Annotated in this window: 93 protein-coding genes, 1 tRNA gene and 3 riboswitches; of the genes, 14 read left to right on the forward strand and 80 right to left on the reverse strand. The window is 28.0% G+C overall.

The genetic code is table 11. From position 1 onward, the window contains the following. The 46 genes from KGF52_RS00825 to KGF52_RS01045 form a co-directional block, all read right to left on the reverse strand. Positions 1-584: SHOCT domain-containing protein (locus KGF52_RS00825; protein WP_227838793.1), on the reverse strand; the 584-nt coding region annotated here is incomplete at its 3' end. Positions 585-1,003: 419 nt separating this feature from the next. Next, the gene (locus KGF52_RS00830; protein ID WP_021360956.1) at positions 1,004-1,162 is read right to left on the reverse strand and encodes a type I toxin-antitoxin system toxin; all 159 of its coding nucleotides are present in this window, start codon (positions 1,160-1,162) and stop codon (positions 1,004-1,006) included. A gap of 323 nt (positions 1,163-1,485) precedes the next feature. Next, positions 1,486-1,926, reverse strand: coding sequence for a phage tail assembly chaperone (locus KGF52_RS00835; RefSeq protein ID WP_227838794.1), 441 nt, complete (start codon positions 1,924-1,926; stop codon positions 1,486-1,488). Position 1,927: 1 nt separating this feature from the next. Further along, on the reverse strand, positions 1,928-2,185 hold the full coding sequence (locus KGF52_RS00840) for a hypothetical protein (RefSeq protein WP_054273000.1): 258 nt from the start codon (positions 2,183-2,185) through the stop codon (positions 1,928-1,930). Positions 2,186-2,237: 52 nt separating this feature from the next. Continuing rightward, positions 2,238-2,714, reverse strand: coding sequence for a phage tail tube protein (locus tag KGF52_RS00845; RefSeq protein WP_032516644.1), 477 nt, complete (start codon positions 2,712-2,714; stop codon positions 2,238-2,240). Positions 2,715-2,734: 20 nt separating this feature from the next. Continuing rightward, entirely contained in the window at positions 2,735-4,045 is a 1,311-nt protein-coding gene (locus KGF52_RS00850; RefSeq protein ID WP_227838795.1) for a phage tail sheath family protein, read from the reverse strand. Beyond that, a complete protein-coding gene (locus tag KGF52_RS00855; RefSeq protein WP_077707460.1) occupies positions 4,046-4,228 on the reverse strand; it encodes a hypothetical protein in 183 nt (60 codons plus the stop codon). Beyond that, on the reverse strand, positions 4,218-4,658 hold the full coding sequence (locus tag KGF52_RS00860; RefSeq protein WP_227838796.1) for a DUF6838 family protein: 441 nt from the start codon (positions 4,656-4,658) through the stop codon (positions 4,218-4,220). The genes KGF52_RS00855 and KGF52_RS00860 overlap by 11 nt, the downstream gene beginning before the upstream one ends. After that, on the reverse strand, positions 4,651-5,082 hold the full coding sequence (locus KGF52_RS00865; RefSeq protein ID WP_227838797.1) for an HK97 gp10 family phage protein: 432 nt from the start codon (positions 5,080-5,082) through the stop codon (positions 4,651-4,653). Before KGF52_RS00865 ends, KGF52_RS00860 begins: the two co-directional genes overlap by 8 nt. Further along, positions 5,082-5,444, reverse strand: coding sequence for a hypothetical protein (locus KGF52_RS00870; protein WP_044498033.1), 363 nt, complete (start codon positions 5,442-5,444; stop codon positions 5,082-5,084). Before KGF52_RS00870 ends, KGF52_RS00865 begins: the two co-directional genes overlap by 1 nt. Continuing rightward, positions 5,438-5,839, reverse strand: a complete 402-nt coding sequence (locus tag KGF52_RS00875; protein ID WP_227838798.1) for a hypothetical protein — start codon at positions 5,837-5,839, stop codon at positions 5,438-5,440. The genes KGF52_RS00870 and KGF52_RS00875 overlap by 7 nt, the downstream gene beginning before the upstream one ends. Positions 5,840-5,848: 9 nt before the next feature. After that, a complete protein-coding gene (locus tag KGF52_RS00880) occupies positions 5,849-6,082 on the reverse strand; it encodes a hypothetical protein (RefSeq protein WP_009896624.1) in 234 nt (77 codons plus the stop codon). Beyond that, entirely contained in the window at positions 6,082-6,981 is a 900-nt protein-coding gene (locus KGF52_RS00885) for a phage capsid protein (protein ID WP_021411895.1), read from the reverse strand. Before KGF52_RS00885 ends, KGF52_RS00880 begins: the two co-directional genes overlap by 1 nt. Before the next feature lie 11 nt (positions 6,982-6,992). After that, positions 6,993-7,556 (reverse strand): phage scaffolding protein, encoded by a 564-nt coding sequence (locus KGF52_RS00890; RefSeq protein ID WP_227838799.1) that lies wholly within the window; start codon positions 7,554-7,556, stop codon positions 6,993-6,995. Positions 7,557-7,618: 62 nt separating this feature from the next. Then, on the reverse strand, positions 7,619-7,915 hold the full coding sequence (locus KGF52_RS00895; protein ID WP_227838800.1) for a hypothetical protein: 297 nt from the start codon (positions 7,913-7,915) through the stop codon (positions 7,619-7,621). Positions 7,916-7,932: 17 nt separating this feature from the next. Then, a complete protein-coding gene (locus KGF52_RS00900) occupies positions 7,933-8,421 on the reverse strand; it encodes a hypothetical protein (protein ID WP_227838801.1) in 489 nt (162 codons plus the stop codon). Between the two features lie 309 nt (positions 8,422-8,730). After that, positions 8,731-9,771: a minor capsid protein gene (locus tag KGF52_RS00905; RefSeq protein WP_227838802.1), complete on the reverse strand. Its 1,041-nt coding sequence runs from the start codon at positions 9,769-9,771 to the stop codon at positions 8,731-8,733. Further along, positions 9,764-11,146, reverse strand: a complete 1,383-nt coding sequence (locus tag KGF52_RS00910) for a phage portal protein (RefSeq protein ID WP_227838803.1) — start codon at positions 11,144-11,146, stop codon at positions 9,764-9,766. The genes KGF52_RS00905 and KGF52_RS00910 overlap by 8 nt, the downstream gene beginning before the upstream one ends. A gap of 74 nt (positions 11,147-11,220) precedes the next feature. After that, a complete protein-coding gene (locus KGF52_RS00915) occupies positions 11,221-12,462 on the reverse strand; it encodes a PBSX family phage terminase large subunit (RefSeq protein WP_227838804.1) in 1,242 nt (413 codons plus the stop codon). After that, positions 12,452-13,141, reverse strand: coding sequence for a phage terminase small subunit (terS, locus tag KGF52_RS00920; RefSeq protein ID WP_227838805.1), 690 nt, complete (start codon positions 13,139-13,141; stop codon positions 12,452-12,454). The genes KGF52_RS00915 and terS overlap by 11 nt, the downstream gene beginning before the upstream one ends. Before the next feature lie 57 nt (positions 13,142-13,198). Then, positions 13,199-13,879 carry a hypothetical protein gene (locus KGF52_RS00925; protein WP_095905070.1) on the reverse strand — a complete coding sequence of 227 codons (681 nt, stop codon included), beginning with the start codon at positions 13,877-13,879 and terminating at the stop codon, positions 13,199-13,201. A gap of 93 nt (positions 13,880-13,972) precedes the next feature. Beyond that, the gene (locus tag KGF52_RS00930; protein WP_227838806.1) at positions 13,973-14,194 is read right to left on the reverse strand and encodes a DUF2829 domain-containing protein; all 222 of its coding nucleotides are present in this window, start codon (positions 14,192-14,194) and stop codon (positions 13,973-13,975) included. 76 nt (positions 14,195-14,270) lie between these two features. After that, the gene (locus tag KGF52_RS00935; RefSeq protein ID WP_227838807.1) at positions 14,271-14,546 is read right to left on the reverse strand and encodes a heavy metal-binding domain-containing protein; all 276 of its coding nucleotides are present in this window, start codon (positions 14,544-14,546) and stop codon (positions 14,271-14,273) included. Positions 14,547-14,928: 382 nt separating this feature from the next. Then, the gene (locus KGF52_RS21325) at positions 14,929-15,060 is read right to left on the reverse strand and encodes a hypothetical protein (protein ID WP_074134543.1); all 132 of its coding nucleotides are present in this window, start codon (positions 15,058-15,060) and stop codon (positions 14,929-14,931) included. 68 nt (positions 15,061-15,128) lie between these two features. Continuing rightward, positions 15,129-16,277 (reverse strand): XRE family transcriptional regulator, encoded by a 1,149-nt coding sequence (locus KGF52_RS00940; RefSeq protein WP_227838808.1) that lies wholly within the window; start codon positions 16,275-16,277, stop codon positions 15,129-15,131. Positions 16,278-16,310: 33 nt separating this feature from the next. Continuing rightward, the gene (locus tag KGF52_RS00945) at positions 16,311-17,066 is read right to left on the reverse strand and encodes a DUF5986 family protein (RefSeq protein WP_227838809.1); all 756 of its coding nucleotides are present in this window, start codon (positions 17,064-17,066) and stop codon (positions 16,311-16,313) included. Positions 17,067-17,386: 320 nt separating this feature from the next. Continuing rightward, a complete protein-coding gene (locus tag KGF52_RS00950) occupies positions 17,387-17,875 on the reverse strand; it encodes a hypothetical protein (RefSeq protein WP_227838810.1) in 489 nt (162 codons plus the stop codon). 143 nt (positions 17,876-18,018) lie between these two features. Further along, positions 18,019-18,855, reverse strand: a complete 837-nt coding sequence (locus KGF52_RS00955) for an ORF6C domain-containing protein (protein ID WP_227838811.1) — start codon at positions 18,853-18,855, stop codon at positions 18,019-18,021. A 313-nt stretch (positions 18,856-19,168) separates the two neighbouring features. Further along, on the reverse strand, positions 19,169-19,612 hold the full coding sequence (locus tag KGF52_RS00960; RefSeq protein ID WP_227838812.1) for a RusA family crossover junction endodeoxyribonuclease: 444 nt from the start codon (positions 19,610-19,612) through the stop codon (positions 19,169-19,171). Then, a complete protein-coding gene (locus KGF52_RS00965) occupies positions 19,602-19,889 on the reverse strand; it encodes a hypothetical protein (protein WP_227838813.1) in 288 nt (95 codons plus the stop codon). Before KGF52_RS00965 ends, KGF52_RS00960 begins: the two co-directional genes overlap by 11 nt. Positions 19,890-19,902: 13 nt before the next feature. Continuing rightward, the gene (locus KGF52_RS00970) at positions 19,903-20,097 is read right to left on the reverse strand and encodes a hypothetical protein (protein WP_227838814.1); all 195 of its coding nucleotides are present in this window, start codon (positions 20,095-20,097) and stop codon (positions 19,903-19,905) included. Between the two features lie 122 nt (positions 20,098-20,219). Continuing rightward, entirely contained in the window at positions 20,220-20,459 is a 240-nt protein-coding gene (locus KGF52_RS00975) for a hypothetical protein (protein WP_227838815.1), read from the reverse strand. Between the two features lie 109 nt (positions 20,460-20,568). Further along, positions 20,569-20,907, reverse strand: a complete 339-nt coding sequence (locus KGF52_RS00980; RefSeq protein WP_077745241.1) for a hypothetical protein — start codon at positions 20,905-20,907, stop codon at positions 20,569-20,571. A gap of 63 nt (positions 20,908-20,970) precedes the next feature. After that, positions 20,971-21,129 carry a hypothetical protein gene (locus tag KGF52_RS00985; RefSeq protein WP_156075169.1) on the reverse strand — a complete coding sequence of 53 codons (159 nt, stop codon included), beginning with the start codon at positions 21,127-21,129 and terminating at the stop codon, positions 20,971-20,973. A gap of 102 nt (positions 21,130-21,231) precedes the next feature. Beyond that, positions 21,232-21,681 (reverse strand): hypothetical protein, encoded by a 450-nt coding sequence (locus tag KGF52_RS00990; protein ID WP_227838816.1) that lies wholly within the window; start codon positions 21,679-21,681, stop codon positions 21,232-21,234. Further along, a complete protein-coding gene (locus KGF52_RS00995) occupies positions 21,678-21,815 on the reverse strand; it encodes a hypothetical protein (RefSeq protein WP_194150845.1) in 138 nt (45 codons plus the stop codon). Before KGF52_RS00995 ends, KGF52_RS00990 begins: the two co-directional genes overlap by 4 nt. Beyond that, positions 21,784-22,140, reverse strand: a complete 357-nt coding sequence (locus KGF52_RS01000) for a hypothetical protein (RefSeq protein WP_227838817.1) — start codon at positions 22,138-22,140, stop codon at positions 21,784-21,786. Before KGF52_RS01000 ends, KGF52_RS00995 begins: the two co-directional genes overlap by 32 nt. A gap of 14 nt (positions 22,141-22,154) precedes the next feature. After that, a complete protein-coding gene (locus KGF52_RS01005; protein ID WP_227838818.1) occupies positions 22,155-22,658 on the reverse strand; it encodes a hypothetical protein in 504 nt (167 codons plus the stop codon). Between the two features lie 63 nt (positions 22,659-22,721). Continuing rightward, the gene (locus tag KGF52_RS01010) at positions 22,722-23,651 is read right to left on the reverse strand and encodes a DnaD domain protein (protein ID WP_227838819.1); all 930 of its coding nucleotides are present in this window, start codon (positions 23,649-23,651) and stop codon (positions 22,722-22,724) included. 14 nt (positions 23,652-23,665) lie between these two features. Further along, positions 23,666-24,568: a phage recombination protein Bet gene (gene bet, locus KGF52_RS01015; protein ID WP_227838820.1), complete on the reverse strand. Its 903-nt coding sequence runs from the start codon at positions 24,566-24,568 to the stop codon at positions 23,666-23,668. After that, the gene (locus KGF52_RS01020; protein ID WP_227838821.1) at positions 24,561-24,836 is read right to left on the reverse strand and encodes a hypothetical protein; all 276 of its coding nucleotides are present in this window, start codon (positions 24,834-24,836) and stop codon (positions 24,561-24,563) included. The genes bet and KGF52_RS01020 overlap by 8 nt, the downstream gene beginning before the upstream one ends. Before the next feature lie 67 nt (positions 24,837-24,903). After that, a complete protein-coding gene (locus tag KGF52_RS01025) occupies positions 24,904-25,149 on the reverse strand; it encodes a hypothetical protein (RefSeq protein WP_074049207.1) in 246 nt (81 codons plus the stop codon). Beyond that, on the reverse strand, positions 25,139-25,321 hold the full coding sequence (locus KGF52_RS01030; RefSeq protein ID WP_074037490.1) for a hypothetical protein: 183 nt from the start codon (positions 25,319-25,321) through the stop codon (positions 25,139-25,141). The genes KGF52_RS01025 and KGF52_RS01030 overlap by 11 nt, the downstream gene beginning before the upstream one ends. A gap of 132 nt (positions 25,322-25,453) precedes the next feature. Next, positions 25,454-25,783, reverse strand: coding sequence for a helix-turn-helix domain-containing protein (locus tag KGF52_RS01035; RefSeq protein WP_227838822.1), 330 nt, complete (start codon positions 25,781-25,783; stop codon positions 25,454-25,456). Positions 25,784-25,968: 185 nt separating this feature from the next. Next, positions 25,969-26,757, reverse strand: coding sequence for an ORF6N domain-containing protein (locus KGF52_RS01040; RefSeq protein ID WP_227838823.1), 789 nt, complete (start codon positions 26,755-26,757; stop codon positions 25,969-25,971). Continuing rightward, on the reverse strand, positions 26,750-26,986 hold the full coding sequence (locus KGF52_RS01045; RefSeq protein WP_227838824.1) for a helix-turn-helix domain-containing protein: 237 nt from the start codon (positions 26,984-26,986) through the stop codon (positions 26,750-26,752). The genes KGF52_RS01040 and KGF52_RS01045 overlap by 8 nt, the downstream gene beginning before the upstream one ends. Before the next feature lie 144 nt (positions 26,987-27,130). Between KGF52_RS01045 and KGF52_RS01050 the strand changes: the two genes are divergently transcribed. Continuing rightward, on the forward strand, positions 27,131-27,496 hold the full coding sequence (locus tag KGF52_RS01050; protein WP_227838825.1) for a helix-turn-helix domain-containing protein: 366 nt from the start codon (positions 27,131-27,133) through the stop codon (positions 27,494-27,496). Between the two features lie 14 nt (positions 27,497-27,510). Here KGF52_RS01050 and KGF52_RS01055 read toward each other — a convergent pair whose 3' ends face one another. Next, entirely contained in the window at positions 27,511-27,651 is a 141-nt protein-coding gene (locus KGF52_RS01055) for a hypothetical protein (protein ID WP_227838826.1), read from the reverse strand. A 499-nt stretch (positions 27,652-28,150) separates the two neighbouring features. On the opposite strand from KGF52_RS01055, the gene KGF52_RS01060 reads away from it, so the two are divergent. Together KGF52_RS01060 and KGF52_RS01065 are read left to right on the forward strand one after the other, a co-directional pair. Next, positions 28,151-29,599: an SAP domain-containing protein gene (locus KGF52_RS01060; RefSeq protein WP_227838827.1), complete on the forward strand. Its 1,449-nt coding sequence runs from the start codon at positions 28,151-28,153 to the stop codon at positions 29,597-29,599. A gap of 270 nt (positions 29,600-29,869) precedes the next feature. Beyond that, complete coding sequence (locus KGF52_RS01065) at positions 29,870-31,534, forward strand: DUF4041 domain-containing protein (RefSeq protein WP_227838828.1); 1,665 nt, start codon at positions 29,870-29,872, stop codon at positions 31,532-31,534. Positions 31,535-31,658: 124 nt separating this feature from the next. Here KGF52_RS01065 and KGF52_RS01070 read toward each other — a convergent pair whose 3' ends face one another. Then, entirely contained in the window at positions 31,659-31,817 is a 159-nt protein-coding gene (locus KGF52_RS01070; protein ID WP_227838829.1) for a type I toxin-antitoxin system toxin, read from the reverse strand. A gap of 217 nt (positions 31,818-32,034) precedes the next feature. Here KGF52_RS01070 and KGF52_RS01075 point away from each other — a divergent pair, with 217 nt between their 5' ends. The 3 genes from KGF52_RS01075 (at position 32,035) to KGF52_RS01085 (ending at position 35,142) form a co-directional block, all read left to right on the forward strand. Continuing rightward, a complete protein-coding gene (locus KGF52_RS01075) occupies positions 32,035-32,436 on the forward strand; it encodes a type II toxin-antitoxin system HicB family antitoxin (protein ID WP_227838830.1) in 402 nt (133 codons plus the stop codon). 67 nt (positions 32,437-32,503) lie between these two features. Then, positions 32,504-33,622: a site-specific integrase gene (locus tag KGF52_RS01080; protein WP_227838831.1), complete on the forward strand. Its 1,119-nt coding sequence runs from the start codon at positions 32,504-32,506 to the stop codon at positions 33,620-33,622. A 242-nt stretch (positions 33,623-33,864) separates the two neighbouring features. Continuing rightward, positions 33,865-35,142, forward strand: coding sequence for an amidohydrolase family protein (locus tag KGF52_RS01085; RefSeq protein WP_227829704.1), 1,278 nt, complete (start codon positions 33,865-33,867; stop codon positions 35,140-35,142). Between the two features lie 263 nt (positions 35,143-35,405). Here KGF52_RS01085 and KGF52_RS01090 read toward each other — a convergent pair whose 3' ends face one another. From KGF52_RS01090 to KGF52_RS01110, 5 genes are all read right to left on the reverse strand, one after another. After that, the gene (locus KGF52_RS01090) at positions 35,406-36,140 is read right to left on the reverse strand and encodes a hypothetical protein (protein ID WP_227838832.1); all 735 of its coding nucleotides are present in this window, start codon (positions 36,138-36,140) and stop codon (positions 35,406-35,408) included. Continuing rightward, positions 36,133-38,376 carry a M1 family aminopeptidase gene (locus tag KGF52_RS01095; RefSeq protein WP_227838833.1) on the reverse strand — a complete coding sequence of 748 codons (2,244 nt, stop codon included), beginning with the start codon at positions 38,374-38,376 and terminating at the stop codon, positions 36,133-36,135. Before KGF52_RS01095 ends, KGF52_RS01090 begins: the two co-directional genes overlap by 8 nt. Then, positions 38,376-39,251, reverse strand: coding sequence for an ATP-binding cassette domain-containing protein (locus KGF52_RS01100; RefSeq protein WP_227838834.1), 876 nt, complete (start codon positions 39,249-39,251; stop codon positions 38,376-38,378). The genes KGF52_RS01095 and KGF52_RS01100 overlap by 1 nt, the downstream gene beginning before the upstream one ends. 197 nt (positions 39,252-39,448) lie before the next feature. After that, complete coding sequence (locus KGF52_RS01105) at positions 39,449-40,837, reverse strand: sensor histidine kinase (RefSeq protein WP_227838835.1); 1,389 nt, start codon at positions 40,835-40,837, stop codon at positions 39,449-39,451. Positions 40,838-40,925: 88 nt separating this feature from the next. Then, on the reverse strand, positions 40,926-41,606 hold the full coding sequence (locus tag KGF52_RS01110) for a response regulator transcription factor (protein ID WP_227838836.1): 681 nt from the start codon (positions 41,604-41,606) through the stop codon (positions 40,926-40,928). 314 nt (positions 41,607-41,920) lie between these two features. Here KGF52_RS01110 and KGF52_RS01115 point away from each other — a divergent pair, with 314 nt between their 5' ends. Then, positions 41,921-42,238, forward strand: coding sequence for a pyrimidine/purine nucleoside phosphorylase (locus tag KGF52_RS01115; protein ID WP_227838837.1), 318 nt, complete (start codon positions 41,921-41,923; stop codon positions 42,236-42,238). A gap of 94 nt (positions 42,239-42,332) precedes the next feature. On the opposite strand, the gene KGF52_RS01120 is transcribed toward KGF52_RS01115, so the two are convergent. From KGF52_RS01120 to KGF52_RS01150, 6 genes are all read right to left on the reverse strand, one after another. Continuing rightward, positions 42,333-44,690 carry an HAD-IC family P-type ATPase gene (locus KGF52_RS01120; RefSeq protein ID WP_227838838.1) on the reverse strand — a complete coding sequence of 786 codons (2,358 nt, stop codon included), beginning with the start codon at positions 44,688-44,690 and terminating at the stop codon, positions 42,333-42,335. 236 nt (positions 44,691-44,926) lie between these two features. After that, on the reverse strand, positions 44,927-45,874 hold the full coding sequence (locus KGF52_RS01125; RefSeq protein WP_227838839.1) for a DMT family transporter: 948 nt from the start codon (positions 45,872-45,874) through the stop codon (positions 44,927-44,929). A 168-nt stretch (positions 45,875-46,042) separates the two neighbouring features. Continuing rightward, on the reverse strand, positions 46,043-47,500 hold the full coding sequence (gene gcvPB, locus KGF52_RS01130; protein WP_227838840.1) for an aminomethyl-transferring glycine dehydrogenase subunit GcvPB: 1,458 nt from the start codon (positions 47,498-47,500) through the stop codon (positions 46,043-46,045). After that, positions 47,500-49,974, reverse strand: coding sequence for an aminomethyl-transferring glycine dehydrogenase subunit GcvPA (gene gcvPA / locus KGF52_RS21330; protein WP_255642524.1), 2,475 nt, complete (start codon positions 49,972-49,974; stop codon positions 47,500-47,502). Before gcvPA ends, gcvPB begins: the two co-directional genes overlap by 1 nt. Positions 49,975-50,180: 206 nt before the next feature. After that, positions 50,181-50,285, reverse strand: a riboswitch (glycine riboswitch). Between the two features lie 701 nt (positions 50,286-50,986). After that, positions 50,987-51,067: transfer RNA gene (locus tag KGF52_RS01145), tRNA-Leu, on the reverse strand. 111 nt (positions 51,068-51,178) lie between these two features. Further along, entirely contained in the window at positions 51,179-52,909 is a 1,731-nt protein-coding gene (locus tag KGF52_RS01150; RefSeq protein ID WP_227838841.1) for a Na+/H+ antiporter NhaC family protein, read from the reverse strand. A gap of 144 nt (positions 52,910-53,053) precedes the next feature. Beyond that, a riboswitch (Lysine riboswitch) is annotated at positions 53,054-53,230 on the reverse strand. Positions 53,231-53,398: 168 nt separating this feature from the next. Between KGF52_RS01150 and KGF52_RS01155 the strand changes: the two genes are divergently transcribed. The 3 genes from KGF52_RS01155 (at position 53,399) to KGF52_RS01165 (ending at position 56,194) form a co-directional block, all read left to right on the forward strand. After that, the gene (locus KGF52_RS01155; protein WP_227838842.1) at positions 53,399-54,385 is read left to right on the forward strand and encodes a lipoate--protein ligase; all 987 of its coding nucleotides are present in this window, start codon (positions 53,399-53,401) and stop codon (positions 54,383-54,385) included. Between the two features lie 90 nt (positions 54,386-54,475). Next, positions 54,476-54,581: riboswitch (SAM riboswitch) on the forward strand. Between the two features lie 113 nt (positions 54,582-54,694). Continuing rightward, positions 54,695-55,492, forward strand: a complete 798-nt coding sequence (locus tag KGF52_RS01160; RefSeq protein WP_227838843.1) for a MetQ/NlpA family ABC transporter substrate-binding protein — start codon at positions 54,695-54,697, stop codon at positions 55,490-55,492. A gap of 102 nt (positions 55,493-55,594) precedes the next feature. After that, positions 55,595-56,194: a TerD family protein gene (locus tag KGF52_RS01165; protein WP_227838844.1), complete on the forward strand. Its 600-nt coding sequence runs from the start codon at positions 55,595-55,597 to the stop codon at positions 56,192-56,194. Between the two features lie 243 nt (positions 56,195-56,437). On the opposite strand, the gene KGF52_RS01170 is transcribed toward KGF52_RS01165, so the two are convergent. The 7 genes from KGF52_RS01170 to KGF52_RS01200 form a co-directional block, all read right to left on the reverse strand. Beyond that, positions 56,438-58,297 carry a putative bifunctional diguanylate cyclase/phosphodiesterase gene (locus KGF52_RS01170; RefSeq protein ID WP_227838845.1) on the reverse strand — a complete coding sequence of 620 codons (1,860 nt, stop codon included), beginning with the start codon at positions 58,295-58,297 and terminating at the stop codon, positions 56,438-56,440. A gap of 1,411 nt (positions 58,298-59,708) precedes the next feature. After that, positions 59,709-60,677 (reverse strand): ABC transporter substrate-binding protein, encoded by a 969-nt coding sequence (locus KGF52_RS01175; RefSeq protein ID WP_227838846.1) that lies wholly within the window; start codon positions 60,675-60,677, stop codon positions 59,709-59,711. 84 nt (positions 60,678-60,761) lie between these two features. Beyond that, positions 60,762-61,517 (reverse strand): ABC transporter ATP-binding protein, encoded by a 756-nt coding sequence (locus KGF52_RS01180; RefSeq protein ID WP_227829720.1) that lies wholly within the window; start codon positions 61,515-61,517, stop codon positions 60,762-60,764. Then, the gene (locus KGF52_RS01185; RefSeq protein WP_227838847.1) at positions 61,514-62,470 is read right to left on the reverse strand and encodes an iron chelate uptake ABC transporter family permease subunit; all 957 of its coding nucleotides are present in this window, start codon (positions 62,468-62,470) and stop codon (positions 61,514-61,516) included. Before KGF52_RS01185 ends, KGF52_RS01180 begins: the two co-directional genes overlap by 4 nt. Next, entirely contained in the window at positions 62,460-63,413 is a 954-nt protein-coding gene (locus KGF52_RS01190; RefSeq protein ID WP_227838848.1) for an iron chelate uptake ABC transporter family permease subunit, read from the reverse strand. Before KGF52_RS01190 ends, KGF52_RS01185 begins: the two co-directional genes overlap by 11 nt. A 239-nt stretch (positions 63,414-63,652) precedes the next feature. After that, positions 63,653-64,636: a membrane dipeptidase gene (locus KGF52_RS01195; RefSeq protein WP_227838849.1), complete on the reverse strand. Its 984-nt coding sequence runs from the start codon at positions 64,634-64,636 to the stop codon at positions 63,653-63,655. Positions 64,637-64,694: 58 nt separating this feature from the next. Next, the gene (locus KGF52_RS01200) at positions 64,695-65,897 is read right to left on the reverse strand and encodes a DUF819 family protein (protein ID WP_227838850.1); all 1,203 of its coding nucleotides are present in this window, start codon (positions 65,895-65,897) and stop codon (positions 64,695-64,697) included. A gap of 197 nt (positions 65,898-66,094) precedes the next feature. Here KGF52_RS01200 and KGF52_RS01205 point away from each other — a divergent pair, with 197 nt between their 5' ends. Then, positions 66,095-66,649 (forward strand): cupin domain-containing protein, encoded by a 555-nt coding sequence (locus tag KGF52_RS01205; RefSeq protein WP_227838851.1) that lies wholly within the window; start codon positions 66,095-66,097, stop codon positions 66,647-66,649. Between the two features lie 100 nt (positions 66,650-66,749). Here KGF52_RS01205 and KGF52_RS01210 read toward each other — a convergent pair whose 3' ends face one another. The 10 genes from KGF52_RS01210 to KGF52_RS01255 all read right to left on the reverse strand — a co-directional run bounded on the left by KGF52_RS01210 (position 66,750) and on the right by KGF52_RS01255 (position 78,511). Beyond that, on the reverse strand, positions 66,750-67,541 hold the full coding sequence (locus KGF52_RS01210) for an HAD hydrolase family protein (protein WP_227838852.1): 792 nt from the start codon (positions 67,539-67,541) through the stop codon (positions 66,750-66,752). Positions 67,542-67,568: 27 nt separating this feature from the next. Continuing rightward, positions 67,569-68,663, reverse strand: a complete 1,095-nt coding sequence (locus tag KGF52_RS01215) for a cysteine protease StiP family protein (protein WP_227838853.1) — start codon at positions 68,661-68,663, stop codon at positions 67,569-67,571. Positions 68,664-68,716: 53 nt separating this feature from the next. After that, entirely contained in the window at positions 68,717-69,955 is a 1,239-nt protein-coding gene (locus KGF52_RS01220) for a phosphoribosyltransferase family protein (RefSeq protein ID WP_227838854.1), read from the reverse strand. After that, positions 69,933-71,009: an HpcH/HpaI aldolase/citrate lyase family protein gene (locus KGF52_RS01225; protein WP_227838855.1), complete on the reverse strand. Its 1,077-nt coding sequence runs from the start codon at positions 71,007-71,009 to the stop codon at positions 69,933-69,935. The genes KGF52_RS01220 and KGF52_RS01225 overlap by 23 nt, the downstream gene beginning before the upstream one ends. A gap of 60 nt (positions 71,010-71,069) precedes the next feature. Continuing rightward, complete coding sequence (locus KGF52_RS01230) at positions 71,070-72,206, reverse strand: toxic anion resistance protein (protein WP_227838856.1); 1,137 nt, start codon at positions 72,204-72,206, stop codon at positions 71,070-71,072. Then, positions 72,207-73,769: a YceG family protein gene (locus KGF52_RS01235; protein ID WP_227838857.1), complete on the reverse strand. Its 1,563-nt coding sequence runs from the start codon at positions 73,767-73,769 to the stop codon at positions 72,207-72,209. An 86-nt stretch (positions 73,770-73,855) separates the two neighbouring features. Further along, positions 73,856-76,615 carry a calcium-translocating P-type ATPase, PMCA-type gene (locus KGF52_RS01240; RefSeq protein WP_227838858.1) on the reverse strand — a complete coding sequence of 920 codons (2,760 nt, stop codon included), beginning with the start codon at positions 76,613-76,615 and terminating at the stop codon, positions 73,856-73,858. Beyond that, positions 76,605-77,234, reverse strand: a complete 630-nt coding sequence (locus KGF52_RS01245; protein WP_227829733.1) for a TerD family protein — start codon at positions 77,232-77,234, stop codon at positions 76,605-76,607. The genes KGF52_RS01240 and KGF52_RS01245 overlap by 11 nt, the downstream gene beginning before the upstream one ends. A gap of 85 nt (positions 77,235-77,319) precedes the next feature. After that, complete coding sequence (locus KGF52_RS01250) at positions 77,320-77,898, reverse strand: TerD family protein (protein ID WP_227829734.1); 579 nt, start codon at positions 77,896-77,898, stop codon at positions 77,320-77,322. A gap of 34 nt (positions 77,899-77,932) precedes the next feature. Further along, the gene (locus tag KGF52_RS01255) at positions 77,933-78,511 is read right to left on the reverse strand and encodes a TerD family protein (RefSeq protein WP_227829735.1); all 579 of its coding nucleotides are present in this window, start codon (positions 78,509-78,511) and stop codon (positions 77,933-77,935) included. A gap of 328 nt (positions 78,512-78,839) precedes the next feature. Between KGF52_RS01255 and KGF52_RS01260 the strand changes: the two genes are divergently transcribed. Continuing rightward, a complete protein-coding gene (locus tag KGF52_RS01260; protein WP_227838859.1) occupies positions 78,840-80,276 on the forward strand; it encodes a trypsin-like peptidase domain-containing protein in 1,437 nt (478 codons plus the stop codon). A 73-nt stretch (positions 80,277-80,349) separates the two neighbouring features. On the opposite strand, the gene asnB is transcribed toward KGF52_RS01260, so the two are convergent. Further along, on the reverse strand, positions 80,350-82,233 hold the full coding sequence (gene asnB, locus KGF52_RS01265; RefSeq protein ID WP_227838860.1) for an asparagine synthase (glutamine-hydrolyzing): 1,884 nt from the start codon (positions 82,231-82,233) through the stop codon (positions 80,350-80,352). 171 nt (positions 82,234-82,404) lie between these two features. Here asnB and KGF52_RS01270 point away from each other — a divergent pair, with 171 nt between their 5' ends. Together KGF52_RS01270 and KGF52_RS01275 are read left to right on the forward strand one after the other, a co-directional pair. Continuing rightward, positions 82,405-83,109 carry a superoxide dismutase gene (locus KGF52_RS01270; protein ID WP_285891640.1) on the forward strand — a complete coding sequence of 235 codons (705 nt, stop codon included), beginning with the start codon at positions 82,405-82,407 and terminating at the stop codon, positions 83,107-83,109. A 112-nt stretch (positions 83,110-83,221) separates the two neighbouring features. Then, entirely contained in the window at positions 83,222-83,758 is a 537-nt protein-coding gene (locus KGF52_RS01275; RefSeq protein WP_227829738.1) for a metal-dependent hydrolase, read from the forward strand. Positions 83,759-83,885: 127 nt separating this feature from the next. On the opposite strand, the gene KGF52_RS01280 is transcribed toward KGF52_RS01275, so the two are convergent. The 3 genes from KGF52_RS01280 to KGF52_RS01290 all read right to left on the reverse strand — a co-directional run bounded on the left by KGF52_RS01280 (position 83,886) and on the right by KGF52_RS01290 (position 87,980). After that, positions 83,886-84,506, reverse strand: a complete 621-nt coding sequence (locus KGF52_RS01280; protein ID WP_227829739.1) for a TVP38/TMEM64 family protein — start codon at positions 84,504-84,506, stop codon at positions 83,886-83,888. 217 nt (positions 84,507-84,723) lie between these two features. Next, positions 84,724-87,255: an FAD-dependent oxidoreductase gene (locus KGF52_RS01285; RefSeq protein WP_227838861.1), complete on the reverse strand. Its 2,532-nt coding sequence runs from the start codon at positions 87,253-87,255 to the stop codon at positions 84,724-84,726. Positions 87,256-87,362: 107 nt separating this feature from the next. Continuing rightward, positions 87,363-87,980, reverse strand: a complete 618-nt coding sequence (locus tag KGF52_RS01290) for a PepSY domain-containing protein (protein ID WP_227838862.1) — start codon at positions 87,978-87,980, stop codon at positions 87,363-87,365. Positions 87,981-88,279 lie beyond the last annotated feature (299 nt).

Below are 88,279 nucleotides of genomic sequence, written 5' to 3' on the forward strand. Positions count from 1 at the left end.
TAATAATATATACCACCATCTTCTTTTGAATAAAATTCAAAGGATGCTCTATCTATTTTAAATTTTTTTGATTTTCTAGCTATTTCTCTTACAAACTTTTTACATTCGATAGATTCTTTAAATATTTCATTTTGTACACTTAAATCAGCAAACATAATACCTCTAATATACCTTACTTCCAATTCATAACGAGACCCTTTATATTCATTAGGTATTAAAGGTTCTAATTTAGCTTGTAAATCTTCCTCAGACATTTCTATACCATATTTTTCTTCTTTTTCTTTTTTCCTTCTTGCCTCATCTTCTTCATTTGCTCTTTTCCATTCTTCTTCTTTAGCCTTTTCCTCTTTCATTCTTTGCTCTTCTCTAATAGCTCTTTCCTTATTAGTATCAGCTACTAAATCATCCCAAATTATACAAAGATGTATTGTATATGCAAATAGAACACAAAATAACATGCACATTACCTTTTTCTTTTTTACAATTGAATACATAAGTAAAGCAAAAGCTATAATTACAAATACATATTGCATATAAGCAAGTGCTATCATTATTAACATTATTATTGGTATTGCCTTCCACATATCAAAATTCCCCCACAAATTACTCATCTCACTCAATATTATAGCATAATTTGGTAAAACAAAAGCACCTACCAAAAAGTAAGTGCTTCCTTATTTATAACTTTTACAATTAAATTTATTCATCCCGTTAGATTTATCATCGTTGTGTATAAAAAATTTCATATTTTTATTGACTATAAAAAATATTTTATATAAACAACGAAATTTAACTAAAAAAATACCTACTTATTTATAGATACCTTGCAAATCAATAGTTTCATAATAAAGTTTTTATTATTTGTTATAAAAATTTCATCTTTTTATTGTCTACAAACAATATTTTATATAAACAACGGTTTTATTTATAAAAGATTGTGGTATAATAAAAGCAAGAAGAACTACAATCTATTTATGTTAGAGTGGAGTTCTATAACTGAAAGTTATTTAAATCTACGGAATTTGATTTTAAAATCAAACTCCCAACCACTCTTAGTTGCCGCTTTGAGTGGTTTTTTATTTTTCTTAAATAGATTACTAACTAAACTGACTATTAAACTAGCAGATAGCTTTTCTAGTACTCCTTTAAAAAAATTATCCATACATACTCACCTCCCTTATCAATGTTGGGAGGATAATTTTTTTGTATGAACTCCACTCTATAGATTGTAGATTACATCTTCTTGCTAAAAATATTATAACATATAATTCTTACATATTTTACCTATATTTTATCTTCTTCTACTTCTTCTAGCTTCTTTAGCAGTCTTTTTTTCTTCTTTTATTTCTTCTTCTACTTTAATATCTATAGAAGCAGCAACAAATGCCCTCTCGTAGTCTGGCAAATCTGTATATTCATGCGGCTTCCATTTGAATTTATGAAGGCAATAATGAGCTACACTAGCATCATAATCACCTTCTTCAATTAGTTTTTTGCTTCTTCTACTTTATCCTCAAAAGTTCTATCAAAACCATTTACCTCTCCTACTTCACTTGAAAGGTCTGTGTATTCGCCAGGAGTTAACATTGTTGTTAATAGTTCCTCTGCTCCCATTACACCATAGCTATTTTGAAGTTCTGCATCATGTAAATCTGGAAATGCTACAGTTTCTACACACAGTTTCAAAGTATAAGTATTGAAATCCGTTTCACTAGTGTATTGCCCTGTTGCTTTCCCTTTTTTATTTAATACAGGTACTCTTATAGTTGAATCTTTTCTTAATTGTCTGTCCCTATCTGAATCTATTGCTTTAAGTTCCCATTCGATTGCTTTTCCATCTTCTCCTATAAACCTTTCACTTGCCACATACTTTCTATTCTCTACTTTTATTGCATTTTGACTTAAAAAAGCGTTTAAATCTCCCATATTATTCTACCTCCATGATTAAATATTTTGTTTCTTTTTCTATTGTTGCAATGCCATCTTCATCTAATTTGATTGTTATTGTAACTGGTTTTAATGATGAACCTTCAATTGTATCAAGTGCCAGCTTATCGGCAATATCAACTAAAAATAGACCTGCTTTTCTATACATTTCTCCTACACATTCTTCTATAGGTCTTTTCTTACTGTAATCAAAAGAAATTGAATCTTTTATCTCATATTTATCCTTAATTTTAACCATCTCCTATTCTTATAAATAAAAAATACACATCTATAAATCATAAATGTGCATTTTACTCCATACCATTTGCTATATTAAATTTCTCAACTATTTTCCAATTCTCAAAAGTAAAATCTACATCCTCATCCAAATATTCTCCATCAGCGTCAAATTTAGCAATTATACCTGAATCTAGGTTACAATCTTCAAGTATTATAGTTTGACGACCTACTGAACTTGTTGGGTCTTCATTAGTGATTTGCATATCAAAGTAAATATCCTCGCCTGTTTCTTTATATTCATATAATAACTCTCTAAAAATAGAAGTATTATAATAAAATGTTGCACTCCCTGAAAATTTACTTCCTGTACTTTTGTTTCCTTTTGTAATGCTACCTAGGATTGGCATCTCACTTTTATTTTTTTCCATTTTAGCTTCTAAGTTAATAGCTTGCATAAAATTATATCTTTTACCTTTTATTGTTACAAAACATTCAGCTTTAGAACCACTTATTGCATCTCTAACATTCATAGTAATATTTTTAGACATCTATTTATCACACTCCTCTCTTAACTAATTGAAACAGTCATATAAAGCTTACTCATAGCACTAATAACTTTTACAGCATCACTTACTACAACAGTTTTCTTGTCGCTTCCAGGTTCTACAGAAACATCATCAGCTTTGAAATCTTCTATTGCTCTCATATTTTGTAGTTGTTCATGATGCTTAACTACATCATTCCAAAATGAGATACGACCAGATTTATCATTTGGTACTTCACCCAAGTACTTTGTATTAAATAAAGTCGCTATATCATTAGCAATCTGGTCAAGTACTCTAACAGATTGATTGCTTGAAAAATCATCATTTTTATCATCTGTAAATGATACAAAAGTATTTATATCCTCTAACACATGAACTTCATCTCCCACCTTGTGGAATATAAATTTACCAGTTTTTAAAGCTTCTTCAAGTTGTATTTGTGTATAATTAACATCTACATCAAACTCACCATCATACTTTTTATTAGTGTTAGATTTATTTATGTCACATCCTGCTATAGCTCCAGTTGACCAATAAATCAAACTAGATTCAACTAAATCTTTATCTTTAATCTTATTTTCAACAGATACTACACCCTCATAATCTGCATCATTCTTTTTATATAAAACAGTTTGAAACTTAGCTCCTACCTTATCTCTCATTCTCTTTGTAAATTCTACAAACAAACTTTTAATTTCTGCTGTTGTAGCCAAACACCCTAAAGTATTAAATGAGTAACTTTCTATTTTATCCAAGAAAGCTTGGTACTCTGCTCCTGTCACAGCTTCGCCATTAGTTCCACCAGTAAATACAAGTCCTGCACTTGCTTCTAATGTTGCATCCTTTTTCCAGGTAATATATTCATTATCTTCTAAATCTGTAATAACTTTTGCTATTTGAGTATCTACCTTCTTATTATCCAAAAGTGTTACAACATCAAACTTAGTGTTATCATCAATGTTTGTTGTAACTACTATCTTCAAATCATTACCTCTTATTCCACTATATTTAGCAGTAGCAATAGTGCAACTAGCTTTAACACCTTTATTTAATTTATAGAAATATCCTAGTCTTATATTTTTAAATAAGTCTCTCAAACCTTTTAACTTTTCATGTGTATAATCATATCCAAAATACTTTACTGAATACTTCTCAAAATCATCACTAGTTACTTGAAATACTTCTTCATCAATACCCCAATCAAGTTCAAGTGGCATTGCTACAATACCTCTATCAGATAATGAACTAGTTGCCCTCTTAGCTGAGATAAAATTTATATAAGCACCTGGAAGTATTTTATTCTGTGTTACAAATGTTCCTCCACCTAAAGCCATCTAACTCACTCCTTTCATAAATTTATTTATCATATCCTCTACCTCTGAGAAGGAATACAATTCATCTTCTTTTAAAATTGCATTTAACAAGTCTTTTCTATTTACATACTTCTTAGAATTAACTATCTGCTCTTTAGTAAACTTATAGTCATTAGATTTTTTATCTAAATCATTAGTTTTCAATACTATCACCTCTCTTTAATCCACCAAATAACTCTACTGTATCCATCTTATCTGTACTATTACTTTTCATAGTGAAATAATTGTAATCAACGAAGAAATGAAGTACATTATCTATAATTTCATAGTTCATATTTGTACCTCTAACTAAATCTTCGTTCACGTTTATATACTCTAATTCCTCTAGTAACATTTCAGCTACCTCATTTATTTCAAATGATTTATCATTACTTTTCGGAAAATAATGTACATCAAATGAGTTTTTCTTCAACTCTCTACCACTTGGATAAGGTGCTTTACTCGAGTTTATAGGAACAATAAAAAAACAAGGTTCATTTATACCTTGCTCTACATCTTCACTGTAAATTGTATAACTCTCTCCAAACGATTTATCTAATTTTACTGATATTCCATCAATTATATTATTAAGCATCAAATACCTTCTTTAATAAAATCATTAATTTTTTCTCTATTATTGCATCTGCTTCTTCTCTTAATTCCATTACTGAAATAGTCATCATATATTTTCCTTTTACCAAACCTTTAAGGTTTCTAGTTCTATGTCCAAACTCAACATGGCTGGCATAGGGTGTTGGGTTAATAACTTCTATAACATAATTATCTCCAACTTTAGTAACAGGAAGTTTCCTAGCATAAGCTATCCCACCCCAACCATCTTTTAGAGTTCCAGTCTTTTTTGGTGTACGTCCAGGCTTCCTAGCTTTACGAACAAGTCTTGCAGCTAATTCTCTTGCACAATCTTTTAAAAATTTATCAAGCTGACTATCTTCTAGCCTTTGCAACTTTCTTTGTAGCTTCTTCAATTCTTTAAAATCAACACTTCCACCTCTAGCCATTACGCTTTATCCTCTAGTAATTCTAAGATGATTTCTTGATGGTTTGGATATATGGCAGGTTCTCCACTTCTTATATATTCTTTTGTAATATTATTTTGATTAGTTATAATAAGTTTTGAACCTGCTTTAACGCTTATATTTGGAGATATAAAGAGTTTAATAGTTTGTGTAAGTTTAGCAACTTCCCCTTGTTCTGTTGAAGTAATATTCTTATATGAAAGCTTACAAGATTGATTTTCCAACACTACTATTTCTTTGTTATTAGTTCTCTTTGTTATAGGGTCTTTAATTGGCTGATACTCAACTATAGTACATTTATCTCTATATAGCATTTCTATTGCTTTTCTAGTTTTACTTACCATCTTAAGCACCTAAAAGTTAATATCTTATTCTTACCATAAGTTAAAAGATAGTTTACAAGAGTGTCAAAGCGTTGTTCTGGTGTTTGAGAGCCACTTCCTATAGCAAAATCTACCTTAGTATCACCTTCTGATATAGACTTTTCTACAGCTTCAAAATTAAGACTATCTATATCTAATTGACCCATATTTTTTTTAGTAAATAAGAACTCTCCAACTATCATATCAATTTCAATTTCTTTCAATTCAATTGGCATAGTTTTTATATTACAATCTAGTTTAATAATATTTTCTATTTTTTCTCTTACAAAACCTATTAACCACTTATCTCCATCTTTTAATATATATCCAAAACTTTCAAGTCTTTTTTCTATTTCATCAATTATATTATTTTCCATAACTTTCACCTACTTTTTAGTAAGTTTATTTTTCTCTTTAAGCTGCTTATTTTCTTCTTCTAAAGACTCAACTTTTGACCTTAAAATATTATTTTCAGCTATTAAATCTTTTACATTTAATGACTTGCCATACTTTACTGCCTTACCAGTTTCATCTATCAAATCATATCCCATCTCTAAGAAATCATCTATTTTACACTCTTCTATGGTTAATATTCTATTTAATTTCCTTACTTGTGCCATTATGCTCCAGCTCCTTCAACAACAAATTGTATTGCATCAGCTTTTTTATTTAATATAAATACATCCTCAAAACTTTCTTCAAAGTAGAAGTATTTTCCCTCTGTAACTGCTGTTGGTTCGTCTAACTTAGAGAACTGATAAGAAACAGGTGTAATTATTGCACTTGGGTGAACTAAGGACATAAAGATTTGTTTAGCTCCTGCTCCTACTTTCCATCCAGTTGTAAAATCATATGCAGTTTTCATGAGGTTAGATGGAACTTTAATTATTTTAACTGTATCAATATCAGTTGTTTGACGATTAAGAGAAGTTCCTGCATCCTTTATATTTACTGTTCTTTGTATCTCTTTTGCATTTTTGATAAGTGTATTTACTACTGGAGTAACATACAATATTCTTCCATTTTCAGGTACTCTAGCTTCTGTCATTTTTTCCATTAACTTATCAAATACTTCTAATACGTTTGCTGTTGTAAGAACAGTTGTATCTGCTGTGTTACCTAATGCAGTCCAATCGGCATATATTTTAGATATACAGTAAGCATCCATCTCTGGAAACTTTTGTTCCTCATTATATACTTTTGTTATATTGCCTATTGAAGCCACATAATTAGTTTGGTTTATATCAGCTGGATGAACTAATGTTGACCATTTCCTTTGATTAGTTAATACCTTAGGTTCCCAAGCATTATCATAGTTTCTTTGAGCTACTGCTATTGTATCTCTGTTTGAATCTACCCTTCCAGTTGTAGATATAGTTGGTATTTCTATTGTTTTAGAACCAGTCCATCTATATCTTCCATTATTTGGTGTTGCATATAAATCCCCAAAGTTTAAAGTATAAGGATATGCTTGTGCTAAAACATTTGAATATTCTTTTGCATAATTTAGTGCTGCCATTTTATTTCCTCCTATTTATTATTATTTTCATGAGGTCTTACCCCAGTAAAATTAAAACCAAAATCATTTATCTTAGGCTCTTGCTCTGGTGTTATAGTATCTATTTTAGGTTCTTCACCTTCTAGTGTTGCATTAAACAAATAATCTTTATCCTGTTTCAAAGGGTTTATTTGCTCTTCAAAAGCTTTTTGTCTGTCTTTACTATTTCTTAGTGCTTCCATATCTAAATGAGCTTTTAATGCTATTTCATCCCTACATTTAACAGACTTAAAAGCATCATTTAACCAATAATTAAAGTCCTTTTCTTCAATTTCTTTTTTGTAAGTTTCTTCTAAAGTTTTCTTATCAGTTTCATAAGTTGTTTTTAGACTCTCCACATCTTCTTTTGTCATACCTCCTTCAAACTTTTTAATAGTTTCATTAGCTGTATTAAGTTGTGTTTCAATATTTGCATAATCTTCTTGAGTAACTGTAGTCTCTTTTATTTTCTTTTCTATAGATTTTTGAAGAGAAGCTACATCAATTTTGTTATCTTCTACTTTTATTCCTTCTAGTAATTCTTTTAACCAATCCATTTTAAATATCTCCTTTCATTTTTACATAATAAAAAAAGCCTTTTAAAAGACTTTTAAGCAACTTATTTACTGCCAATAAAAATACCTGTTAGCGATAATACAAAACAAATTATTCTTCCTACTAAATAGCCTGCTATCATGCCTGCTAAATTAAAAACAAGCTTTATACAAGTAAAAGTGTTAGTATCTATCATATTAGCTACATCTAATACATTTGCTATAATTATACTTAAACCTACAATAAAGCCTAAAGCTATCCCAACAATTATAATAGAAACTGATATAATATCTCTAACACTTGATTTATTTGGCTTTCCAATGTGTCTTTTTATATATCCTCTTGTGTCTTTTTTAAACATATTTTCACCCCCAAAATCTACTCAATACTTTCTCTTAGGCATTCCCCTAACTGTTTTACAATCTTATCTATATCAACTTTGCAAGCATATTTATTCATTTTTTCTGTTAGTTTATCAACTTTATCATTTGCTTTTTCTAAAGTTTGTATAAACAAATCTAATTCTTTTCTAGCTTTTTTAATATTTTCTTGAAAGTTTGTTGAATCTAAAGTCATCTCTGTTGATAATTTATTTTTTCTCCTATATTCAACTTTCTCATAAGTCATTTCAAATATATCGGCTTTGCAGGGATATATTTCTCCTTTTACTCCTTGTATAATGTAATCCCCTTTATTGGCTCTCATAATACCTTCTAATGTCTTTAAATCACAACTCACATTACCACCAATACATTTTTCTTCCATAAAATTACAAACTCTATCATTCTCAATAAACCATTTTGGTTCTACATCATAACCTAGTTTAAAAGCTTCTACTTCCTCATATTTCTTTTTAAATTTAGCCATATTACTTATTCCTCCTTAAAGCTTTAATCATATCTTCATTACTAACAAGCAAAGAATATGGTATGAGTATCACACCTAAAATAAAATTGAGTAGTGGGAATAAAGCTAGAAAAATAAAATTATATTTTTTTCTTTTTCTAACATTCATACTTTTAAATAATTCAATTAATTCCTTGTTACCATCAACCCTCATTTTTAATAAGTAAAACCCTGTACAAAACACAATTATTGATAAAATATATAATTTAAGCATTTCAAATCACCCTCTCAATAAACTTTATTTTTTACATAATAAAGACACCTACTAATTTAGTAAGTGTTTTTAACATACTCCTTATACCATTCATTATATTTCATACTAGATGGTACATAATAAATCTCACCATCTTCTTCTCTTGCAGCCCTATAACTTTCTTCGCCATCAAAATATGGCACTATTACACATCTACATCTAGGATGAAATGGTGGAGCTGTAATTCCTATCTCATAATATTTCATTTCAATTACTTTACCATCAAGTGGGCTACATCTTTTTTCACAAACCCTGCTATCTAATGCACTTACTATTTCATATTTTTCAACTCCTAGACTATTAAAACAATCCCTTTGACTTACTGAACTAAAAAAAGCAAGTTCAGATTTGACTAATAATTTAGCTTCTTCTTTACTTGTATTAAAATTTTTATTAATTTTATTTGTTAAGTCTCCAGGAGATACTCCATTGATTAATGTTTGTTTTATACCTTTATCAAGTTCACTTATCAACCTTGGTCTATGCTTATTCCAAATTCTATTACCAAATGTTATTCCATCAGTAGTCCAAGGATTGCTAACTATTTTATTAATCTTATTTAGGCTAATCATGGCTATCGCCAACCCAATACCAATACCTTTTTGAGCTTCAAAAGCAGTATGATAGTAACTATCTTTATAGGTATTTGTTATAAGTGTATTTACATCCTCATACTCTTTTGAGTATAATACCTCAACTTGATGTCTTAGCTTTAATTCTAATGCTTTTAACCTGCTTATACGAACTCTTTTTACTGCACTTTCTAGTTCTTTCATCCACTTTTGACTGATTGCATTTTCTTCTCCATACTTGATATATTCTTCTAATGATAATTTAAGTTCAGTTAATTCCTTTGAATTTAATAACTTTTCAGCTTCTTGCATGCTTATTTTATTATCCTTAGCAAATTTCATATACCAATTATTTATTTCTCTAAGAATATTATAAAGTACTATATCATATTGCTTTTCTAATTCCTTGTTAAAGGTATCACCTTTATTATGAATATCTTCTTCTAACTGATTAAATGTCTTTATCCAGTAATCCATATTATTCATCTAAAGACTCACCTTCTTCAGTTTTCTTTTTAGTTGGAAAAGCATCTTCATATTCTTTAATACTTTCTTCTTTCTGTTTTTTAAGTCTATCAAGTTCGTCGTTAACATCTTCAACCCATGGGTGATTACTAACAATAGTTTCATCTGATATAATTTCAGTTGATTTAGCTGCCATATCTATCTTTTCAGCTTCATTTATTATCATAGAGTGATTAAAAGTGATTTGAACTGTTTTATAATCATAGCTCTTACTACCACTTATCTTTAAATACTCACACACAAACCATAAAAGCTCTCTAATTGCTTTTTTAAACTTCTTTTCAGTCTTAGAACATTTTAAATCAAGTAGTGAATATAAAAATTTAAGTGCCACACCCGATTTGTCACCTGTATTTTGAGATTCTGGATTAACTCCTTGACCAAAGATAATTATATTCTTTTCCAATCTATCAAGAAGCTCCTTTTTAGCTTCAATCGGTATGCTTATTTCTAATTTATCAACTCCACCTCCATCATCTACTTTAACCGATTTATAGTATCTTATATTATCTATAAACTCCTGTAGACTTGTGCCTGGATACTCTTTTAATACATAAATAAACTCTTGTATCTCATCTAAATTATCTGCTAGTGTAGAGATATTATTGTCATATATATCTATCAATGATTTATAGAAAGTTAAATCTGATACGCATTTTTCATTATTTTTAAAAGGTATAAATGGAACTTTACCCCATCCTTGCTCTTTATTATTTACTCTAAAATGACCCTCTTGTATCTCTGTTAATTTTCCATATTCATCATATAAAAGTTCTTGAACAAAACTATTTCCTCTTTCAATAAAGTAAGTTACTTCATTTTCTGTATAGTATTCAACTCTTTTTATCTTATTTCCATCCACATCTTCAATAAAGTAAAATCTAATAAATGCAACTAATTCATTCTGCCTCTTATTATCCCAAATAGGAATAGCTTCTTCAGCTGGTATTATTATATATTTAAACTCTCCTTTTCTATTAATATATGGATGTAACCATTCTATTCCCTTATTGCTTGCATTAAGATAGAGTTCTGTTATTGTATCGTCAAATTCTTCTCCTAATAATTCATTTAAAAGCTTAGTAAAGTCATTATCATCTGCATTAAATACTATGGGATTTCCAACGCTGTAGCCCACTTTTTGGTCAACTAAAAGCTTATGATAGTTGTTAATTGCTTTATTATTAACCTTAGTAAAATCATCAACCTTAGCTCCATCTAAGAGATAGTATCTTCTCTTGTTATTTACATCAGCATTACCATAATAGTATTCTTCTCCTTGTTTGTATTTCTCTGGTCTATGTTTTAAGATGTAATGTTCTATAACATTAATCAAGTTAAAAGTACTCTCTTTTTTTAACTGAACTTTTATTAAATCTGTTTCGCTTATATAAATATTTAACACCTCCTTTACTTTAAGAAGCTTATTCCATTATTTTTAAGTTTATTATCTATAGAATATCTAAGAGCAGCCATTGCATCATCCATAAACTCAACTGGTTCATCAAGATATAATCCAGTTCTTTCGTCTTGTTTCCATTTCCATTGTTGTATTTCTTTTATGGTATTCGTGCAACTAGGATGTACATGTATTCTTAATTGTTTCAAATAATCTATTTGAGCTTTAACACTTCCTGGTCCTTTTTTAACTCCTTTAGCTTTATATCCTGCACTCTTCCACATCTTAATTCTATCTGGTTCAGCACTATCACAATACATAAATAGAGTCTTTTCTAAACCTCTACTATTTGCAATCTTTATGATTTCTGAGGTATCCATTTCATGTACATATATTTCGTTACATATATATAACTCTCCATCCTTAAAGCCAATTCTAAGTACTACATTTGCATGGTTAAATCCAAAGTCTTGTGATAACCTCATATTGTCAAAGTATTCAAATTCTGTGGGAAATTCATGTATAACATAATTTTTAAGTATTGCTCCACCAGTTTCTCCCCATTCTCCAAGACCATATACTTTGTACCCTTCTGGGTCTTGCTCTTTTCTCATTTGCATTCTTCTGTAGTAAGCTTCATCTATGAATCTATTTTGTAGATAAGTACTATGATGAGTAAATATATCATCATTTTTATAGTCAAAATACTTTCTTTTTATCCAATGAGTAGCTGAGACTGGATTAAATGTAAATGTCATTTGATAGTATAAGTTAGGATTAGTTAAAATACCTCTTAAACGGTCATCTAGTATGTCTATATCACTTTCCATAAGTTCTGTAGCTTCTTCACACCAAACCCATGTTAGTTTACCTTTTGAGAAGTTAATTGATTTTAATTTTTCTCTTTGCTTAGCATCATTAACACCTCTGAAAATTATAGAATTACCAGTAACCTTACTCTTAATTTCTAAAGGATTTAGAGTTGTTTTCCAATATTTATCTGCTTGTTTACCATAAATACGATTTATAGCTCCTGTAAGTTCTGCATATGTTGAGTATTTGTGCGTAGCTTCTGATTTTCTAACTACTAATAGATTAGCTCCTTGATACTTTTTATCTCCTAACTTTAGTATATAATCCTGTGCTACATTAACAGATTTTCCACTCCCTGCTGAACCTTTCATTGCTCTGTATCTTTTTTTAGTAAAATTAGCTTCTTTAAAAGATGGATTAAAATCTATTCTAACTCTCATTGCTATCACCATAATCTACACTTATTTTCAACTCATCATCCCCAATATCATCTTTACTTAGGTTATCAACCTCGCATTTTAACTTCTCAACTCTATTTTTTTGTTCTTCTGTAGCCAAATTCCAATCCTTATGAATCATTTCATCGTACTGCTTAATAAGACTCCTTAATTCACTCATTGCCCTACTCTGTGCATTAAGAAAAGATGCTTGCCTATCCCATGCAAATTGAAATTCATACTCTATCTTCTCTCCATTTTCTGTACTTTCATGTTTCTTTAATTCCTTAATCATTTCTTCCTTGTCTTTAACATACATTATCTTTTGTGCTCTTATTATTGCTGCATATTGTATTGTTATCTGTTCCCAAAGAATATCAAACTTATCTTTATTCTTTATCTCATTAATTAGGTCTTGGGTTTCTTCGGGTAGGTACTTTGAGAAGAAACCAAACTTTTCAGCATTCTTATTACCTGGTGGACCAGTAGCATTTTTATTACCTATGGGTGCACCTCTCTTTTTGGTTGCAACTTTTTTTGGTTGGTTGCAACCTTTTTGTTTCCAGTATCTAGTTGCCCATGATTTCACAGTTGATAAACTTACATTATGCTTTTCAGCTATTTCCTTGTACTTAAGCCCTTTTAAGTAATCTTCGTGGGCTAAATCTGCCTTTTCATTCATACCACCACCTCATTTTTGTCGTTTTGGGAATAAAAAAAGAACTCTTGTTAGAGTCCTTTAGTTAATAAAGTATTTTTTCTTATTATTTTCATATTCTTTTATCTTTTTATTTATAATTTTTTCTATATCATTTGTTACTATTGTATAGTCATTACTAAGTTTATTCTTTATAAAATATTGTGCAAAATAGGTAATAGCTAATATAACCGCAAGCCCAAATAAAGTTTTAAAATCTTCCGATTTTAAAAATACATTTATATTTAATGGCATATCTATAATAACAATTAAAAGATATAATGGTAGAAAAACAAGTAATATACCTACTAAAAGAAGATAGAATATAAACAGTACAAATATTGTTGAATTAAACATTTGATTGAAAGCTTTTGAAACTGTATTTCTAAAGCTTGTATAATTATTCCAATAATCAAATATTAAAACTTTATGTAATACTTCTCTTTTTTTATCTAAATCATCATTATGTTTTTCTTTTAATATATAAAAAACGTAACTAGGAATATAATATTCTCCTTGAATATACTTTTCTTCTACAAAATTTATAGTATCTATTGTTCTATCCTTATTATATTTTTTTACATATGAAAGTAAAAAATTATCAAAATAATCATCAAAAGATTTATCAAGTTTTACTTTATCCCTATTAAAATATGCTACTATAACCCCTATAACAACTGAAACAACTCCTAGAATTTTAATTATATCATCTATATTTTCCATATTAATCCCCTCCAAAGTATAAAATTCAACTTCAAAGGTCAATATCCTTCAAAAACCATTCGACAGCTACAAAATAATTCTATTATTCTCCTTTTATCTTATTACTTCCCAATCCTCTGCAAATATATCACTTACACTTGGAACCCATGTATTAAAAGAATTTAATGTGTTTTTTATGACAAAGAACGGATAAATTTCTGAAAACTCATAATCTCCACCTTTATCCATTTGCACATACATTCCTTTTCCATTCCAGCTTAATCTAAACGCCTTTTCTCCATTTTTCAATAATGGCAATACTTCTTCAAATTTCATAATTCATTCTCCTTTTCAATTTATTATATAAAAAAAGACCATCTACAAAGATGACCTTTTGGGTTAATCTCTATTTTTATAAAGTTTTTACAGCGGTTCCATATGCAAATATTTCAATAACTTGTTTTTTACTTGCAAATCCATCTGCCACAGCAATACGATATTCAAATTGACAATTAATTACAGCATTCCCACCTAATTGTTCACACTTTTTCTTTAACTGCTCTTTTACGCCTTTAAACGCTGAGTTTGGGTCTGCACTTCTAAAAATACCTTCTTTATGAGAGTCTATTGCAAATATAGCATCTATAACCCCATATTCTTCTTTAATGTCTCCAGTACTTATAATCATATTTATACCCTCCAATACCTTTTTCTTTAATAGTAGTCTAAATTATATGATATTTCAACAAAATCAATTATACTTTTATACTACTTTCAAAAATAAAAAGGCTAGCTTACTAAAAACTAGCCTTTTAAAAAGGGAGATATGCATATTATTTAAGGGAGCAAGTTCTAGGAATCGAACCTAGATTAAACACCAATACCTGCATAGCGAGTGAGGTTACCAAGCCCCACTCTTTCAGACAATTGAATTAAATTCCGTTTTAATCCAATATATCTACATATAGTGTATTAATAAAACCTTTTGAACATAGTTAGAATTGAACTAACAGCGTCCTCACGCCCTGCCTAGTCTGTTCATAGTAATAAAAAAAGACCATACATTGGTCTTAATTAAATTCATATTTTTCCTTGTACTCTTTAATAGCATCATTCCATGCCTCTTGCTCTGTTATTCCTTTTTCTATAGCAATCCTTTTGGCTATCTCTCTTATTTTAGTTGCACCTTCTAATATTCCCATTTCATATTTCCCCCTATTCTATATAATTTAAGCGAGGTCATAAGTCCTCGCTCTATTTAAAATATAAGTTAAATGCCTTTTTTAAGTTGTAAATCAGGAAATGGTATAACTTTAGCAGAAGTTAGAGTATTTTTAGGTAAATTTAATAAATATTCTACTTCTTCTGGCTCTAGACTAAAATTATATGAAAATGAAAGTTCATCCATAAACTCTTTTGGAGTAAATACTTTCTCATTTAATAACATCAAAACTGCTGTTTTTAACAATGCTGGTAGAGAAGTTAATAACTCATCATCTAATGGTTCTGATTTTCTTAGCCCTCTACGTTGTAAAGTACGAATCATAGACTGATATTCATCCATACTGATAATTCCTAAAGAATATGAACGACGAATCATTGCTTGTATAGAAACTTTCCATTTACGTTTCAATTCTGTATAGTTTGGGATACGTAAAGGTGTTCTCTTAGCATCAATTTTAAAAGTTTCTTCTGGCAATAAGAATGTAGACGCGAAGCGATTAGCTTCTGATTCTCTATCTTTAAACTCTTGTTTTTCCAAAGCTTCTACATCCTCACTCCATTCATGTAAGCATATATGCCCTAATTCATGAGCTATATCAAAATGAATTCTAGAAGCAGAAGTCTTATTACTAGAATATCCAATAAGATAAACAGTCTCTCCTGCAATATCTACCATTTGGCTAAATGCATCTATATCATCTGTTGAAGTCGAAAAACTTGTTACAAGTATTCCATGCTGTTCTACTTCATATATGATATTATCAATAGGTTTTAATCCTAATCCCCAAGCTTCTCTTAAAAGTAAAGCAGCTTCTTCTGGTGTTTTCCCAGAACAATCCGGTAAATTTAATGTTGGGAATTCAATATAGTCTTGTAAGAAGAAATATATTTCTGCTAGAAATTCCATTTTTTGAATTTGCTCTGCTCTATATTTTTTATTTGTAGTCAATAATGCTCTGAAATATGTTGAACCTATTGCAATATTAGTTCCTGTTTCTAAAAAGAACTTAACTGGAAAACCTAACACTCTTGCTATTCGTTTCACTACATTATTATCATTTGGTTTCGATTTATTATTCTCATACATCGAAACAGTCTGTCTTTGACAGTCAATTCTCTCAGCTAATTCAGCTACTGTCATTCCTCTATATATACGAGCTTTCTTTAAACGCTCTCCATTAAAATTAATTTCCATAATTATTTCCTCCATCTATTCACTAAAAAGTGACTACTTGGCATCTTCCTCCTTTTTCGCCTTTTTTAAAGGATGTGTTTTCTTTCTTGCAACTGCTTTTGAAGTTAAGTTTAATCCAAGAGTAGGGTTATTTGCAATAGGATTAGTCTTGTCAACTTTTTCTACAACTGTACTTTCTTCTATAGATATATAAGAACTCCAATCTTTTTCTGTAACAATGTCTAAGTTTGTATCAATCATTACAGCACGAATAGATGTAAGTTGATATTCAGATGCATCAAACAGTATTAATGCATGATGGTTAACAACAACATTGTCTTTTATTAGATTCGCAAGTAATTTTTGTACATGTTCTTTAACTTTATCTTCATCATCAAATTTTTTAGGGAAAAAGGATATTTGCCCAACAGGTGCTTTTAAATCTTCATTAAAGTTTTTAGTCAACTCATTCAAGTAGTGCATGTTTCTTCTTTCAGGTTGTTTTTCATATATTTCCTTAAATCGTTGTTCTCTCATTATGGTAAAAATATTTTCACTACTTTTTTCATGTATAATGACCATTCCCCAACATCCACGTTTAGCTTCATATGCCATACAATCAGGGCTATTAAGTACTTCACAAAGGTCTCTATTTAATAAATCCCAAATACGGGTAGGTATACTGTTTTTAGTTACAAGATTCTGCTTTTTAATATCTTCTTTTATTTTATCTCCAACAGCTCCATTAACACATTGAACAATTGTAGAGATTATTTCATTAGGTATTTCTAGTTTTGCGTCTTCTGGCATACAATTATGCACCTCCTACATATGTTTATATACTTATTGTAGGCGTTTTGTGCTAAAGTGTCAATATTAAAAGACAAATATATGCATTTTTTATATTTAAAAGGTCATTTAAAATTTTTTAATTGTTTATATAATATCCCTAATTGTAAAAATTATTCACTTCGGCTAGAGTAAAAATAACCCCTTAACCCTAGCCGATTATTTAGTTTTGAGAGGGAAATCTTTATTTCCACGATATTATTATCTCATGTTTTTTTAATCAAAAAGGGGAGAAAGTAGGGAATAAAGTGGGAATTTCTGGGGAAAAACTGGGGAATTTTCTAATTTTTAAATAATGGGAGTTCATTTTCCTTAATTCTTGGATAAAGCATATCCATAACTTTATACACTAATCTTTCCCTCACACATCTACATGTTTTTCTATCTGAGTTCATCTCTAAGGATATATAAACCATACTATTTTTAATTCTGCTATTATAAAATAGTTTAAAAAAATGTTCTTCTCTTATATCTAAGCATGTAAGTGCATTTTCTATTTTCTTCTTTTCAATTTCCTTATCTTTTTTTATCTTTTTTAACTTAGCAATATCTCTTTCTTTTTTTATAATCTCATTCTCAACAGTTGAATTAAAAGCATATGTTGGACTTACTTTTTCATCATATCCAACAGCCTTACACCCAAATATCTCATTTTCTCTACTTTCTATATCTAATTCAAGATTTTTAATTTCTGCATTTAAAAATTTATACTGATGTAGTCTACCTTCTACTTTTTTAAATAGTTCTTTTTTATTAATATTATTATCCATACTTTCACACTCCTGTTTATGTTATAATAATCTTGGATAAAAGCTTTATATTTTTGACAAGTGGAGTGTGAAAGCACTCCTTTTTTCTTTCAATTTATATATTGAAGGTTTTCCCCTTTAAAGAGGAAAAGTCTATCCCTCTCTTAACTCACTATTGATAATTGACTATTTAAAAGTCTTATTTCTTCCTCAAACACTATAGGTAACTTATAATTGTTTACAATCTCTAATACTTTATCTAACTGGCAACGCTTTATAGCCTTATAACTTTCTACTCCAAATTCTCGTTTAATCTGATGATATATATCGCTGTATACTTTACCTCTTAAAGATTTATTTTTATAAGCCTTACTTCCATGCCCACCAAGTGATTTTGTTGCTACCCTCTTAACCTCTTTAACAATACACTCACACTCAACGTTAAAAAGTGGTGCATCATCCATAAAGTTCTCTAATTTCTCATTAACACTCTCTATTTTAGTTTCTAAGACTTCTTGTTTCTTATCTAGCATAAATATAGCTTGTAACTCTTTTGATGCACTTAAAAGAGGATTATTTAATTCCTTTCTCATAGAGAAATATCCATCAACTATTTTCTCGTATTGTTCCCAAGCTATATCATCTTCCAATATCTTTAGTAGTTTTGAATAACCTCTTTCAGATAACAAATATATGTTATTTGCATTTGCATAAGATTGATTAGAGTATCCCATTTCCAAGCTAAGTGATTTTAAATAACTTGGTCGCTCTGAACGACTCACTTTTATATCTAAAATATCTATACCATCTTTAAATCTTTTTATATTATTATTTATAAGCTCATTTACATGTTTAAGTTCTCTATTATGTATCTTAGCTATATCCTTTACTAGCATTGCTTTCTTGCCTTTTCCAAATCCACCCTCTATATCATGAAACTTCATTCCCTCAACTTCTAAAGTTCCAAGTACTGTTATTTCTTTATTTATATTTTCATTCATAATCTATCTCTCCTTTTCTTTTTTGAATAATTCATTTCAATTTATTTACAGTTCTGAAAAATCTATTGTTATTATTAATATCTCATAGTATCCTAACCTTATATCATCTAACCTTAGGAGGAATTTATGGGGAATTTAATAGTTTTCTTAATAAAGCTTTGTATTTATTTTTTACTGGCATTTGCTGCCCAAAAACTCAATAAGACATATCCACTCAAAAAACATATATTTATATGGGTCTGTTTAATTATCTTAATATCATTTTTTATAGAATATATTAATAATTTTCTTGTGACTTTTATTTAGATTCTTTTTATATAATATCTTCTAGCATAACTTCAACTCTTGGTCTATCACTATAATATTTCTTACTCACCACTTCTACTATTTGAGAATCATCTTTGTATGCGATACCATTCAAGCTGTCAGCTACAGACTTGATTATATTGTCTAAATCGGGTTTCTTGTTTGGTCTTATTAACCCTTCTACTTTAGCTATAGCATCCTTATACGCTTTAGTATTTACCTTATTTTTCTGTAGTGCTTCTCTATCTTTTTTAGTAATGTCAAAGTAACAAATAACTGTCATTTTCACATTACCCTCAAAGAAATGTTTTACTGTAGAGTTATACATGAGTCTAATCCAATTTTCATAAAGTACAGTTTGTTCGGTTGTGTATGCTTTACCAGTCGATGTACTCATTCTAGGACGTGCCTTTGCCTTTGGTTCTCCATCTATTACAAAATTAACTTTCATTGGCTACCTCATTTAGTTCTATTTCTTCTGTATCTCTAACAACAAACCAATGTGGCTTGTATCCAAACTCCTCTATCCACTTTTCAAATACTTCATTTAATCTATCATCAAGTATTTTTTCATCTTCATCTTTTATATAACTTGACCAGCTCTCTCCAAATTCTCCAGTCATTTTAAGTTCTTCCTTAGCTCCTTGAATAGCATCCTCTCTACTTTTGTATTCATCACTTCCGAAGAACTCATCATCCCAACTATATAACCAAATATCTTTTTGCATATAAATTCCTCCTCTACTTTTTACTCATATTTTTTACTGCTTCACGAACTTCACATATGCTATATCCAAATTTTTTAAATCCTTTTACATATCTTCTTATGGAACTTGATATACTTCTTCCTACTCTACAATTCTCATATCCTTGCCATAAGTTCTCTTTTTCCTCTTGCTTTACCATTTGAGAAACTGCTTTTTGAAATTTATTCATCCTATTTACTCCTAGCCCTATTAGCCTTCTTCTTACATTCCTTACAACAATAAATATCATTAGATTTTTCCTCAAGATAAAATAATTTCCCACACCAACTGCATCTTCTTCGTTTCATGAAATCACTCCTTATAATTCCTAAATGATTCAACTAACATTTCAGTGTTTCCACAAGTATCTTCTGTAAAATCTATTTGTCTCCCATTAAATTCTCTTATATAATCTGCTATATCATATATTCTTTGACACTTTTGTTCTATACAGTTACAAATATCATTTATATTTATTTCGTTTGGAATTTCAACTATAACTTCATGTTCTAAAGTCACTTTTTCCTCAAACTTAATTTTATATTTTTTCATTTTAAATACTCCTTTATTTCATTTTTGAGAGTCACAAAACACTTCAACAATAATTTATACTAAAAGACATTTTGCAACTCTCTAAACTGTTTTAATTAGATATTTTTACTTATATTTCTTCTACCTCAATATCAAGCCACTTTTCACAGCCAATCAGACAACCAACCGGATAGTGACAATCATTCTTATTTTCATAAATACAACAGCTACACTCTGCATCACATTTAAACAAAAGTTCCATTAAACTTTCCTTATCTCTAGTTACCTTTTCAAAATTAGTTATTTTCTTTTCTACTTTCTCTCCAGCGAATTTTTCATAACAAGCCGGACACATATGTTTATCCATGCTAATCATTTCATTAACATTCTTTCTATATAGCTCAATACATTCTAAATTATTTTCTTCAAATATACTCTTGCAAAAGTCACATTGTATAATCTTACTCATTATTCTTCTACCTCCATTTCAAGTCACTTTCTGCATCCATCCAAACTTTTTATCATTTCAAAGTTAGTCATTTTTAGTACCATCTTCATTTCTCAATAATTCATGAGCTTTTTCTTCATCATAACTGCAAATATTTCTACCATCACAATAATGACAAAGTAATCTAGTATTTTTAGTAACATTAGGAAACATTTTTTTGCAAATCTCCAATCTATCATCCATTCTTAAACACCTCTTTTATTATCACAATTTTCACACTCTTTTAGATTCAATCTATACTCATAAACTCTACCAGCTATAAAACTTCCTATTACTAATATCGCACTAGCTAAGACATTCATTCTCAAGACTCTCCTTACGTTCTAAGAACTCTTTTCTAATTTCCTCTAAATTCTCATATTCATTACCAACTACTTTGTAATCTCTACTATGATATATTTCTGTTTTATCTATAATCTCTATCCATTCTCCTTCAAACTTCTTTAAATAATGCCATTCCAAGTATATTTTAATACTGTCAACATCCCTTTTTACAACTCCATATTGGCTTGTGTCATGGAAATTATCATATCCTTTCAATATATCCCCTTCACAAATTTCTTGATTGTTTCTAGCCCATTCTCCAGAGCATACCCCAACATTAGATACTCTTTGCCATTCACAATTCTCTTTTAGCATAAATAAACAATCTACTGCATCACTCCACTTTATAGTATTTGAATAAATCCATTTCTCATTTTCAAAATCATAACCTCTGTATTTAATTAGACTCATTTAATCATCCCCTCATATTCGTACCTACTTAATATTTTTATAGCTATATCAATAGCTTTATTAACAGAACACTTTTTCTTATTTAATATCTTTTCAGCTAACTTAATTACTTGTTCCACATTTGCCAATACCATCTGTCACCTCTTGAATATATCTAGCTTTCCATCCATTTTTAGAAACCTTACCTGTTCTTGCTAAATGAGCAATATAAACATCTGTAAAATATACGTATTTACTTGCTTCAACAGCAGTATTAAATACTTTAGTTTCTCCAGTCACAATATTAAAACACTCTACTTTTTTACCTTTTCTTCCTTGCCCCTCATTATTTACACGCAAATCAATTACATTTGCTTTTTTATTTCTATCCCTTACTTTTCTTAGATTAAATTCAAACATATCTTCTATATCCTTAGTTCTTTCTAAAAATGTTCCAGCATCTACCCAAACTTTAGCCATATTTAGTTCCCCCTTTATTTAACTGGCATTTGAAATATTCTATTTCTATAACTTCTAACCTTATAACTGTCTATAGAATCCGTTCTAGTCCCACCTTCAATAAATCTTTGTATATTATCTAACACTTGCATAGCTCTTTTTTCATCCTCGTATTTTCCTATTTCCTTAAAGTTATTTATTTCTCCAAACATTGCATATACATATTCCTTATCAACATTTATCCAATCAGCTTTTACTAAATCAGTTTTATCTTGACTTCTAATTATTATCATCCCTAATACCCCCATCATCATTTTTTCTGTTATAATTTTTGAGACTTTCAGTATTTTAAGCCACAATATTTCTCTCAATAAAGAGTCCCATCCAGATATTATTGTAAAAGTCCCTTCATATTTTACTCGCTCAAACGGATTGTCTATTTCTGTACCCTCGAATGTTGCTTCTTCAGTTCTTGTATTATTTATCTCAAAACTTTCATTATCACATTCTAAGAAAATTTTCTTACTCTCATGTTTCACTTTTAGACCTCCAATTTTTTTAACTTCTAGGAAGTAATATTGCATAATTACTCTCTAGAACACTTAACTGAATTTCTCTTTTTGACTCTTTTTAATAATCTCATCTAGTTCATCCTCTGAATACTTAGTAAATGTTTGTTCAAAGTTGGCAAACTTATTCTTGCTCAACTGGTTATTAGTTACTTTTTTAGTTTTCTTATTTTCATGTTGCAATCTATATGATTCTAGTTGCTCATATGTAGTTATATTTGCATCCTTCCATTTTTTAAGGATTCCTTTTAAGTATGCTAGATTCATATTCATCTTTTCAGCACATATCTCTATAGCTCTTTTAAATACTCTTATATCTACTTCATTAGATACTTCTAATAACCATTCAGCTGTAACTGGATATATTACTCCTATATTTTCTTCATAGAGCTTCTTAAATTCTTTTAAAAAGTTATCCACAGGTTGCTTTCCTATATACATATTATTAATACTGTTACTATTAATACTGTTACTATTAGTGTCCATATTTTCCGTGTCCGGCTGAGTCGTGTCCGGAAAAGTAGGACATGGTTCCATGTCTACATTTTTAGGATATGGTTCCGTGTCTTGCTTTTTAGGACATGGCTTTTTCTTCTTTTTCTCTTCTTTTAAACCTCTCTTAGAAATACATTCTTCTATATAGGTTCTATCAAATACTATTTCATATATATTGTTTTGCATCTTACCTTGTTTGGATTTATTCTTATGAATCCTTATATAACCACTCATTTCTAGCTCTTTTTTGTATTTTGTAAATGTGTCTTTTGATATATCTAGTTCATAACAAATTAAATCTCTAGATGGAAAACATGTTCCATCATTCCCTGCAAAACTAGTTAGATATGAATACAGCATTCTAGCACCAACTGTCAACCACCTATCTCTTGCTATTATTCTTGGCATAAGACCATATCCACCACTTAATATATTTAATTTCTCTAAAACTGACTTATCTTCTTTCAAGGTGTCTCACCTACTTAATCAACATTTATAGATTCTTCCATACTTATTTGGTAATCTATATTTTCAACTTCTTCTTTTATTTCAACTTCATCCTCTTTCACCTCTTCAAACTCAGTATCTATAAAATCATCTTTTGGTTCATATTCACTTAGTAATTCAATTAATTCATCTACTTCCTCAAACCTTAGTTCTTTTAAATCAAACCCGTTACTCTCACAAAATTCTTCTAGCTTTGATGTATCTTTTTTATTCTCATAATCATACAAACCTTTCATTGATGCTAATTTAAGTATTCCTTGTTTTTGTGATGGGCTTGCCTTACCTATTTCAATAGGCTTTTGAGGTAATTTATCTGGTACAGTCTTTATTTCTGCACTATCATATAATCCTTGTAAATCTTCTGGGAATGCTTCTCTTAAAGCTGTAACAATAGCACATTTTCTTATCATTACACAAGGCATTTGTTTCCAAGTAGCTTGACTCTTTGAATACTCTTCTAAAGACACTACAGACTTTATAGGAAACCTCATCCCTCTAACTGATACTTCACACCATCCACCGATTAATTCTTCTTGTGGTAGCTTTAAACTGCCCTCCCTTTCAAATACTTCTCCATTTTTATTTACAGTTACTATTCCTGCTTTCATACCTTCAAAATTAGGATTTTTATTTGCTCTTTTTACAAATACATCTTTACCAACTACTATGTTTGCCGGTGAATTACCAAACTTTATTAAATATGCTTCTTTTATAAATGGATTTAATTTTTGAGCCTTACATAATTCTATAAACATTAGTACTTCTTGGTCTGTTACATTTCCATTTCCACTTACTAAGTAATTCTTTACTGTCATGTAATCAAGTATTTGACCCGATTCTAAGGTGCATGTTGCTAATTCTAAAGCCTTGTTATTCATTTTCTAGCCCCTCCATATCTTTTATATTCCTTTTTAAAACTGACACAAAACCATCTATATAATCACCATAGTCCCCTTGTAATTTGTATTCGTCTAAATGTTCTTTGAATTGTTCCAAAGTACATCCTTTTCTATGTTTATCTATGCAAGATTCTAACGCTGATATTTGTCCAAATTTTACATCCCAATCTACTTCATCTACTGTTGTAAATCTTAATAAAAATAATCTATCTTCTAAATCCTTAATTATTTCATTTTTTGTTTTCATTTATTCCCCCTTATGTTATAATATAGCTACATAATTTTTTGATTGGAGCCATTGCAGTGGCTCTTTTCTACATTATTTGAACTGCTAAGGGTCTATCTGTTTCAAATTCTTCTCTCATTAGCAGTTCTTCTGCTTCTTCTGTATCTCTTTCTATCCTTTTATACTCTGCATATGCTTCATGCTTAATTCTGTCTTGTTCATCTGTTGTAAGACTTCTATCTGCCCATGCTCTTTGTACTATATCTAAATATATTAAGTATTGTGCTTTTCTGTATTTTTCTATATCCTTGATTAATTCTTGTCTACTTTTCATTTTCCAATCCCCCTATTGATTCAATCTCTGAATTTAGCATAAGTAAAACATCCTCATATGCTCCTAATTCTTTTTCGTCTGCTCTACACTTATATCCAATTGACTTTTTATATTCTATCCTCTCACTTAGAGCCTGTATTTTATATTCTAAAAATCTTTTAGTTACTTCCATGTTCAATCCCCCTTAAAGTTCAAGTCCTCTTTGCTTACATTCTTCCATATAAGTTACACACTCTATATAAAATTTTGGTGTAGGTACTTTTTTATGTTTTTTACAAAATCTTAGAAACCATCTTAGAGTCAATTAAATCACCCCCTTTCTCTTTTTCAATACAGCTCTATCTTTTAGTGCATTTTTCATTACATATTCTTCAAAAGAAATTAAATCTACTCTGTAACTTACTCCAACTTTGATGACTGTATATAAATTTTGTGCTTCTGCTTCTTTTATCATGTTTCTTGCTGTTACATCTGACACTTTCAAGTATTCTTTAAACTCTTTTAATGTAACTAAATTCATCCTTTTAATTCCTTCTCTATCTAAAAACATCTTGATGATGTCTGTTGTATCGTCTCTTCGCATTAGCTCTTGTACTAAGTCTTTTGTATCTATGAATTGCAATGCTGTACTCATTTTCAATCTCACCCTTTCTGTATATGTAGACTTATTTAAAGAAAATCTTGCTAAATTCAATTCCTAAAAAGTAGAAAATTCCTATCAAAATTCCTCTAATGAATATTTCTTTTTCTTTATTTCTCATAAACTTGCTCCTTTTAAAAATTTTATATTCAGTTTTCAAAGTGCTGTCATGTTTTAACCTAATTCTTGCTTAAATCTGATATTCCATATTTTAGAGCCATATCTTTTATAATAGATACGTAACCCTCTATGAGTTTTTTATCATCTTGTATAACATCTAAATTATTCACTTTCTCTCTTTTAGATTCAGATACCCCTTCTTCTGCCATCTTTCTTCTTTTATTGATTAATCTTCTATGCAAATCAACTCCAAATCTCTTATTTAATAATTCATAACTTTCTGTTCTAAGCATATTTATATGTTCAAAACCACCTTGTTTTTTTGCTATTCTTGCAATTAGTTGATGTGTATCTGTTCTCCAACTAGTTGAATCTAATGAAACTACATCTTTTATTGTTTCAACTTCTTCCTTTGCCTCTAATGCAATGTTATTAGCTCGGTTAACTTGTAGTCTTAAATCTTTCATTTCTTTTAAACTTTCTATTAAAACATCTTCTATACAAGATGGTTTCTGTTGCTTAACTTTGAAATATGTTTCCTCTAAATTATCAAACTGCTCCCAAGCTTTATCAGTATCTAATATTTTGCAGTGCCTATTTGCTCCTCTTTCAGTCCAAAGATAAAGTTTGTTTACATTAGGTGCAATTCCTATATCATATGAATCGCGTTTAAATGTCCTTAAATCATCACCTTGCAGACAAAAATAATGTTTACCTTCAATAAATCTCTCTTTATTATTATTAAAATTGTTACTTATATTTCTAATTTCAGTTTCATAAACATCTGCTAGTTGCTGTGTAGTTAGAACTCTTTCGTTGTTTCTTTCTATTACTTGTAAGTTATTCATATTTTTCAACTCCTTTTTCTCTTAATGTACTTTTAGTACAGTTGCTTTTCAAAAAAATATATTCTATTGAAGTATTGAAATAAGTTGCTATTTTTACAGCTGTATTTAGAGATGGTACTCTTTCGCCATTCTCTAAGAAAGCTATATACCTACTTGTAAGTCCTAATTCAGCTCCCAATTGATTCCTGCTTAATCCTTTTTGTATTCTAAAATCTTTTAGTTTATTCATTTTTTCACCTTCTTTTATTTTATCTTATGTACTAATAGTACAGTACTATTAGTACATTGTCAATAGCTTTTTTAAAAAAAATGAGCTATAATTGTTAATTAAGAACTAATAGTTCAATATAAATATAAAAGGTGGCTAAATAACATGATTGGATATAGAATAAAAGAATTAAGAAAAGAAAAAGATATTACTCAAAAAGAACTTGCAACTTTTTTAGGGCTTACACCTAAGATGATTTCTTTTTACGAGAAAGAAGAAAGATTTCCTCCTCATGATATAATTTTAAAACTATCAGATTTTTTTGATGTATCTACAGATTACTTACTTGGAAAAGTCAATGTAAAAAATGTAGACAATCTTAGTGAATTGGAACTAATTGAAAATCTAAATTTTTCTGGTGACATAAAAGAAGCTTTAAAAATGATTAGTGAGCTAAGTCCTGCATCACAAGAAAAAATGTTCAAAATAGCAAAAGTTTTCCTTGAAGAAGAAATTAATGAGAAAAAATAAGAAAGAGGAGAAAATCACTCCCTTTCTTTTTTATTTTCTTGTTTACAATATTCTTTTAGCAACTCTATGTATTTTTCAAATTTCTCATCACTAATTGTTTTTATTTCGTTTAATGCATCCCCTGTATCGATTAGTATTCTTTTTGATTTTTCCACATACTTTCCCCCTATCGCAAGAACTTATGTTCTTATTTTTAGTTAAAATTTCCCAACAAATTTTAATAAAATCATATGATTATGTATTTTCATTTCTAGAAATGTTTTTAGACTATTCAGAATTGTCTTTGATAATTATCTTACTTACATAATAATACTTTTGATTTGTTAATGCAATAAAAAAACCGCAATTGTAATAAAAAAATCGAAATTTGTAGAGAGTTGGAAGTTTTTTCCATTCTTATATATTATTAATCGTCTTTTTAATTATATTTTTTTGTATTTTCTTACTTATATAATATTTTTTATTATTTAATTTTAAAATCTTCGTTTTGCTTTTCATATCATATAAATATAGTATTTACTTTTTAATGCTATTTAATTACATATTTTTCCTAAATACATAGCATTTTTGTAGAAAATTTTATATACTTAAATTGTTATTATCATAAAGTAGAATACACTAGAAATTAATTAAATACAAAAGGAGTAATTTTTTATGAGCATTTTGAATCTATTTAGAAAAAATAAAAACAAAAATAATATTAATTTCAATGAAAAATCAAATAAATCAAAACAAAATTCTAATAACACTATGACATCTTCACAAGAATATAATCCTATTTCTATTCATAATGTAGAGGTAAAAAATGAAATTAACAAAGTATTGAATGTAAGTTATAATGACACAACAAATTTATATGAATTAGAAAAACAATCAAGAGAAAAATCAGATGCTTTATATAATATACATAATAATAGTGTTAATGAGTTTAACCCACAAAGCAATATATTAGAAACAGATACTAAACCACTTACATCAATAGAAAAATCTTTCTTAAAATACATAATTGGAGAAAATATATGTGAACCTTATATAGCAGCTTATTGGACATATGAATATAATATTAACTATTCATACTTAATTTCTAAGTTTTTCAATATGGATTATCTTAAGATTTCAAATTACATTGAAGACCTTACTAAATTAACAGTTTCTGAATTGAAAGAAATATTAAAATCTAATAACATTAAATCAACTGGTAAAAAGGCTGAATTAATAGAAAGGATAGAAAAAGAAATCTCACGCAAAGATTTATCTAATTTTTTTAATAGCTCCAACAAATATTATGCTTTAACAGATAAAGGAAAGGAACTGTTGAAAGATGTGCGTAAATCTGTTACTAAAAATACTGACCTAGAAGACCAGTGTTTAGAATTAATTTATATTGATAAATATGAGGAAGCATATGACTTAATTTGTAAATATGAATCCTCTAAAAATATCCAAAGAGGAATTAATATAAACTGGGAAAATCATAAAATTACACCTATGCAAATTGAGTCTTACAAAGCCATAAAGGAATTAGATATAAATTTAAAAGACACACTTTTAGATAACATAATTAAATCATCCTATATACTTTGTGATATGTTAGGAAATAACTCCAAAACTTCTCTATTAGTAAAACGTTTGGTAAGAGAAAAAATTGATAATATCGAAATTAATAATGCTATAAATAGTATAAATGATGTAATATACAATCACTCTACTATAATATATAGTGAGACTGATAGTAGTAGTAATAAAAATTTACATTATATAGATGTTGTTAAAAATAACAAATCAATACCATTCGAAGTTAATAATAAAAATTACAACTTCAAAATTAACGAAAATGAAATCTACTTTTTTAATATACTTAAAATTAAAATGTACGAAAATGAATTAAAAAATAATTTTGTCTTTGATAGAATGTCAGATGGAGCATTTAATGTATTTGATGCTTCAGACAACTTCATTGGTGAAGTTAAATTGCAAGGCAGAAAAAAATGGATAATGTACATGAAAAATGAATTTGGTTCAGAACATATTTATGGCGAATTAATTCACTTAATCGATGGTATTGATGCTTGGATTAAATATTCAAAGGAATATCTAAAATAATAAAAGAGCTACTTAAAATGATTAAAACTAATTTTAGGTGGCTTTTCCTTATGCTCAAAATACTGATAATATACTTTTATAAGAATGTTATATTATTTTTCTAATTTCTGTTAACATACCTTTATAATCCAACTAAATTCTTTTAAATAACTACCATTTTGTTTTATTTTTACGTTTTTTTGCAAATATATGGAAATTACACATAAAATTTTATATACTTAAATTATTATTATCATAAAGTAGAACAAAAAATAAAAAAGGAGTTTTGATATGAACAATGAAAATGAACAGTTAAAAAGTGATTTACTCATCAACGATGAAAAAATCAAAAATCTTAATTTCAAGATACCCTGGTATTATTCTTTATGGACTATATCCATACTAATTCTTTCTACATTTTCAACATACTCTATATCATTTATAGTTGCAATAATATTCTTATTTAAAAGAAATAAGATAATGAAAAAACATAAAGATAGCATTAGTATACTATTATCTGATGTCGAAAAAATCAATAATAAATATATTTTATTAAATGATGAAATTAAAATGAAAGAAAAACACTTTGAAGATTTATGTGAATCAAATGAAAATAAGTTAAAAGAATTATCCAATCTATTAGACAAAAAGAAAGTTGAAATTGATAAATTTGATTCAGAAAACCAAGATAAATTTAAACTTATCGAAGAACTAAAAATAGAAAAAGAAAGACTTGATAATCTTATAAAAGATAAAAATATACTTAAAGATAATATTAATACTTTAAATTCTCATTTAGAAGAATTAAAAAATGAAAGGGAAGAGCTTAGAGATATAAACACAACTTTAAAAAATAAAAAAGAAGAGCTAAAAAGATTATCAGAAGAATTAATACAGACTGAAGATGAGGTTCTGCTTCAATCATTTGGATTATATAATCCAAAATATGATTTTGAAAACTCTGATGAGTATATGGAAAAATTAAAAGAAATAAGAGAAATGCAAAAACTATTAATAAGAAATAAAACAGGTGTAAAATATTCTGATTCTTGGACTGTTGATGGAAGCATTCAAAAAGGTAGAACTATGACTAATCAAAATATTAAAACAGCTCTTAAGCTATTCAATAGTGAATGTGACATAGCTATGTCAAAAGTTAGTTTTAAAAATATTGATTCTATAGAAAAAAGAATACGAAAAGCATTTACTGATACAAATAAATTAAATACTTCAAATAAGGTTTCTATAAAGGAAAATTATCTTAATTTAAAAATAGATGAGCTTTATTTATATTATGAATACCTTCAAATGAAGGAAGAAGAAAAAGAAGAACAAAGAGCTTTGAGAGAACAAATGAAAGAAGAAGCTCTTGTTCAAAAAGAAATAGAAAATCAAAAAAGAAAACTAAAAAAAGAAGAATTACAATTCAAAAATGAATTACTTAGACTAAAATCAACTATCCCAGAAGATGAAAATGATAAATTAGAATGGGAACAAAAAATTAATTCTATAGAAGAAAAATTAGCTTTATTATCAAAAGATTTAGATGATGTATTAAATAGAGAACAAAATACAAGGGCAGGACATGTATACATAATCTCTAATATTGGTAGTTTTGGAGAAAATGTATATAAAATAGGAGTAACTAGAAGGCTAGACCCAACCGAGAGAATAAATGAATTAAGTAGTGCATCAGTTCCTTTTAAATATGATATACATGCGACTATATTTAGTGAAGATGCACCTAAGCTAGAGTCAGCTTTACATAAAGCTTTTGATAATAAGAGAGTTAATAAGGTAAATAATAGAAAAGAATTCTTCGAAGTTACTCTTGATGAAATAAGAGCAGAAGTTGAGAAAAATTTTGATAAGACTGTGGAATATACAAAACTAGCGGAAGCACAAGAATATAGACAAACGTTAAAAATACAAGAATTAAATAATAAATTAGCTTAAATATATTCAAACAATTATAATTTAATAAAATATTATTTTTGAATATCTGTATCAATTTGTGGTATAATAAAAGCAAGAAGAACTACAATCTATTTATGGTAGAGTGGAGTTCGTAATTTGAAAATTACTTAGTTTTATGGAATCTGATTTTTAAATCAAATTCCCAACCACTCTTAGTGCCAGCTTTGAGTGGTTTTTTACGTTTTTTAAGTAAATTGCTAACTAGACAAACTATTAAACTAACAGATAGTCTTTCTAGTACACTTTGTAAAAAATTATCCATGTATATTCACCTCCCTTCTTAGCGTTGGGAGGATAATTTTTGATACATGAACTCCACTCTATAAATTGTAGGTTGCATCTTCTTGCTAAAAATATTATAACATATAATTCTTACATATTTTACCTATATATTACATTTAAATTTCTATTTTAGCTTATTCTTCTTATTTACACGTATATAAGTACGTTTTATAATATAATTGTAAGGAGTTGATAAAATGAAAAAAGATATATATGTATATCCAGCTATATTTAGCTATGATGAAGATGGTATTTCTGTAGAATTTCCTGATTTACCAGGTTGTTTTACATGTGGAGATACAACAGAAGAAGCCTTAAAAATGGCTAAAGAAGCTCTAGGACTACATCTGTATGGTATGGAAGAAGATAACAATACAATACCAAGTGCAACAACTATAGATAAATTAAACTTAGAGAAAAATCAAATACCTACTTTAATAGAAATATATATGCCGATTCACAGAAAAGCTATAGAAAATTACTCTGTTAAAAAGACTCTTACTATTCCGCAATGGCTTAACAGAGAAGCTGAGAAACATAAGGTTAATTTTTCTCAAATACTTCAAGAAGCTTTAAAAAACTATCTTAATATTCATTAGATATAATTAGAGCAGTATAACTGCTCTTTTATATAAATATATAAAAACTTATAAAGGAAGTGTACATATGAACATTAAATCAGCTTTTATAAGAAAAAGGGGAGAAAAATTTCATGTATATGTGGAGTATGTGGAAGAAGAAACTAGTAAAAAGAAACAGAAAAGTTATGGAAGTTACGAAAAGAAAAAGGATGCTGAAAAACATTTAATTGAAATAAAATCTACTATAAACAATAATAAATTTGTTGCTCCAAGCAATATTACTGTAGTTGATAGATGCGTCAAATATTTAGAAGATAAAAAAATAAATTTCTCTCCTAATACGTTAAAAAACCGAAGAGATATAATAAAAAATCAAATTCAGCCATTTTTTGATGAAATGAAATTAACAGATATTACACCTTCTATATTACAGACTTATATAAACACTATATATAATAAAACTGCATTAAACTCTGCAAAAAATATAGTAGGTTTTTTAAAAGCTGTATTAAAAGAAGCATATAGACTGAAAGAAATACAAGAAAATATATGCGAATTTATAATAACACCAAATAAAAGGGATACTACGACACACAATTTTTACACTAAAGAAGAAGCTAAATCCTTATTAGAAAAATCTAAAGATACTATTTTATCTATCCCTATTTATCTAATGTTAACGCTTGGATTACGTTTTGGAGAAACTGTAGCTCTTAGATGGTCTGATATAGAACTTGATAAGAAAACTATACATGTAAATCAAATTTTAGTATATGTTGATAGTGTTGTAAGTTTTAAAGAACCTAAAACATCGAAATCAAAAAGAACATTATCAGCACCTGATGAATTAATAAGTTTATTAAAAGAAGAAAAGCTAAAACAAAACAAATTAAAATTACAAGGAATATTAAAAAATGAATTAGACCTAGTATGTCTAAACTCAAAATTTAAACCTTGGACTCAACCAAATTTTTGTATACCTTTCAAAAGACTATTAAAAAATAATAACCTTCGACACATAAAGATACATGAATTAAGACATACAAATGCAAGCTTACTTCTTCTAGCTGGAACTAATATAAAAATAATCTCTGAAAGATTAGGACATACAGATATAAAAATAACTATGAATAGATATTCTCATATTTTAGACGAAATGGATAAAGAAGCCTCTGAAAATATAAGTAATGTTCTCTTTAAATAATGTTCAGTTTTATGTCAGTTAAATGTCAGTAATCATCATATTTTTCTTAAATGTCAGTTAAATGTCAGTTATATATATAATAATACATAATAGTAAACAACCGTATTTCACTACTATTTACTATTATTTAATAGTATTTATAACTCAGATTTGATATAATACATATGGTAAAATTTTAATCAATAAAGCCTATATATTACTTATATATTAAAGTTAACAAATTTAAAACTAAGGAGAGCTATATGTTAAAAGCAATAAAAGGAAATATAATTTTCACAAAAACTTCAGATACTTTTACAGTATTTGAAAATAGCTACATTATACTAAACAAGGGTAAAGTAAAAGGTGTCTTTAAAGATATCCCTAAAGAATATAAAAATTTAGAAATCATAGACTACACTGATAAACTTATAATACCTGGTATGAACGACCTTCATTGTCATGCACCCCAATTTAGAAATTTAGGCATGGCTATGGATAAAGAACTTATACCATGGCTTGAAACTTATACATTCCCAGAAGAATCAAAGTATATAGATATAGAATATGCTACAAAGATGTATAAAAAATTTGTAAAAGAAGTCTGGAAAGCAGGTACTACTAGAATAGCTGTATTTGCAACAGTACATAAAAAAGCTTCTATGAAACTTATGGATATTTTTAAAGAAGTTGGTCTTGGAGCATATGTTGGTAAAGTAAATATGAACATGAATTGTCCTGACACTCTACTAGAAAATACGGAGGATTCTATCAACGATACAGAAGAAATAATAAGCAAATACAATGACATAAATTCTATTGTAAAACCAATTATAACGCCTAGATTTATACCTAGTTGTACAAGTAAACTTTTAAAAGAATTAGGCGATTTATGTTTAAAATATAATGTTCCTATACAATCGCATTTATCTGAAAATCATGATGAAATTGAATGGGTTAAAAGTTTAGAACCTGAATCTAAATTTTATGGAGATGCCTATAATAGATACAATTTATTTGGTCAAACCCCTACATTAATGGCTCATTGTATTCACTGCTCTCAAGAAGAAATAGATTTAATGAAAGAAAATGAGGTTATGGCTGTTCATTGTCCTGCTTCTAATTTTAATGTTGGTAGTGGAGCTATGCCTATTAGAAAATTACTTGATAATAATATTAAACTAGCCCTTGGTTCTGATATAAGTGGTGGCCATACACTATCAATATTTAAGGCAATAGTATCTGCAATACAGTTATCAAAATTATACTGGGTAAATTCTAATAAGAAATGTAATTTTCTATCTTTATCTGAAGCCTTTTATATTGCAACTAAAGGTGGAGGAAGTTTTTTTGGAAATGTTGGTAGTTTTGAAGAAGACTACGATTTTGATGCATTAATTATTGATGATTCAGATTTAAATCATGACAATTATTCTATACCTGAAAGACTTGAAAGATTTATATATGTTGGTGATGACAGAAATATCATTCATAGATATGTATGTGGAAAATTAATTGAAGAACCTAATATAGAATTATAATAAAAATTTTGATTATATAGAATTTGTTTATATAATTTGTTTAATTTATATAACTATAACTAGTAAAAGAGTATATTTTGAACCTAAAAAACTATAGGTTAAAATATACTCTTTTTCTTTAGTCTATTTATAACTTTAGTAATTATATCATATTTCCCTTAATATAATCCCCTATTCACATCTTAGATTATCTATATACATCCAAATATAAAAAAATAATTATGATTTTATAGAACTAATCAATTTTTTCTTTGTAAGCATTTTTAAACTTTATTTTTACTTTTGTTGTATGCTTTACATACACTAACTATTAAGAGTATACCTATAACTCCAAGTGATATTCTACTGATTACAAATCCCTGTGGAATATTAAATGCAAGATTCCCCATCATATCTGCAACTTTACTCTCCAGTATAGAGTTTACTAGACTCTTACCAGATATAATAGATAGTGCACCAGAATTTGTTATAAGAAATATTATTGGAATAAAAATATATAGTAAATTTCCATTTATATTACCAATAAACATACCCATCCCTAATACAAATAATACAGATGGTATTAAAATAAGAAATATAGGCTGTACAAACTGACCAAAGTTATTGAATTGAAATACTCTATTGTAAAAAATAAAACTTATCGCAATTACAATTACAACTGTTAGAAGATATGCAACTGCTATTGTAATACTTTTTAAGCAAAAATATGTTGTAGGCTTTATCTTAGTTGTCATAGTAATCGTCCTTACTGCTTCTTCTTTTTTTGAAAATATATATGTACAAAACATAAGAACTATAACTAGTAAAAATGGATTTACATCAAGTAAAAAACTTGAATAGCTCCACTCTGAAAATGGTGCTGTATCATTTAAACCATAGATTGTTTTTGTCTTAAGAACATTGTAGGAGAACCATCCTGTTATTAATAGTAAAACTAAATACACCTTAGAAAATAATAGTCTCTTCATTTCATATTTCATTATTTTTAAATTATTCAAGATTCAATTCCTCCCCTGTAAGATTACAAGCTTTTAAGAAATCATCATATTTTAATATATTGTACTTGTATTTATCATATAAACTTTTGAGAATAGTTTCAAATTTATCTTGACCTAAAATCTCTTCCGCCTTTAAAAGTTGTAGTGGCATTTTGTTGTAAAGAAGTCTCATAGAATTAGGTGATAAAATATTAAATACATAGTTCTCAGGTAACTTTTCTAGATATTGTGGATTATTCATATAGAAATTTCTCTTAAGTTTATCATTTTCTTTTTTCCAATTATCTATAGTTTTTTTACTATACTCTTTTCCATATTCATACTCCATAAACTTGTTAGTCGCATAATTTGTTATACCTTCTGCTGACCAAGGTGATACCATTGGATCAACTTGTACTATAATTCCCCACCATTGATGACATATTTCATGTGCCAAAACTTCAGCCCCATTACTACCTTCTCCTATACTATTTTCAAATACATCTGGGTTGAAAATACTTTCATCCATATAACTTATATTCTCATATGCTTTTCCTCCAGCCCCAATGCTTGATGTAGCTCCTCCTTCTACTAACTTAAGTGGAATAACTTTATAACGCTCTAATTCTCCATATTGCTTCGTATAAAAAGCAATAGAACCTTTTATAATTTTCTCTGCATTCATTTTGTTTATCTTGTCTTCATTCTTTCTATTATAATAAAACTGTACCTTAATCCCACCTGCTTGTATATCTTTTTTTACATAGTCCGCAGCTATTATAGTTAATCTAGTTCCTTGTGTATTGAATTTCCATGTACATTCATTATTCTTTTTATCAACTTTTAGTTTTTCTGTACTGATTCCACTTATTACAGGTGTTATACCTGTAGGTAAAGTGATGTTACCGTGAATCATTGATTCCATTGTATTCATAACATCAATTTTAGGTTCTGGGTATATTGAGCTACTAACTATCTTAATATTCTCTTCACTTATTATATATCCTGAAAGAATTTCTTCTAGCAATTGATTATTTATTAATTTACCTCCATACTCAATTTCAATTTTAAGATTTTTTTCTTTAGTTGTATCTAAACTAATTCGTCCTTCTGGTTGCTTCTTTTTAGAGATATCAAATTTAGCTTTTTTACCATTTAGCTTGATATCTTTAACATTGTATCCAGGATTTAAATCAAATTTCAATTTTTGTTCTTTACCACTATTATTTTCCATAGTATATTCTATTTTCCCATCCAAGCTTGCCTTCTTAGGATTTATTTTTATATCAAGACTTGAATCAATTAATTTTATATCCTTATTTAACTTTTCATCCTCTTTAGTAGCCATAACTACACCTGAACCAGATTTCTTATCTACTACATTCTCCATTTTAGTTGGAGGACTATCATCATAGTACGGTTCTAATGCATATATACTATAAGAACTAGCAATTAACACTACAGTTAAAATTGATATTGATACTTTCTTCATATTAAACATCATAGATGAAAAGATATTTTTTTCATATTTTCTTGTGCATATTACACCCATTAAATAAGTTGATATTGACACGAAACTCCAAAGCAGTCTATTCCAATATAAAGCTCTTAATTGCAAGGCATTTCCAAAACTAGAAGAGTAAATAGTTACCTTTGTCTGTACCCAATCAATAAGATAACTATCTTTTACATTTATAGATAAAAATATTAGTATAAGTAACATAATTATACTTAAATCAATGCGTCTTGTTATAGAGTAAAATCCAGCTGAAAGTAAAATACCAAATAATATAGCTGGTAACATTAAAACTAAGTAATTTATCAGATAAATATTTAAACTAAAATCCTCACTCATCTTAATGATAGAGTATGGTAGACAGATAATCATTGAAATTATTACAGATACTATAGCTGATACAAGAATAGAAATTACCTTAGCTAGATTTAAACTTTTGGCATCCATGATAGTTTCTATAATCCCATTAGTTTTGTTTCTGTAGACATTATCCATCTCATATATTGTAAACATCGAAAATAAGACTGTGCCTATTAAAGCCCCTAGTTTTGCTGGATTAAGTAAAACAGGTACACTCAAACTAAGCTCTTGTCCTAAATTACTTTGTAGTAATAATTCAGGCATTTCATACATTATTATTGATAAACCTGGTATCAATGCTATTACTAATATGAAAGTCCATGTAATCTTTGAACTAAAAAGCCTCTTTATCTCATCTTTGATAAATTTAATTGATTGCATTACTTTATCTCCTCCTCAGATATTAAAAACATATATGCATCCTCTAGGGATGGTTCTACAGATATTGCAAAATCTGGAAGTTTATGACTTACAATACGATATGAAGTTCCTGCTGTGGTAAGAATACTTGATGTAACTTTAAATTTGCTTTTTCCATTTTTATGTATTTCTCCATTTTTATCTTCATAAATACCAACATGTCCTTGTGCTTTTTTAATTAACTCTTCTGAGCTTCCATCAAACAGTACATTTCCTTTATTTATCACGATTAGTCTATTACATACTGACTGAACATCCTCTATAATATGTGTCGACAATATTACAATTTTATCTCTTGAATTTTTTGAAAATAAGTTACGGAAGTTTATTCTCTCCTCAGGGTCTAATCCAACTGTAGGTTCATCCAGTATTAATAGTCCTGGATTTCCCATTATTGCTTGGGCTATACCTACTCTCTGTTTTTGTCCCCCTGACAGGGTTTTAATTTTTGAGTTTCTTTTTTCTAATAAATTGGTCTGATTAATAACTTCTTCTATTATCTTTTTTGTGTTTTTATTAATACCTTTTAAAACTGACATATATTCGAGGAATTGATACACTGTCAATTCATCATATAATCCAAATTCTTGTGGTAAATATCCTAATTTACTTTTTAACTCTGTCTCACACTGTTGAAGAGGTTTACCATTTACTAAAATCTGACCTGAGGTTTGTAATATTCTTGAAGTTAGTAGCTTCATTAAAGTGCTTTTTCCTACTCCATTTGGACCCAATAAGCCTATAAAATTTGGACTTTCAAGACTCATATTTATATTTTTTAGTGCTTCCTTCCCTGCTTTATAAGTCATATTTAAATTTTTAACATCGATTTTCATATTTCACTCACCTTTCATATTTTTAGTTTCTTATTACATTTTTTATTATATAAATGAAGTATGTAGTTAATATGTTCTTGCCTTGTTTTTTATATGGTACCTAAATACTTTTTAAATACATATTTATACTCAAAATAACCCTATACTAAAATTTAACTTTAAAATTTTAGTATAGGGTTATTTTATTTATAAAATATTTACTGCAATGTATTTTTTAATGCGATAGGAAATATAGCTGTAAATTTTACACCCACTGATGTATTTTCAATTTTATATTTAACCTTGTGCATATCAAATATAATTTTAATAATATACAATCCTAAACCACTTCCGCCAGATTGTCTGCTTCGTGACTTATCTACACGATAAAAAGGATTAAAAATATTTTCTATCTCAGATTCTTCTATAAATATATTTGAATTTTCAACCTCAAAAACTCCACATTCATTATTCTTATACAATTTTATATTTACCAAAGCACCGTTTTTTGAGTGCTTAATTGAGTTGTTAATAATATTAGAAATAGCTTTTTTCATCAATTTTATATCTACAAAAGAGTATAAATTTTTTTCTATATCACTAAGAATATCTATATTCTTATTTTCTGCTAATATTAAGTAATTTTGTATTGATTTTTGTATTAATGAACTCATATTGATTTCTACTGTATTTAATTTAAATCCAGATGACTCCATACGAGAAATATCAAGAATTTCACGTACCATTTCTTCCATGCTTTCCATTACCTTAAGTGAATGTCTTAAATAAGTATCTCTATCCTTATACATGCCAATATTATATATCATGCCTTCAAGTTGACCTTTTATAATCGTAATTGGCGTTTTTAGCTCATGAGATACCGCTGCAAAAAAAGCTCTTCTACTTATTTCGTTCTTTCTTTCCTTTTCAATATCTTCTTGGAGCTTTGAATTTGCATATTCAAGATTATTAAGTGTAATTGATAAATTATGTGCAAGTTCATTTAAACTTAAGGCAAGAGAACCTATTTCATCGTGACTTTCTACATCACATCTAACATCTAAATTCATCTGTGCAATTTTTTTTGAAGTGTTACTTATCTTGACAACAGGTTTTGTAATTACTCTGGAATAAATAAATGCAGTAACTAGTGATATTATCAAAATCATTATTGCGACTACTGGTATCAATTTTAATAAAATTATAGAAGCTTCATCAACTACCATCAATTTTGGTACAACAGAGAGAATATATTTATCTGAACTATCTTTAAATGTAATCTCAGTGGATATAGCACTTACATAGCTACTTCCCGAAATTTGATTATTATTTAAGTACTTATATAAAAAATTATCTTCATTGAATATAGCTTTTTGCTTCTTATTTGATATAATATTTTCATCACCTAATTTACCATACTTTATATTAGATGGTATTTCTACTAATTTTCCATTTTTCACTAAATCAATAGACACATTATTTTCAATTATAAAATCATAAAATTTAGGTGCTGAATCCTCATATTTAGTATTCTCAATAACTTTAACAAATTCATCAAGATTTTTTTTGATATCATCAGTTAGGTATGATTTATATGTTTTGGGCATTGACATCATGATAAATATATAAATTAGCGTACAGGACAAAATAAGTATCAAGGTTGTACTTAAAAAAACTTTTCTATTTAGACTTTTCTTAATCCAATACATCAATCCTATATCCTACCCCTCTTATTGTTTCTATGTAATCCACATCAAGTTTTTTTCTAAGATTTTTTATATGTGTATCTACAACCCTTTCATCTCCTAAAAAATCATACTTCCACAGGCTATTTATTAAATTTTCTCTAGTAAGTACACGACCCTTGTGTTCTATTAATTCCTTTAGAACTTCAAATTCTCTAGCAGTCAATTCAATCTTTTTACCATTAACAAAAACTTTATATCCTTCAACATCAATATTGATATCTCTATATAATAAAAATTCCCTATCTTCATGATTTTCTTCTTTGTCACCGATTCTTCTTAATACTGCCTCTACTCTTTTTAGAAGAACAATTGTAGAAAAGGGCTTTGTAATATAATCATCCACTTTTAATTCAAATCCTTTTACTTGGTCTGTTTCTTCATCCAATGCTGTAAGTATAATAATTGGAATATTAGATTCATTTCTTATCATTTCACAAACTACAAAACCGTCTATCTTTGGCATCAAAATATCCAATAAAATCAAATCAAATTGTTGTTTTTTAAACTTCTCAATCCCATCAAGACCATCATTTGCTGTTATAATAGTATAACCTGCATTTTCTAAAAATGTTTTTATTATATTTTGGATATCTATATCGTCTTCTATGACCAATATTCTCTTTGACAAGTTTATCCCCTCTTTCTATAACTATAAACTTTAGGTTGTATAATATATATTTAGATTATACATTATCTTTATGTTTTTAATGTGTAGCATAAGGCAATTCTCATAAACTCCTCTCCTATTATATATTGGTAAAATTGTCAGTTCAATATAATATTTCTATGAAATTTTTACCATTTATTATTTTAAAAATATTCTCTTATTTTATTTTGATTAATTTTTTTTAGAAATACTAAATTTTATTTGTAAATATATAGTAATTTTTACATTATTCTTATATAATATATATGAATAAATAATTTTGGAGGACTTGTCTAATGAGTGAATTTAGAAATGTTAATGCAGTGAAAAAAGCAAACGTTTATTTTGATGGTAAGGTAAGTAGTAGAGTACTAATATTTCCTAATGGCGAAAGAAAAACTTTAGGATTGATGTTACCTGGAGAGTACACTTTTTCTACTAGAGAAGAAGAAATAATGGAAATGCTTGCTGGAAGCATGGATGTAAAACTGCCTGGAAGCAATGAGTTTGTAACATATACAGAAGGTCAAAAATTTAATGTTCCTTCTGATTCAAGCTTTGATTTAAAAGTAACTGAAGTTGTTGACTATTGCTGTTCATACATAGCTGATTAATAAATATACATGATATTCTTATATAAAATTTAATGTAAATAAAAAAAGAACAACTCTATTTAATATTAAGTTGCTCTTTTTTATATTATTCAAGTCAGTTTAAATCTGGAGCTATTGTGTCTAGTATCTCATCTAATACAAATAACATAACTTTTATCATAATTGACATTAATACCGCTAATACCATAGTTATAAGGATTAGCTCTTTACTTAGAGCTACAAAGGAGAATAGTCCACCTAAAAATAGAATACCAATAACAAATGATATAGTCATGCTTACAATTAAAAATAATCTTTCTTTATTAAATGGCAAGCATTGCTGTCTTAATATCAAAAGACCACATATACCAGTTAATATAGCACACATTGTAGAAAATACACTTGAACTATAACCTAAATATTCGACTATATTGTAAACAATAATTACATTTAATGTTACACATAGTGCTCCTGGTAAAGCATTTTTTAATATATTAAGCAAGAAATTTCCTGAAATTCTACTTCTATTTGCCTCAAGAGCTAAAAAGAATGATGGTATACCTACTGTTACAGCTCCAATCAAGGATAATTGAATTGGTACAAATGGATATTGTCTACTAAAGAAAAATAATGTTAATAGTGACAAGAAGAATGAAAATATTGTCTTTACTAAAAACAAAGAAGATGCTCTTTGAATATTATTGATTACCTTTCTTCCTTCCATAACAACCTTTGGCATGGATGCAAAGTTTGAATCTAATAAAACTAAATTAGAAACATTTTTGGTAGCATCACTTCCAGATGCCATAGCAATACTACAGTCAGCTTCTTTAAGTGCTAACACATCATTTACACCATCTCCTGTCATTGCTACTGTACGATTTTGTTGTTTTAATGCTATAATCATTTGTTTCTTTTGTTGTGGGCTTACTCTTCCAAAAACACTATATTTATCAACAGCATGATATATGTCTTTATCATTTTTAAGTGTTGTTGCATCAATAAATCTATTAGCTGTTTTAAGACCTGCTTTTCTTGCTACTTCACTTACTGTTATAGGATTATCTCCAGATATAATTTTTATATCTACACCTTCATTATAAAAAAATTCTAAAGTTTCCTTGGCCTCATCCCTAATTTTATCTAATATCAGTATAAAAGCAAGCGGTTTTATATCTTCAGGTATATTATTATCTTCCATATAAGAGTTACTATGAGCTAAAGCTATTACTCTATTTCCTGCTTTAGAATATTTTTCAATCTCTATTTTTAAGTCTTTATATCTATCTTTAAAAATAAACTCAAAAGCTCCTATTAGGTATGTACCTTCATTTTCAAAAACAACACCACTGTATTTTCTTGCTGATGAGAATGGAATTAAATTTTTAACTTTATATGTATCTGAAATATCATATTTATCTCTTATAGCATTTAATGTTGCATTGTCATCTTTAAGAGAATTACACAAATTTCCCATTATCTCGTTTATATCAACTTTTTCAAGCATTACTACATCATCAACTTGCATTTTACCCTCGGTAATTGTACCTGTTTTATCAAGACATAATGTGTCAACTCTAGCAAGAGTCTCTACACAATATAATTCTTGAACTAAAGTCTTGTGACTTGCAAGCTTTATTGTCCCAACAGCTAAAGCAATACTTGTAAGTAGCGTTAATCCTTCTGGTATCATTCCATTTACAGCTGCCACAGTACCTACTACAGATGTTACTATAGAATCTCCATTTCCAAAATGTTGTTTTACAAACAAGATAATTCCTAAAGGAATAATTATTACACCAACAACTTTTAATATTGCATTTAATGAATTTCTAAGTTGAGAATTGTGTTTCTTGGAAATTTTAGCATCATTAGCTATCTTATTTGCATAGTTATCTTTTCCTATGTTTTCAACTTTTACAAATGCCTCTCCAGAAACTACAAAACTACCAGAATATAAAAAATCGTCTTTGTTTTTTACAATAATATCAGATTCTCCTGTGATTAGAGATTCATTTACCTCTAACTTTCCTTCTAAAACTTTTGAATCTGCACAGATTTGATTCCCTGTTTTTAAAATCATAATATCATCTAGCACTAATTCCTGAACATCAATCTCTCTTTTCTCTTTGTCCCTTATAACGGATACTTTGCTTGATACTATAACAGATAGATTGTCCAACAATCTTTTTGCTCTTATTTCTTGAATCACACCAATAATAGTATTAATTATAGCAATAAATATAAATAAGGTATTTTTAAAAGAGCCAACTGAAACTAGCAAACAAACTAAAACAATATTTATAAGATTAAAAAGTGTAAATATATTATCTTTAAAAATTTGCTTGTATGTTTTAGTTTTTCCATTGTCAAATACATTAATTAAATTATCATCTATTCTACTTTGAAGTTGTTCACTGTTTAATCCAACATTTATATCACAATTATATCTTTTTAGGTTAACTTTATCCATATTATACTCCTTTCAACTTAACTTTTTCTTTAACATTAATATCTATAAATATATTGTAAAATTCTAATTTAGTTTAATATATCTTATTATAGTTTATATAATAAAACATAAATCTAAAGATTTAAATATCATAATTCTTAAGATTTCCTAAATTTTTTATGAATTTCGATATATTTTTATTAAGTTTAAATTAAGTTGAAAGAATAAATAGATTTATTATGTCCTATAAAATAAAACTAATCTGTATATTCAGTTTCCAAATCTTCACATTTTTCTTTACCATATATAACCATTCCTATAATTGAAATTATTATAAGCATACTTCCTACAATACTATAAAGATTGAACTTTTCATTCAGTAAAAATACTCCTGCAAATATAGATACCACTGTAGCTATGTTTGATAATATTGATGATTTTACAGCCTCTAGTTTAGACCTTGAGTAGTTATTTAAAAACATAGCTAACAAAGAACACCCCATACCCAAATAAACTATTGGAAATACAATCTCCATATTAAATAATCCTTTTGCATATTCTATTAGATTCCCTGATACCAATTCACCACCAACAGATATTGATGTAAATGATATTGTTCCAATTAGTTGCATTGCTGCTGTTATTTCAATTGGTGTAAATTCGCTTTTAGATAATTTTCTTACATATACACCATATGCACCAGCACAAATTACTGCCCCAAGTATCATTATTCTTCCAAGCATGCTACTTGTTTGATTACCTGTATTTTGTAAATTTACTATTATAACACCAAAAACTGCAATTACGATGCACATTACTTGTTTCAAGTTCATTTTTTCATTTAAAAATATAATTCCCATAATTCCTGTAACTACTGGTATCATAGATATCATAACTCCAACTTCTGATGTAGATGTATACTTAACTCCAAATGTCTCAAGCATAAAATATAGAAATGGTTGAAACATACATAAAATCAAAAGTGATTTAATATCTTTACCTTTAAAGTTTAAGCTTATAAATTTAAACTTATATAATGCTATTACTGCTATCAATCCAATTGTAAATCTTAATGATAATACTGTAAAAACCTTATTGTCAACCAAATTTAATACTGTCTTAGTAAAATAAAAAGAAAAGCCAAATAGAATATTTGCCAATACCCCTAAAGTATAACCTTTTGTTACATCACTTACTTTGTTCATAAATTTAACATCCTCACATTTTCTAATAATATATAAAAAACTTTAACAGTACATACCATGTATGTCAACATATACACAAAAAAGCTATCTAATTTAAGATAGTTTAGATAGCTTTTTAATACAAATACAAAATTTTTGTATATTTAAATTATTTATTATTTTTATTATTTATCTTTGTGACCATGTTAATATAGGCTTTTTCACTGCTCTTGCATCATCAACTCTTTTAACTAAAGTATTATGTGGAGCAGTTTTTAGTAGTTCTGGTTCTTCCTTAGCTTCTTTTGCGACATTCTTCATAGCTTCAATAAAACTATCTAATGTTTCTATACTCTCACTTTCTGTAGGCTCTATCATAAGCGCCTCATTTATAATAAGAGGGAAATACATTGTTGGAGGATGATATCCATAATCCAACAATCGCTTTGCTATGTCAATAGTTTTTATATTTGCTTCTCCTCTTGGTAATCCGCCTAATACAAACTCATGTTTACATAAAGTATCTATTGGTAAAATATAATCATCTTTTATACTTTCTTTTATATAATTAGCATTTAGAACTGCCATTTCACTAGTTTCTTTAAGTCCATCTCTTCCCATTGTTAATATATATGTGTAAGCTCTTACAAGGACACCAAAGTTTCCATAAAAATTTTTAATTTTTCCGATAGATTTTGGTCTGTCATAATTTAATACATATTTATCTTCTTGTTTTTCAATTACTGGAATTGGTAAAAAAGACACTAACTCTTTTTTGGCTCCAACAGGTCCAGCCCCTGGACCACCGCCACCATGAGGAGTTGAAAATGTCTTATGAAGATTAAGATGGACTACATCAAATCCCATATCTCCTGGTCTTGTTATTCCCATAATAGCATTCATGTTTGCACCATCATAATACAAAAGACCACCTGCTTCATGTACAAGGTCAGCTATTTCTTTTATATTTTTTTCAAATAGCCCAAGAGTGCTTGGATTTGTAAGCATAAGGGCTGCTACTTCATCATTTAAAACTTCTTTTAACGCATCTATATCTACAGCACCATTTTTATCAGATGTTATTTGAATTACATCAAAATTCGCCATAGCTGCACTTGCTGGATTTGTTCCATGTGCAGAATCTGGAATTATTACTTTAGTTCTTTTATAGTCTCCTCTATTTTCATGATACGCCTTTATCAGCATAAGACCTGTAAATTCACCATGTGAACCTGCTGAAGGTTGAAGTGTCACTTCATCCATACCTGTAATTTCTGCAAGCTTATTTGATAAATCATACATAAGAGCAAGAGACCCTTGTGCTGTATCTGGAGATTGATATGGATGCATTCCAGTAAAGTTTGGAAGTGCTGCCATATCTTCATTAATTTTAGGGTTATATTTCATTGTACAAGAACCTAAGGGATAAAAACCAGTATCAACACCAAAATTCTTATTTGACAATAAAGTATAATGTCTAACTAATTCTAATTCACCAACTTCTGGTAAGTTTAATTCATTTTGTCTAGCCATACTTGGGTCAATCATATCTTCTATTTTTATATCATCTATATCTAACTCTGGAATTGAGTATGCTTTTCTGCCTTTTTTAGATATATCTATCAACAAACTATTATATTCTTTCATTATAACCCCTCCATTATTCCAACTAACTTATCTATTTCATTTTTACTTCTTTTTTCAGTTACACAAAGTAAAGTTGAATTTTTTAATTCTGGATAATTGTGTTCTAAATTATAACCACCTAATATATTTTCTTCTAAAAGTTTATCGTTTATAGTATCTATATTATGATTTCCTTGTACTGAAAATTCTTTAAAAAATCGGCCTTTAAATATAGGTCTGTATTTTCCTGTTTGCACAAGTTTATTATAAGCATAGTGTGCTTTTTTCATTGATTGCATACCAACTTCTTTAAATCCTTCTTTACCCATAGTAGCCATGTATATTGATGCTACAAGAGCATTTAGAGCTTGATTGGAACATATATTAGAAGTTGCTTTTTCTCTTCTTACATGTTGCTCTCTAGTTTGTAAAGTTAATACATATGCAATTTTCCCTTCTGTATCTAAACTTTGCCCAACTATTCTTCCTGGCATTTTTCTTGTATATTTAGATTTACTAGCCAAAAATCCTACATAAGGACCTCCAAAATTAAGAGGATTTCCTAGTGATTGAGCTTCTCCAACAACAATATCTGCTCCTATTTCACCTGGTGTTTTTAAAACACCTAATGATATTGGGTCAACACTCATAATTAACATGGCTTTATTTTCATGAGTTATCTTTTCTATTTCTTCCATTTCTTCAATAATCCCAAAGAAATTAGGAGTTTGTATAAGGACACATGCTGTATCTTTATCTACAGAAGCTCTTAATTTTTCTATATCTGTAGTTCCATATTCACTACAAAAATCAATTTCTACTATTTCACAATCTTTATATTGTAAATAAGTTCTTAGTACTGATAAAGTTTCTGGATGTGTAGTCTTTGATACTACTATTTTACTTTTTCTAGTTTGATTCATTGCCATTATACATGCTTCTATTGCAGCAGTAGCTCCATCATACATTGATGCATTTGCAATTTCCATACCAGTAATTTCTGCAATCATGGATTGAAACTCAAACACTACTTGCAAAGTTCCTTGACTTATTTCTGCTTGATATGGAGTATATGCTGTATAAAATTCTGACCTTGAAGTTATATGTTTTATAATTGATGGAATATAATGGTCATACGCACCAGCTCCAAGAAAACAAGTTAAATCTTCTAGACTTAAATTTTCCTCTGACAATCTTTTTACTATTTTACTAACTTCTAATTCAGATTTTCCACTGTCTAGATTTAAATCTCTTTTTAATTTTAGTTCATCTGGTACATCTGAAAATAATTCATCAACTGAGTTTAATCCAACTACTTTTAACATTTTTATCTTATCTTCATTTGTAGCAGGTATATATGAAAATTTATTTTCTTTATTTACTACAACATTATCTTTTTTATATTGTTTTTTATAAAAAGGCTTCTTAACTGTTATAGCAGGAACAACTTTTTTTCTAATGGCTATACCTATTTCAGTTCCTGCTTTTGCATATTCAGCATCTATAATTCCCATACCTAAGATTTTCCCTGTTGTTGGAGATGCACACCCAGTAGTTACAAAACCAACTGTTTTATCTCCAACTTTTATATCATATCCATTTCTAGGCATCCCTTTGCCTTGCATTTCAAATCCTACTAATTTTCTTTTAATCCCATTTTCTTTTTCTCCTGCTAAGATTGATTTGCCAATAAATGATTCCTTATTTACTTTTACAAAAATAGATAATCCTCCTTCAAGTGGAGATATGTGTTCATTTATTTCATGTCCATATAGAGGTAAGGCTGCTTCAAACCTTAAAGTATCTCTACAACCTAGACCAGCTGGACATATATCTTCTCCTCCAACTTTTAGGACTTCATCCCAAATTGCTTTTACATGTTCATTTTTGCAATATATTTCAAAACCATCTTCTCCAGTATATCCTGTTCTTGAAACTAAACAAGAGTATCCAGATACTTTTACTTCTGGCATTGACTTATAAAATTTTATTGATTCTAAATTTATGTCTGTGATTTTTTGAAGAATTTTTTCTGCTTTAGGTCCTTGAACTGCTAATTGACAAACTTCATTAGATATATTTTTTATATTTACTTTATATCCTTCACTTTGCTTGATTATCCAGGCAACATCTTTGTCTATATTTCCTGCATTTATTACTAACAAATAATCTTCTTCCCCAAACTTATATATTAATAAATCATCAACAACTCCACCATTTTCATAGCACATAGGTGTATATATGATGTCATTGACTTTTAATCCACTTATATCATTCGTAACTAGGTTTTGTATAAATTTTTCTGATTCTACTCCTTTTACTTCTACTTCTCCCATGTGAGATACATCAAATATACCTGCACTTTTTCTAACCATTTTATGCTCTTTGTTTATTCCTTCATATTCTAAAGGCATCTCCCAGCCAGCAAATTCAACAAGCTTTGCACCAAGCTCTTTGTGTGTATTATACAAAGGCACTCTTTTTAATTCATTCATATATAACCCTCCCCATAAAATTAAACCTATTATATTTAAGCAACTTCACCACTATGTCCTGTATTTTCTCATAAAAAAAATATATAAGCATAGAAAATAATCCTAGCCTATATATCCCTGTTTGTATACCTGAAAGATTTAATAATTTAATATTATTCTGCTTCTTCGGTGACTTATAGTATTTAACTTAAGTCTCTCCAGAGTCCCATCAATTAGCGATATTTTTGCCTGAAAGCTTCTCTAAGGATTGGCATTTCTTAAATTTCTTCTTCGGCGCCTTTTTGTATAAAGTTCTCTCTCGCTAATCTCACTTGGAAATATTTATTTTCAATTTTATTTTATGAATATTTAAATCAAATGTCAACACATTATATTTATTTTTTTTTATGTATTAATTTTTTTGTTAAGTTTTTATTATCAATTATTTCTCTTTTATATTATTCACTCTTCTGCAAAGATATTATATATTAATGCAAAATAACATTTTCACTTAATTTATTATTAAAATAACACACAAATAACAAAATGTAAATTTGTATTGAGATTTACTATAACATGTTAAAAGTATATTCATACACTTGATGAAATCGTTTACAATTTTAAACTTGTGAAAAATAAGATTTTTAAAATAGAATATTTTTAATAGAATTACAACTACTGAATGGTTATGTGACTTGAATATTTCTTAAAATTTTAGTCATTTAAAAAAAGCACCTCATATTAAAGTGCCAATCTATCATATATTGATTTTTCTATTATTTTTCATCGTATCAAGACTCATTTATAAGTAGTAAATTAGTGGTAAAATAACTTCTTAAAGCCTTTGTAACTGCTTATAATTTCAATGTTTATGTGGATAATCTAACTTTTAGTTATTTTTTCGATTAAAAAACAAAATGGAAATGTTTGCATTATGTTTTAAGATAGTTATTTATCAAAAAATAAAAACGGGATAGCCCACTCCGAAAGCCAGCAACCCCAGTTTTTTTCAGCACAACTAAGTACTGTAAAGTGCGGATGAAGGGAGTCGAACCCCCACGCCAATGGCGCTAGATCCTAAGTCTAGTGCGTCTGCCAATTCCGCCACATCCGCTTATATCACTCTTTTATTTTACTATATTTCGCTATTATTTTCAATAACTTTTTAAAATTATCTAAAAATAAACAAAATAATGATAATAGAAGGTGAAATTCATTTACATCCTTATTCTGCAAGTTCTACTTCTACTTCATCTACTTTCTTACCTATAATTTGAAGACCTACAAATACAGCTGCTATAGCAACTGGCAATACTATATATATTGGCAATCCAAATCCAGCTGGTATATATCCAAATACAATAGTAATTACTGCTGTAAATATGGCATATGGCATTTGAGTATTAACATGGTCTATATGATTACATCCAGCTCCCATTGAAGAAAGTATTGTTGTATCTGAAATTGGGGAACAATGGTCTCCAAATATTGCACCTGTTAAAACTGCGCTTGTACTTACTATTACATAAGACATATCAGGATTTAGTGAATATGCAAGTGGTATTGCAAGTGGCATAAGTATACCCATTGTTCCATAAGCTGTTCCAGTAGCAAAAGATATTATTGCTCCTAATCCAAATATTAAGCTTGGTAGCAAGAATGGAGGCAATGAACCTAATAATAAATGTATCAAGAATTTAGCTGTACCTAACTCTTTTATTACTGAACTTAATGACCAAGCAAGTATTAATATTACACCAGTGATTACTAAACTTTTCATTCCATCTATCCAAACATCAATTGCTTCTGATACTGTAAAAATCTTTTTAACTACAGCCATTATAATAGCAACTAAACTTGCAACTAATGCAGATTGGAATAATGCTCTAGATGCATCAGATGCACTAAATGCTTCTTTTATTGCTTCAAAAGAATATGGTGAATTTGTAAATAATTGTATTAAAGTCTTATCTTCACCTCCCATTATAGATGTATATCCACTATAATAGAATGATGCTAGTGCAACTACTATCAATGTACCTATTGGAATTATAGCATTCCATACACTTAATTTTACTCCATCTTTTGGAGCTAAATCATCCAATTCTTCAACGCCTTCATCAAGGTCTGTGCCAATTTTTCTACTTCTAGATTTTATTTCAGCTTTTCTCATTGGTCCAAATTCTTTTAATAATAACGCTGAAATTACAATAAATGCTAATATTAATATGTTATAAAATCTAAATGGTATTGTATTTAAAAATATGCCAAACGCATCAACATCTACACTTATACTTTCAAAAGCATCATGTATTAAACCAACTTCAAGACCTATCCATGTAGATATTATGGCAAGCCCAGCAACTGGTGCTGCTGTAGCATCTATTATAAATGCTAATTTTTCTCTTGATATTTTCATTTTATCTGCAACAGGTCTCATCATAGGCCCTACAATTAATGAATTAGCATAATCATCAAAGAAAACTAAAAGACCTAAAAACCAAGTTATAATCTGTGTCCCTTTAGCTGATTTTGCTCTCTTTGCAAGTGCTTCAGCTATAGCCTTGGCACCACCCATCTTGGCAACAAGATTTATTACTCCCCCAATTGCTAAGACTTGTAGTATTATCCCCGCATTCCATGGGTCTGATAGAGATACTAAAGCTCTATCTACTAAGTCTAAAAATGCTTGTATAAATGCAGCAAATACATTAACGCCACTGACTTGAATTATAAAACTCCCAGAAAGAATTCCTAGCAACAAAGAAATTATTACATTTTTAGTTATAAATGCAAGTATTATAGCAACTAATGGTGGTATTAAAGTTAAGATTCCAAATTTTTCTGCGTTAGCTAATGCAATAGTATCTATATCTTCCTCTGCAAATACCATTACAGTTGACATTATAAACATAATTGTCGTCACAAAAATAATGTTAAATTTTTTATTTCTCATATAAATCTCCCTCTCTTTTTAATTTTGTGAATTATATAGGGTATTATGGGTTATGATAAAATAAAAAAGCCTTGAGTGGTAAACACTCAAGGCTTAAACATTACATACATTGATAATACTAAAAAACAAATATAATATAATTCCTTAAATGATAGCTCACCACAAATAAACCTGTGACAGTTGTACATATATTTTATGTACCCCCAGCAATATAATCTTAAAGCATCGATTATAAAACTTCGGCAATATCCCCTTTCCCAATAATTCTTTGTGCTTAACTCCTTATTAGTACTGATAGATTATTGCGCCTCTACCCTTTTATTCACTTTTATTAAATATATTTTGAGTATATATTATTTATTTAAACTTTGCAAGGAAGTTTTAAAAATTTTACTTTAAAGGATTTTTTATATCATTGTCGAATTATAAAATTAATTGTACTAAAATCAGCTAAAAAAATTTTATCAATTATATGGAGGAATTACTTTAATGTTATTAATTTACAATGAAAAAACAAACCCTTATTTCAATTTAGCAATGGAAGAATATCTACTTAAAAATTTTGACGAAGATTTATTTATTTTATGGAGGAATGAATCATCTATAATTGTTGGAAAAAATCAAAATACACTTTCTGAAATAAACTTAGAATATATAAGAGAACATTCAATACCAGTTGTTAGAAGACAATCTGGTGGAGGAGCTGTATTTCATGATTTAGGAAATATAAACTTTACATTTATAGCTTGTAATAATAATAGTTTTAGTGATTTCAGAAGATTCACTCAACCAATAATAGACTTACTTAAAACCTTAGATGTCAGTGCTGAGTTTTCTGGAAGAAATGACCTTCTTATAGATGGCAAAAAATTCTCTGGAAATGCTCAACATAACTATAAAAATAAAGTAATGCATCATGGGACACTTTTATTTTCATCTGAGATAAATGACCTTTCAAATGCACTAAAAGTAAAACCCATAAAATTTGAGGGTAAAGGTATAAAATCTGTAAAGTCTCGTGTAACCAATATAAGTGAACATTTACAGTCTGATATGGATATACTTGAGTTTAAAGATGCTATAATGAATTATCTTTCTGCGACAAATGCTGATAATACAAATTATTCTCTAAGTAAACATGACATAGAGGAAATAGAAAAACTTACTAAATCAAAATATGAAACTTGGGATTGGAACTTTGGTAATTCACCGAAATACTCTCTTTCAAATGAATTAAAATATGTTGGTGGAAATGTAGAATTTAATTTAAATGTTGATAAAGGTATAATAACTAGTATAAAGTTTTTTGGAGATTTCTTTGGGAAGTACGATGTATCTTTTGTAGAAGATAAACTTATCGGTACAAAACATGAGGAAAATTCATTGAGAACTATTTTAGATACAATTGAAATAAATGACTATTTCTTGGGTGCTGATACTAATATTTTAGTTTCTGGAATTTTAGGTGTTAAGTAAAAATAACAAAAATTTTAAAATATTTATAAAATTATGTTTACAGATACAAAAAATCATGCTAATATTTATAACATAATTAAAAATTAATACTTCTTATCCAGAGTGGTGAAGGGACTGGCCCTATGAAACCCAGCAACCAGTATATTTTAATATACATTGGTGCTAAATCCTGCAGTATTGTACTGAAAGATGAGTTTAAATTAGCTTTTAAAGCCTGAGTTTATACTCAGGCTTATTTTATTTTCACAATGTGATAAAAAGAGGGTATTTTATTTTTAACTAATCAATTATATTCAGGAGGGAATTTTTATGAAATTCAAAAAATTATTAAGTTTGTTATTATGTCTAGTATTTACTTTATCTGTAGTTGGATGTTCAAAATCTAAAGACGATAAAAAAATTGTTGTTGGTGCTACTTTAGTTCCAGGTGGAGAGTTGTTAGAAGAACTAAAACCACTTATTGAAGAAAAAGGTTATACTTTAGAAGTTAAAAACTTTGACGATTACATACTTCCAAATGAAGCTTTAAATAATGGCGAAATTGATGCAAATCTATTTCAACATGAACCTTATCTAAAAGAAGCTGTTAAAGCTAAAGGCTATAAAATAATGGCAGGAACTAAACTATATGTATGCCCAGCCATACTTTACTCTTACAAAATAAAATCTGTTGATGAATTTAAAAAGGGAGATACAATTGCAATAAGCAACAATCCATCTTCTTGTTCTAAAGACCTTAGATATCTTGAAAGTATGGGACTTTTAACTTTACCTAAAGAAAATAATTTAGTTAGTCCTAAAGATATAATTGAAAATCCAAAGGGCATACAATTCAAAGAATTAGATATTGCTCAAATACCATCTTCTCTTCCAGATGTAACTGCTGCATTTATAGACACTACTTACGCAGTACCTGCTGGTCTTGATGCTAAGAAAAATGGAATCTACACAGCACCAGTAAATGATGAGTATGCTAATCTTTTAGCATTTAGAACTGAAGATAAAGATAGCGAAAAAATTAAAGTTCTACAAGAAGTTCTTACATCAGATAAAGCAAGAAACTTAATTGAAGAAAAATACAAAGGAATTGTAATTCCTGTTTTTTAGTAGAATTAGTATAATTTGAACATTATTATTGTAATCTTGTTGAATATTGACTTATTAAGTGCTACCATTTAAATAAATCTATGTTTGTGGAGGAAGATTACTATGGCTATAGAATTGAAAAAAGGACAAAAAATAAATCTTACAAAAAAAGAAAATACCGATTTAGGTGAGATTTTAGTTAATTTAAATTGGAATCAAAAAGTACAAAAAAAGGGCTTTTTTGGAGCTCTAAGAAGTAGTAATATAGATTTAGATTTAGGCTGCTTGTTTGAAATGAAAAATGGTGCAAAAGGTGCTGTTCAAGCATTGGGCAATTCCTTTGGTAATTTAGAACAGCCTCCTTTTGCTCAACTAGATGGAGATGACCGAACAGGAAGCAATACACAAGGCGAAAATATAAGAATCAATGGTAACAAGATAAAAGAAATAAAAAGAATATTGATTTATGCTTTTATTTATGAAGGTGTGGCTAATTGGTCAGAAGCTGATGGAATTGTAACTATTAAACAAAAACAAGATTCTGATTTAGTGGTTAAGCTTGATGAGCATAAAAATGGCTATAATATGTGTTCAATAGCATTAATAGAAAATGTAAATGATGAAACATTTAGCGTTGAAAAAGTAGTTAAATACTTTAAAGGACATAGAGAAATGGATAATGAGTTTAACTGGGGCTTAAAATGGGTTGCAGGAAAAAAATAATAATGTTTAAGAAGGTTCATCTTATCCAAAACATAACTTCATATTATTTACACCTCACATAAAACTTTATAAGAATTTATAGTTTTCATATAATTATTTATTTAAAATCGTATATCATATATATTGATGTTATTCTCAGTACTTATACCACTATACGTTTTTAAATAGTTAACAAAATCTAATAAAGTACTTATAATATAAGTACTTTATTAGATTATTATATATTAAAATATACTTTAACTATTATAAACTATAAACAATTTCTTTATCTAATATTTTTTCAAACTCTAACATTGGCATTGGTTTATAAAAGACAAACCCTTGAACCAAATCACACCCAATCTCTTTAAGAAACTCAACCTGTTCTTTATATTCAATACCTTCAGCAACAGTTATAATATTTAACTCTTTTATCATCTGTATAATATTTTTTATTACTATCTTCTCTTTTTCTTTGTTTAAACTCTCTTTAAAAAACATCGAGTCAAGCTTTAAAACATCAAATGGTAAATCCTTCAAAACACTTAGAGACGAGTATCCCTTTCCAAAATCATCCAAAGAACAAGTAAAGCCACTTTCATGTAGGTCATGTACAATTTCTAAAAGATGCTCTTGATTTTCAAAAGCAACACTTTCTGTAAATTCAATTTCTATAGTATTTTTAGGTATATTATATTTATTTTGTATGTGCGAATAAGTTTCTACAAACTTAGCATTATAAAATTGAATCTTAGAAACATTAACTGAGATAGGAACAATTGTTTTATTTTCATCTAATCTCTTTCTAATCCATCTACATACCTCTTCAAACACATATTGGTCTACCAAACTAATAAAAAACTCCTTTTCCAGTATTGGAATAAATATCGCTGGAGATATCACACATTTGTCTGGTGTCATCCAACGTACTAAGGCTTCTGCACAATCTATTTTTTGATTATGTAAGTTAACTTTAGGTTGAAAATAAACAACAAATTCTCTTCTATTGAGTGCTTCATGTATTCTACTCTTAATTGTATTTTCTTCAATCATTTTTTTACGAATATTTTCATTATAAAAAGCATACTTAGTACCTGGTTTATTTTTGACAGTCTTTTGTGCAAAGTTTGCACGATTTATCAAATCATCTATATTTAATTTCTCATTCACATCTTCAATACAACAAATTCCACTAACAATAGTAATACTATATTTATTTTTAATTTCATCTGTAATGTTAATCAACTTATCATCTACAACTTGTTGTCTTCTTAGCAAAGTCTCCTTATCTACATAACATCTTAATGCAACAAATCTATCTGCAATCTCTCTTGCAAATACTTCGTATTTTCCAATATCATCCATCATGATATTAGAATAGCGTTTTAATATCATGTCACCATAATCGTATCCAAATATATCATTGATATACTTAAAATTTTCAAAATCGATATAAAATATAGCAAATTTCTTATCTTTATACTTATAAATATACTGCTCTGCATCCAACTTAAACTTTTCTATAGTATTTGCTCCTGTAAGTTCATCTTTATATGCAATATTTTTTAAATCTACGTTTAGTTTTTCAAGTTTAATTAATCTTCTATTGTACTGTATAATCAATATAATCCATGCTACTATGCCTACAATCGATATTATAATTATTAAAGTCATTAAGTAATTGCTTTTTTCTTTAGAATAATGTTCTATTTCGAATACTGTGTCATTTGCAATCTTAAAAAATTCTTCACTTGTTTGTAATAACTGACTACTATCTTCTTCCATCCTTACTTTTTTAATTTCAATATTTAAATCTTCCCATTTTCTTTCTAGTAAAGATAAATACTCATTATATTTTTTACAGTCAGTGACTACTAGACCATATTTTCCATGTCCTGTATTTAATTCATGTAAAATTTCATCGATATATTCTACTAGTTCATCATTTGGTTGAAGATTCATTTCTAATTTAGTTAGACGTTGACTAGCTCCACGAACAATACCAACATAATTAATCAACTTTCCATAATCTCCAATGTTGTGAATTAATTGAACAGAAATGTAACTTATAGAAATTAATAAAACAAATAAAACTAAGATAGTCATCTTTAAAAATCTCTTCATAAAATACCTCTATCCCCTATATTTTCACGTTTATCAGATATTCTACAATTATGCTAACTAGGTTTTTTATATGTTATAAATAATTAGTATGATTTCAATTTTCTAAACATTTTTAATAACCAACTTAGTAAAAATATTGTATAATCATTTTTCTCAAATAACGTGTATTAAACTTTAATAAAATTCTCTTATCACTTAAAATATAAATAAGCTTCCTTAATTCCATCTTCTTGTGACTTAATTACATTTAAAAATTCTGCTCTTTGTTTAGTAGAACTTTCAGCTTTATTAAATTTTTAATAATCATATGTAATTAATCTGGGTTGTTCATTCTCGTTTGTAGGTGGTATTGAAAACATCAATGTGTTTTTTTATAATCATACTCAATAAAATAATCATCCATAAGTTCATACACACGTAAATGTTTTTCAAGTTCTGTTGTACAAAGTATTTTTCATGTAAACTAGTTGAGAAATAAGGGTCTATTTGATAAATATTAGAAATAGCTTAATCTAGTCCTTTAATCAAACCATTATTATCGCCTCGGCCAGTCATGAAATAGAAGGGTTTTAGAGAAAATTTGGCAATTGTTTTTACATTTTCAATATAATTCGTATTATAGTTAAGCATGTCTTCTGAGAACCATCTTGCATAACCTGTATCTGTTCTTTTTCACTATCACAATATACATATTGTGGTATAAAGACTTCTTTTACAATATGCTTCTAAATCTTTTATCATTTTATTGTTATTTCTAATTACTACAACCCTCAATGTCTGTGTAGCTTGAGCGTCAATAATAATGTCTTTTGTATCATCATACAATACTTGTAAAACAGTGTCAGATACTACATAACTATGACTTGAATAGTTATATATTTTTCCAAAGTCATCATTTAAATTATAGCTCCCATTAAATCAATTTAGCCCAATTCTACCTTCTTTCTTTAGTGCATATGCTGTAGGTGTTATATGGATAAAAGCAATAATTAGTACTAAAAATAAAAAAACGTTTTTTTAGAGATTTTCTTCTTATATTTAACCCCCCTTCTGGGAAATTATATAATAAATAAATATATATCCATTGAATTATTAATATAATAACATAACCTTGTTCATGTATATATTAGATTAATTGTATCAAAATAACTAATAAACCGCAAGTTCTAGCTAGTTTTTTAAACATAGAATGATAAAATACTTACAATCAAAGAAATTTTTTCACAACATTATATTTATGTTAAATAGTATTGTACATAATGAGCTATATCTTTCAATTAAATAAACTATATAAAGCAAAGCTTATAATGTTATTAACCACAGAAATATTTAAATCATAAAAAATCAGCCACTTTAAAGTGGCTGATTAATATAATCATTATATAAAGCACATTTGCTATAAACAATATGCTTACTTATTAACTGCTTTTGAAGCATCATCTATCATTTTATTTAAAGATGTAAGACCACCATCATTTACATACCATGTTGGTGCATCTAAGTATATTATATTATCATTTTTATAAGCATCCATAGATTTTATTACGTCATTGTTTAAAACAGATTTAGCTGTTAAACCAGCTTTCACATCACTACCAGTAGCTATACCTCTATCTATAACAAACATAATATCTGGATTTTGTTTAGCTATATATTCAAAAGTAATATTTTGACCATGACTTGATTCCTTTATATCTTTATCTTTATTCTTAAATCCAAAACTATTGTATAATATGCTAAATCTAGACTCTTCACCAAATACACTTAAATTCCCCTCATTTACCATAAGAGTTAAAGCATTTAAGTCTTTCTCTGTTACTTTTTTATTTAAAACTTCTATTTTCTTTTCAACTTTAGCAAATTCTTGATTAGCTTTCTCTTCTACTCCAAATATTTTAGCTATTTTATTTATATTATTTTTGACAGATTCTAAATACTTCTTATCATCTTTACTTGTACTTATTGTTGGTGCTATCTTAGATAATTGCTCATAAAAATCTTCTTGTCTTCCATTTATTATAATTAAATCTGGATTTGTTGATTTTATACCTTCTAAATCTGGTTCTTTTAATCCACCTAAGTCTGCATATTTTTCATCTTTATACTTTTCTAAAGATGCTGGCAAACTTGATTTTGGAAGTCCTACTAAACCCTCACTGACACCTAGTGCATCCATTGTATCTAGTGCTGAATAATCAAATACTACTACTTTTTTAGGCTTTAACTTTACATCTGTTTCTCCTAAGCTATGAGTTATTTTTATAGTAGCATCTGAAGCATCTGCTGTTTTCTTCTCACTTTTTTTACTCCCACCTAATGCAAATACTGCTACTAATCCTACTATAGCCACTGTTGCTATTATTGCTGCTTTTTTATTCATCTTAATGTCTCCCTCATTTTTTATTAATATTCGTCTTAGTTTAAATTTTGATTAGAAAATTCATAGATTCCTATCTATAGTGTCTTAAAAATAAACACATATTCTATTTCCATTTATATGCTTAATGTCAAAGTTCATTTCGTAAATATCTCCTAAAACTTTTTCATTGACTATTTCATCTGTACGACCTACCTTTTCAATTTTTCCATTTTTAAGTGCAACTATATTATCTGAATAGCATGAAGCAAAATTTATATCATGCATGACCAACACTATAGTCTTACCTAATTCATCACAAAGACTTCTAAGTACCTTCATCATTTGTACTGAATGATTCATATCCAAATTGTTAAGTGGTTCATCAAGTAATATGTACTCTGTATTTTGGGCTATTACCATTGCTATATAAGCTCTTTGTCTTTGACCTCCACTTAATTCATCCAAATATTTGTCTTGTATATCAGTTAGTTTCATATACTCTATAGCTTCATTAATGTATTTTTCATCATCTTGAGTTAAATTTCCTTCACTGTATGGAAATCTTCCAAATCCAACTAATTCTCTTATTGTGAGTTTTAAAGTTATATTATTAGATTGTTTAAGTATAGCTATTTTTTTAGCTAGTTCTTTATTATTGTAAGAATTTAAGTTTTTTCCTTCTATTAATACTTCTCCACTATCACCGCCTATAAGTCTTGTTACTATTGATAATACAGTACTTTTACCAGCCCCATTTGGACCTATAAAAGATGTTATTTTCCCTTTTTCTATATTAAAAGAAACATTATCTACAACATTTTTATTTTTATATTTTTTAAATATGTTTTTTATTTCTATCATCTATTTGCCCCCTTTAATAATAATTGGATAAAGTAAATTCCTCCTATAAAATTTATTACTACGCTTAATGTTGTATCAAATTTGAATATATGTTGTATAAAAAATTGACCTATTATTAATGTAATTATTCCTAGCAATATAGAACCTAAAATTAAATATGTATGTTTATATGTTTTAAAAACTTCTCTAGCTATGTTGGCTAGTAAAAGCCCTAAAAATGTCATAGGTCCAATAAGTGCTGTTGATACTGAAACTAAAATTGCTATTAGGATTATCATTTTTTTTACTACTTTATCAAAATCTACACCTAAATTAATCGCTTGCTCTCTACCTAATGACAGTACATCTAAATATTTTATATCATCATATATAAAAGGTATTGTTGCAATAACTATTATAAATGCAATTAATAATACATTTGTATTTATATTATTTAGACTAGCCATTATGCTAGTTTGTAGTGCTAGAAATTCATTAGGGTCTATCATTACTTGAATAAATGTTGTTGCACTTTTAAATAGAGTTCCAAATACCATTCCTACTAGGATTAAAAAGAAAATATTATTTTCTTTTCTTTCAAACAATGCTCTATACAATAGCATTGAAGCTACAATCATTATAGTAACATTAATGATAAAATTATAATTTTCATTTATGATAAGAATACTGGTTGCTCCAAATATAAATACTATTATAGTTTGAATCATTACATATAAGGAATCTAACCCTAGTACACTTGGTGTCAATATCTGATTGTTAGTAATCGTTTGAAATACTACAGTAGTAAATGCTATACATCCTCCTCCAAGTATCATCGCAAGTATTTTTGGTATTCTTTGTGATAATGCATAATCTAGATTATTCATGTCTATTCCATAGGTTAAAAAAAGCACCATTGATATCAAGAGTAATGCAGTCATCAAATAAATTTTTTTATTAAGACTAAGCTTCATTTATATTCCTCCTTAGTATTAAGTAAAGGAATAGTATACTTCCTATAACGCCAACTGTAAGCCCTATAGATATTTCATATGGATAAATGATAATCCTTCCAAAAATATCACATATAAGTACAAATATTGCCCCAAATAATCCCGTATGCCATATACTATCTCTTATATTATCACCCATATACAGAGATACAATATTTGGAACTATTAGACCTATAAAAGGTATATTACCAGCAGTAACAACTACACATACTGTGACAAGAGCTACTATTATTAAACCTAAATTGACGACTTTTTTATAACTTAGCCCTAAGTTAGTTGCAAAATCCATCCCCATTCCAACAACAGTAAATCTATTTGCATAAATATATGCTACTATTATGAGAGGTATTGTTATGTATAATATTTCATAATTTCCTTTAAGTATCATAGAAAAATCACCCTGCATCCAAGAACTTACATTTTGACTCAAATCATATTTATATGCAATAAAATCAGTCATAGAACCTATTATATTTCCAAACATTATACCTACTAATGGTACGAATATTATACTTTTAAACTGTAACTTCCTTATTATTTTCATAAACATAAATATTCCTATAAGAGAAAATATAAATGCGATTATAGTCTTCGTGAAAATCGATGCACTTGGTATTAAAAGCATACAAATTACTATACCAAATTGAGCCGCATCTATTGTTGCTCCTGTAGTAGGCGATACAAATTTATTTTTACTTATCTGTTGCATTATAAGGCCTGATATACTCATTCCTATACCTGCAATTAATATACTTATTAATCTTGGTATTCTACTCATGACAAATATCATAAGTTTATGCTGATTTTTTGCAAATATATGCATTATGTTTATATCTTCTGCTCCTATAAATAAGGAAAAATAAGATAAAATTATTATTCCTATAATTAAATATCTCTTTTTCATTCTCCCTCCTTAATTTTTACTAAAAATGATAATAATTATCATTTCTTTTATAGTTTATCAATAATAATTATCATTGTCAATATATATAGATATTTGTTTTTTTATATAAAAAATGTTACTAGAATTTTTAATTCTAGTAACATTTAAATTTAATCTAATCTATATACCATATATAAACCTATATATATGAATGCTTATTATTAAGTATAGCATTTTCTACACCTAATTTAGTTAATATCTTACTTTAGTATCTCTTTAAATACTCTATAAAAGTTTCCACTAGATATTAAGTTTATATCACTCTTTTTATATCCTCTTTTTTCAAGCTCTACTATTATATTCTTAGCTTCATATGTACTTTTAAGCCCATCTACACTTGGATTTTTGGAATTTTCTTCAGTAAAAGAACCTATAGTCTCTTCTCCTAGATAGTCACTAAAATCAAAACCAAAAGATACATGCTCTATACCTATAAGATTCACCATATAGTCTATATGGTCAACTAAGTGTATTAAATCTTGCTTTTTCGGATTGATATTTGTAAATCCTCTAAAACTATTTATTCCCACTAATCCACCTGTTTTTGAAATTTCTTTTAATTGATTATCTGTGAGATTTCTTTTTGCATCACATAGATTTTTAACATTAGAATGAGATGCTATAACTGGTTTGCTTACAACAGACATCAAATCCCAAAATGATTTTTCATTTAGATGTGATACATCTATTAGCATACCTAATTGTTCTAACTTCTCTACTGCTTTTTTTCCTATTTCAGTCAATCCTCTGTTTTCATCTCCTAAACACCCTGTAGCAAGTTCATTCTGTTCATTCCAAGTTAATGATGCATGTCTAGCTCCAACTTCTTTATAATAATATTCGATTAAGTCTAAATTTTTTCCAACATGGCTTAAACCTTCAAGACCTATTAAAATATTTATTTTATTCTCATTTAGACCTTTATTTATATCAGAATATTTTTTTACTATATTTACAATATCCTTCATATCTTCAATTTCTTCTTTTATACATTCTATTATCTGCTTAACTCTCTTTTCCGGCTTTTTATCATATGGTGGGTCTATCCATATTACAAAAATAGCCCCTTCAATATTTGCTTTTTTAAAATTTTCAAGATGGATTCTTCTAAATACATCTTTCTCTCCATTAAGCCTTCTTATCGTTACATCTGACCAAGTATCTGAATGTCCATCAAAAATCATGACAACCTCCAATTAAATAAAGTTTTTTCAAACGTTTGTTTTTCACTTTTTATAAAACTTATATTAAAATATTTCCTACCAAAAGACCAAAATAATTACCAACTATATATCCAAATGTCCCAACTATAAGTATTGGCCCTACTAACTTAGACCACCCTTTTGATATTGCCATAGCTGCTGCTGTTGTAGGTCCACCAATATTTGCATTAGATGCAAGAATAGCTTCTTCCAAGGTAAACTTAAATATTTTGGCAACTATAAATGTAACTAACATGTTTATAAGTACCATTATTCCACAATATAAAAGTAATAATGGAGATTTTTGAATTATTAATGGGATTGAAGCAGGAACACCTACTACAACAAAGAAAATGTAGATTAAAAATGTGCCCAGCTCTTGAGCTCCTTTTATATCACTAAAGAAATTAGGCATAAAGGTAGCAAATATCATAGTTAAAGTAGTTATTATTAGATATTGATTGCCAAATAAAGTATTTAACATTGCTAAAAATGGACTTGACGTTGGTATTATAGATTTAAACCAACCTGACAATTCTACTGATACTGCAACTATTATAAAAGCACTACCAATGGCTATTGCTATATCTTTTAAAGATATTTCTTTTCTTCCCCAATAATTTGCTGCTATTGTTTCGCCTTCATTTACACCTATGCTTTCCATCTCATCTACATGTGGATGTTTAAAATGTTTTCTAAAAAATCCAATAGATGGGATGGCTATTAAAACAAAGAAATATAATGCCATCAAAAGATTATCTGCTACAACAGTTGCTGATACCAATTCCCCAGGTGCATCAAATGCTCCTGACATAGCTGCAAAGTTTACATTTCCACCTATATAAGAACCTGTCATCATAGCTGCAACAATATTTAAATCTGGTACTGCATTTTTTAATGCCAAGAATCCAATCATAGCTCCAAGTACAGTTCCTATCGAACCTACAAGAAATATTACAAGTAATCTTCCACTCTCTTTCCATATCTTTTTGATATTACATTGATATAACAACAAAGCTATGGCTAAAGGTACAACATAACCCCAGACTTGGTCATATACAACAGACTCTACTGGTATAATATTTAGATTTGATAATAACATTGCCCCTACAAGAGCTATTATTGCTCCTGATATTTTTGATGCCCAACTATACTTTTGCTCTAAATAAATACTAAACGCTGCCCATCCAGTTACAATTGCCCATAATACCCAAATATTATCAGGACTTACAAAACTCCTCATCTCAACCGCCTCCATTTCATTAAATTAAAATATCAATATTAATATTCAATATATTGAATATTAATACTATTATAATTCATCTTTTCAGAAAATTCAATATAACGATGTAAATACATGCATTACATAACTTTTATTTTATTTTATTAATTTTGGAAACTATATATGTTATAATCATGTTTGAGGGGGGTTTTTATCTAATGGACATAGATGTTGGAAGCAAAATTAGAGCTCTTAGAAAATCTAAAAATATAAGTATAGCTACTTTAGCCAAAGAGTCAGGTTTAAGTACAGGTTTAATAAGTCAAATTGAACGTAATATGGTTGTTCCATCAATTATAGCAATGTGGAAAATAGCAAAATCTCTTGATGTAAACATAGGCTATTTTTTTGATGATATTGGGAAGGATGATTCTAATATAGTAGTAAAGAAAAACAATCGAAAGAAAATAGTAACTAACGATTCTACAAAATTTTATGAGCTTCTTGTTCCTAATCTAATTGGAAAAAAAATAGAATTCATACTTGTTACATTAAATGGACATACAAAAAAAAGTAGCGAATTTGTAACACATGAAGGAGAAGAATGTGGGTACATAATAAAAGGAAAAATGAAAATAACACTTGGTAATAAAGAGTATATATTAGAGGAAGGGGACAGTTTTTATTTTAACAGCACTATACCTCACATATATGAAAACTGTGATGATGATGAATGTATTTCAGTTTGGGCAATGACTCCACCTTCATTTTAATATATTAGACTCTTGTTTAAGTATAAATTAATAAAAATCTGAAATAAATTAGTATGATAAATTTTATCCTAATTTATTTCAGACTTTTCTAGTTTATTGGTTATATATTAAGTAGACAACTTTCATCTAAAATTTTAGATAGTATTTCTTCAGTCCCACTCATTCCATCAAATTTACTTGATATAAATGTGTTTTTTCTTTCATTTTTATTTATATCACCATGCTTCAATACATAAGCTTTATTTGAAATATCGAGCATTCCATAATCCATAATAGAATCCCCAATTGCATAAAAATTTTCTATTCCTAATTCTTTGGTTAGGTATTCGATAGCATTTTCTTTTGAGATTTCTTTTGGTATAAAATAAATTTTTCTACCACTTACATACAATCTCCAATTTTTTGATTCCAATATATTTATATACTCTCTAATTGAATCTAAATTAAATTTTTTAAAATCTACAACTATATAAAAAAATGTATCCTCTGCAACTTTAAAATTAGTTATTCCTTCTATATTCAAATAAGTTTTAAATTTATCTACCATGCTTTCAATAGGCTCATAGTTAAATTTTAATTTGTCTATCTTTTCACTCCATGATTTCAATATTTCATTATCTTTAAGTATAACTCCTCCATTTGAAGTTATACTCCATGGAAAATAAATGCCATATTTATTAAATTCTATACGCTTAAACTGTTCTATTGTTCTAGTGGTAGTTGGTATAAACATACCATAATATTGTATTTGTTTTATTAAATTTATAGTATTTAAAGATATATAAGAGATTTCTTTCTCTTTATAGATTTCTATATTTGTATATCTCTTATCAGTATTTAAAAATTTATCAGAGTAAATAATACTCCTGTCTAAGTCTGAAAAAACAATCATTCAGTATTCTCCTGTCAAATATATTTTCTAAACATCTTTCATATTTTTTATTATGCCACAACACTTGTAAGCTTTTAAATTCATTTCTTCAACTTCAACATTTTTCTCTTTTGCCAAAATAAATATATGCTCTAAAGATTTATCATTTAAGTCTTTAACAAGTATCTTATATGGAACTCTCCTAAGTAAAACTCTTGTTGTTTCTCCTACACCTGGCTTGATAAAGTTGATATCTTTTATATCGTACTTTTCCTTTATATTTAAAACATCAAAATAGCCATCTTTAGTTATAATATCACTTTTCCATTTTTCAACTTCATCAGATATATTTTCAAATTGGTTTTTGAAACATGCCTCTATAGTTTCTATATAATTTATAGACTCATCTTTATCCTTTAAATGGTTATAAAACTTAGCACCATGAAAATCATCCTTACCAATCAAATCGTCTCTTAGCACAGTTCTACTCACTAGCCCAGAAACAGTTGAGTTTAAACATGCACTTGGTATTAAAAAGTCTTCTCTAATTCCATAAAGTCCAGAATATCCAGCAGGGTCAGCTAATACAGCAAGAGTTGAATCAAAATTCTTTTTAAATTTAAATTTAAATTTAAGCTCATCACATGCTTTTTCTAGCTCTCTTGATATTGTTCCCTTGCCAGTCCATCCATCTAAAAATTGTATGTTTGAATTTGGATGACTATTTATTATATATTCAACTGCATTCATATCTATTCCTTTATCTCTTATTATAGATATTGTATAGTGAGGTAAATTTAAATTATACTTATTTCTTAGGTATCTCTTTGCCAAAATACCAATTGGTGTTCCAGCTCTAGCAAGTGAAACTAGTACAACATCATTTCCATTTTTTTTAATTATCTTTTCACACATAACACCTATAGAAAATGCCAGTTTATTCTTGTTTTGTTCTAGTTTATCATGATATAATTTCAGATAATCTTCGCTAACCTCATACTCTATTGGTATCATTTCTGAATAATGTCTGCCACTTTGTATTTTTAACTCTCTCTCTTTGTTTCCTTCTTCTTCAATTAAATTTGATATATCTTTTAATAAAAAGACAACATCATCTTTAGAATATGTGCTAAATTCTCCCATATGACTCAACTCCTATCTTAAAACTGTGATATATTTTATCTTGATAAAACATTTTAGCTACAACATACTATAGTCAATTTTTTTATGCTTGTTTTTTTAATTATATCAATAAATTCCAGATAAGAATTCTTACTTTTATCTAACTCAACAAATAAATAACACTCAGAAAAATCATGTCTATCTATGTTGTAAATATAATTTTGAACATCAGAATTATAAAAACTCTTTAATTTAAACTTGCTTCTAATAGGATAATTGTTTTTATCAATATTAATTATTGGACTTCTAGTTGTTGAATGATAGTATATATCACATTGATTTTCTTTTTCTTTTGCAAATAACATTGGTATATACATGAATTCTTCAGTACCTAAAAATAGAACCTTTTCTGCTTTCTTTTTTAAAGATTCTTTACTTTCTATAACTATTTTTTTACTTTCTCTTTTTACAATTTCTTTTAATTTAATTTGTTCTCTTTTGTTAATTCCAAATCTACCTGTATATCTTATATATTTTTTATTTCCAATATAATCTTCTAAATCAACATTGACATGATTTACTATTAAATTTATTTTATCATCCTTCATAATACTTGATTGACTAATAGTACAATTATCATTGTAATTTGCAACAATATCTTCATTTATATCAAAATTAAAGTCTCCTTTAAATAAATACACAAATTCTATCTTACATCCAAGTTCTTTTTCCAGACTACTAATTTTTTTTAAATTTTCATCACTTACCCAATTAAGTATAGAACATATAGTATATTTCTTTTTAGGATAAATACTTTGAATCTTTCTAATTATATTCATACACGTATTAGCTGTAGTAATTTCATCATCTACCAAAATTACTTCATCGCCAAATTTAAAGTTATCTAGCATTTCAAAATATAAATTTTGGTCTGTTGCATGAGAGTGTTCTTCTAAAAAGTCTAAATTTTCTAGCTCATCAAATTGCTCCCTAGTGGTATGAATAAATTCATAATCTCCAGATAAGTAATCAAAAAAGCTATGTCCAACAGCTGTACCAGTTTCGGCAAAAGCTATTACAGTCCCATTTGATGCTACCTTATTTTTTTTATTATAAATCGTGGCCATTAGTTTTCCTAAATTATCCATTTCACTTGGTTTACAAGCTAAATGTTTTCCAAGTTTTTTTGATATAAATAAAAAACGTCTCTTACTGTTATTTCTTATTCCTATATCTAAAAAATCATTTAAATCTAAGTTTAATGGATTATCAACAATGTCAATCTCACAATTAAAATTTAAGCAATTCTTCATAGTCTACTCCTTTATTTAATACACCATATATTTTAGATAAAATCAATGTTTTTTTAGCCCATAAAAAATGAGGATTAGTTTCATTCATTCTCTCACCTAATATGCCTTTACTCACACCATATTTACTATTTGCACTATCAAGTATCTCCAAAGCATCAGTAAAATCTTCATATGATACTGCAGATAAAGCTTGTACAATTTGAATTTGCATTGGATGAATTACTGTCTTTCCAACTAATCCATGAAATTTATCCAATAGTATTTCTTCTATATACTTCTTTCTTATCCCTTCGTTTGTCATATCAAAAAATTCCGATACACCTCCACTTATTGGTATATCTATCTCTGGTCTTTGAAGATATGTAATTACATCTAATATAAACGAAGAACAAATCAAATTATTATATATAGAAAAATTTTTATCTCTTCTTATACCATACATACCTAATATATCAGTTAGACCTATTCTAATACTAAGTATTCTTGATTTATATCTTAAAATAGTATTATATAAATTACTGAAGCTTAATTCTTTATTTTCTTTATATATGAATTCTCTTGTTTCTATTATTGGAATAACATACATATTTTGAAGACCTATAGAATTCAAAACTTCTATACAGTTTTCAATTAACTTCGAATTTGCTTTAGGAATCAATATTCCTGTTATAGTATTATTGTTTTTAATTATAATCTCTTTAATTCTTAGCAATTGCTCTACATCTTTTATTCTCACAAAAATTAATGGTATCCCATCTTTATTAGTTATATTTTCATTGCTAATATTTTTCAAAATCAATTTAAGATTTTCTATAGCCTCAGATTCTCCATTTGCCCCAACAGCATCTTCTAAACAAATAGCTAGTGGTCTAACTCCCTTAACATCACCTATAATACTCTTATAAATCATATTATATTGAGTCGCTGGAACGTATAAAAAAGCACCCAGTGCATATTTCAGTACATCTTTTTCAGTATTGGCATTAAAGTCTTCTGGCACTTTCAAAAAAATTTTCTCTAAATCCTCTTTGCAGATATAATCGAAATATTTCAATGTGTGGCCTCCTCATATACATAGAAAGGGCCAACTTTATCCAAATTAGCCCCTAATATACTACTTATTATAAATTATAGCTGTATTTAATTCTTCTAATCTCTTTGTATTATCCTTGATTGTAACTCTATTATTTTCTTCTATTCTCAGAGTTTCATCTATACCAGATTTAATTGTATTGTACATTTTTTCTAATGTCTCTATTTGCACAGAGCTTGTTCCAGCCATTCTAGCTATTTGTGCACTTTGAGAACTTACATTTTGTGCATTTCTAAGCAATAATTCATTAGTTTTATCATCAAGAGCTTTTAGAGACTTTGCTTGTAATTCTTGCTTTTTAAGTAATATAGCTTGAGATAAACATTGTTTAAATACTGGCAAAGTTACAACAAATGCACTATTGATTTTTCTAATTAAACCATAGTTATTATGTTGCATACCTCTAAGCATAGGTATAGTCTGAATAGCTATATTTTCTGCTATTCTTAAATCATAGACTCTTTGATTTAACATATCATAGACTTTTAATAGTTCTTGATAGTTGACGATATCCATTTGGTCTCCACTAGTCTCTGATTTTTGTTTGAAATATGGTAGTATTTCATTATCCATTTCTTCTACTGCCATTTCTCCAGCAACAATATATTTTTGAAGTTCGTTATAAAAGTCAAAATTTTCATTTAACATAGCGCCAATTTGCTTATTAGAAAGTGCTATATCTCTTTCATATTGTTCAAGTTCAATTTGAATCTTTTCAACTTCTCCTCCCAGTGTTTCATACTTTTGAAACATCATTTCAATAGCATTATTAGCTTTTTTGAAAAGTTTTTGAACAAAATTTGGTTCCTTAGTTTCTTGAAAATCATCTAAATCAAATTTATCCATTATTTTAGTTAAGTGAACAAGCATTTTAGAATTTTCTTCATTTCTATTTAATTTTATCGTGTTTAATAGGCTATCAGAAACTCTCGCTACTCCTTCAGATGCTTTTCTACCAAATTGTAAAATTGTATCTGGATTTTCTACTTCTATAAGAGAAGTTAAAGCCTCAACCTCTTTAGACTTTCTAAGTTCAATTTTTTTATTATTTGTATATTCCATTATATCAAATTTTTCTTCTTGTACAGTCGTAGGTAAATTTTCAACAGTTTCTACAGAATTATTATCTTTTGAAAAATTATTTATATTTATCCCCATTTAAAATCGTCTCCTCTTGCCAAAAATTTTTTTAAGTAAAGGTATTTCATCTTCAAGTAAGTTCAATCTAAGGTCATATACCATTTTATCCAACCTGTGTACATCAATCAATTGGTTATTTATAACATTTTCTATATTATTTTCTCCGCCTGGAGATAATATAATAATATCAAATCCAATTTTACTAAGTAAAAGCATTAGAAATACAACTTCTTTATCAAGCACAATGCTCTTATACATATATATAACCAACTTTGGATTTATGAGAGAGTAATCGAAATTATTCATCATGTGAACAAGCTTTTTATCCATATGAAGTACTGTGAATAAGCCTTTTATTTTATCCTCTCCACTTAGTCCATTTAAAAACATGTTACCTTCTATAAGTTCTTCCACTTTTTCTAAAATCATAATTTGTTGATTTAATGATAATGTTGAAATAGAATACTCTTTATTATTTAAAACAGAATTTTTATCTATAATACCTTTTGAATTTAATACAAATGATAGGCTAAAAGCTTCTCTCGTAAATTCTTTTGAAAATCTATCTATATCTCCATTAAATTCAATGAATGTTGAACTTTCTGAATCTCTTAATAAATCTAAAAACTTAATGTATTCATTTTTATCATTATATATTCCATTGATTTTAGAAAAGAAAACTGGAGTTTCTACTGTAGTATCATTAAACTTAAATCCTGGTCTCAATTTTAATGGCTGATTCCAATATATTGATATTTCATCAATAGTTGAACTTAAAAGCAAGCTTTTTATTTTTCTATCTTGAAGTTGCCAAGGTTTTATAAATCCAGAATCATTTAGCAATTCTTCACTTATTCGTTTTGATGCTTCTGCTCCAACAGTAAAAGCTTTTTTTACAGAACCTTTATCTATCTTTTCACCTGAAACGACTCTATCTTCAAAAGAAACATTTTCTTCTATTATATTAGCCTCTTCTAATTCTATCTTATATTTCTCTAAATTTAAGATACTTATATTACTCTTTGAGTTTGGATTAAGGTATAATATATCAAATCCTGCTAAGTACAATATTAAGAGTAAATAAACTTCATGCTTTTTTATGTCTCCATAAAATATTATTTTTGGAGCATCATTTTTATTTATATCTAAGGCACCAATATAAGTCTTTATCCATGCCATTATTTTCACTATAAAATTTTGTTTAACTCTATCATTAGTAAAGTCTTTTTCTTCCTCTTTTAATACTCTATCTATTGCTTGCTTTATTTTATAATCTATTTCTTCAAACCCTAAAATACTTATATCTGTATCTTCTGTGCTGTTTTTATAATTTTTAAGTCCATTTTTAAAATAATTAATAATGTCAAAATCACTAGGATTTGCTATAGCATCAGTAAATAAGGCAATATCTTTTCTACTATCAATATTTTGCTTAGTCTTAAATATTTCAAGATTATACAAAATCTCATCTTCTAAACCAATATATGAAATAAAATAACTCAGATATCCCTTTGAAGGAGTGTAATTTCCTCTATCTGATTGGCTGGAGAATATTTTTTCAAATACCTTTGAGTCACCCATAATTATCCTCCCAATTTAATTGTTTATTGATAACTGACTCAAAATATATATTTTGAGCCAGTTTGTTATTTTTTATAAAATTTATTTTAAGCTGTTTTCTTTGGTTTTACTAATCTTATTACACATTTTACAACTTCATTGACTACAACTACACTTGCTGCAACACATAAAACTTTTACCCATGTCATAACATCCATAGCTACAGAGTTAAAGAAATCTTGGAATAACTGAGTAAATATTACTTGTGCAATACCTGTTAAAACTATTATTTGTAATGCTAGTTTATTATGTGTAAAGTTTGGGAAAATACTATCTGCATTAAATTCTCTACAGTTAAATGCATTAAATAATGCACTAAAAGCAAATAACGCAAACATTACAGTTCCCTTATGAGCTTCATCAACACCTAAGAAGTTAAATGTAGACTGTAACATTAGTATTGCTGTTATATAGAATGCATTTAATACTATTGTATATACCATTGACTTAGATATTATATTTGCTTTTCTATCAACAGGTTTTCTATTTAACACATGGTCTCTAACAGGCTCTAAACCTAATGCTAGTGCTGGTGGACCATCCATAATTATATTTACCCACAACAATTGTATTGTTGTAAATGGCATTTCTTGTCCCATAACCTGAGATATTATAGCCACTAAAAATGCAATTACATTTACTGTTAATTGGAATTGAACAAATCTTTGGAAGTTATCATAGATTCCTCTACCCCATTTAATCCCTTTTACAATAGTGCTAAAACTATCATCAGTTAAAATTATATCTGCTGCACTTTTTGATACTTCTGTACCAGATATACCCATTGCTATACCAACATCTGCCTTTGAAAGCGCTGGGGCATCATTTATACCATCACCTGTTACAGCAACAACATCTCCACTCTTTTGAAGAGCTGAAACTATTCTCATTTTACTATCTGGCTTACTTCTTGCAACAATCGAAATAGTTTGTATTTCTTGTTTTAGTTCTTCATCATCTAAAGTATCTATATATGAAGCTTCAACTGCTCTCATATTTCCTTTTAATAGACCTAACTCTTCACCTATAGCTCTTGCTGTATTTATATTATCTCCTGTAAGCATTTTTACAGAAACACCAGCTTTATTTGCTGTATTTACAGATTCTATAACATCTTTTCTAAGTGGGTCTCTTATACCAACAAAACCACTAAATACTAACTCACTTTCCATTGCACTCACATTCATAGAATCACTTTCAGCAGTTACTGCTGCTTCTTCTTCAGCTTGCGAGATTTCTTTATATGCAAAACCTAAAGTTCTCATTGATTTTACTTGTAATTTTTTTATTTCTTCTAAAATCTCATGTTTTATACCTTCAGTTATTGGAACTATGTCTTTTCCTCTTTGGATATATGAACATAGCTCAAGCAAGACTTCTGGTGCTCCTTTTGATAACAACACATGATTATTATCTTGACCTATAACAGATGTCATTCTCTTTGAATCAGAAGTAAAAGGGTTTTGAGCTACTATATTAGATTCTTTTCTAACTTGTCTGTAATCTACATTTTTATAATATAGAAGTAGTGCACATTCTGTAGCACTTCCCAGGTACTTAACATCACTATCATTATGCTCTACATCAGCTGTAGAGTTTATCATACAGTTTTCTTCAAAATAACTATTTATTTCTTCTTCTGAACTCTCAATATATCTTCCATCAATATATGCAACTTCTACTGTCATTCTATTTTCTGTTAATGTACCGGTTTTATCTGAACATATTACAGAAACAGAACCTATAGTTTCACAAGCTTCTTTTTTAGTAACTAAGGCATTTATCTTAGCCATTTTTTGCATAGTTATTGCAAGTGTCATATTTATCATAGTTGGCAGACCTTCTGGAACTGCTGCAACTATTAATGCAACACATACTGTAAATGCTGTTTTAACAGGGTCTATCGATTCTAAAAATGGTAAAATTCCAGACATATCAACATTTAATACATTCTTACTTACCATTTGGAAAACCATGAATATAAATAATAATCCTGCTACTGCGCTGGAAACTTTAGCTATCAATCCACCTAAATTTCCAAGCTTTATCTGAAGTGGAGTTTGCTCATCTGCGTCTGATAAGTTTTGAGCAATTTTACCCATTTCACTACTATCTCCAATTGAAGTTACAACTAATATTCCTCTACCATAAGCAACAAGTGTACCACCAAATACCATATTTATTTGTTTTGCAGGAATTGGTTCTTGTACCACTAGTGCTCCTTTAGATTCTATTTCTTCCATTGGAACTACTACATCACATTTTTTAGATACATCATCTGATTCGCCTGTTAACATATCTTCTCTAATTTTAAGATTTATAGTTTCTATAAGTCTACCGTCAGCAGGTACCATATCACCAGTTTCAATATATACTATATCTCCTGGTACTAGTTCACTCTTAGAAATTTGATGTATTTCTCCATCTCTTAGTACTTTAACTTCAATATTTTCAGTCATCTTAGAAAGAGCATCTGCTGCTTTCTTAGAACGACCTTCTGTAATCATACCTATTGCTATACCTATTGCTATAGCTCCTACAATCCCGATTGCATCATGAGTTTCTCCAATTACTGCACTTACTACTGCTGCAATAATTAAAATAACTATCATTGGTTCACTTAAACTGTCTTTTAAATCATCCCAAAAGCTTCCTTCCTCTTTTGGTGTAAATTCATTTAAACCATACTTTTCTCTTCTAGTCTTGACTTCTGATTTTGATAAACCTCTGTCAGGGTTAACAGATAAGTCTTTAGTTACGTCTTCTTTGTCAACATTATAATATTTGATATCATTATTAAATTCCATATACACACTCAATCCTGTCTAAATTTTGCATTACTTCTTTAAGACCCGCATCTTTTGTTCCTTCACCTATTGCTTTAAACTGCCAACTTCCATCTTTTCTATATATAGCCCCTACTATAAGAGTAGTTTTTTCCGAATAATTATCAGATAAATTATACTTCGCTATTTCCTTTTTATTACTTTGGTCCTCAACTCTTATATAGGCATTTTTTATCATCCCAAAGTGTTGTTTTCTGTCTATACAATTGTATATATTTACTACAAATAATAATCTGTGAATATTTGATGGAACTTTATCTAAATTAACTAGAATTTGTTCATCATCACCCACACCTTCACCAGTTAGGTTATCTCCTGTATGTAAAACTGACTTACAGGCACTTTTTAAGTTTCCAAAATAAATTAAGTCTTTTATACCACTTAATTTTCCTTCCTGATTTAGCATAAATACAGATGCATCGCAATCTATATCAGCTTGTCCTCCGCCAAATAAAGACTTAAGGAATCCTCCACCTGATTGTTGCACAGGGTCCCATCCTAAGCCCACAAGTATACTACTCAATCCAGGGTTGGATTTTTTTAAATCTATTTTATCACCTTTTGATAAATTAATCGACATACTAAACCTCCATAAAATTTTATATAATATAACCTATACATTATTTGTATAGGCTACTTATATTTAATATACTGTGTTACTCATACTAAACACTTAATCCATAGTTTCTGCAAAGTGCTTCTAAGCCACCTTCAAATCCTGCTCCAACTGCACTAAACTTCCATTCTCCATTATATTTATATATCTCACATACTGTAATTGCAGTCTCTATACTAAATTCTTCGCCTAAGTCATATCTTAATATTTCTTCGTCATTTTCAGAGTTTAAAACTCTTATATATGAGTTGCTTACTTGTCCAAAGTTTTGTTTTCTTTCAGCAGCTTCATATATTGTAACTGTTACAGCTATTTTTTGTATATGCTTTGGCATTGTATCTAAGTTTACTAATATTTCTTCGTCATCTCCATCACCTTCACCAGTTCTATTATCACCTAAATGCTCAACTGCTCCAGATGAATGTTTTAAGTTATTATAGAATATAAAATCTTCATCTCTTTCAACTCTTTGAGATTCTCCTACCATAAAAACACTGACATCTAAATCGTAATCATAACCACTATCGAATGAATTTGTATCCCATCCTAATCCAAGTTTAATATTTTTAAGACCTGGATTTCCCTTAGTTAAATCAATTTTTTGTCCTTTTTTTAATACTATAGCCATGGAAAATACCCCCTCTAGTTTATTATATTTAAAATTATAAGTTTATTCCAAAGTTTCCACATAAAGCAGCAAGGCCACCTTCAAAACCAGAACCTAGTGCGTTAAATTTCCATTCTCCATTGTGTTTATATATTTCGGCTACTACTATAGCTGTCTCTATACTAAAATCTTCACCTAATTCATACTTTATTAGTTCTTCATTTGTATCTTTATCTACTATTCTTATATAAGAATTACTTACTTGCCCAAAATTTTGTGTTCTTTCTGTTGCATCATGAATTGTAACTGTAAAAGAAATTTTGCTTATTTCTCCAGGAATCTTAGATAAATCAACAACTATTTGCTCATCATCTCCATCACCTTCACCAGTTCTATTATCACCTAAATGTTCAACTGCTCCAGAAGTATGCTTTAAATTGTTGTAAAATACAAAATCTCCATCATTAGTAACACTTCCACTTACTCCTGTTAAAAATGCTGCTGTATCTAAGTCAAAGTCAAATCCACCATCATACTTGTTAGTGTCCCATCCTAACCCTACTAAAATATTTTTAAGCCCTGGGTTTCCTTTAGTTAAATCAACCTTTTGGCCTTTTGATAATGTTATACCCATAATTTATCGCTCCCTTGTTAATTTTAGCTAAACAAATCTTGCTAATTATTTATCTTTTTCTTTAATCATATTATAACATTTTTTATTCATTTGTGAATAAAACTTAGTTGATATTTTTAAAATATAATTAAAAAAATGTTTATATTTCTTACTTTTTACATAGATTTTACATATTTTTTTAAAGAGATAAAATCTATGTTTAATATGTAATTATATATCATTTATATCTACAAGTATACATTTTATTTTGAAACTACAAAATTCTTGTACTATATTGTTTTAAGATGTTTTATAATAGATTATATCATCTTATTAGAGGAGAAAAAATATGATTTGTACTATTAAACCATTAAAAGTTGTAATAAAGAATTCAAAAGAGCCTTTAAATGAATTTATGTCTAGTAAGTCTTATACAAATAAGAGTTCTTCTTATATTAAAGAAGTCTACTTTACACGATATATAGGTATTGAAGATTCTATTGATAAATACATAAAAAACATCAAAAATATAGATACTCATCTTTTTAATAATACAACTGTTCCCTATATTAGGCTAAACAACTTAAATATAAATTTTGATAAATCCCAAACAGATAAGATGCTCAATACTTTCAATACTTATAATGATGCTAAATTTAACAGTTGGAGCTTATACAATATTGAATTTCCTTGTAAAATAGAAAATGATACCTTAGATTGGACAAAAAAAATTGCATTTAAAAGTACATTAGAGTTGTTTTCTAAAAACACACCAAATTCAACACCTTCTATTGTTAAAAACTTTGCTGTTAAACTTTTATGTTGGATAGATTATTTTCTACCCAAATTATTTTATAATAAAGTCAAAATTGATGTTTCACCCAAAGTAGTGTATTTTGGAAATATTAAAAGACAGGAACTTTTTTTCTTGTATTTTTTATCACAGCTTGGATGTGATATTTTGTACATAAATCCTCATAAAGATATCCTTGATTTATATCCTGAATGTTCTAGATTTTCTACTTTAGTTGAACTTTCTAAAAAAAGTCCAACTATGCTAGATATACCTTTAGAAAAATTAAATACAGATATAAATAAGAATATCAATAATAACAAAACTTATACGCCTATAAATAAACCTCAATCTGAACAAACTTCTGTTGACACAAGCTTTACATCTGGAAAAAATAAAAAAGATAAAGAAATAGAACTTACATATGAAGAACTCGCAAAATTATCAACTTCTGTTGTTATGATTGTTGTGTGTGATAATGAAAATAAACCATTCAAGAGTGGTTCTGGAGTAGTCATAAATAGTGAAGGTTATATACTTACAAATCTCCATGTAGTTAATGAAGGCTATTCATTTTTAGTTAGATTTGAAAATGATGATAAAGTTTATACATCGTATCAAATCATAAAGTACCACTCAGATTATGATTTAGCTGTAATAAAAGTTGATAGAAAATGTAAAGCGATACCAGTCAAGGTCAGCAAAAAACCTGTAAGAGGTCAAAAAATAGTTGCGATTGGAAGCCCTTTAGGTCTTTTCAATACAGTTTCAGATGGAATTATCTCTGCTTTTCGTGACTTTGAAACAGTTCAAATGATACAATTTACAGCTCCAATCTCTAGTGGTAGTTCTGGAGGGGCTCTTTTAGATATGTTTGGCAATTTACTTGGATTAATTTCTGCTGGGTACGATGATGGACAAAACTTAAATCTAGCAGTGGAAAGTCATCTTGTCAAAATATTTGCCAATAATTTTATCGAAATAATAAACTAATTTGCTCTTGCTTCATGCCAATAGAGGGGGCGAGAACATTATATATGTTCGCCCTCTGTATGTCATGCAAAAATTAATATTTGATGTTTTTATGCTCTATAAACAATTGATACCATAGACAAAATGTAAATATAGTCCATATTTTTCTTGAATTATCTTTGTGACCTTTTAGATGTTCATCTAAAAGTTTTATTATATATTTTTTATCAATAAACTCGTCTACATTTGCATTAGAAATAGTATCTCTTACAACATCGCCTAAATCATCTTTTAACCAAACTCTTATTGGCGTTGGAAATCCTAATTTTTTTCTCTGAATAACATGTTCTGGTACTATATCTTTAAAGGACTCTCTAAGTAGCACTTTTGTATTATTTTTTGTTATTTTTTGTTCAACTCTTAAATTTTTTGCTACATCAAATACATCTTTATCTAAAAAAGGTACTCTAAGTTCTAGATGCTCAGCTACAGAGAATTTATCAACTTTTTGAAGTATATCACCTTGAAGCCATGTATTTACATCTATATGTTGCATTTTACTTATATAATCGTAATTATTTTTCTGCGCTTCTCTGTATAAATTTGATAATAAATACTCATGTATATTCTTTTCCTTATATTTAAAAAAGAATCTTTTCACTTCATTATTTTCAAAAATCTTCGCATTTCCTATATATCTCTTTTCTAAAGGTGTTGTAGCTCTATAAAGATAATTTTTGCCTTTTATATTAGGCATAAGCTCTGAAACTCTATTTAATACACCTCTAATATACACTGGTGAGTTTATAACTGATTTCACATTATTATATTCCTTGTATACATTGTATCCTCCGAATAATTCATCAGCACCTTCTCCAGACAACGCTATTTTAACATATTTACTAGCTTCTTTAATTAAAAAATAAAGACCTACTCCTGATGGGTCTGCCACAGGGTCATCCAAAAAATAAATTACACTAGGCAATGCTTTTATATAGTCATCTTGTGTTATGTTAAGTGGAATGTTTTCTATGCCCAATTTATCAGCTGTTTTTTTAGCTATTTCCAATTCACTATATCCTTTAACATTAAAACCTAGTGAAAAAGACTTTATATTTGGATTAATTTGTGAAGCTATAGATGTTATAATTGATGAATCTATACCACCAGACAAAAATGTTCCAACAGGTTTATTTTCTGATACCTGTCTTCTTACCGAATCTATTACTACATTTCTCACTTCTTCTTCGCCTATATCTCTATTTCCTAAATGGTTCTTACTGTAAAAAAATTTTGTACTACTCCTAAATTCAAGTTTATTATATCTCTTTAAAGATAGTATTCCATTTTCCACTCTAAAAAAATGTCCTGCTGGTATCAATCTTATCCCTTGTATCATAGTATCTTCAGGAAGAACATATTGAAACGAAAAATAACTCTGTAAACTTCGTTCATTTATGTTTAGTTTTTTAATATACTCCAGTATAAATTTATATTCTGATGCAAAGATTATCACTTTTTCTTTATTTATATAGTAAAGTGGTTTTATTCCAAATAAATCTCTTGCCCCAAATATACTTTCATCTTTTTTATCATATATTATAAAGCTAAACATCCCTTTTATCTTATGTACACAATTTTTTCCAAATGCTATATAAGATGTTAATAAGATTTCAATATCACTATCTGTAGAAAAGCTGTACCCTTTTTTAATCAATTCTTCTTTTATCTCACAACTATTATATATCTCACCATTTAAAACTATAACCTTTCCATCTTTTTCAAATGGTTTAACTCCATGTATAACATCTATTACATCAAATCTATTAAAATCAAACTCTTTTTCCTCACCTTTTAAGTATTCTCTACTATCAAGACTTATATGATTTATATTATTTACAGATTCTTTTATTTTAAATTTAATATCTTCTTTTCCAGATATATCTCCTTTATAATAAATTGAAATATTGCCACACATATTATCAAATTTCCTTCCTATTTTTTAGTATTATCCTGTATTTCATAGTTTTGTCTTTGCCTTCAAAACTTATTCAATTTTAAAAAAATTACTATCAAATTTTTATAAATTATCTGCTAATCTTTCATAATTTTTTAATTTCTAGAAATACTATATTAGGAGGTGATTTTTATGAAGAAAAAAATGTTAATACCAGTTATTATGTCTTTATTTATACTTTCACAGTGTATAACTTTATTTGCTTTTACACCCGAAAATAACAAGTTTAAGGTTAAACCATTACCTTATGCTTATGATGCACTTGAGCCCTATATAGATAAAGAAACTATGATTTTACATCATGATAAACATTATCAAGCTTACGTTGATAAGTTAAATGCAGCTCTTGAAAAATATCCTGAGCTTTATAATTATTCTTTATGTGAATTATTACAAAACTTAGATTCTTTACCTAAAGATATTGCTACAACAGTAAGAAATAATGCAGGTGGTGCTTACAATCATAAATTCTTTTTTGATATAATGACTCCTGAAAAAACTATACCTTCTGAATCTTTAAAAGCAGCTATTGACAGAGATTTTGGTTCTTTTGAAAAATTCAAAGAAGAATTCCAAAAAGCAGCTTTAGATGTTTTTGGTTCTGGTTGGGCTTGGCTAGTAGCTACTAAAGATGGTAAATTGTCCATTATAACTACTCCAAACCAAGATAGTCCTGTAAGTAAAAACTTGACTCCTATCATAGGTCTTGATGTTTGGGAACATGCTTACTATTTAAAATATCAAAACAGAAGAAATGAATATATTAACAATTGGTTTAATGTAGTTAATTGGAATGGAGCTTTAGAAAATTACAAAAATTTAAAATCTCAAGATTAATTAAATATTAAAATCCTTTTGAAAAAAACTTATGTTTGCTATATAATATAATAAAAGATAGTCTAAATTTACCAATATTATGTTTATAGTGACGATTCAGGAGGATTTTTATATGATAAAAGAAACACATGAAAGGGGAGGATATATATTAGCACTTTTGATACTCCCCTTTATAAATAATATATATTTAGTCAAATACGATACTACATATAAAATAGTATTAATTATAGTCTATATCTATTTTGCATATTTAGGTTCATTATTTCCAGATATAGATATGAGAGGTTCTTACATAAGCAAAAAGTTTATATTAATTTACAAGTTATTTGGAAGTAGGTTTAGACACAGAGGGTTTACTCATAGTCTTCTTGCCTTATTACTCATTGGTAGTTTTTTTAAGTCTCTAACAATCTTTACTAACAACAATATAGTTTTTTCATGTCTGTCTAGTGGATTTATAATAGGATATTTTTCTCACATGTGTCTTGACCTTATTACGAAAGAAGGTATCGAATTGTTTTTTCCCATTACTATAAACATTTCCTTACTCCCTATAAAAACTAGCTCGAAAACAGAAAAATTCATATCTAAACTTTTAAACTTCATAGTTATTTTTTTAATCGGATATCAATTTTACATTTTATTTTAATATATTTTTATAGCTATATATTTATAAATCAATTAATAAATTAAAAAAATTGTCTTAAAAGAATACTTTTAAATTTAAAATTTATTTAAATCTAATTCTTTTAAGACAATTTTATTTTTTTGACAAGTTAAATTCTTTTGTTATTTCTATCATTATCGTGTTTTTTATGATGAAATTCATAATTATGATTTTCAAGGTTTTTATTAACTTTACTTCCAATTTTCCATGATAAAAATACTAGTAGTATAAAGGATGCTATCTTTAGTGGGCTTGTTATAAATCCTTCTATATCACTTGCCACATAACTTATTACTATAAACATTACAAATTTTCCTGCCAACATTGCTGGAACAAAATCTTTTATATCTTTTTTACAAAAAGCTGATGCAACAGTAACTAAACATCCAGGCATAAATGGACAAGCATATGCTATAAATAGCAGTTTAAATCCCTGTTTGTCCATCCAACTTATTGCTCTTTCAGTTTTACTATTTCTCAACTTATTAAAAAGTCTACTATCAGTAAATCTACTTATTAATAAAAATAATGAGGTTGTCCCAAGCCCTGAGCCAATCCATGATAACAAACACCCAAGTAATAACCCTTGTATCGCAGCATTTGCTGTAACTATCGCCACAAGTGGTAAGGCTGGTATAAAGCTTTCTATAAATGCACTTAATAAACCAATTATTGTGGCTAACACCCAATAGTTTTGAGTTAAATCAAGTAATTCTTGTATATACTGCATATTGCTTTTCCCCTTTTTTTAACTTTAACTATTATTATATACTCTATATTACTATTACATACCAATTTCAAAAAGGAATCTAATATTCAAAAGTAAATAATTTATGTAAATTTACAGTTAAGGTATATTTATTTTATTATATATTATAACAAAAAAGTCTTAAAATATGAATCTATCATATTTCAAGACTTTTTCTTTTTATCTGGATATATTTAAACTATAGTATATCTGACTTCATAATATCTTCAAAGTCCCCTTTTTCAGATATCAATCTTATCAATTTAACAGTACAACTTAAATCATTTATAAGTATAGCTCCTACTAATGAACCATCTTTCATAAATAACTTTTTATATACTCTTTTACCTTCATCTTTTGATGAAATTTCTTTATCAAAATCTTGTATATTACCAATACTAAATACTTTAACATTCATTGCATCTAATGAAACTGGATATACATCACTTTCAAATTTCAAACTATCTCCACTTGCATTTGCTCCTGCTATTTTTCCCATTTCTACTGAAGATGGCCATATTGCTAGACTAGTATTTCCTACTTGTGCAACATCTCCACAAGCATATATATCTTTAACAGTTGTCTGTAATGTATTATCTACAACAATACCTCTATCAATTTTTACAGATGTATCTTGAACCATTTGAGTATTTGCTCTCACTCCAATCGAAAAGACTACCATATCACAGTCAACACTATTGCCATCTTTAAATACAACTTTTTGAGCCTTTCCATCACCATCAATACCATCAACTGCCACACCTAATCTTACATCTATGCCTGTATCCCTTACACATTGTTCTAGTATTTTACTTCCTTCTTTATCAAGTTGTTTTGATAATATACCATCCATTGCTTCAACTACTACTACTTCTAAGCCTTTTAATTTGAATTCCCATGCTGCTTCAAGACCTAATAGTCCTCCACCAATTACTACAACTTTCTTAGACTTCTCTAATGCTTCTTTTACATTATATAAGTCTTTTATATTTCTAAGTGTAAATACATTTTCTAAATCATGACCTTTAATTGGTGGTATGAAGTTTCTACTTCCTGTAGCTATTACAAGCTTATCAAATTTAATAGCACCATCATTTACTACAATAGTTTTATTTACTTCATCTAATTTATCTACATTTGTTCCTAATATTACTACTACATTGTTTTCGTCATACCAAGCTTTATCTTCCATATAGAAATCAGAATTAAGTTCTTCATTTATACCATCAGAAAGTGCAGGTCTGTAGTAAGTTAACTCCTCCTCATTAGAAATCATAGTTATCTTACAAGTCTTATTTCTTTTTCTTATAGCATCTGCTGCATAGAAACCAGCTGCACCATTTCCTACTATAACAAAATATTCATCAGTATCTTTTCTAAAAGTAACCTCATCTTCTTCAACTTCTATAAATTGGTCCTCTTTGGCTCCACATACAGGGCATATACTAGGAGCACTATCTCCTTCAAATACTTCGTTACAAATTACACATTTAAACTTTTTAGTTTTCTTTTTACTTCCAAAAGTAGAGTTTAACTTATCTAAGAATTTACCTGTATAAGCATATAATTTGTCAACTTCTTCTTCTGATGGTTTAAAGTTAACAGCAAATGGTTTCACTGTTGTCATTCTAAGCTGATTGATTCTCTCCATAGCATTTTCTATACCTTCTCCACTCCATCCATATGAACCAAATACTGATGCAACTTTTCCACCATGAAGAACTGGATTTAAAGATACTAATATATCCCATATAGGTTTTAACGCATCTCCTAATATTGTTGGTGTTCCAAATAATACACCTTGTGATACTGCTATTTTAGCTAGAATTTCTTCTTGCTTATGTTCTATTACATCAAATAAATTCACTTTATAATTGCTATTTTTTTCAATATATGATTTTATAGCTTCTGCCATGATTTTTGTATATCCATGTGCAGAAACATAACAAATTGTAACTTCTTTTTCTAATTTTACTTGTTCATTTACACTCCAATTATAATAAAGGTCTATAATTTTTCTAGGATTTTCAGTCAATACTGGTCCATGACCTGGACACACTATGTCTATATCTAAATCTTTTATCTTTTCTATAGCAGTTACCATAGATGGTTTAAATGGTCCCATTATACAATCATAATAATATCTTAAAGCATCTAAGTAATCCTTTTCTTCATCTTCATTAAGAGTGTTTACTATCTTATCATTACTATAATGACTTCCAAATGAATCACATGTTACAAGGGTTTTATCCTCTTTTATATATGTGTATATAGTATCTGGCCAATGAAGCATAGGTACAGAGAAGAATTCTAAAGTTTTATCACCTATTGATAGCACATCTCCATCTGCAACTGCAATATATTCAAAATCTTTGTTTACGATTTCCTTTAGATACTTAATGGCAGTTTCTGAAGCTACTACTTTTGCATTTTTTGCTAAATCTAAAAGTTTTTCAACGCTTCCTGCATGGTCTGGTTCAGTATGACTTACCACAATATAGTCAATTTTTTCAAAATCTATATTTAAATCATTTAATCTTTCAATATATTTGTCAAAATGTTTATCCTTCACTGTCTCAAATAAAACTGTTTTTTCTGTTCCTTTTAAAACATATGAATTATAAGTTGTTCCATAAGGTGTATACATAATTATGTCAAATACTCTTAAATCAGGGTCGAGCGAACCTACCCAATATAAATTTTCTTTTATTTTCAGTGATTTTAATGACATACCGTACTCCTCCTAAAATAATTATTTAACCTTTTTATACCCTATTTGTTATATTTTAAACAAATTTTATTTAAAAAAGAATTTATTTTAAAAGCAACTTAAAACTTTTAATCTTCTTTTTCTACCTCCAGTATAGTTCCTTTTTTAGAATCTACCTTTATGTCATATTCATTTTTTTCTTTATCTATTCTTATTTTATAAAAAGTAGCATCTAAATCTTTATCTAAACTCCATTCTTTTACTATTCCATCTTGTTCTTTTAATGCAATTTCCATAGCTTTTTGAGGTGTTATTATATCATTTAAATCTAGTTTTTCTTCTCTAGCTTTACCATTTAAATCTTCTGAATCCAATTTTTCAGTTTTATCTTGTAATACATCCTTTGTATTAACATCTATTTTCATCTTATACTCATTGTTATCATCTACACCTTCAACCGTATAAACATATTTATTTAAATCACTTTCAAGACTTAAATCTACTATATCAGCATCCTTATATTTGTCTTTAAATATATTTATTGCATCTGTGTAAGGTACTTTGAAATCTTGCTCCATTAAACTTTCATCCATTTTGCCATCTTTTAAATCACTATTTGATGCATTTGCTTCTTTTTTTGTGTCACCATTTTGAGGCGCTTGTCCTGAATTTGAATTTCCACTACATGCAGTCAATAAACCTGCAATAAGTATACTTGCTACTAATAAATATAGTTTTTTACACATAAAAATCCTCCTTAAATAATTAATTTATTCTATATTATGCCCTTTAAATCCTTTATTTACCCTTTTATATTGCAGATACTTCTTACTTTATTTTAATAGTTTCAAGGCCTTATAATCTATACTTAAGAAGCTAAAAATCTATTTTAATATTATTTATATGAAAATTAACCTAAATAATAATATATGAGTATAAATTTTTAAAGTTCTAATATAATACCTGTTTATAAATCATAATTATTCTTAAGAATAGAAATGTTGAATATATCGCTCAAAGATGAAATATTTTTAAAATCTATATA

The organism is Clostridioides sp. ZZV15-6597 (assembly GCF_020657815.1).
In the GTDB taxonomy this organism is placed as follows: Bacteria; Bacillota; Clostridia; order Peptostreptococcales; family Peptostreptococcaceae; genus Clostridioides.

Excerpts from the sequence above, each read along its gene's own strand:
- KGF52_RS00830 (WP_021360956.1), bottom strand. The coding sequence starts at position 1,162 with ATGGATAATTTTTTTAAAGGAGTACTAGAAAAGCTATCTGCTAGTTTA.
- KGF52_RS00835 (WP_227838794.1), bottom strand. The coding sequence starts at position 1,926 with ATGGGAGATTTAAACGCTTTTTTAAGTCAAAATGCAATAAAAGTAGAG.
- KGF52_RS00840 (WP_054273000.1), bottom strand. The coding sequence starts at position 2,185 with ATGGTTAAAATTAAGGATAAATATGAGATAAAAGATTCAATTTCTTTT.
- KGF52_RS00845 (WP_032516644.1), bottom strand. The coding sequence starts at position 2,714 with ATGTCTAAAAATATTACTATGAATGTTAGAGATGCAATAAGTGGTTCT.
- KGF52_RS00850 (WP_227838795.1), bottom strand. The coding sequence starts at position 4,045 with ATGGCTTTAGGTGGAGGAACATTTGTAACACAGAATAAAATACTTCCA.
- KGF52_RS00860 (WP_227838796.1), bottom strand. The coding sequence starts at position 4,658 with ATGCTTAATAATATAATTGATGGAATATCAGTAAAATTAGATAAATCG.
- KGF52_RS00865 (WP_227838797.1), bottom strand. The coding sequence starts at position 5,082 with ATGGCTAGAGGTGGAAGTGTTGATTTTAAAGAATTGAAGAAGCTACAA.
- KGF52_RS00870 (WP_044498033.1), bottom strand. The coding sequence starts at position 5,444 with ATGGTAAGTAAAACTAGAAAAGCAATAGAAATGCTATATAGAGATAAA.
- KGF52_RS00875 (WP_227838798.1), bottom strand. The coding sequence starts at position 5,839 with ATGGAAAATAATATAATTGATGAAATAGAAAAAAGACTTGAAAGTTTT.
- KGF52_RS00880 (WP_009896624.1), bottom strand. The coding sequence starts at position 6,082 with ATGGCACAAGTAAGGAAATTAAATAGAATATTAACCATAGAAGAGTGT.
- KGF52_RS00885 (WP_021411895.1), bottom strand. The coding sequence starts at position 6,981 with ATGGCAGCACTAAATTATGCAAAAGAATATTCAAATGTTTTAGCACAA.
- KGF52_RS00890 (WP_227838799.1), bottom strand. The coding sequence starts at position 7,556 with ATGGATTGGTTAAAAGAATTACTAGAAGGAATAAAAGTAGAAGATAAC.
- KGF52_RS00895 (WP_227838800.1), bottom strand. The coding sequence starts at position 7,915 with ATGTTTAAAAAAGACACAAGAGGATATATAAAAAGACACATTGGAAAG.
- KGF52_RS00900 (WP_227838801.1), bottom strand. The coding sequence starts at position 8,421 with ATGGCTAAATTTAAAAAGAAATATGAGGAAGTAGAAGCTTTTAAACTA.
- KGF52_RS00905 (WP_227838802.1), bottom strand. The coding sequence starts at position 9,771 with ATGAATAATATGGATTACTGGATAAAGACATTTAATCAGTTAGAAGAA.
- KGF52_RS00915 (WP_227838804.1), bottom strand. The coding sequence starts at position 12,462 with ATGAGAGTTAGAATAGATTTTAATCCATCTTTTAAAGAAGCTAATTTT.
- terS (WP_227838805.1), bottom strand. The coding sequence starts at position 13,141 with ATGAATGAAAAGGCAGATTTAGCCCACGAAGATTACTTAAAAGGGCTT.
- KGF52_RS00925 (WP_095905070.1), bottom strand. The coding sequence starts at position 13,879 with ATGGAAAATATAGATGATATAATTAAAATTCTAGGAGTTGTTTCAGTT.
- KGF52_RS00930 (WP_227838806.1), bottom strand. The coding sequence starts at position 14,194 with ATGAAATTTGAAGAAGTATTGCCATTATTGAAAAATGGAGAAAAGGCG.
- KGF52_RS00935 (WP_227838807.1), bottom strand. The coding sequence starts at position 14,546 with ATGATTATAAGTACTGGAGACATTAAAGAAGAATATGGGGTTATAGAT.
- KGF52_RS21325 (WP_074134543.1), bottom strand. The coding sequence starts at position 15,060 with ATGGGAATATTAGAAGGTGCAACTAAAATAAGAGAGATAGCCAAAAGG.
- KGF52_RS00940 (WP_227838808.1), bottom strand. The coding sequence starts at position 16,277 with ATGGAAATTAATTTTAATGGAGAGCGTTTAAAGAAAGCTCGTATATAT.
- KGF52_RS00945 (WP_227838809.1), bottom strand. The coding sequence starts at position 17,066 with ATGCCAGAAGACGCAAAACTAGAAATACCTAATGAAATAATCTCTACA.
- KGF52_RS00950 (WP_227838810.1), bottom strand. The coding sequence starts at position 17,875 with ATGGATAATAATATTAATAAAAAAGAACTATTTAAAAAAGTAGAAGGT.
- KGF52_RS00955 (WP_227838811.1), bottom strand. The coding sequence starts at position 18,855 with ATGAATGAAAATATAAATAAAGAAATAACAGTACTTGGAACTTTAGAA.
- KGF52_RS00960 (WP_227838812.1), bottom strand. The coding sequence starts at position 19,612 with ATGAAAGTTAATTTTGTAATAGATGGAGAACCAAAGGCAAAGGCACGT.
- KGF52_RS00965 (WP_227838813.1), bottom strand. The coding sequence starts at position 19,889 with ATGCAAAAAGATATTTGGTTATATAGTTGGGATGATGAGTTCTTCGGA.
- KGF52_RS00970 (WP_227838814.1), bottom strand. The coding sequence starts at position 20,097 with ATGAATAAATTTCAAAAAGCAGTTTCTCAAATGGTAAAGCAAGAGGAA.
- KGF52_RS00975 (WP_227838815.1), bottom strand. The coding sequence starts at position 20,459 with ATGAAAAAATATAAAATTAAGTTTGAGGAAAAAGTGACTTTAGAACAT.
- KGF52_RS00980 (WP_077745241.1), bottom strand. The coding sequence starts at position 20,907 with ATGAGTAAGATTATACAATGTGACTTTTGCAAGAGTATATTTGAAGAA.
- KGF52_RS00985 (WP_156075169.1), bottom strand. The coding sequence starts at position 21,129 with ATGGATGATAGATTGGAGATTTGCAAAAAAATGTTTCCTAATGTTACT.
- KGF52_RS00990 (WP_227838816.1), bottom strand. The coding sequence starts at position 21,681 with ATGAGTCTAATTAAATACAGAGGTTATGATTTTGAAAATGAGAAATGG.
- KGF52_RS00995 (WP_194150845.1), bottom strand. The coding sequence starts at position 21,815 with ATGGTATTGGCAAATGTGGAACAAGTAATTAAGTTAGCTGAAAAGATA.
- KGF52_RS01000 (WP_227838817.1), bottom strand. The coding sequence starts at position 22,140 with ATGGCTAAAGTTTGGGTAGATGCTGGAACATTTTTAGAAAGAACTAAG.
- bet (WP_227838820.1), bottom strand. The coding sequence starts at position 24,568 with ATGAATAACAAGGCTTTAGAATTAGCAACATGCACCTTAGAATCGGGT.
- KGF52_RS01020 (WP_227838821.1), bottom strand. The coding sequence starts at position 24,836 with ATGAAAACAAAAAATGAAATAATTAAGGATTTAGAAGATAGATTATTT.
- KGF52_RS01025 (WP_074049207.1), bottom strand. The coding sequence starts at position 25,149 with ATGAAAAGTAGACAAGAATTAATCAAGGATATAGAAAAATACAGAAAA.
- KGF52_RS01030 (WP_074037490.1), bottom strand. The coding sequence starts at position 25,321 with ATGGAAGTAACTAAAAGATTTTTAGAATATAAAATACAGGCTCTAAGT.
- KGF52_RS01035 (WP_227838822.1), bottom strand. The coding sequence starts at position 25,783 with ATGAGTACAGCATTGCAATTCATAGATACAAAAGACTTAGTACAAGAG.
- KGF52_RS01040 (WP_227838823.1), bottom strand. The coding sequence starts at position 26,757 with ATGAATAACTTACAAGTAATAGAAAGAAACAACGAAAGAGTTCTAACT.
- KGF52_RS01045 (WP_227838824.1), bottom strand. The coding sequence starts at position 26,986 with ATGAATAAACTAAAAGATTTTAGAATACAAAAAGGATTAAGCAGGAAT.
- KGF52_RS01050 (WP_227838825.1), top strand. The coding sequence starts at position 27,131 with ATGATTGGATATAGAATAAAAGAATTAAGAAAAGAAAAAGATATTACT.
- KGF52_RS01060 (WP_227838827.1), top strand. The coding sequence starts at position 28,151 with ATGAGCATTTTGAATCTATTTAGAAAAAATAAAAACAAAAATAATATT.
- KGF52_RS01065 (WP_227838828.1), top strand. The coding sequence starts at position 29,870 with ATGAACAATGAAAATGAACAGTTAAAAAGTGATTTACTCATCAACGAT.
- KGF52_RS01070 (WP_227838829.1), bottom strand. The coding sequence starts at position 31,817 with ATGGATAATTTTTTACAAAGTGTACTAGAAAGACTATCTGTTAGTTTA.
- KGF52_RS01075 (WP_227838830.1), top strand. The coding sequence starts at position 32,035 with ATGAAAAAAGATATATATGTATATCCAGCTATATTTAGCTATGATGAA.
- KGF52_RS01080 (WP_227838831.1), top strand. The coding sequence starts at position 32,504 with ATGAACATTAAATCAGCTTTTATAAGAAAAAGGGGAGAAAAATTTCAT.
- KGF52_RS01085 (WP_227829704.1), top strand. The coding sequence starts at position 33,865 with ATGTTAAAAGCAATAAAAGGAAATATAATTTTCACAAAAACTTCAGAT.
- KGF52_RS01095 (WP_227838833.1), bottom strand. The coding sequence starts at position 38,376 with ATGCAATCAATTAAATTTATCAAAGATGAGATAAAGAGGCTTTTTAGT.
- KGF52_RS01100 (WP_227838834.1), bottom strand. The coding sequence starts at position 39,251 with ATGAAAATCGATGTTAAAAATTTAAATATGACTTATAAAGCAGGGAAG.
- KGF52_RS01105 (WP_227838835.1), bottom strand. The coding sequence starts at position 40,837 with ATGCCCAAAACATATAAATCATACCTAACTGATGATATCAAAAAAAAT.
- KGF52_RS01115 (WP_227838837.1), top strand. The coding sequence starts at position 41,921 with ATGAGTGAATTTAGAAATGTTAATGCAGTGAAAAAAGCAAACGTTTAT.
- KGF52_RS01120 (WP_227838838.1), bottom strand. The coding sequence starts at position 44,690 with ATGGATAAAGTTAACCTAAAAAGATATAATTGTGATATAAATGTTGGA.
- KGF52_RS01125 (WP_227838839.1), bottom strand. The coding sequence starts at position 45,874 with ATGAACAAAGTAAGTGATGTAACAAAAGGTTATACTTTAGGGGTATTG.
- gcvPB (WP_227838840.1), bottom strand. The coding sequence starts at position 47,500 with ATGAAAGAATATAATAGTTTGTTGATAGATATATCTAAAAAAGGCAGA.
- gcvPA (WP_255642524.1), bottom strand. The coding sequence starts at position 49,974 with ATGAATGAATTAAAAAGAGTGCCTTTGTATAATACACACAAAGAGCTT.
- KGF52_RS01150 (WP_227838841.1), bottom strand. The coding sequence starts at position 52,909 with ATGAGAAATAAAAAATTTAACATTATTTTTGTGACGACAATTATGTTT.
- KGF52_RS01155 (WP_227838842.1), top strand. The coding sequence starts at position 53,399 with ATGTTATTAATTTACAATGAAAAAACAAACCCTTATTTCAATTTAGCA.
- KGF52_RS01160 (WP_227838843.1), top strand. The coding sequence starts at position 54,695 with ATGAAATTCAAAAAATTATTAAGTTTGTTATTATGTCTAGTATTTACT.
- KGF52_RS01165 (WP_227838844.1), top strand. The coding sequence starts at position 55,595 with ATGGCTATAGAATTGAAAAAAGGACAAAAAATAAATCTTACAAAAAAA.
- KGF52_RS01170 (WP_227838845.1), bottom strand. The coding sequence starts at position 58,297 with ATGAAGAGATTTTTAAAGATGACTATCTTAGTTTTATTTGTTTTATTA.
- KGF52_RS01175 (WP_227838846.1), bottom strand. The coding sequence starts at position 60,677 with ATGAATAAAAAAGCAGCAATAATAGCAACAGTGGCTATAGTAGGATTA.
- KGF52_RS01180 (WP_227829720.1), bottom strand. The coding sequence starts at position 61,517 with ATGATAGAAATAAAAAACATATTTAAAAAATATAAAAATAAAAATGTT.
- KGF52_RS01185 (WP_227838847.1), bottom strand. The coding sequence starts at position 62,470 with ATGAAGCTTAGTCTTAATAAAAAAATTTATTTGATGACTGCATTACTC.
- KGF52_RS01190 (WP_227838848.1), bottom strand. The coding sequence starts at position 63,413 with ATGAAAAAGAGATATTTAATTATAGGAATAATAATTTTATCTTATTTT.
- KGF52_RS01195 (WP_227838849.1), bottom strand. The coding sequence starts at position 64,636 with ATGATTTTTGATGGACATTCAGATACTTGGTCAGATGTAACGATAAGA.
- KGF52_RS01200 (WP_227838850.1), bottom strand. The coding sequence starts at position 65,897 with ATGAGGAGTTTTGTAAGTCCTGATAATATTTGGGTATTATGGGCAATT.
- KGF52_RS01205 (WP_227838851.1), top strand. The coding sequence starts at position 66,095 with ATGGACATAGATGTTGGAAGCAAAATTAGAGCTCTTAGAAAATCTAAA.
- KGF52_RS01210 (WP_227838852.1), bottom strand. The coding sequence starts at position 67,541 with ATGATTGTTTTTTCAGACTTAGACAGGAGTATTATTTACTCTGATAAA.
- KGF52_RS01215 (WP_227838853.1), bottom strand. The coding sequence starts at position 68,663 with ATGGGAGAATTTAGCACATATTCTAAAGATGATGTTGTCTTTTTATTA.
- KGF52_RS01220 (WP_227838854.1), bottom strand. The coding sequence starts at position 69,955 with ATGAAGAATTGCTTAAATTTTAATTGTGAGATTGACATTGTTGATAAT.
- KGF52_RS01230 (WP_227838856.1), bottom strand. The coding sequence starts at position 72,206 with ATGGGGATAAATATAAATAATTTTTCAAAAGATAATAATTCTGTAGAA.
- KGF52_RS01235 (WP_227838857.1), bottom strand. The coding sequence starts at position 73,769 with ATGGGTGACTCAAAGGTATTTGAAAAAATATTCTCCAGCCAATCAGAT.
- KGF52_RS01240 (WP_227838858.1), bottom strand. The coding sequence starts at position 76,615 with ATGGAATTTAATAATGATATCAAATATTATAATGTTGACAAAGAAGAC.
- KGF52_RS01245 (WP_227829733.1), bottom strand. The coding sequence starts at position 77,234 with ATGTCGATTAATTTATCAAAAGGTGATAAAATAGATTTAAAAAAATCC.
- KGF52_RS01250 (WP_227829734.1), bottom strand. The coding sequence starts at position 77,898 with ATGGCTATAGTATTAAAAAAAGGACAAAAAATTGATTTAACTAAGGGA.
- KGF52_RS01255 (WP_227829735.1), bottom strand. The coding sequence starts at position 78,511 with ATGGGTATAACATTATCAAAAGGCCAAAAGGTTGATTTAACTAAAGGA.
- KGF52_RS01260 (WP_227838859.1), top strand. The coding sequence starts at position 78,840 with ATGATTTGTACTATTAAACCATTAAAAGTTGTAATAAAGAATTCAAAA.
- asnB (WP_227838860.1), bottom strand. The coding sequence starts at position 82,233 with ATGTGTGGCAATATTTCAATTTATTATAAAGGAGATATATCTGGAAAA.
- KGF52_RS01270 (WP_285891640.1), top strand. The coding sequence starts at position 82,405 with ATGAAGAAAAAAATGTTAATACCAGTTATTATGTCTTTATTTATACTT.
- KGF52_RS01275 (WP_227829738.1), top strand. The coding sequence starts at position 83,222 with ATGATAAAAGAAACACATGAAAGGGGAGGATATATATTAGCACTTTTG.
- KGF52_RS01280 (WP_227829739.1), bottom strand. The coding sequence starts at position 84,506 with ATGCAGTATATACAAGAATTACTTGATTTAACTCAAAACTATTGGGTG.
- KGF52_RS01285 (WP_227838861.1), bottom strand. The coding sequence starts at position 87,255 with ATGTCATTAAAATCACTGAAAATAAAAGAAAATTTATATTGGGTAGGT.
- KGF52_RS01290 (WP_227838862.1), bottom strand. The coding sequence starts at position 87,980 with ATGTGTAAAAAACTATATTTATTAGTAGCAAGTATACTTATTGCAGGT.